96 protein-coding genes and 3 pseudogenes (1 of these 99 only partly in view) are annotated in these 92619 nt (G+C 60.5%); 41 read left to right on the plus strand and 58 right to left on the minus strand.

All coding sequences use genetic code 11. The features are described 5' to 3' along the window. The 3 genes from IE061_RS07310 to IE061_RS07320 all read left to right on the plus strand — a co-directional run. Window positions 1-1086, plus strand: the 3' portion of a protein-coding gene (locus tag IE061_RS07310) for an amino acid ABC transporter permease (RefSeq protein ID WP_193461314.1). 15 nt of this gene lie to the left of the window's left edge; only the last 1086 of its 1101 coding nucleotides appear in the window; its start codon lies off the left edge, out of view; it ends in the stop codon at window positions 1084-1086. Window positions 1087-1172: 86 nt separating this feature from the next. Beyond that, complete coding sequence (locus IE061_RS07315) at window positions 1173-1901, plus strand: amino acid ABC transporter ATP-binding protein (protein ID WP_039179251.1); 729 nt, start codon at window positions 1173-1175, stop codon at window positions 1899-1901. A gap of 97 nt (window positions 1902-1998) precedes the next feature. Next, window positions 1999-2391, plus strand: coding sequence for a RidA family protein (locus IE061_RS07320; protein WP_016915407.1), 393 nt, complete (start codon window positions 1999-2001; stop codon window positions 2389-2391). Here the strand turns inward: IE061_RS07320 and IE061_RS07325 are convergent. Further along, window positions 2388-2927 (minus strand): histidine phosphatase family protein, encoded by a 540-nt coding sequence (locus tag IE061_RS07325; RefSeq protein WP_193461315.1) that lies wholly within the window; start codon window positions 2925-2927, stop codon window positions 2388-2390. The genes IE061_RS07320 and IE061_RS07325 overlap by 4 nt on opposite strands. Before the next feature lie 134 nt (window positions 2928-3061). Here IE061_RS07325 and IE061_RS07330 point away from each other — a divergent pair, with 134 nt between their 5' ends. Continuing rightward, the gene (locus IE061_RS07330) at window positions 3062-3493 is read left to right on the plus strand and encodes a host attachment protein (RefSeq protein WP_083023018.1); all 432 of its coding nucleotides are present in this window, start codon (window positions 3062-3064) and stop codon (window positions 3491-3493) included. Between the two features lie 119 nt (window positions 3494-3612). Continuing rightward, the gene (locus IE061_RS07335; RefSeq protein WP_193461316.1) at window positions 3613-5463 is read left to right on the plus strand and encodes a methyl-accepting chemotaxis protein; all 1851 of its coding nucleotides are present in this window, start codon (window positions 3613-3615) and stop codon (window positions 5461-5463) included. A gap of 15 nt (window positions 5464-5478) precedes the next feature. Here IE061_RS07335 and IE061_RS07340 read toward each other — a convergent pair whose 3' ends face one another. Then, on the minus strand, window positions 5479-6405 hold the full coding sequence (locus IE061_RS07340) for a LysR family transcriptional regulator (RefSeq protein WP_058579768.1): 927 nt from the start codon (window positions 6403-6405) through the stop codon (window positions 5479-5481). Window positions 6406-6610: 205 nt separating this feature from the next. On the opposite strand from IE061_RS07340, the gene IE061_RS07345 reads away from it, so the two are divergent. After that, on the plus strand, window positions 6611-7387 hold the full coding sequence (locus tag IE061_RS07345; RefSeq protein WP_144981383.1) for a ferredoxin--NADP reductase: 777 nt from the start codon (window positions 6611-6613) through the stop codon (window positions 7385-7387). 128 nt (window positions 7388-7515) lie between these two features. On the opposite strand, the gene glnK is transcribed toward IE061_RS07345, so the two are convergent. From glnK to IE061_RS07360, 3 genes are all read right to left on the minus strand, one after another. Next, complete coding sequence (glnK, locus tag IE061_RS07350) at window positions 7516-7854, minus strand: P-II family nitrogen regulator (protein ID WP_009098335.1); 339 nt, start codon at window positions 7852-7854, stop codon at window positions 7516-7518. Window positions 7855-8067: 213 nt separating this feature from the next. Then, window positions 8068-9315: an ammonium transporter gene (locus IE061_RS07355; protein WP_144981386.1), complete on the minus strand. Its 1248-nt coding sequence runs from the start codon at window positions 9313-9315 to the stop codon at window positions 8068-8070. Window positions 9316-9373: 58 nt separating this feature from the next. Further along, entirely contained in the window at window positions 9374-9712 is a 339-nt protein-coding gene (locus IE061_RS07360; protein WP_007112359.1) for a P-II family nitrogen regulator, read from the minus strand. A gap of 350 nt (window positions 9713-10062) precedes the next feature. Here IE061_RS07360 and IE061_RS07365 point away from each other — a divergent pair, with 350 nt between their 5' ends. The 3 genes and pseudogenes from IE061_RS07365 to IE061_RS07375 all read left to right on the plus strand — a co-directional run. Beyond that, complete coding sequence (locus IE061_RS07365; RefSeq protein ID WP_193461317.1) at window positions 10063-10362, plus strand: accessory factor UbiK family protein; 300 nt, start codon at window positions 10063-10065, stop codon at window positions 10360-10362. 283 nt (window positions 10363-10645) lie between these two features. Beyond that, window positions 10646-11515: an ABC transporter substrate-binding protein gene (locus IE061_RS07370; protein ID WP_193461318.1), complete on the plus strand. Its 870-nt coding sequence runs from the start codon at window positions 10646-10648 to the stop codon at window positions 11513-11515. A 115-nt stretch (window positions 11516-11630) separates the two neighbouring features. Beyond that, window positions 11631-11813, plus strand: a pseudogene (locus tag IE061_RS07375) (magnesium chelatase domain-containing protein); the annotation flags it as partial. Window positions 11814-11952: 139 nt separating this feature from the next. On the opposite strand, the gene IE061_RS07380 reads toward IE061_RS07375, so the two are convergent. The 4 genes and pseudogenes from IE061_RS07380 to IE061_RS07395 all read right to left on the minus strand — a co-directional run bounded on the left by IE061_RS07380 (window position 11953) and on the right by IE061_RS07395 (window position 15067). After that, window positions 11953-12873: a hypothetical protein gene (locus IE061_RS07380; protein ID WP_193461319.1), complete on the minus strand. Its 921-nt coding sequence runs from the start codon at window positions 12871-12873 to the stop codon at window positions 11953-11955. 769 nt (window positions 12874-13642) lie between these two features. Then, a pseudogene (locus IE061_RS18310) lies at window positions 13643-14028 on the minus strand (integrase core domain-containing protein); the annotation flags it as partial. 209 nt (window positions 14029-14237) lie between these two features. Then, a complete protein-coding gene (locus IE061_RS07390; RefSeq protein WP_189463845.1) occupies window positions 14238-14735 on the minus strand; it encodes a type II toxin-antitoxin system YhaV family toxin in 498 nt (165 codons plus the stop codon). After that, entirely contained in the window at window positions 14732-15067 is a 336-nt protein-coding gene (locus tag IE061_RS07395; protein WP_189463844.1) for a type II toxin-antitoxin system PrlF family antitoxin, read from the minus strand. Before IE061_RS07395 ends, IE061_RS07390 begins: the two co-directional genes overlap by 4 nt. A 195-nt stretch (window positions 15068-15262) precedes the next feature. Between IE061_RS07395 and IE061_RS07400 the strand changes: the two genes are divergently transcribed. Beyond that, the gene (locus IE061_RS07400; RefSeq protein ID WP_039178737.1) at window positions 15263-16771 is read left to right on the plus strand and encodes a YifB family Mg chelatase-like AAA ATPase; all 1509 of its coding nucleotides are present in this window, start codon (window positions 15263-15265) and stop codon (window positions 16769-16771) included. An 11-nt stretch (window positions 16772-16782) separates the two neighbouring features. On the opposite strand, the gene IE061_RS07405 is transcribed toward IE061_RS07400, so the two are convergent. Both IE061_RS07405 and IE061_RS07410 read right to left on the minus strand, forming a co-directional pair. Next, window positions 16783-17364, minus strand: a complete 582-nt coding sequence (locus tag IE061_RS07405; RefSeq protein ID WP_193461320.1) for an NADPH-dependent FMN reductase — start codon at window positions 17362-17364, stop codon at window positions 16783-16785. Continuing rightward, window positions 17361-18353, minus strand: a complete 993-nt coding sequence (locus IE061_RS07410) for an alpha/beta hydrolase (protein WP_193461321.1) — start codon at window positions 18351-18353, stop codon at window positions 17361-17363. The genes IE061_RS07405 and IE061_RS07410 overlap by 4 nt, the downstream gene beginning before the upstream one ends. Before the next feature lie 219 nt (window positions 18354-18572). On the opposite strand from IE061_RS07410, the gene IE061_RS07415 reads away from it, so the two are divergent. The 3 genes from IE061_RS07415 to IE061_RS18045 all read left to right on the plus strand — a co-directional run bounded on the left by IE061_RS07415 (window position 18573) and on the right by IE061_RS18045 (window position 21605). Further along, the gene (locus IE061_RS07415) at window positions 18573-20747 is read left to right on the plus strand and encodes a malate synthase G (protein WP_193461322.1); all 2175 of its coding nucleotides are present in this window, start codon (window positions 18573-18575) and stop codon (window positions 20745-20747) included. 95 nt (window positions 20748-20842) lie between these two features. Further along, window positions 20843-21259, plus strand: coding sequence for a PaaI family thioesterase (locus IE061_RS07420; RefSeq protein WP_193461323.1), 417 nt, complete (start codon window positions 20843-20845; stop codon window positions 21257-21259). A gap of 166 nt (window positions 21260-21425) precedes the next feature. After that, window positions 21426-21605, plus strand: a complete 180-nt coding sequence (locus tag IE061_RS18045; protein ID WP_371317434.1) for an EAL domain-containing protein — start codon at window positions 21426-21428, stop codon at window positions 21603-21605. On the opposite strand, the gene IE061_RS07430 is transcribed toward IE061_RS18045, so the two are convergent. Further along, the gene (locus tag IE061_RS07430) at window positions 21592-22032 is read right to left on the minus strand and encodes a DUF411 domain-containing protein (protein ID WP_054640755.1); all 441 of its coding nucleotides are present in this window, start codon (window positions 22030-22032) and stop codon (window positions 21592-21594) included. The genes IE061_RS18045 and IE061_RS07430 overlap by 14 nt on opposite strands. 162 nt (window positions 22033-22194) lie before the next feature. On the opposite strand from IE061_RS07430, the gene IE061_RS07435 reads away from it, so the two are divergent. After that, window positions 22195-22950, plus strand: a complete 756-nt coding sequence (locus IE061_RS07435; protein WP_198517525.1) for a glutaredoxin — start codon at window positions 22195-22197, stop codon at window positions 22948-22950. Between the two features lie 6 nt (window positions 22951-22956). Here IE061_RS07435 and IE061_RS07440 read toward each other — a convergent pair whose 3' ends face one another. Continuing rightward, window positions 22957-23337 (minus strand): DUF423 domain-containing protein, encoded by a 381-nt coding sequence (locus IE061_RS07440; protein ID WP_193461324.1) that lies wholly within the window; start codon window positions 23335-23337, stop codon window positions 22957-22959. Window positions 23338-23479: 142 nt separating this feature from the next. Between IE061_RS07440 and thiS the strand changes: the two genes are divergently transcribed. The 3 genes from thiS to trmB are packed head-to-tail and all read left to right on the plus strand — an operon-like array spanning window position 23480 to window position 25285. Further along, window positions 23480-23701, plus strand: a complete 222-nt coding sequence (thiS, locus tag IE061_RS07445; protein WP_193461325.1) for a sulfur carrier protein ThiS — start codon at window positions 23480-23482, stop codon at window positions 23699-23701. Between the two features lie 27 nt (window positions 23702-23728). Further along, entirely contained in the window at window positions 23729-24523 is a 795-nt protein-coding gene (locus IE061_RS07450; RefSeq protein ID WP_193461326.1) for a thiazole synthase, read from the plus strand. A 12-nt stretch (window positions 24524-24535) separates the two neighbouring features. Continuing rightward, the gene (gene trmB, locus IE061_RS07455; protein WP_193461327.1) at window positions 24536-25285 is read left to right on the plus strand and encodes a tRNA (guanosine(46)-N7)-methyltransferase TrmB; all 750 of its coding nucleotides are present in this window, start codon (window positions 24536-24538) and stop codon (window positions 25283-25285) included. A gap of 225 nt (window positions 25286-25510) precedes the next feature. Here the strand turns inward: trmB and IE061_RS07460 are convergent, their stop codons facing one another. Further along, window positions 25511-26428 carry an AEC family transporter gene (locus tag IE061_RS07460; protein WP_016915437.1) on the minus strand — a complete coding sequence of 306 codons (918 nt, stop codon included), beginning with the start codon at window positions 26426-26428 and terminating at the stop codon, window positions 25511-25513. Between the two features lie 60 nt (window positions 26429-26488). On the opposite strand from IE061_RS07460, the gene IE061_RS07465 reads away from it, so the two are divergent. Together IE061_RS07465 and IE061_RS07470 are read left to right on the plus strand one after the other, a co-directional pair. Further along, complete coding sequence (locus tag IE061_RS07465) at window positions 26489-27040, plus strand: hypothetical protein (protein ID WP_230478402.1); 552 nt, start codon at window positions 26489-26491, stop codon at window positions 27038-27040. 4 nt (window positions 27041-27044) lie between these two features. Then, the gene (locus IE061_RS07470; protein WP_193461328.1) at window positions 27045-27650 is read left to right on the plus strand and encodes an SCO family protein; all 606 of its coding nucleotides are present in this window, start codon (window positions 27045-27047) and stop codon (window positions 27648-27650) included. Here IE061_RS07470 and IE061_RS07475 read toward each other — a convergent pair. The 7 genes from IE061_RS07475 to IE061_RS07505 all read right to left on the minus strand — a co-directional run bounded on the left by IE061_RS07475 (window position 27647) and on the right by IE061_RS07505 (window position 33988). Then, a complete protein-coding gene (locus IE061_RS07475; protein ID WP_193461329.1) occupies window positions 27647-28729 on the minus strand; it encodes a PHB depolymerase family esterase in 1083 nt (360 codons plus the stop codon). The two genes, IE061_RS07470 and IE061_RS07475, sit on opposite strands and share 4 nt — an antisense overlap. Before the next feature lie 3 nt (window positions 28730-28732). Further along, a complete protein-coding gene (locus IE061_RS07480) occupies window positions 28733-29413 on the minus strand; it encodes an FKBP-type peptidyl-prolyl cis-trans isomerase N-terminal domain-containing protein (protein ID WP_016915441.1) in 681 nt (226 codons plus the stop codon). Window positions 29414-29554: 141 nt separating this feature from the next. Next, a complete protein-coding gene (locus IE061_RS07485; RefSeq protein ID WP_016915442.1) occupies window positions 29555-29998 on the minus strand; it encodes a universal stress protein in 444 nt (147 codons plus the stop codon). A 14-nt stretch (window positions 29999-30012) separates the two neighbouring features. Further along, complete coding sequence (locus tag IE061_RS07490) at window positions 30013-31296, minus strand: TRAP transporter large permease (RefSeq protein WP_016915443.1); 1284 nt, start codon at window positions 31294-31296, stop codon at window positions 30013-30015. Window positions 31297-31313: 17 nt separating this feature from the next. Beyond that, complete coding sequence (locus IE061_RS07495; RefSeq protein ID WP_016915444.1) at window positions 31314-31901, minus strand: TRAP transporter small permease; 588 nt, start codon at window positions 31899-31901, stop codon at window positions 31314-31316. 228 nt (window positions 31902-32129) lie between these two features. Continuing rightward, window positions 32130-33176, minus strand: coding sequence for a TRAP transporter substrate-binding protein (locus IE061_RS07500; RefSeq protein WP_016915445.1), 1047 nt, complete (start codon window positions 33174-33176; stop codon window positions 32130-32132). A 218-nt stretch (window positions 33177-33394) separates the two neighbouring features. Further along, window positions 33395-33988: a TIGR02444 family protein gene (locus IE061_RS07505; RefSeq protein ID WP_230478403.1), complete on the minus strand. Its 594-nt coding sequence runs from the start codon at window positions 33986-33988 to the stop codon at window positions 33395-33397. A 17-nt stretch (window positions 33989-34005) separates the two neighbouring features. On the opposite strand from IE061_RS07505, the gene IE061_RS07510 reads away from it, so the two are divergent. Next, window positions 34006-35952, plus strand: a complete 1947-nt coding sequence (locus IE061_RS07510; protein ID WP_016915447.1) for an ABC-F family ATP-binding cassette domain-containing protein — start codon at window positions 34006-34008, stop codon at window positions 35950-35952. Window positions 35953-35962: 10 nt separating this feature from the next. On the opposite strand, the gene dtd is transcribed toward IE061_RS07510, so the two are convergent. From dtd to IE061_RS07555, 9 genes and pseudogenes are all read right to left on the minus strand, one after another. Further along, the gene (gene dtd / locus IE061_RS07515; protein WP_193461330.1) at window positions 35963-36400 is read right to left on the minus strand and encodes a D-aminoacyl-tRNA deacylase; all 438 of its coding nucleotides are present in this window, start codon (window positions 36398-36400) and stop codon (window positions 35963-35965) included. Window positions 36401-36447: 47 nt separating this feature from the next. Further along, a complete protein-coding gene (locus IE061_RS07520; protein WP_230478404.1) occupies window positions 36448-37026 on the minus strand; it encodes a chalcone isomerase family protein in 579 nt (192 codons plus the stop codon). Window positions 37027-37121: 95 nt separating this feature from the next. Further along, entirely contained in the window at window positions 37122-37967 is an 846-nt protein-coding gene (locus IE061_RS07525) for a universal stress protein (RefSeq protein ID WP_016915450.1), read from the minus strand. A 133-nt stretch (window positions 37968-38100) separates the two neighbouring features. Further along, window positions 38101-38917 (minus strand): annotated as a pseudogene (gene thiD / locus IE061_RS07530) (bifunctional hydroxymethylpyrimidine kinase/phosphomethylpyrimidine kinase). Window positions 38918-38932: 15 nt separating this feature from the next. Next, window positions 38933-40348: a TRAP transporter large permease gene (locus IE061_RS07535; protein WP_016915451.1), complete on the minus strand. Its 1416-nt coding sequence runs from the start codon at window positions 40346-40348 to the stop codon at window positions 38933-38935. Further along, entirely contained in the window at window positions 40348-40896 is a 549-nt protein-coding gene (locus IE061_RS07540) for a TRAP transporter small permease subunit (RefSeq protein WP_026001897.1), read from the minus strand. Before IE061_RS07540 ends, IE061_RS07535 begins: the two co-directional genes overlap by 1 nt. Before the next feature lie 115 nt (window positions 40897-41011). Then, window positions 41012-41875, minus strand: coding sequence for an endonuclease/exonuclease/phosphatase family protein (locus tag IE061_RS07545; RefSeq protein WP_193461331.1), 864 nt, complete (start codon window positions 41873-41875; stop codon window positions 41012-41014). Window positions 41876-41877: 2 nt separating this feature from the next. Beyond that, window positions 41878-42510 carry a thiol:disulfide interchange protein DsbA/DsbL gene (locus IE061_RS07550; protein WP_016915454.1) on the minus strand — a complete coding sequence of 211 codons (633 nt, stop codon included), beginning with the start codon at window positions 42508-42510 and terminating at the stop codon, window positions 41878-41880. Window positions 42511-42625: 115 nt separating this feature from the next. Next, window positions 42626-43255, minus strand: a complete 630-nt coding sequence (locus IE061_RS07555) for a c-type cytochrome (RefSeq protein WP_026001898.1) — start codon at window positions 43253-43255, stop codon at window positions 42626-42628. Between the two features lie 305 nt (window positions 43256-43560). On the opposite strand from IE061_RS07555, the gene yihA reads away from it, so the two are divergent. Next, window positions 43561-44208 (plus strand): ribosome biogenesis GTP-binding protein YihA/YsxC, encoded by a 648-nt coding sequence (gene yihA, locus IE061_RS07560; protein WP_016915456.1) that lies wholly within the window; start codon window positions 43561-43563, stop codon window positions 44206-44208. A 19-nt stretch (window positions 44209-44227) separates the two neighbouring features. On the opposite strand, the gene IE061_RS07565 is transcribed toward yihA, so the two are convergent. The 8 genes from IE061_RS07565 to IE061_RS07600 form a co-directional block, all read right to left on the minus strand. Beyond that, window positions 44228-44965, minus strand: coding sequence for an HAD family hydrolase (locus IE061_RS07565; protein ID WP_016915457.1), 738 nt, complete (start codon window positions 44963-44965; stop codon window positions 44228-44230). Between the two features lie 15 nt (window positions 44966-44980). Then, complete coding sequence (locus IE061_RS07570; RefSeq protein WP_016915458.1) at window positions 44981-45895, minus strand: tyrosine recombinase XerC; 915 nt, start codon at window positions 45893-45895, stop codon at window positions 44981-44983. Beyond that, window positions 45885-46613 (minus strand): DUF484 family protein, encoded by a 729-nt coding sequence (locus tag IE061_RS07575; protein WP_016915459.1) that lies wholly within the window; start codon window positions 46611-46613, stop codon window positions 45885-45887. The genes IE061_RS07570 and IE061_RS07575 overlap by 11 nt, the downstream gene beginning before the upstream one ends. A gap of 16 nt (window positions 46614-46629) precedes the next feature. Then, window positions 46630-47463 carry a diaminopimelate epimerase gene (gene dapF / locus IE061_RS07580; RefSeq protein ID WP_016915460.1) on the minus strand — a complete coding sequence of 278 codons (834 nt, stop codon included), beginning with the start codon at window positions 47461-47463 and terminating at the stop codon, window positions 46630-46632. Then, a complete protein-coding gene (lysA, locus tag IE061_RS07585; protein ID WP_016915461.1) occupies window positions 47463-48734 on the minus strand; it encodes a diaminopimelate decarboxylase in 1272 nt (423 codons plus the stop codon). The genes dapF and lysA overlap by 1 nt, the downstream gene beginning before the upstream one ends. Continuing rightward, entirely contained in the window at window positions 48734-48859 is a 126-nt protein-coding gene (gene lptM / locus IE061_RS07590; protein ID WP_016915462.1) for an LPS translocon maturation chaperone LptM, read from the minus strand. Before lptM ends, lysA begins: the two co-directional genes overlap by 1 nt. Next, complete coding sequence (gene argH / locus IE061_RS07595) at window positions 48859-50262, minus strand: argininosuccinate lyase (RefSeq protein WP_016915463.1); 1404 nt, start codon at window positions 50260-50262, stop codon at window positions 48859-48861. The genes lptM and argH overlap by 1 nt, the downstream gene beginning before the upstream one ends. A 119-nt stretch (window positions 50263-50381) precedes the next feature. Then, window positions 50382-52826, minus strand: a complete 2445-nt coding sequence (locus tag IE061_RS07600; protein WP_193461332.1) for a sensor domain-containing protein — start codon at window positions 52824-52826, stop codon at window positions 50382-50384. Between the two features lie 135 nt (window positions 52827-52961). Here IE061_RS07600 and hemC point away from each other — a divergent pair, with 135 nt between their 5' ends. From hemC to IE061_RS07620, 4 genes are read left to right on the plus strand one after another with little or no spacing between them, the layout of a single operon-like run. Beyond that, the gene (hemC, locus tag IE061_RS07605; RefSeq protein ID WP_016915465.1) at window positions 52962-53906 is read left to right on the plus strand and encodes a hydroxymethylbilane synthase; all 945 of its coding nucleotides are present in this window, start codon (window positions 52962-52964) and stop codon (window positions 53904-53906) included. Next, complete coding sequence (locus tag IE061_RS07610; RefSeq protein ID WP_016915466.1) at window positions 53903-54655, plus strand: uroporphyrinogen-III synthase; 753 nt, start codon at window positions 53903-53905, stop codon at window positions 54653-54655. The genes hemC and IE061_RS07610 overlap by 4 nt, the downstream gene beginning before the upstream one ends. A gap of 43 nt (window positions 54656-54698) precedes the next feature. Further along, entirely contained in the window at window positions 54699-56081 is a 1383-nt protein-coding gene (locus IE061_RS07615) for a uroporphyrinogen-III C-methyltransferase (protein WP_230478405.1), read from the plus strand. Beyond that, window positions 56078-57340, plus strand: a complete 1263-nt coding sequence (locus IE061_RS07620) for a heme biosynthesis HemY N-terminal domain-containing protein (protein ID WP_193461333.1) — start codon at window positions 56078-56080, stop codon at window positions 57338-57340. Before IE061_RS07615 ends, IE061_RS07620 begins: the two co-directional genes overlap by 4 nt. Window positions 57341-57397: 57 nt before the next feature. Here IE061_RS07620 and mscL read toward each other — a convergent pair whose 3' ends face one another. The 8 genes from mscL to napE all read right to left on the minus strand — a co-directional run bounded on the left by mscL (window position 57398) and on the right by napE (window position 63295). Continuing rightward, window positions 57398-57832: a large conductance mechanosensitive channel protein MscL gene (gene mscL, locus IE061_RS07625; RefSeq protein ID WP_308429518.1), complete on the minus strand. Its 435-nt coding sequence runs from the start codon at window positions 57830-57832 to the stop codon at window positions 57398-57400. 169 nt (window positions 57833-58001) lie between these two features. After that, window positions 58002-58448, minus strand: coding sequence for a type II 3-dehydroquinate dehydratase (aroQ, locus tag IE061_RS07630; protein WP_081194935.1), 447 nt, complete (start codon window positions 58446-58448; stop codon window positions 58002-58004). Window positions 58449-58568: 120 nt separating this feature from the next. Further along, window positions 58569-59231, minus strand: coding sequence for a NapC/NirT family cytochrome c (locus IE061_RS07635; protein ID WP_058577692.1), 663 nt, complete (start codon window positions 59229-59231; stop codon window positions 58569-58571). Continuing rightward, window positions 59228-59713: a nitrate reductase cytochrome c-type subunit gene (locus IE061_RS07640; RefSeq protein ID WP_062359248.1), complete on the minus strand. Its 486-nt coding sequence runs from the start codon at window positions 59711-59713 to the stop codon at window positions 59228-59230. The genes IE061_RS07635 and IE061_RS07640 overlap by 4 nt, the downstream gene beginning before the upstream one ends. A gap of 20 nt (window positions 59714-59733) precedes the next feature. Then, window positions 59734-62238 (minus strand): nitrate reductase catalytic subunit NapA, encoded by a 2505-nt coding sequence (napA, locus tag IE061_RS07645; protein ID WP_193461334.1) that lies wholly within the window; start codon window positions 62236-62238, stop codon window positions 59734-59736. Further along, a complete protein-coding gene (locus tag IE061_RS07650; protein ID WP_081194939.1) occupies window positions 62235-62522 on the minus strand; it encodes a chaperone NapD in 288 nt (95 codons plus the stop codon). Before IE061_RS07650 ends, napA begins: the two co-directional genes overlap by 4 nt. After that, a complete protein-coding gene (locus IE061_RS07655) occupies window positions 62515-63024 on the minus strand; it encodes a ferredoxin-type protein NapF (RefSeq protein ID WP_193461335.1) in 510 nt (169 codons plus the stop codon). Before IE061_RS07655 ends, IE061_RS07650 begins: the two co-directional genes overlap by 8 nt. 88 nt (window positions 63025-63112) lie before the next feature. Beyond that, window positions 63113-63295: a periplasmic nitrate reductase, NapE protein gene (napE, locus tag IE061_RS07660; RefSeq protein WP_058577687.1), complete on the minus strand. Its 183-nt coding sequence runs from the start codon at window positions 63293-63295 to the stop codon at window positions 63113-63115. 184 nt (window positions 63296-63479) lie between these two features. On the opposite strand from napE, the gene IE061_RS07665 reads away from it, so the two are divergent. Both IE061_RS07665 and IE061_RS07670 read left to right on the plus strand, forming a co-directional pair. Next, complete coding sequence (locus IE061_RS07665) at window positions 63480-64334, plus strand: DUF72 domain-containing protein (protein WP_193461336.1); 855 nt, start codon at window positions 63480-63482, stop codon at window positions 64332-64334. Window positions 64335-64474: 140 nt separating this feature from the next. Then, window positions 64475-65818 (plus strand): sodium-dependent transporter, encoded by a 1344-nt coding sequence (locus IE061_RS07670; protein WP_193461337.1) that lies wholly within the window; start codon window positions 64475-64477, stop codon window positions 65816-65818. Window positions 65819-65912: 94 nt separating this feature from the next. On the opposite strand, the gene IE061_RS07675 is transcribed toward IE061_RS07670, so the two are convergent. Then, window positions 65913-66131 (minus strand): PA3496 family putative envelope integrity protein, encoded by a 219-nt coding sequence (locus IE061_RS07675; RefSeq protein WP_016915471.1) that lies wholly within the window; start codon window positions 66129-66131, stop codon window positions 65913-65915. A gap of 253 nt (window positions 66132-66384) precedes the next feature. Here IE061_RS07675 and hexR point away from each other — a divergent pair, with 253 nt between their 5' ends. From hexR to IE061_RS07690, 3 genes are all read left to right on the plus strand, one after another. Continuing rightward, complete coding sequence (gene hexR / locus IE061_RS07680) at window positions 66385-67239, plus strand: transcriptional regulator HexR (RefSeq protein ID WP_016915472.1); 855 nt, start codon at window positions 66385-66387, stop codon at window positions 67237-67239. Between the two features lie 115 nt (window positions 67240-67354). Continuing rightward, window positions 67355-69553: a DNA helicase II gene (gene uvrD / locus IE061_RS07685; RefSeq protein ID WP_016915473.1), complete on the plus strand. Its 2199-nt coding sequence runs from the start codon at window positions 67355-67357 to the stop codon at window positions 69551-69553. 125 nt (window positions 69554-69678) lie between these two features. Further along, window positions 69679-70767, plus strand: a complete 1089-nt coding sequence (locus tag IE061_RS07690) for a TRAP transporter substrate-binding protein (protein WP_081195084.1) — start codon at window positions 69679-69681, stop codon at window positions 70765-70767. 78 nt (window positions 70768-70845) lie between these two features. On the opposite strand, the gene IE061_RS07695 is transcribed toward IE061_RS07690, so the two are convergent. Further along, window positions 70846-71259: an acyl-CoA thioesterase gene (locus IE061_RS07695; RefSeq protein WP_039178866.1), complete on the minus strand. Its 414-nt coding sequence runs from the start codon at window positions 71257-71259 to the stop codon at window positions 70846-70848. Window positions 71260-71360: 101 nt separating this feature from the next. Between IE061_RS07695 and IE061_RS07700 the strand changes: the two genes are divergently transcribed. The 6 genes from IE061_RS07700 to cysZ all read left to right on the plus strand — a co-directional run bounded on the left by IE061_RS07700 (window position 71361) and on the right by cysZ (window position 77309). Further along, window positions 71361-72308 carry a PstS family phosphate ABC transporter substrate-binding protein gene (locus tag IE061_RS07700; RefSeq protein ID WP_193461338.1) on the plus strand — a complete coding sequence of 316 codons (948 nt, stop codon included), beginning with the start codon at window positions 71361-71363 and terminating at the stop codon, window positions 72306-72308. 95 nt (window positions 72309-72403) lie between these two features. Beyond that, the gene (locus IE061_RS07705; protein ID WP_193461339.1) at window positions 72404-73522 is read left to right on the plus strand and encodes an ABC transporter permease subunit; all 1119 of its coding nucleotides are present in this window, start codon (window positions 72404-72406) and stop codon (window positions 73520-73522) included. Continuing rightward, complete coding sequence (pstA, locus tag IE061_RS07710; RefSeq protein ID WP_193461340.1) at window positions 73522-74931, plus strand: phosphate ABC transporter permease PstA; 1410 nt, start codon at window positions 73522-73524, stop codon at window positions 74929-74931. Before IE061_RS07705 ends, pstA begins: the two co-directional genes overlap by 1 nt. Then, a complete protein-coding gene (gene pstB, locus IE061_RS07715) occupies window positions 74925-75737 on the plus strand; it encodes a phosphate ABC transporter ATP-binding protein PstB (RefSeq protein ID WP_193461341.1) in 813 nt (270 codons plus the stop codon). Before pstA ends, pstB begins: the two co-directional genes overlap by 7 nt. 30 nt (window positions 75738-75767) lie before the next feature. Continuing rightward, the gene (phoU, locus tag IE061_RS07720; RefSeq protein WP_039178877.1) at window positions 75768-76493 is read left to right on the plus strand and encodes a phosphate signaling complex protein PhoU; all 726 of its coding nucleotides are present in this window, start codon (window positions 75768-75770) and stop codon (window positions 76491-76493) included. Window positions 76494-76562: 69 nt separating this feature from the next. Next, entirely contained in the window at window positions 76563-77309 is a 747-nt protein-coding gene (gene cysZ / locus IE061_RS07725; RefSeq protein WP_193461342.1) for a sulfate transporter CysZ, read from the plus strand. Between the two features lie 279 nt (window positions 77310-77588). On the opposite strand, the gene IE061_RS07730 is transcribed toward cysZ, so the two are convergent. From IE061_RS07730 to IE061_RS07750, 5 genes are all read right to left on the minus strand, one after another. Next, on the minus strand, window positions 77589-77900 hold the full coding sequence (locus IE061_RS07730; RefSeq protein ID WP_016915482.1) for a hypothetical protein: 312 nt from the start codon (window positions 77898-77900) through the stop codon (window positions 77589-77591). Window positions 77901-78217: 317 nt separating this feature from the next. Continuing rightward, complete coding sequence (phoR, locus tag IE061_RS07735) at window positions 78218-79513, minus strand: phosphate regulon sensor histidine kinase PhoR (RefSeq protein ID WP_016915483.1); 1296 nt, start codon at window positions 79511-79513, stop codon at window positions 78218-78220. Window positions 79514-79515: 2 nt separating this feature from the next. Further along, window positions 79516-80205: a phosphate regulon transcriptional regulator PhoB gene (gene phoB / locus IE061_RS07740; protein WP_016915484.1), complete on the minus strand. Its 690-nt coding sequence runs from the start codon at window positions 80203-80205 to the stop codon at window positions 79516-79518. A gap of 96 nt (window positions 80206-80301) precedes the next feature. Beyond that, complete coding sequence (gene ubiA, locus IE061_RS07745; RefSeq protein ID WP_193461354.1) at window positions 80302-81192, minus strand: 4-hydroxybenzoate octaprenyltransferase; 891 nt, start codon at window positions 81190-81192, stop codon at window positions 80302-80304. A 37-nt stretch (window positions 81193-81229) separates the two neighbouring features. Next, window positions 81230-81802 (minus strand): chorismate--pyruvate lyase family protein, encoded by a 573-nt coding sequence (locus tag IE061_RS07750; RefSeq protein WP_081138554.1) that lies wholly within the window; start codon window positions 81800-81802, stop codon window positions 81230-81232. Between the two features lie 87 nt (window positions 81803-81889). On the opposite strand from IE061_RS07750, the gene IE061_RS07755 reads away from it, so the two are divergent. The 4 genes from IE061_RS07755 to IE061_RS07770 all read left to right on the plus strand — a co-directional run bounded on the left by IE061_RS07755 (window position 81890) and on the right by IE061_RS07770 (window position 84780). Next, window positions 81890-83074, plus strand: coding sequence for an NAD(P)/FAD-dependent oxidoreductase (locus tag IE061_RS07755; protein ID WP_193461343.1), 1185 nt, complete (start codon window positions 81890-81892; stop codon window positions 83072-83074). A 92-nt stretch (window positions 83075-83166) separates the two neighbouring features. Further along, entirely contained in the window at window positions 83167-83439 is a 273-nt protein-coding gene (locus tag IE061_RS07760; RefSeq protein ID WP_016915488.1) for an HU family DNA-binding protein, read from the plus strand. Continuing rightward, the gene (locus tag IE061_RS07765) at window positions 83439-83795 is read left to right on the plus strand and encodes a hypothetical protein (RefSeq protein WP_058577674.1); all 357 of its coding nucleotides are present in this window, start codon (window positions 83439-83441) and stop codon (window positions 83793-83795) included. The genes IE061_RS07760 and IE061_RS07765 overlap by 1 nt, the downstream gene beginning before the upstream one ends. 46 nt (window positions 83796-83841) lie before the next feature. Beyond that, window positions 83842-84780, plus strand: coding sequence for a LysR family transcriptional regulator (locus tag IE061_RS07770; RefSeq protein ID WP_193461344.1), 939 nt, complete (start codon window positions 83842-83844; stop codon window positions 84778-84780). Here the strand turns inward: IE061_RS07770 and IE061_RS07775 are convergent. The 5 genes from IE061_RS07775 to IE061_RS07795 all read right to left on the minus strand — a co-directional run bounded on the left by IE061_RS07775 (window position 84759) and on the right by IE061_RS07795 (window position 89776). Further along, window positions 84759-86309, minus strand: coding sequence for an aldehyde dehydrogenase family protein (locus IE061_RS07775; protein WP_193461345.1), 1551 nt, complete (start codon window positions 86307-86309; stop codon window positions 84759-84761). The genes IE061_RS07770 and IE061_RS07775 overlap by 22 nt on opposite strands. Continuing rightward, window positions 86306-87211 (minus strand): NAD(P)-dependent oxidoreductase, encoded by a 906-nt coding sequence (locus tag IE061_RS07780; protein WP_193461346.1) that lies wholly within the window; start codon window positions 87209-87211, stop codon window positions 86306-86308. Before IE061_RS07780 ends, IE061_RS07775 begins: the two co-directional genes overlap by 4 nt. Window positions 87212-87308: 97 nt before the next feature. Next, entirely contained in the window at window positions 87309-88466 is a 1158-nt protein-coding gene (locus IE061_RS07785; protein WP_193461347.1) for a M20 aminoacylase family protein, read from the minus strand. A gap of 10 nt (window positions 88467-88476) precedes the next feature. Continuing rightward, window positions 88477-88971, minus strand: a complete 495-nt coding sequence (locus tag IE061_RS07790; RefSeq protein WP_084123778.1) for a hypothetical protein — start codon at window positions 88969-88971, stop codon at window positions 88477-88479. Next, window positions 88961-89776, minus strand: coding sequence for a DUF3100 domain-containing protein (locus IE061_RS07795; RefSeq protein ID WP_193461348.1), 816 nt, complete (start codon window positions 89774-89776; stop codon window positions 88961-88963). Before IE061_RS07795 ends, IE061_RS07790 begins: the two co-directional genes overlap by 11 nt. Before the next feature lie 238 nt (window positions 89777-90014). Here IE061_RS07795 and yccS point away from each other — a divergent pair, with 238 nt between their 5' ends. After that, window positions 90015-92207, plus strand: coding sequence for a YccS family putative transporter (gene yccS, locus IE061_RS07800; RefSeq protein ID WP_193461349.1), 2193 nt, complete (start codon window positions 90015-90017; stop codon window positions 92205-92207). Window positions 92208-92619: the final 412 nt, after the last annotated feature.

Consider the following 92619-nt stretch of genomic DNA (forward strand, 5'->3'; position numbering starts at 1 on the left):
ACGATGATCGAGCCAAGGCCGGCGCCCAGCAGTTCCGTGGGCCCTGTGGCATGGCTACGCAGCAACCTGTTCAACGGCCCGATCAACACGATCTTTACGCTGATCGGCCTGTATATTCTCTACCTGCTCGTGGTTCCCACGGTGCAATGGGCGTTCATCAACGCCGACTGGGTAGGCACCTCCCGCGAAGACTGCTCCCGGGAAGGCGCCTGTTGGGTGTTCATCAACGCACGCTTCACCCAGTTCATCTACGGCCTATACCCGCGCTCGGAAATCTGGCGTGCCAATATCGTCTTTGCCGGGTTCTTCGCCCTGATTGCCTGGCTGGCGATTCCACGCCTGCCCTTCAAGCGCTGGGTGGCCGTGTTTGCGCTGGTCGGCTTCCCCGTGATCGCCTACGTGCTGCTGCACGGCGGCTATTTCGACCTGCCGCGTGTGCCGACCCATCGCTGGGGCGGCCTGATGCTGACCCTGCTGCTGGCTACCGTGGGCATGGTAGGTGCGCTGCCGATCGGTATCGTGCTGGCCCTGGGGCGGCGTTCCAATATGCCCATCGTCAAGAGCTTCTGCGTCGTCTTTATCGAGTTCTGGCGTGGCGTGCCGCTGATCACGGTGCTGTTCATGGCCTCGGTGATGCTGCCGCTGTTCATGCCTACCGGGGTCAGCGTGGACCGTCTGGTACGCGCCCTGATCGGCTTGACGCTATTCCAGAGCGCCTACATGGCCGAAGTCATTCGCGGTGGTTTGCAGGCCATTCCCAAAGGCCAGGAAGAGGCCGCCGCCGCCCTCGGCATGACCTACTGGAAGCGCATGGGGCTGATCGTACTGCCCCAGGCTCTGAAAATGATGATTCCTGGTATCGTGAACACGTTCATTTCGTTGTTCAAAGACACGACCCTGGTCATGATCATCGGGCTATTCGATCTGCTGGGGATCGTGCAAGCGGCACTGGCCGACTCGCGCTGGCTGGGCTTCTCGCTGGAAGGCTATGTCTTTGCGGCCTTCATGTTCTGGATATTCTGTTTCAGCATGTCGCGCTACAGCCAGTATCTGGAACGCAGGCTACACACCGGCCACAGGCGTTAACGCCGCTTTTATCAACGATTTTTTAGCAGGATAGTGACATGACACAAGCAGCTTCCCATAACCCTGGCACCGGTACTTCGGATCTGATGGTCGAAATGCGCGGCGTCAACAAGTGGTACGGCGATTTTCACGTGCTGCGCGACATCTATCTGGAAGTGAAGCGCGGCGAACGGATCGTCATTTGCGGGCCGTCCGGCTCGGGCAAGTCCACCATGATTCGCTGCATCAACCATCTGGAAGAGCATCAAAAGGGCGAGATCGTGGTCGGCGGCGTGCCGCTGACCCAGGACGTGAAGCGTATCGAGCAGATTCGTCGCAGCGTTGGCATGGTGTTCCAGCACTTCAACCTGTTCCCTCACCTCACCGTGCTGGAGAACTGCTGTATCGCCCCTATGTGGGTACAGAAAAAGCCGCGCAAAGAAGCCGAAGAGCAGGCCATGCGCTACCTGCAGCGGGTACGCATCGCCGAACAGGCCAAGAAATATCCCGGCCAGCTTTCCGGTGGTCAGCAGCAGCGGGTCGCCATTGCCCGCTCGCTGTGCATGCACCCGGATGTCATGCTGTTCGATGAGCCGACCTCGGCCCTTGACCCGGAAATGATCAAGGAAGTACTGGACGTCATGATCGAACTGGCCGAAGAGGGCATGACCATGCTCTGCGTGACCCATGAAATGGGCTTCGCCAAGACCGTGGCCGACCGCGTGATCTTCATGGACCAGGGCCAGATCATCGAAGAAAACGCTCCAGAGCCGTTCTTCAACAACCCGCAGTCCGAGCGCACCCAGCTCTTCCTGAGCCAGATTCTGGGGCATTGATTCGACTGCCAGCGCGTCATAATGCGTAACGTGGGCCTCGGCTGAGGCCCATTTTCATGGCCCTTCTGAATACCCCACATCACACCGGAGAGTCATCATGGAAAAACTGTTCATCGACCGCGCCCCACAGCCCATAGCCCCGTTCTCTCACGCCTGCCGCGTGGGCGACCTGGTGTTCATCACCGGCCAGATGCCGACCGTGCCGGAAACCAACGAAATGCTGCTGGGCACCTTTACCGAACAAACCCATCGAGTCATGCAGAACCTGGCCATCGTGCTGGAAGAGGTGGGCAGCAGCTTCGAGTACGTGGTGCAGTCACGGGTTTTCATTACCAACATGGGCCACTTCGATGAAGTGAACCAGGTCTACGCCAGCTACTTCGAGAAACCGCTCCCCACTCGTACCTGCATCGGCGTCACTGGCCTGGCAGGCGGTGCCGACGTGGAAGTCGACATGATTGCTTGGATTCCCCCCAGGGAAGGCGCTTAACCGCCTACCAGCGTGATGCTGGCCGGGGCCAGCGCGAGCTGCTCACGGTGCTGGGTCAATGGCTTGCCTGCCAGCGCCGTGAGCAGGATCTGCAGCGGGTCGCCATGGCTCACCACCAACACCGTTTCCCCTTGCCAGCGCTGCTCCAGTGCTTCCAGCGTCGCGCACATGCGCGCTGCCACGCTGGTGAGCGGCTCTACCTGCCACTGCCGATGCGCGGCACTCTGGGCATCCTGCGCCCACACCTCGGGGTAATGGCTATCTGCCTGGCCTTCCAGCTCGCCAAAATGGCGTTCTCGCAAGCGCTCGTCGATGGCCATGCCCAGTCGAAAAGCGCTGGCTACCCGAGTAGCGGTTTGGGTCGTGCGTAAAAAGTCCGAATGCACCACCTGGGTGGGCGCCGGCCAACGCCACTGCGCCAGCACATCCACCAACTGCTGTTCACCCTGTTCAGAGAGCCCATAATTCGTAAGCCCCCGCTCGGGGGAGCTGATAATTTTCCGCTGCGCGTTAGCCTGGCTATGTCCATGGCGCATGAGTAAATAGCGATTTCGCCAATGATAATTTGTACGCAGTAAGTCCATTGTCATCTCTCAAAAACCGTGTTTGACCAAACACCGAACGATTGCCATGGTTAAAGGGTAATCAACGACATGGAGGACGTACGACGATGACCACCTATATCGTGGTAGCTGACGCCGCCCGCGCACGTATTTTTACCCGTGACGCGCTCAATCTCGCCGAGCAAGAGAGCTTGGTACACGCAGCCGGCAGGCTGCATGAAGGTGACTTGATCACTGACCGCCGCGGGGCTGATGTCCATGAATCAACGTCAACGTCGTCGCGCTCATCTGGCGAAGAGGGGGCTGCCTCTCAGCATGAGAACGAGCTGTTTGCTAAAGAGGTCGCCCAACGCCTGTATAGCGCCCGCGTGAGTAACAGCATGGAAAAACTGATTATGGTCGCGCCGCCCAAGTTTTTAGGGCTACTGCGAGAAAAGCTTGATCACCCTACCCAAAAGCTTGTGACGCACACGCTCTCAAAAGATCTTAGCAAGGCGTCGATGGCAGATATTCAAAGCGCCGTGAGCGATCTGCGCTAATCAAATCAACACTTTCTCACTCTTTTATTAAAGGCATGGTGGCTCTCGCCGATAGCTAACGTCGAACTTTAGTGTACGTGGCACCCGCGTACTGATTCCAAACGACGTTGAGAGCGACCATGTTTTCATCTTTGCGAGTCCGCATACTGCTAGCCGCACTCACTGCCATCACCCTTGCCTTGATCGTCAACGGCGTTGCCAGCTACTACACAGTCCAGCAGCACAATACCCAACAGGTAGCCCGCAACCTAGACGCTGTAGTACGTGGTAACAGTAGCGCCCTACATGAGTGGATGGCATCCCGTAGCACCATGCTGAACGGTATGGAGGAAGCTATCTCCAGCAATGACCCACGTATTGCCTTGCGTCAGTTGACCACCTCTGGCGATTTTATGGCAACCTACCTGAGCTTGGCTGATAGCGGAGAGACCATTTTTTTCAACGGCTGGGAGCCACCCGCCGATTTTGACCCACGAGAGCGACCTTGGTACCAAGCCGCCGCTGCCGCGCAGGATACTATTGTCACCGCGCCGTATGTCGATGCCCAAAGCGGCGACTTAGTCGTGACCTTTGCCCGCCCGTTTTACCAAAATAACCAACTTCAGGCAGTAGTAGGTGCTGACGTCAATATTCGCGATATGGTCGCGATCGTGCAAGACATCTCGCCTACTCCTTCAAGTTTTGGCTTTCTGACTACCGGCGATGGATCGCTAATCGCCCATCCCAACAGCGAGCTAGCGCTAGAACCCACCACTGTTTTAAGCGATGAATTAAATGCCGCCTATATCGAGCAACTTGCTAATACCAAGCAGCCACAGCAGATGCAGTTAGAAGGAAGCAGTAAATTACTGCTGAGCCGCCCAGTAGGCGGCAATAGCGACTGGCAGCTTGTGGTAGCACTGGATGAAGCGGAGGCCACCGCAGGACTACGCGCCATTGCCACCACATCTATTGTTACCCTATTGATCGTCGCCGCCATCACCGCCGTGGTGTTCGGCCTGCTGCTCTCGCTGCTGCTGCGTCGCCTGCTGGGTGTGCGTAACGCCATGGATAACATTGCCTCCGGCGAAGGCGACCTGACACAGCGCTTACCAGAAGAGGGTAACGACGAGGTCACTCAGATCGCCCGCGCCTTCAATCGCTTCGTGGGCAAAATGGAAGAAGTTCTGATCGAAGTGCGTACCAGCAGCGAAGCCGTGCACCACGCCGCCAACGAGATTGCCATGGGCGGGCAGGATCTGTCGCGCCGCACCGACAATGCCGCGTCCAGCCTGCAGCAGACGTCTGCGTCGGTGGAGCAGATCACCAGCACCGTCGCCCACACCGCCGCGTCGGCCCAGGAGGCCAACCAGCTCTCTCATGCCGCTTCTGAAGTAGCGAAAAACGGCGGTCAGGTAGTCTCGAACGTGGTGACGACCATGGAAGACATCTCCCAGGCCTCCAACAAGATTGGTGAGATCGTCACCTTGATGAACAGCATTGCCTTCCAGACCAACCTGCTGGCGCTCAACGCCTCGGTAGAAGCCGCTAGGGCTGGCGAGCATGGCCGTGGCTTTGCCGTGGTAGCCGACGAAGTGCGTAAACTGGCTGGCCGCAGCAGCGACGCTGCCAGCGACATCCAGAAGCTGGTCGAAGACTCCCAGTCCCGGGTCAATAACGGCACCTCGCTGGTGCGCGAGGCTGGCAGCACCATGCACGATATCGTCGAGCACATCACCCGTGTCACCGACGTACTCGAAGAGATCAACGCCGCCACCAGCGAACAGAGTGATGGCATCAAGCAGGTCAACATCGCCGTGGCCGAGCTGGACCGGATGACCCAGGAAAACGCTGCCATGGTGGAAGAGTCCACCACCGCCGCCGAGCACCTCAAGGAGCAGGCAAACCACCTGACCGGCACCATCAGCAGCTTCAAGCTATCCGGAGCCAGCGCGCTTGCCTTGGGGTCACCCACGCTGCGCGATTACTGACACCCATGAGAACATTCAAGGAATGGGCGGCAGCGGAATATCGTCACTGCGCTTGGCACCGGCGGTCATTTCGCGGCAGAGGCGCAAAAACTCGCGCACGCCGGTGGTCAGATACTTGTGGCGATGCCAGATGAAGGTGAACTGACGCTTCAGGTCCAGCTCCGGCGTGGGTAGCGGCACCAGGCTACCCCGTCGGAAAGCGTCTCGTAGCGCCAGCCGAGAGACGCAGCCGATCCCCAGGCCTGATTCCACCGCCCGCTTGATCCCTTCGGTGTGCTCCAGTTCCAGCAGCGTATTGAAGCGGCTGCGCCGATGGCGGGCGGCATGCTCCAGCGTCATGCGCGTGCCTGAGCCCTCCTCACGCATGATCCAATCCTCCCGCAGCAGCTGATCCAGCTCCAGATGCTCCCGCCCCGCCAGCGGGTGGCGCGGCGAGCAGAACACGCACAGCTCGTCTTCTACCCAGGGCTGGCTGATAATCATGTCGTCATCGCACTGCCCTTCGATCAGCCCGAGGTCCAGCGAATGCTGTCGCACTCCCTCGATGATATGACGCGTATTGCGCACCGCCAGCCGCACGCGGCTACCGGGGTAACGCTGCATGAAATCACTGATCAACAGGGTGGCCAGATAGTTGCCGATGGTCAGGGTGGCACCCACGTCCAGAGCGCCCACTCCCTGCTGGCCACGCAGCAGCTCCTCCACTTCTTCGGCTCGGTCCAGCAGCGCCACCGCCTTGGGGAGCAGCTGGAACCCCAGCGCGTTGAGTTTCAGCCGTTTGCCAATGCGATCCAATAGCTGGCAGTCGAACTGGCGTTCCAACTCGGCCAGCGCCGTACTGGTCGCCGACTGGGACATGGCCAGCGCCCTCGCCGCCTGGGAAACGCTTTCGTGCTGGGCAACGGCGACGAAGACTTCCAGCTGACGCAACGTGTAATGCATGACCAGGCTCCTCCAGAAAAAGTGCTGCTCAACGAAAGCTATATCGATTTTAAAGATATACGTTATCAAGATAATTTGCTTAACAGATATACCACCCTTTATCTAGAATGAGCGCATCCTATAAAGCTATTTTTTATTCTTTTTTAGAATATGGCGAGCAAGGCTTAGGCCACGCAGCCACACACGCAGCCACAAAGGAGTCAGCATGAGCAAGTTTGCCCTGGAAGAAGTGCTAAGCGTTCACCACTGGAACGACACGCTGTTCAGCTTCCGCACGACACGTGAGCGCAGCCTGCGCTTCAAGAACGGCCAATTCGTGATGATCGGCCTGGAAGTGGCGGGCAAACCTCTGATGCGCGCCTACTCCATCGCCAGCCCGAACTACGAAGATCATCTCGAGTTCTTCAGTATCAAGGTGCCCGATGGCCCGCTGACCTCACGTTTGCAGCACCTGAAGGTGGGCGACCAGATTATGGTCAGCCGCAAGCCGACCGGCACGCTGGTATGCGACGACCTGCTGCCCGGACGTAACCTGTACATGCTCTCCACCGGCACGGGCCTGGCGCCGTTCATGAGCCTGATCCAGGACCCGGAAGTCTACGAGCGTTTCGAGAAGGTCGTGCTCATTCACGGCGTGCGTGAAGTCTCCGAGCTGGCCTACGCCGACTTCATCACCAAGGAGCTGCCCGCCCACGAGTATCTGGGCGAAGACGTTGCCGAGAAGCTGGTGTACTACCCCACGGTCACCCGTGAAGAGTTCCACACCATGGGCCGCCTGACCGACCACATTCGCAGCGGCAAGCTGTTTGCCGACACCGGCCTACCGCCCATCGACCCGCGTCAGGACCGCGCCATGATCTGCGGTAGTCCTGCCATGCTGGACGACACCAGCGCGTTGCTGGATGAGCTGGGCCTGAACATCTCCCCGCGCATGGGCGAACCAGGCGACTACGTCATCGAACGCGCCTTCGTAGAGAAGTAAGTCTAACGGGGAAGGGTGAAGAATAGAGCGTAACCTTTGTCACCCCTCATCTTATGCGCAAAGCCCCTGTGGATGTTATCCACAGGGGCTTTGTGCGACTTACGCCTTACACTTCACCATTCACAAAATTAAACCGCGTCTTTGCCGGTTTCACCAGTACGGATACGAATCACCTGCTCCAAGGGCATCACGAAGATCTTGCCATCGCCGATCTTGCCCGTATTGGCCACTTGGGTGATCGCATCGATGACCTGTTCGGCCATATCATCGTCCACGGCCACTTCCAGCTTCACCTTGGGCAGAAAATCCACCACGTATTCCGCCCCACGATACAGCTCTGTGTGGCCTTTCTGGCGACCAAAGCCTTTCACTTCCGTCACCGTAATACCCTGCACGCCGATATCGGAAAGCGACTCGCGTACGTCATCAAGCTTGAACGGCTTGATAATGGCTGAGATTAATTTCATGACCACATCCTCTGGTTATGCAACGGTTGTCTTGACCGGATACAAGGCGGCGCGACGTTGACCCTCCTCACGCCCGTTGCACTTAGCATACACCCGCCAGCCCCGAGAATAAAAAGCCCTTGTGCCTGGCACGTATATGCGCCGCTACATACGGCAAAAGGCCTCCCATCGGGGAGGCCTTGAGTAGCAGTGTCACTTGCTATGGCACAGTGTTTATTTCTTGACGCCAAACTCGGGGTAGGCTTCCAGGCCACACTCTGTGATATCGACGCCTTCGTACTCTTCTTCTTCGCTGACACGGATACCCATGACCGCTTTCAGCACCAGCCACACCACCAGGCTCGCCAGGAATACCCAGCCGAAGATGCCCACGATACCGATCAGCTGTGCACCGAAGGACGCATCGCCATTGTTCAGCGGCACGGCCAGCACACCCCAGATACCCACGACACCGTGAACCGAGATAGCCCCCACAGGGTCATCCAGCTTCAGCTTGTCCAGCGTGACGATGGCAGCGACCACGATCAGGCCACCGATGGCACCAATCAAGGCGGCACCCAGCGCAGAAGGCGACAGCGGGTCGGCGGTAATGGCGACCAGGCCTGCCAGCGCACCGTTCAGCGCCATGGTCAGGTCCGCCTTGCGGAACCACAGTTTGGCCAGCACCAGGGCTGCAATCACGCCACCCGCCGCCGCCGCATTGGTATTCACGAACACTTGAGCAACGTTGTTGGCCGACACGGCATCCGACAGTTTCAGTTCGGAACCACCGTTGAAACCGAACCAGCCCATCCACAGGATGAAGGTACCCAGCGTGGCCAGCGGCATGTTGGCGCCCGGAATCGCGTGGATAGAACCGTCTTTGCCATACTTGCCCTTACGGGGGCCCAGGACCAGCACACCTGCCAACGCTGCAGCGGCACCGGCCATGTGGACGATACCCGAGCCCGCATAGTCAGAGTAGCCAACGCCATCCAGCCAGCCACCGCCCCAGGTCCAGTAGCCAGACACCGGGTAGATGAAGGCGGTCATGACCACCGCGAAGGCCAGGAAGGCCCACAGCTTCATACGCTCGGCCACGGCACCCGACACGATCGACATTGCCGTTGCGACGAATACGACCTGGAAGAAGAAGTCCGAACGCATGGCGTAGTAAGGGGCATCCTCACCACCGGCCAGCACCGCATCGACGCTGTTCTCGGCACCGATCAGGAAGCCAAGGCTGGGCAGGAAGCCGCCTTCGCCGCTGGAGTACATGATGTAGTAGCCCACCAGCAGGTACATGGTGCAGGCAATGGCAAACAGCGCAATGTTCTTGGTCAGAATTTCAGCGGTGTTCTTGGAACGCACCATACCGGCCTCGAGCATCGAGAAGCCAGCGGCCATCCACATGACCAGTACGCCGCAAATCAGGAAGTAAAACGTATCGAGCGCGTAGCTCAATTCTGTAAGCTCGTTCATCAGGTGTTCCCCGTGATCCAAGAGAAGTTATGGGTGGGTCGTCGATGTGTAGGCTGGCCTATACCGCGTCGGCGCCGCGCTCTCCGGTACGAATACGAATGACATCTTCCAGCGGCGTCACGAATACCTTGCCGTCACCGATCTTGCCGCTGTTGGCAGCGCTGCAGATGGCATCCAGCACGCTCTCCAGACGCGCATCGTCCACGGCCACTTCCACTTTCACCTTGGGCAGAAAGTCCACTACGTACTCGGCACCGCGATACAGCTCGGTGTGGCCTTTCTGGCGACCAAATCCCTTGACCTCAGTAACCGTAATCCCCTGCACGCCGTTGTCGGCGAGTGCTTCACGAACGTCGTCAAGCTTGAAAGGCTTGATGATAGCGGTGATGAGTTTCATCCCGGATCTCCCCTGCTGGTTCAGTCCCACTCGGTGGAGAGCGGCGTGGCCGCCCGAATTTAGTGCTTGCCCTGCTAATGCTCATACCGTGCCACTGGATTTTTTCTCATTGAAATTCATACCCTTAAGGTTTAAAAAGTGCGCTTTACAGCCACTGGCAAGGCGACTACGCATCCATTCACACCCGCCCATGCACTAAAAACGATCACCAACAAAAGCGGCGCGCTCTTTTTTGATGCATACGCACATTGCAGGAGAAAACGCACGCGGGGAATGCGGTTTGGCAAAGGGTTGCGTATCCTTACAGGTAAGCTATCCACATTTATGCGCCACCGTTTAAGGAGAGAGCCATGACGCCCCAGGATCGCATCAGCCGTTTAGCCCAGCAGATAGGCGACCGTTTACAGAATGCTTCCCAGGCCCCGGAAGACATTCAGAAAGGCGTGCAGCAAGTGGTACGAGGCGCCTTCGACCGCCTGGAGCTGGTATCACGAGAAGACTTTGATATCTTGATGGATGTGCTTCAGCGCACGCGCGCGCGTGTCGAAGCGCTGGAGCGTCAGGTGGCCAGCCTGAAAGCCACGGTGGAAGCGGCCAGCGCCGCGCAGTCCGCCCCCATGGAAGCCGAAGTACCGCCAGCCCCCCGTTGAGCCTGCCGAGCAAGGCAAGCCCACCCCCGGCAACCCAAGCTGAGGCAACGCTGGGTGGCCTTGGATAGGCACCCAGCGCGCTTATCCGCCTGACCCCTTACGGCTCACTTTGTGACGCATCAAACCCGCGAAGGCATGGCGAAAGCCACCTCATGCACCATGTTGGAGCAGTTACGCCCCTGGGGCGTCTCGCGCTGACGACTTGTGCGACCTCCGCTGTTTCCATTTGCAATTGATAAAAAGAATCGTTTAAATAAAGCGCTTATTGTCAGGTGCCCACTTCATGCGCTGCATCCCCCGACTCCCGACCCTGGCCCGCAGCTGCTTGCTCGCGGCAGCCTTGCTGTTCAGCACTGCCAGCCACGCCCAGTGGGCCACCATCGACTGGACCATCGCCGAAACGCTGCTGGCGATTGGCGCTCCGGTCAGCGGTATCGCGCAACAGCCGGGATATCACGATTGGGTAGGCGAGCCGCGTATCCCGGAGCACGTCAGCGACCTTGGCCTACGCACCCAGCCCAACTTCGAGCTGCTGGCCCAATCGCCCCCTGAGCAAACCCTGCTCTCGCCCATGTTTACCGGGCTGATTCCTCGGTTGGAGCGCATCGCGCCGGTGGGCACTTTCGCCCTTTACTCGCCAGGCACCGATACGTGGCAGGAAATGCAGACACTCACCCGCCAGTTGGGCGAGTTGACCGAACGCAACGCAGAAGCCGACGCGCTGATCGAGAACACCCAGCAGCTGATGCGCGAGCTGCGCTACCCGCCCGGCAACGCATCTCCATTGCTGATGGTGCAGTTCATGGATGCCAGGCATGTGCGGGTATTTGGCGAGAACAGCCTCTACAACGCCGTATTGGAACAGCTGGCGCTGCCCAACGCCTGGGATGAGCCCACCAACGCCTGGGGCTTCGCCTTGGTCGGTATCGAGGCGCTGGCACGCTACCCCGACGCCACCCTGGTCATCGTTGACCCGCTCCCCGCAGGGGTGGAAACGCAGTTGGAAAAGAGCGGCCTGTGGCAGCAATTGCCGAGCGTTCAACATGGCCATCTGCTGCGCCTGCCGCCAGTCTGGAGCTTTGGCGCCCTGCCCTCCGCCCAGCGCTTTGCCCGCGAACTGACCAGCGCATTGAACGCCCAGGGGGCACATTAACGCTTTACTCGCTGGCCGCTCAGTAGCGCTCAACGCTTGAAATAAAGTAGGCTTAGCCAACGAGCAGGCTCATTAAACTGAGTGAGCCGATTGAGAGACGTTGCGAGGGAGCGCCATGACATTAGCGATTGTGGCCACGCGGGCAGGCGTGGGGTTGGAAGCACCGCCGGTGCATGTCGAAGTACATCTGGCAAATGGCTTGCCGGGCCTGACACTGGTGGGCCTGCCGGAAACCGCCGTAAAGGAGAGCCGCGAGCGGGTGCGCAGCGCCTTGATCAACGCGGGCTTCGATTTCCCCATAAAAATTTTATTGCCACCAAATCCAAATATTTATTTGTCTCAGCTCTACAATTTATGGCATTGTCGAATTAAATATTTTTTCTTTCAATGTAAATCGCCAAGCATATCAAACCATGATAGAAAATTATTAAAAATTTCTACTCAGTGGTTTTTATAGAACTCTTCAGAAAGTCGAACAGACGCATTGTGAAGCTTTGCTCTTTCTTCCCAATCTCATTTTTATTAAAAAGCCCTTCTAACAACCTTGCATTGAGGTCATTTCTAGAAGTATTTATTTTTTCAAATACCACCTTGGCAAGGTCTTCGTCGGCTTGTAGTTCGGGAGTTGCAAACCTACGCAGCGAGACTTCATTAGCAGTATGTATAATATAGTTGTTTTCTTTCGGTGAATAGGATCCGAATTTGGCACCAAAATTTTCTTCCTCATTAGCTGTGGATGAAAATTTATTTATCATATGCTCGATAAAATCGAGATCGCTACTTAGATTGAAACCTTGACCAGGATCCAACCTCCACCTTATAAACCCTTGATCAATATTTGTTGTACTTAGCGTTTCTCCGGAAAGGATTCTTTCTGCAGTAGCAGTATCCACTTCAGTAAAACTCACGGTTTGCTTTCGACCTTGTGAATCGTATGAGTTTCCATTAAAACTATATCTCATTGAGCCGTCGTCATATTTACGATAAAGGCCTAAATCCTTAGCAAACTGATCTACATATCGAAGGTCTGTACCTTCTTCATTTGCTTGTTCATACATTTTTGAAACAAGTGATCGATCACTTTCTGTTAAAAAATACTGGGAAAGCATGCCATTATGTTCGCCATTCGTGCGAATGCTCGGCAGCACTGGCAGGTCTCCGTTGCCTGATGAGAATAATCGAGAAGCCAAAATAGCCTGACCGCTTAGAGTAACAGTGCTTTTTTCCTGTAAATTATTGCCGCCTTTCACATCAGCTGCTGTGCTTTGAGAGGTGCTGGCATTTTTGCCAGCTTCATTTTTTACAGAAGCCAGTGTGGCACTTGAGTTATAGCTATTACCCACACCATGAATGTCCATTTTCTCACCATTTAACATATGAAATTGAAAGTTACACTAACATTAACAGCATTAGCCATTTGCATAGACAGCACTCCATTAGCGCTGCCTTCCTCACAAAAACTAAACTTTACCTCCGACACCAAAGAGCTAACTACTAAAGGCAATCGTGATGCCTGAATAGTTTGGGTTGACAAGCACACATCCTATTGCACTAAGAGTATTGGGCCGAAAATAACACAGTTCAACTCTTAGGCCAATGGCATCAGGATACCATGTGGTTTGCCATTCGATATCTGTAAGAGTTTTGCCTGGCGCCGCAGCCCCCACGCATAAATCGGACCTATTAGCATGCAGAAATAATGGTTTAACACCTCCTCCGCCATTAAGAACCTGCATTCCGCTGATTGAGCCTAAGCGCCATTGCCCACGATCAGAAGCAAGCAATCAGTATCGATGGACATTTCCACCTTCTTCACTATTACAGCGCCCATTTGTTAAATTAAGTAATCATAATGTAACTCAATCAGTTTTATGCTAGCTCTGATTGATGCTGGCTGAGGATAGATGTTCCCCCTGTAAAAATCACAATATTTATTTTAGTTATCTAACTATCCTACATGTTAGTTTTGTTTAGCATATGGAAGCATTGACGTCAACCAATATTTAGCAGCACCCGAGTTTAGAGCATGCAGTGACCTTATGGTTTTTAATACCAATTGCTCGGCTAGGCGAAAGGCGATAATTCTCCCAGACCTTTCTTCGGTCCTTGCTCGTTGTTTTCCAGTCACCACGCCTCGATGATGGCTCTCGCGTGATGCAAGTTGGTGAACCAGTGCCCATTTAGACATTTGTCTCTAAACCGCCCATTGAACGATTCGATGTAGGCGTTTTGATTGGTTTTTCTATGTTTGATTAAAAACAGGGCAACACCATGCTGATGAGCCCACGCCAGCATGGCACGTCCGCAGAACTCCTTGCCATTATCTATACGAATGGCGCTGGGTAGGTCACGTTGTATAGATAGACGATCCAGAATCCGTGTTATCGAAAGCCCGTCAGTAGCACTGATCAGGCACGATAGCTCCGGCTGTATGGATGGTGTCATCGATAACGGCGGGGTTCTTGATCTCGCGACATTCCGCCGTACGATCATAAAAAATCCATCGACCAGACCTAGTTGGCGGCGACGCCCCCCCCCCCCCCGATAAGTAGCACCCAGAGGTTAAAGTAAAGTAGGCTTAGCCAACGAGCAGGCTCATTAAACTGAATGAACCGATTGAGAGACGTTGCGAGGGAGCTCCATGGCATTAGCGATTGTGGCCACGCGGGCGGGCGTGGGGCTGGAAGCCCCGGCTGATCTGCCCAAACAGATCTAGTGTGATTTAGTTATCGTTGTTATCTGCCGCTAAAAGTAAATGAATTCGTTCCACCTCGCTCATTGAGGCTTTCTGTAAGGCTGTCCAACTATCCGGTGGGTTGCCACTGCTGAGCATTTTCTGAAAGACAGAGTAAGCATCATGCTTACTGCCATAAGCGCGTTTTGTAGCGTCATCATTGACCCATGCATAAATAATGATTTTGCTCGCAGCATCGTAGCGAAAGAACAGCCGGTACTGCTGGTAAAACTTTGCTCGTTGCCAATGAGTGTGCTCTGTGCCAAGCGCGCTCCCTTGGCGGTATTGAGTGCCTGATGGATCCTGCGGAATATCATTCAAGGCTAGCTTCATGATCGCTGCTAGGCGCTTGGTGACCGCCTTGTTGCGATAACCGGCAGGATCTTTCGATTGAAGATGTCTCACCTTCAAGGTGAGTGCTTCGACTTGTTCAAAGAACAACGGATGGGCATAAATCGTCCATCCATTAACCTCCAGAGGCTTCATTCGTCGTCATCATCCTCTTCCAGCGCCTCTTCGAGGTCTACCTCAATACCTGCGGTAAGCCGTTCGGCCTCGGCAAAGCTACTGGCAGTCACCGGGCGAATATTTTCTGGATGCGCCAGAAGATCGCGCTCTAGAAAATTGAGGAAGTTGACCATCACAGGGTCGTGCTTGGCCTCATCACTCGCCTTGGAAAGCACCACTTCACCATCAGGACGAACGGTATAATGAATACGGTCTCGGCGCTTCAGCTTTAGTGCCCGGCGAATCGATGCCGGAACAGTCGTTTGATAGCGATCCGTCAGAGTTGAGTCGTCTTCGATAAGCGTGCTCACTGTCGCTCTCCGCTCGATAGCAATGCAAAGGTAATGCAAAGGTAATGCAAGCGCATTACTTCGTCAAGCTGTCTCTGCTACTTGAACCGGTTGCTTAATCGCTACCAAAGCCTTCTTAATTACGTTAGGTTAAATACTTAAGCTAATGTAGCTTTATCCTACATTGGAGTAAGTGATAACTACAGAGGAAAGGCGATGACGCTAGCCATTGTGGCCACGCGGGCGGGCGTGGGGTTGGAAGCACCTGCGGTGCATGTCGAAGTACATCTGGCAAATGGCTTGCCGGGCCTGACACTGGTGGGCCTGCCGGAAACCGCCGTGAAGGAGAGCCGCGAGCGGGTGCGCAGCGCCTTGATCAACGCGGGCTTCGATTTCCCCAACACCAAGCGCATTACCCTCAACCTCGCCCCGGCGGACCTGCCCAAAGAGGGTGGCCGTTTCGATTTGCCGATTGCGCTGGGCATTCTCGCGGCGTCGGGCCAAATCCCGGTGGATGCGCTGGAAGGCATGGAGTGCGCAGGCGAGCTGGCCCTGGATGGCAAGCTGCGGGCGGTGCCCGGGGTGCTGCCCTTTGCCCTGGCCACTCGCCGTACCAACAAGGCGTTGATCGTGCCCCGCGCCTGCGCCGATGAAGCTGCCCTGGCGGGCGATCTACCGGTGCTGCCCGCCGACTCTCTCTGGCAAGTCGTCGCCCACCTGCTAGGCCAGGAAAAGATCCCACCCCACCAGCTCTCGGCATCGGCCAAATCGACCACGCCCATGGCCGACCTGGCCGATGTGCGCGGCCAGCACCAGGCCCGCCGGGCGCTGGAAGTGGCCGCCGCCGGGGGCCACAACCTGCTGTTTGCAGGCCCGCCCGGCACCGGCAAGACCATGCTGGCCAGCCGCTTGCCCGGTATTCTGCCGCCGCTTTCCGAGGACGACGCCCTGGAGGTGGCGGCAGTGCGCTCGGTATGCGGCCTGGCGCTGGAAGCCGACTGGGGCCAGCGGCCCTTCCGCCAGCCCCACCACAGCGCCAGCGCCGCCGCGCTGGTTGGCGGCGGTTCGAAGCCCAAGCCGGGGGAAATCTCGCTGGCGCACCACGGCGTGCTGTTTCTGGATGAGCTGCCGGAGTTCTCACGCCACGTGCTGGAAGTGTTGCGTCAGCCGCTGGAGACCGGCGAAATTCACCTCTCCCGCGCCAGCCATGAGCGCCGCTACCCTGCTCAATTTCAGCTCGTTGCCGCCATGAATCCCTGCCCCTGCGGGCACCTGGGCGACCCGCGAAGCCGCTGCCAGTGCAGCGCCAGCCAGATTCAGCGCTACCAGGCGCGGCTTTCTGGCCCGCTGCTGGACCGTATCGACCTGCAGGTGGAAGTGCCCGCGCTGCCACCGGAGCAGCTCACCGCACAAACCCAGGGCGAGCCCTCCAGCGCGGTGCGCGAACGGGTGATGGCCGCCCGGGAGCGGCAGATGGCAAGAGGTGCGCTCAACAGCCAGCTCAGCGGTAAAGCGCTGGAAGCCGCCTGCGCCCTCAACGATGAAGAGCGCGCCTGGCTGGCAGGCGTACTGGAAAAGCTCAAGCTCTCCGCCCGCGCCTACCACCGGGTACTACGCGTGGCGCTGACGCTGGCCGACCTGCAGGGCGAACCCAAACCCTCTCAGCCCCACTTCATCGAAGCCATCGGCTACCGGCAGCTGGATCGTCTGCTGAAGGGGGCATAAGCCCCCTGTGATCAGTGCGTTGCCGCGAGGGAATCCACCAGGCGCTGGCACAGCGCATCCAGCTTCTGGCCCGTGGCATCATCGCTGAGCGCGCCGCTGTCGTCGAACGCGCTGCCCGCCTTGGGGAGCGAGAGCGGCTGAGGCAGCACGGTGAGGCTTAAGTTTGCCAATAGCTGCTGGCCCAGCGGCAACGCGCGAATGCCGCCTAAACTACCGGGGGAGGCAGCCACCATGGCGGCCCATTTACCGGCAAACAGTCCCAAGCCGGGGGTATCGCCGTAGGGGCGGGACAGCCAGTCCAGGGTGTTTTTCAAAAGCGGGGTGATAAAGCCGTTGTACTCTGGCGAGGCGATCAATAGCGCCTGGTGCTCTGCCAGAATCTCGCGCAGCTTCAGCACGTTCTCCGGCATGCCCTGGGCCTCGATGTCTTCATCAAACAGTGGGCAGGGGTACTCTTTCAAGTCGATGAACGTGGCCTCACCACCAAGCGCTTCGATGCGCTGGGCGGCCAGTTTGGCCAGCTGTTTATTCAACGAGCCTTCACGGGCGCTGCCCGCAAAAACCAGTACTTTGGGTGATTGAGTGGCGGTCATGGCTGCTCCTTGGTGGGGGCTTCAGGTAGGTTCTCGATAAAGTGATCGAGCGCTTCAAACAGCACTTGGCGAATGGGCTCGGCTTCGTTCACCAAATGATGGCGCGCCTCCGGGTGGCGGTGTATCTCGGCATTGGGAAACTTCTCCGCCAGAATGGCCAGATTCCACTCCCAGTCGACGGTAAGGTCCTGCTCGCCTTGAAGAATCAAGGTGGGTAGCGGGCTGGGCTCCAGCGCCAATAGCCGGGGCATCCAGCGGCGCATGGCGGTAATCCACGCCACGCTCAACCGTTCAGGCTGCAGCGGGTCCTGGTCGCGCAGGAATTCGGTGAACTGCTCATCGGTAGAGTTGGGCCGATACTTGCGCGGCAGCTCCTTGACGAACGGACTGGCAATCAAGTGAAGCCAGCTGGATTGGCTCCAGCGCCAGGGCCGCACCAAAGGTGCCAACAGCACGATGCCTGCCCAGCCTGCCTCGTCCTGGCGCGTCAACGCATCCGTGGCCAGAATGGCTGCGCCGGTACTCTGCCCGATGCCTAGCCACGGCGTAGGTGCCATGTCATACACCTGCAGCGCTTCTTGCAGGTAAGTCAGGCAGTGCTGGTAGTCGTCGAAGTCTTCGATCTCGGCGCGGGGGCCGCTGGAGAGCCCATGGCCCGGCAAGTCCCACAGCACCACGCGCCAGCCCTTGGCCAGCAAGCGGCCCAGCAAATGGCGATACAGCCCCAGGTGGTCGAAATAGCCGTGAATCACAAACGCCGTGCCTACCGGTGCAGGCGGGCTCCATACCTGGCACCAGAGCGTAAACCGGCCGGTATCGATGAAGCCAGCGTGCACCTCATGGGTGTCGCTCAGTAAGGCCGCCAAACCGTAATGGCAGAAGTAGTCGTGCATGGCGTCCATGAGTGCCTCGCCCGGCCTCAAGAGAGAGAACGGCGAATCGCCGGATGCCTGGCGAAACAGGCCTTCCAAATGCTGGACATTATGCATCAATGTCTCTCCGTGAACACGACACATCCATGGGCTGCCGAAACAGCGCTTGATCGCAGTGGCAGCGGGGCCACTCTCATCATTTGGTCGAGCATTTTACCGCTTTCGGGTCTACCCTGTTTACATGCCACCGCAGTTGTGGAAGTATTTTCCATAAATTACCTTTCACCCGAACCGTGGCACTAGAACAATCCACGGGCACCTTCACAGGAGATCCCCATGAGCGAGCGTATCACGCGCCACCGTTTACAGGTGGCAGCCGACCTGGACCGTTTCATCAACGAGCAGGCTCTGCCGGGCACCGGCGTCGACGAAAGCGCCTTCTGGGCCGGTGTCGATGCCCTGTTCCACGAGTTGACCCCCAAAAACCGTCAGCTGCTCGAAGAGCGCGACACCCTGCAAGAGAAGCTGGACGCCTGGCATCGGGAAAACCCAGGCCCGGTCAGCGACATGCCCGCCTACCGTCGCTTCCTGAAAGAAGTGGGCTACCTGGTAGAGCCACCGAACAGCGTGAAGGCCACCACCGCCAACGTCGACCGTGAAGTGGCCATTCAAGCGGGCCCACAGCTGGTCGTCCCGGTGAGCAACGCTCGTTACGCCCTGAACGCGGCCAATGCGCGCTGGGGCAGTCTGTACGATGCGCTGTACGGCACCGATGCCATCTCAGAAGAAGATGGCGCGGAAAAAGGCACCAGCTTCAACCCGAAGCGCGGCGAAAAAGTCATCGCTTACGCCCGTGGCGTGCTGGACCGTGCCGCCCCGCTGGCCACCGGTTCCCACCGGGATGCGGTGAAGTACGTCATTCGTGATGGTCACCTGGTGGTCAGCCTGGAGGGCGGTCGTGAAACCGGCCTGCAAGATGCCAGCAAGCTGATCGGCTTCAACGGCGACGCTTCGGCCCCCGAGTCGATTCTGTTGGCCAACAACGGCCTTCACCTGGAAATCCAGATCGATGCCAGCCACCCCATCGGCAAGACCGACCCGGCACACGTCAAGGACGTGGTCGTCGAAGCCGCGCTGACCGCCATCATGGACTGCGAAGATTCCGTGGCAGCGGTAGACTCCGAAGACAAGGTCGGCGTGTACAGCAACTGGCTCGGCCTGATGAAGGGCGACCTGGAAGAGAACATCGAGAAAGGCGGCAAAACCTTCACCCGCAAGCTGCACGCCGACCGCACCTGGCAAACCACCGACGGCAACAGCATCACGCTGCCGGGCCGTTCGCTGATGTTCGTGCGCAACGTGGGCCATCTGATGACCACCCCGGCGATTCTGGACGAAAACGGCAACGAGCTGCCGGAAGGCATTCTGGACGCGGTGGTGACTTCGCTGCTGGCCCTGCACGACCTGAAAAAAGATGCCGACCAGCCGCGCAACTCCCGTGCAGGCTCGGTGTATATCGTCAAGCCGAAGATGCACGGCCCTAAAGAAGTCGCCTTCGCTAACGAGCTATTTGGCCGCGTGGAAGACATTCTCGGCATGAGCCGTGACACCCTGAAAATGGGCATCATGGACGAGGAGCGCCGCACCACGGTCAACCTCAAGGCATGTATCGCCGAAGCCACCTCGCGCGTGGTATTCATCAACACCGGCTTCCTGGACCGCACCGGCGATGAGATGCACACCGCCATGGAAGCCGGCCCGATGGTTCGCAAGGGCGACATGAAGAGCGCTGCGTGGATCACCGCCTACGAGAAGAACAACGTGCAGGTCGGTTTGGCCTGTGGCCTGCGTGGCCGCGCCCAGATCGGTAAAGGCATGTGGGCCATGCCCGACCTGATGCACAGCATGCTGGAGCAGAAGATCGGCCATCCGAAAGCCGGTGCCAACACGGCGTGGGTACCGTCACCCACGGCGGCTACCCTGCATGCCCTGCACTATCATCAGGTCAATGTCGCCGATATCCAGCGCGACCTGGAAGCTCAGGGCGAGCCGGATCTGCTTGATGACCTGCTCACCGTGCCGGTAGCAGAAAACGCCAACTGGTCGGATGACGAGATTCAGCAGGAGCTGGATAACAACTGCCAAGGCATTCTGGGTTACGTGGTGCGCTGGGTAGAGCACGGCGTCGGCTGCTCGAAGGTGCCGGACATTCACAACGTCGGCCTGATGGAAGACCGCGCCACGCTGCGTATTTCCAGCCAGCACATTGCCAACTGGCTGCACCACGGCATCGTTGATGCACCCCGCGTTGAGGAAACCCTCAAGCGTATGGCGAAAGTAGTTGACGAGCAGAACGCTGGCGACCCCACTTACACGGCCATGAGCGCCGACTTTGAAAGCTCTACCGCGTTCAAAGCCGCCTCTGACCTGGTATTCAAGGGTCGCGTACAGCCGTCTGGCTACACCGAGCCGCTCCTGCACGCATGGCGTCAGGTACATAAGGCTAAGTAAGCCCAATCGCTTAATAGCCACCCAGCCCTAAGGCTCGCGCCTTGGGGCTTTTTTATTTATGCTGGCTTACGTTAACGTCAAGGAGAACAACAACGATGACCGTCATGACCGTCGAGCAGATCGAGCACTTTCTGGATGAGGTCTTTCCCCAGCGAATGGGCAAGATAGTGAGCGTTGGAGAGATGTGCGCCACCATGCGCCTACACATTGGCCATGAGCACCTGCGCCCTGGCCCCCGCGTGTCAGGCCCTACCATGATGGGCTTTGCGGATGTGGCGCTGTACGTGGCGATACTCGCCCAAATAGGCCCCGAAGCGATGGCCGTGACCAGCGATTTAAACTGCCACTTTCTACGCGCAGCCTCCGGCGATCACGATATTATCGCCCACGCCAAGCTGATTAAGCTGGGCCGCCGCCTGGCGGTGGGCGAAGTACAGATTTTCTCCGCCAGCGATGACACGCGCCCCGTGGTGCATGTCACCGCCAGCTATGCGCTGCCGGATAAACTCTAGGCAGCCGAACAGCGCGGTCGTTCACGCTTTAACGCGCTCAACTCACTTTGGGGAGCTGGTCGATCAGCCGATCCAGCGTCATCGGGTAGTCCCGTACGCGAATACCGGTGGCGTTAAGGAAACGCTGCACAAACCCCGCCACAGCCACCTGGCAGCCGCCACCATTATCGCCCTAGCAGAGAGCCTAGGGCTTGATGTGATTGCCGAGGGTGTGGAAACCGCCGATCAAAGTACAGTACTGGCTCGCTTGGGGTGCCATGTCTATCAGGGCTACTTCTTTAGCAAGCCAGCACCCGCAGCAGAGTTTGCGCGACGCAACGGCGCTTCTTCGCCTACAGCGTCATAAACGGCTGGGCGTCTTGATCGCTGAATAGGTAAACGTTGTAAGGCTCGCTTTGGGGCCCTGGCATGCCCGGTGTGCCAATTGGCATACCGGCTAAGCCGATGCCATCGACATCCGGTTGCTGTTCAAACAGTGCCTCAACCGCTTCCATCGGCACGTGCCCTTCGATCCAGTAGTTGCCTATCTCGATGGTGTGGCACGAGCCCATGCCGTAAGGCACGCCCGCCTGCTGCTTAATATCACCCAGCTCGACGTCATCGATGATGGTGACGTCTACGCCAAGTTCTTCAAGATGACGCGCATACTCATCGCAGCAGCCACATTGAGGGTTCTTATACAGCGTCGCCTCATCCGGCAGCGCGGCGTGGGCGGTCGCAGCGCCGAACATCAAAGCACCGGATACCAGCAGCGCAGTGGCATGTCGTTTCATATCGCTCTCCTATGACACCGTTTTTTGCAAAGCTTACCACCTTGGGGCTACCCACAGGTCAAGGACCAGACAACGGTCTTTCCCTCTCATTTGACCTATGGGTGGCACCGGGTTCTACGCTAAAAGGTGGACGTTGATCGTAAGACGACAAGGAGGCTGATGATGGCAGCAACGACCCACCACACCGCACAGGTGTATCGGATGAAAACCGCCGAGCACATGTGCCCGTTCGGCTTGAAGACCGTCGACCTGCTCAGGCGCAAAGGCTACGCGGTGGATGACCACACCCTCACCTCTCGTGAGGAGATCGACGCGTTCAAGGAGCAGGAGAACGTCGATACCACGCCACAGGTGTACATAGATAACCAACGTATCGGCGGCTACGAAGAGCTGCGTGAGCATCTAGGGATGAGCGTTCCCAATGCCAAAGAGACTACCTACCGCCCGGTGCTGGCCATTTTTGCCATCGCGCTATTGATAGGCCTGGCGATGAGCTGGACGACCCAGGGCACGCTGCTCACGGCGCGCATGCCAGAGTTTGCCGTAGCGACCGCGATGGTGCTGCTGGGCCTGCAGAAGCTGCAGGATATCGAAAGCTTCAGCACCATGTTTCTCAACTACGACCTGCTCGCCCAGCGCTACGTGCCCTATAGCTACGTTTACCCCTACGCCGAAACCGCCGCCGGGCTGTTGATGCTGGCTGGTACACTGATTTGGGTAGCCGCGCCGCTGGCGCTATTCGTCGGCACCGTGGGCGCAGTGTCGGTGTTTAAAGCGGTTTACATCGATAAGCGCGAACTCAAGTGCGCCTGCGTGGGTGGCAACAGCAACGTACCGCTCGGCTTTGTGTCGCTCACCGAAAACCTGGTGATGATCGGCATGGGCCTGTGGATGCCGCTGCGTATGCTACTGGGCTAGCGTCGATTAAGAGCGGCTTAGCAGCGCCGTGACGCCCAGGGCCAGCCAACCGGCCATCAGCAGCAGTCCGCCGATCGGCGTCACGATACCTACGCTCAACCCGGCCAGCGCCATCAGGTAGAGCGAACCAGCAAAGGCCAGTACACCTAACGCCCATAAGGCGAGTACGACCTGCTGACCGGGGAGCGGACGTTGGCTGCGCCAAGCAAGCACCGCCAGCATGGCCAGCGTGTGCCACGCTTGGTAGCGCACGCCGGTTTCTACGATATCCACCATGGCAGCGCTGGTGCGTGCCGCCAACCCGTGGGCGGCGTAAGCCCCCAGCATCACCATGGTTGCCCCTAAAAGCGCCACCACACACCACCACAGCTTGTCGATTCGCTGCACGCCCTACTCCTTTTCACCTATGTTGGCGGCGCATCGCCACCCCGTTAATCATTGAGATATTCACCCCGCTGCATACCTTGCACGGGTCGAAACCGCTACAATAGAGGCCGTTTTGCCTCATCCACCAGGGTGCTTACTGTTTATGTCTACCCCCAATGAGTCGATACAGCTTACGCTCAATGGCGAAGCCTACGCCATTGCCCCAGGCCTGAGCGCCGCTGACCTGGTCGCCCAACTGGGCTTGAGCGGGCGGCGGATCGCTGTCGAAATCAACGAACAGATTGTGCCCAAGAGCCAACTGGCCGCGACCCCGCTGGCCGCAGGCGACCAGATCGAAGTGGTCCACGCCATTGGCGGCGGCTAGCTGCCGGTGCTTTTTCAAGGAATCGCTATGACGCAACTGACCGACACACCGTTCACCATTGCCGGACGTGATTTTAGCTCCCGCCTGTTAGTGGGTACCGGCAAGTACAAAGACTTTACCGAAACCGGTGCTGCGATTGCCCAGAGCGGTGCCGAAATCGTCACCTTTGCCGTGCGCCGTACCAACCTTGGCCAAGATGCCGATGCGCCGAACCTGCTCGACGTCATCTCGCCCAAGCAGTACACCCTGCTGCCCAATACCGCGGGCTGCTACAACGCCAAGGATGCGATTCGCACCTGCCGCCTGGCCCGTGAGCTGCTGGATGGCCACAACCTCGTCAAGCTGGAAGTGCTGGGCGATGATCACACCCTCTACCCTAACGTGGTCGAGACGCTAAAAGCCGCAGAAACTCTGCTGGCCGATGGCTTCGACGTCATGGTGTACACCAGTGATGACCCCATCGTGGCACGTGAGCTGGAAGCCATGGGCTGCTGCGCCATCATGCCGCTGGGCTCGCTGATTGGTTCGGGCCACGGCATTCAGAACCCGCACAACGTGCGCCTGATCGTCGAGCAGAGCAAAGTTCCCGTACTGGTGGATGCCGGTATCGGGACGGCCTCGGATGCCGCCATGGCCATGGAGCTAGGGTGCGACGGGGTACTGCTGAATACCGCGATTGCCCACGCACGCGACCCGCTGCGCATGGCCAACGCCATGAAGCTGGCCGTGGAAGCTGGCCGCGACGCCTTTTTGGCAGGGCGCATGCCGCGCCGCCAGAGCGCCGACCCCTCTTCGCCATTTGCAGGCCGAATCAACGGCTGATACAGAGACATCATGACCGACACCAACGACACTGTGCCGAACGGCAACACCACTGGCCCGGAGAGCGCAGATGCGCCGCTGCACCGTCGCGGCATCAAAAGCTACGTGATCCGTGCCGGGCGCATGACCCAAGCCCAGCAGCGCGGCCTGGAAGAAGTATGGCCACGCCTGGGCTTGACTATTGCCGATGGCCGCCAGGATCTGGATGCCCTGTTTGGCCGTCAAGCCCCCCGCGTGGTTGAAATTGGCTTTGGCATGGGTAATTCGCTGATCGAACAGGCAGAAACCCACCCGGATACCGACTTCATCGGCATCGAAGTACACGCCCCTGGCGTGGGCAAGCTGCTGGACGAGGTCGACAAGCGCGGTTTGACCAACCTGCGGGTGTACCGTGAAGATGCGCTGGCCGTCCTCGAGCAGTGCTTGCCGGAAGCCTCGCTGACGACCCTGCAACTGTTCTTCCCCGACCCATGGCCGAAGAAAAAGCACCACAAGCGGCGCATCGTCCAGCCGGCCTTCGTGGAGCTCATTCGCACGCGCCTCATGCCCGGCGGCACCTTCCATATGGCCACCGACTGGGAAGCCTATGCCGAATGGATGGCCGACGTGATGGAGGACGCCCCTGGCTACGCCAACACCGCCACGCCCGAGACCGCACCTTACGTGCCCCGCCCGGCCTTCCGCCCGCTCACCAAGTTCGAAGCGCGCGGCGAGAAGCTCGGTCACGGCGTATGGGACCTGATCTACCGCCGGGAAGCCTGACGCCCGGTCTATGCCGCGACTGACCCACCAAAAAAGAAAGCCGCTCCAAGGGAGCGGCAAAAGACCGTGACTAGCAATGAGAGGGAGAAACCATGACAGGAAACTGGCGCTGATCCTGGCCGAATCGCTGTCGTGGTTGCCAGCGGCTCATCAAACGCTGACCATCACAATATAACCATTCTCATTTGCCCCGTCAACACAAATGCGAATGCTTTTTATTTATTTTTATCCCCCCACCCATTGCAGCCACATCGGCAGCGTCAGCATCGCCAATAGCGTCTGTCCAGTGATGATCGCCGCCATGAGCTCGGCATCGCCGCCCAGCTGTCGCGCCAGGATATAGGCCGATGTGGCCGTGGGCAGCGCTGCAAAGAGCAGCGCCACGTCTCGGCTGACGGGGTCCAGTCTCAACGCCCAGGCCAACACCAGCACCAATACAGGCATCAGCACCAGCTTGATGGTATTGGTAGCCAGCACACCGCGGTCGAAGCGCAGCAACGCACGCGGGCGCAGCGCCACCCCGACCGCCACCAGTCCCAGCGGCAAGGCAGCCCCCCCCAGCAGCGAGACGGTGTCTTCGCTCCAGCCGGGCAGGCCGATACCGCACAGATTCAAGGCAATCCCCACCAGGCAGCCCAGAATCAGCGGATTCTTGATCAGCGCCAGGGCGCTTTTGCCCACGCTGGCACTGCCCAGGGTGCCCGCTGCCACAAAGCTGGCGACACACATCACGTTGACGATAGGCACCATTAGCGCCACGGCCACGGCAGCCGTCGTGGCCCCCAGGCTGCCATGCAGCGCGGCGGCACCCGCGACACCCACGTAGGTATTGAAACGGACGGCCCCCTGAAAGACAGACGTGAACGCCGCCGGCTCCAGTGCCAACCAGCCCCGAAAATGCCAGAGCGCCATGCCAAACAGCGCCATCGCCCCCAGCAGCACCAGCGCCAGCCGCCCCACAGGCACCTGACTGACATCCGCGGTGGCCAGCGTGCCCACCAGCATGGCGGGGAACAGCACGAAATAAATCACGCGCTCCATCTGTACCCAGAACTCACTGCTGGGCCAGCGGCGGTTGCCCAGTAACGCTCCCAGCAGAATCAGTAGAAACAAGGGACCAAGCGCGCCCGTAATACTCTCCATTTGTTTTCCTTATCAAGTGCGACATCCCAGCACAGCGACATCCGCTGGATAGCTGTTACCATGAATCCAACTTCCCCGCCTCACGGCTTGCGTAGCGACTATTCTGCCATGAAGAAATTGCCTGAACCCGTCGAGCCGACGGGTTTTCCAGCGCTAAAAGTGTTGATATTGGTCACGGGCCTCGCGCTGGCGGCCTGCACCTGGTATGTCTTTGCCAACTGGCTGAAGGGCGACAGCGATGTGGTCTGGTTCTCGCCCAGCGGTGAGTGCAACTTGCATACTAGCCAATGTTCGGCAACGCTGGGAGACAAGGGGCACCTGTCCCTCTCCATCGATGCCCATGGGCGTATCCAGGCGCTGGAAGTGCTGCCTCTGGACGTCGAAGTGGACGGCGTTAGCGCCAGTCAGGTGACCGTCGACTTCGTGGGCCGAGACATGGACATGGGCTTGCACCGTTTCACGCTGAACGAAACGGCGCCCGGCCATTTCCACGGCCAGGGGCAGGTAGGCATTTGCACCCAGGACGTCATGCCCTGGCGAGCACGGGTCATTCTCGATACGCCCGAGGGCAAGCTGGGTAGCTGGTTCGATTTCGATGTCACAAGGAGCTGAAGGCATGGCGGCAGCAAATAAACGTAAACCGCTGGTGTGGGGATTGGCAGTGCTGGGGGTCCTGTTGACGGTCAGCGCCGTCGGGATGTACCAGCTGGCCACCCCGTCGAACGACGGCGAGCCGCAAGGCGGCCCCATTGCCATGCCCTCCACCCACGGCGACTTTACGCTGACCCAACTGAGTGACGACGAGATCGCCGTGGTCTCTTTCGGTTACACCTACTGCCCGGACGTCTGCCCCATGAACCAGGCCGTGAAGCGCCAAGTGCTGTCACAGCTGGACGAACAGCAGCGTGAGCGTGTAGTACCGGTGATGATCACCGTGGACCCGGAACGCGATACGCTGGAGCGCATGAATGAATACATGCAGTTTTTCGGCGAGGAGTTCGTGGGGCTGGTGGGCAGTCAGGAGCAGTTGAGCGATGTTGCCGAGCGCTATGGCGTCATCTGGCGCCGTGTCGAAGCGCCGGATTCCGCCATGGCCTATACCATCGACCATAGTGCATCACTGTTTCTGGTGAACCGTGAGGGAACCATTCTGCAACGGGTGCTCTATTCGCCCACCCCCCATGGGTTGAAATCTGCCCTGGAGAGCGAGCTGGGCGGCTAGTCCGCCTCCCGCGTGCTTTCCTCTGCGGGAGCGTCGGGCGCCTCTTGAAGTCGCTCGACCATGGCCATCAGGGCTTTGGCCTGCGTGCCTTCCCGAGTGTCATGCAAAGGGTTGATTTGCCATGTGCTTTCGGCAAACCCCCACCAGTCCCAACAGGCTTGCGGGTTGGCCATGCTGCTTTCGGTCTGGGGGTACAGGATGATTTGCCCGTGCTCCTCGGCCCAGCGGTTCAGGCCGCTGTAGCGAGCAAAGGTGTCGCCAATCGCTTGGTCATTCATCTGGCAGCCATGCAACGCCACGGTAACGGGGCAGCCTCCCGCGTCACACGCCTCGGGCACGAAGACATAGCCCGTATCAGCCAAGCCCTTGACGGCAAACTCGGACTGATCGAAGCGCCGTAACTCGCCTTCACTCTCCTGCACGGGCCGCTCGGGATAGAGCCAGGCCAGCATATCGGCGGCCACATTGTCACCACAGGCCAGTACGTGACTACCGCCGCCCAGATGGCAGTCGCCCAAGGATTGGGGGTCGATGGGTGCATCCTTGGGCATCGCCACCGGCCAGCCGTGTCCGGTGTTCTCACGCTGCACATAGCGCAGCTGCTCGTCGGGCTCTGCCAACCAGCGCTGCCACTGCTTGGCCAACAGATCACCCAGCGCGGGAGATACCGTTGCGTCGGATTCGCCGTGCCACACGTAGGCTCTGAGCTGGCGCAACGCGTCACGACTGCCTACTTGCTCCAGCGCCGCATAACGCTCATGGCGCTGTTCCAGCGTATCCAGCGCGGGCAAGCCTCGGCGAGTCATCATGCACTGGTTGAGCGCCAGGCTCAGCGCCCCCTGGGCGCAGCCCCAAGGGCCTGCGCCCAGCACCCCCAAGCCACTGAAATGCTCTGGCCAGGCAACGGCCAACTGCGTGGCCATGTAGCCACCCGACGAAACACCCACCACCGACGCAGCTTCGGGCATCGCACCCAACGCAGGCAGGTCAGCTGGGGGCGTGTCCGCCTGCACATGGGCAGCACTGCCACCCATGAGCATCAATACGCCGAGCAGGCGATAAGCAGTGGCGGCAGGCATGGGTTACTCGACGCCCAGCAGTTCAACGCGGAAGGTAAGCATCTCATTCGGACCGATCGGCCCTTGGCCACCCTCACCGTAAGCCAGCTCGGCAGGGATGTAGAGCATCCAGCTGTCGCCCACGCTCATCAGTTGCAGCGCTTCCTGCCAGCCTTCGATGACCTGATTCACCTGGAAGCTGACCGACTGGCCACGCTCGAAAGAGCTATCGAACACGGTGCCATCCAGCAGCATGCCTTCGTAGTTCACTTCTACGGTGTCTTCTGCGCCAGGCGTGGCCCCATCGCCAGACTCCAGCACTTCATATTGAAGGCCCGACTCGGTGACTTCGACACCCTCACGCTCGGCGTTCTCTGCCAGGAAGGCCTGGCCTTCTTCCAGGTTCAGCTGGGCAATTTCAGCGGCCTGCTGTTCGCGGGCCTCCATGGAGCTCTCCTGGAAGGTCATCAGCGCTTCCATCATCTCTTCTTCGCTCATCGCCAGCTCATTGCCGTCGAACACGTCGCGCATACCATCGGTGAAGGCATCGAGATCCAGGTCTTCGATATCGGCCTGCATGCTCTCGCCCAACGTTACCCCCAGGCTGTAAGCCAGGCGTTGCTCGTCGGTCTCGGGGGCCGCGGCGGCGAACGGTGCTACCAGCAATAAACCCGTCAGGGCAGTAGAAGTCACAAGTGCTTTCATGGAAAAACCTTATCCAGCGGCGCAGCGCGCCAACGTGTTGTCGAATCCCTAAAGACTAACACCCGCCGCGTCAGGCTGCATTACCTGACGCGGCGGGTGTTGTTCAGGCGTCCCCTTCAGACAACAGGATGCCGCAGAGGTTTACACCACTAGTGTAGGGCAGTGTGCCGCCCCAGCCACGCGCTGGGACACGCTGCCCAGCAGCAGGTTCTTTTCGCCATTGGTGCCCTGTGCCCCAATCACGATCAAATCGCACTCCCGCTTGCGCGCGAAGCGCACGATGGTACGCGAAGGGCGCCCGCCCTTGACGAAAGCGCGCACGCGCAGGCTATCGGCTCCCAGCTCGATGGCATGCGACTTGGCGTGCACCGCAATTTCGGTGGCGTACTCTTTCAAGGCATCGTCCGGCAGGTCCAGCTTGTTGGGCCGAACCATGGAGAGCGAGGCCTCCAGCAGGCTGTGGTGCTTGAACACGCACAGCAGGTAGAGCTCTGCGCCGGTGAGCATGTGCAGGCCAACGGCCTTCTCCAGTGCCTTGATGGCCCCCTTGGAGCCATCGACAGGAATCAAAATGCGATTGAACATAAGCGCTCCTGTGGCTAGCGGAAAGCAAGGTCGCGCAGGAACAGCGCAATTTGCGGGAACATGATGACCAGAGCCGCGGCCAGGATCAGCATGAAAATGAACGGCGGCGTGCCGCGGATCACTTCCAGGTAAGGCCGCTTGAAAATCGCAATGGCGGTAAAGATGTCACACCCAAAGGGCGGCGTCGCCGAGCCAATGGCCACCTGCAGGGTGATCAGTACCCCCACCAGTACCGGGTCCAGCCCCGAAGCCGCAATCGCTGGCGCGAAAATAGGGGTCAGCACCAGAATCACCACGATGGGATCGACGAACATGCAGGCCACGAAGAAGGCGATCGAAATAGCCACCAGTACGCCCACGGGCCCCGCTTCGTTGATCCCGAAGGTACCCAGGATCGTCTGCGGGATCTGGGCAAACGAGATGATCCACGAGAAGCCGTTGCCTGCCGCCACCAGGATAAACACCACGGCGGTGATCAACCCCGTGGACTTGGCAATGGTGAACATGTCCGGCAGCTTCAGCGAGCGGAAAATCACGAATTCCAGCAGGAAGGCGTACAGTACGCAGGCCGCCGCCGCCTCGGTCGGGCTAAACACCCCGCCGTAAATACCACCGACGATCAGCACTGGAAAACCTAGTGGCCAAAGCGCCTTTTGCACGGCCACGGCTCGCTCTTTCCAGCTGGCCTTGGGCTCGGTGGGCACCTTGTTGACGATGGCGTAAATAATGCAATACGTGGAGAACATGGCCAAAATCAGCAGGCCCGGACCGATACCAGCAATGAAAAGCTCGGCAATCGACGTTTGTGATACCACCCCGTAAATGATCATGCCGATACTGGGCGGTATCAAAAAGGCGATGTCGCTGGAGTTGATGATCAGCGCCAGGGTGAAGGGATCTTTATAGCCAGCCTTCAGCATGCGTGGACGCAACGGGGAGCCGACGGCCACCACGGTAGCCTGGGTAGACCCGGACACGGCACCAAACAGCGTGCAGGAGACCGCCGTACTGACGGCCAGGCCGCCTTTGATATGGCCCACGAAGGTCATCACCATGTCGATCAATCGGTTGGCCGACTGCCCGCGGGTCATGATGTCGGCTGCCAGAATGAACATGGGCACCGCAATCAGCGCGGTGGGGCTGATACCGCGCATCATCTGCTGGATGAGCGTTTCCATCTGCCCCAGGCCGCCGAAGCTCATGAAAAAGCCCACGAAGGCCGCGGTCATCAAGGGAATCATCATCGGGAAGCCGAGCAGCAGCAGCACGATCATGATGGTAATTATCGTTGCAGTCATGCGTGTTTCCTCGCTGCCTAGACTTCGGTTTCGGTGTCCTTGTAGCCGTCCACCACATGCGTGGACAGGTACACATCCTTCGAAAGCAGGTTAGTGATCGCCGTCATGACGTATTGAATGCCGGTGACGGCAAAGCCCACGGGCACCCAGACGTACATCCACCAGGCCGGAATACCTGTAGAGGGCAGGCTGCGGCCGCGGCCCATGATGGTGTCGATGTAACCAATCGAGAAGTAGCACAGCACGAACATCACTAGCGCCGTGAACAGGCTGATGACAATCATCAGCGCGCGGCGCCCTCCTGTGGGCAGCGCATCGTAGATCGCCGACATGCGGATATGCCGACCATGCCGAGCGGCATAGCCAATCCCGGCAAAGGTCACCAGCACGATCAGCATACGGTTGACCTCTTCGGAAAAGTGCAGACTCTCACCGAACACGAAGCGACCAATGACGTTGGCCACGGTATTGATCGCCATCAGAATGACGCCCGTCGCCAAAATCACGGCCTCCATTTTACTGATCCACGTATCAACGGTACCCAGCAGCCCAGGCAGCATAGAGCGATACTGTTTTTCAGCAACATCATCTTCGCTCATATCCATTGGAGTTGTTCCTCTCTGTTCCCGTTAAACTTGTCGGTCTACCTTGCTACTGTAGCGGCTTAAAACAGCACACCATTCAACGCTGATTAGCCGCACCCGCGTCACGGTAGATGGGTGTTGCTCTTCACCAAGGGGTGAACAAAAAAGGGGCAGCACTTGGCCACCCCTTTTGCTTTCACGCATTTGCGGGCATTGCAGGCATCACTCCTGCCAGGCCCTCGCCATGAATCAGTTGCTGGTCACGGCTTCGAGGTCTTCCTTGAACTGCTCGAGCAGTGCCGCACCGCGCTCGCCAGTCATCTCCACGAAGCGCTCTTCTACCTGGGGCGCACGCTCGCGGAAGGCTTGAATCTGCTCTTCATTGAGACGCGTCACGGTCACGTCATCCGAGGCGGCCTGGATTTTCTCCAGCGACTCGTCGGCCAAACCAGAGATATGCTCCATGGTGTGCTCGTAAGCCGCTTCCGTGGCATCACGCACCAGCTGCTGATCATCTTCCGAGAGGCCTTCGAAGAAGTCCTGGTTGGCCATCATGGCCGTGGTGAACCAGCCATGACCGGTGAACACCAGGTTGGGGGAAACTTCATACAGGCCGCCCGACTCGATCCAGAAGATGGGGTTTTCCTGGCCCTGCAGAATGTTGGTTTGCAGGCCACCATATACCTCACCCCAGGGCAGCGGCGTGGGGCTGGCGCCGAAGGCGCGATAGGTTTCCGCCAGCAGCGGGTTGGTCATGGTGCGGATGTTCTTGCCACGCAGCTCGTCTGGCGAGGTAAACGGCTCGTCGAGGGTGACGACCATCTCACCTTCTGGGTACATCTTGAGCAGCTCCAGCCCCTGCTCCGCGTAGAGCTCCGGGAAGGTTTCATGGATCGCGGTGCTGGAGTTGAAGAACTCGATGACCGTTTCTTCATCGGTGGGCAGCAGGTAAGGGACGAAGAAGATTTGCGCTTCGGGGATCAGTGCGCCCGTGAAACCAGGCGACTGGTTGACGAACTGCAGAATACCCGCCTGGGTCTGCTCCATGATGTCGTCAGACTCGCCCAGCTCGCCAAAACGATATACCTGGACGGTGTGGTCGGAATTCTCTTCCACGTACTCCTTGAACGCCATGGCGAAGACGTCCTGAACGTCGCCTTCATACTCTTCGTGGGCATAACGCCAGTTATCTGCCTGCGCAGCAGCGCTCAGGCCCAGCAGCAGAGCACCTACGCTCGCGGACGTGATGAGTTTCGTGGTGAGTGAACGGGTCGAAACAAACTTGTTTGGCTTCATACAGAGTTCCCTGACAGTGGTAGCGCGCTCTAAGAGTGCGCATGAAGTTAGTGTTGTCTGTCCAGTGCTGTCCTGATCAACCGCTAACACGCAGAAACGCTTTCACCTATCGATTAATGGCTGCTGGTGATTTATGGCTGCTGGATTCATTGCTGTGGGTTAGCGGGCGATTGCCACACAAGTGGTCACAGGTTATTCAAAAACAGCTTAATTTCAGGCTAGCGTGGTGATTTACAGTGGTCAAGCTGACTTGCCAGACATTCAAGCGCAGGGGAGATGCCATCGCATACGCGTGAACCACTCAACGAAGCGCTGTCAAATTTGGCAAAAAAGAGCCTATTCTGCAGCCAAATGCTACGATCTTGCATGCTATCATCAACTTCCTCCAAACGCTGTGAGACATGCTCGGAAGCCTGCGCCCACTGCTGCCAACGTTGAAGATTTACACGCTCGGCCTGCAGCTCGGCAGTTTTGATGCTCTTGCGCAACGTATCGATGGCCTCATCCTCAGCCGCTTGAGGCTTCAATTCACGGCGCAGGTGACGTAACGGCTCGGTAAACTGGCGCTGCCAGTGCGCTCGCTCACGGCTAATATCGGCAAGCACCTCACGTTTGGCCTGGAGGCCGTGGCAATACAGCCATCCGTGAAACAGCAATTCGCAGACATCCACGTCGGCGGCGTCCTGTAGCGTCAAGCACGCCTGCTCCACACCGGGCTGGGCGTAAAAGGCCAGCGCAAAATCCCATAGCGAACGATGCTGCAAAGCCTGCTGCAAGTCCTGCAATCGGTTAGAATCCATGAATTTACCCACTGGTTTCGGGAGAAAGCATGATCGCACTGCGCCAAGTCGCCCTGCAACGAGGTACGCAAACGCTCCTGGAAAGCGCCGACCTGACCCTGCACAACGGAGTCAAGGCAGGCATCATCGGGGCCAACGGGGCGGGCAAGTCGAGCCTGTTCAAGCTGCTGCTGGGCGAGCTGGGCCCGGACCAGGGCGATGTAGAGATGAGCGGTGGCCAGCGTATCGCACACATGGCTCAGGAAGTGGAAGCGCTGGACCGCCCCATCGTCGAGTACGTGCTGGATGGCGATCATGCTCTGCGCCAGGCCGAAGCCGACCTGCTGGCCGCCCAGCAGGCGGGGGATGCCCACCGTGAAGCCGAGTTGCACGGCCTGATCGAGACGCTGGATGGCTACAGCGCCGCCTCCCGCGCCGCCCAGCTGCTGGTGGGGCTGGGCTTCATACAGGCCGACCTGCAGCGCCCGCTTTCCGATTTTTCCGGTGGCTGGCGTATGCGAGTCAACCTGGCCCGCACCCTGTTCATGCCTTCCGACCTGCTGCTGCTCGACGAGCCGACCAACCACCTGGACCTGGATGCACTGCTGTGGCTGGAGCAGTGGCTGGTACGTTACCCGGGCACGCTGCTGCTGATCTCCCACGACCGCGACTTCCTGGATGCCGTGTGTGACCACATCGTCCACATGCATCAGCAGACCCTGGAGCTTTACCGGGGCAACTACTCACGCTTCGAGCGTACCCGCGCCGAGAAGCTCGCGCTCCAGCAGGCCGAAGCCGCCAAGCAGCAGGCACGCCGTGAGGAAATAGAGCGCTTCATCGCCCGCTTCAAGGCCAAAGCGACCAAGGCTCGCCAAGCCCAGAGCCGCATGAAGATGCTCGAGCGCATGGAAGATATCGCCATGGCGCACGTGGACTCGCCCTTCCACTTCACGCTGCCCGCCGCCGACAAAACCTCTCACCCCCTGCTGGTGCTGGACCAGGCAACCCTGGGATATCGCAGCGAAGCGGCCGATGTCGCGCAGCTGGAAAAGGTCAATATCACTCTGCTACCCGGTAGCCGCATTGGCTTGCTGGGGCCCAACGGCGCGGGCAAATCCACGCTGATCAAATCGCTGACCGGCGAGCTGGCCCTGCTAGAGGGCAAGCGGGTGCCCGGCGAACATCTGGCGATTGGTTACTTTGCCCAGCATCAGCTGGAAGGGCTGGACGTGACCACCACCCCGTTTGTCCACGTCCAGCGGCTCTCTCCTACCGCCAGCGATCAGGAAATCCGCAACTTCCTGGGCGGCTTCGGTTTCAAGGGCGATGACGCCTTCGGCGAGGTGGCAACCTTCTCGGGGGGCGAGAAGGCGCGCCTGGCGCTGGCGCTGGTGGCCTGGCAAAAACCCAACCTGCTGCTGCTGGACGAACCGACCAACCACCTGGACCTGGAAATGCGCGAAGCGCTCACTGAAGCGCTGGCCGCGTTCGAGGGCACCGTCATCCTGGTTTCCCACGACCGTCACCTGCTGCGCGCCACGGTCGATGAGTTCTGGCGTGTGGCCGACCATCGGGTCGAGCCGTTCGATGGCGACCTGGAGGATTACCGCGCCTGGCTGAAAGCACGCCTGGAAGAGAGCCGACGCGACGCACGCAGTGAAAAGAGCGAGCGCCAAGGGCAGCAACCCACTACCGACCGCAAGGCCGCTCGCAAGGCCGCCGCCGAGCTGCGTGAAAAGCTGCGACCCTTGAAAAAGGTCCGTGATCAGGCCGAAAAACAGATGGAGAAAGCCCAGGCAGCGCTGGAGGAAGTCGAAACCGTGCTGGCCGATGCCACCCTGTATACCGACAGCGCCCGCAAGGCGGAACTGACCCAAGCGCTGGCGCGGCAAGCCGATGCCAAGGTCGAGCTGGAGCGCACCGAGCAAGCCTGGCTGGCCGCCGAAGAGGCGCTGGAAGCCATGGAGGCCGAACTGCTGGCCAGCGAAAACGCCTGAGGTTTTTCCGCTACCCTTCCAGCATGAAAGTCACCGGGCCGTCGTTGACCAGCGCCACCTGCATGTCAGCGCCAAACTGCCCGGTGGCCATCGGCGGGCCCGCTTGCCGCGCGCGCGCCACCAGGTAATCGAATAGCCGCTCGCCTTCCTCCGGCGGTGCGGCGCTGGAGAAGCCCGGCCGCAACCCCTTGCGGGTATCGGCGGCCAGCGTGAACTGGGAGACCAGCAGCAAGCCCCCCTGGGCCTGCTGCAGGTTATGGTTCATCTTGCCCGCCTCGTCACTGAACACGCGGTAATTCAGCAGCTTGTGCAACAGCTTGTCGGCATTAGCCTCGCTGTCGCCTTTTTCGACGCCGATCAGCGCCACGAGCCCGTGATCGATAGAGCCAATGACCTGCCCCTCCACCGTCACGCTGGCGGTGGTTACCCGTTGAATCAATGCCTTCACGTTACGGCTACCCCTGGAATGGCTGAAAGGCAAGAGTCTAGCGTAGATCAGTTCCGCCCTAACAGCGCATCCCGAAAACCTTCGCCCAGCGGGCGCTCACCCAGCCAGATACCAAACATGGCCCGGGCAAACTCAGCGCTATCATCTTCATAGAGCGTCTCGCCATTGAGGGCCAAGCGCAGCTGCTCGCCGTCCCAACTCAACAGATAGCGGTCGCCAGGCGAGACATCCTGATAGCGCTGGTTAAGCTGCGCCATGCTGTCCTGAATCTGGTTGAATTCGTAAAGTGTGAGGGAGCCACGTAAGGTTTTTTCGGTGGCATCGGCAAAGTCGCTGGCGGAAATGGCGTGAAAATAAGCCAGCTCCAGGCGACGCGGCACGTCGCCCAGCGGTTGCGGCTCGTTTTCGCCTTCCAGCTGGTAGTAGGCCCCCGCGTAGGCCGTCCAGATCATGTAGCGGAACACGCCACTGCCTAGCAGGGAATAGCGCTGCCCTTGGTCTTCGACCACTCGGTCGAACTGCTCGCCACGCTCGGTGACGCTGCTGGCCATGGCTGCCGATGCCCACAGCGCGGCTGCCAGCAGTAGTGCGATGGTGAACGGAGTGGATTGCTTGAGTCGCCACACGGTGTTTTCCTCCCAAGGCAGACGGAACAGAAATCTCTACGCTATACATACCCACGTCATGCGTAAAGGTTCCGTACAACCAAGGGCTGGCAGCGCTACCAGGGGCGGCAGATCATCACATCGCAGTGCGGCTCGCTCAGCAGCATCTCGGTGAGCGGGTTGGGCTGCTGGGGTCGGCTGCGGCTTCCCAGCATCACCAGGTCAGGCGAATGGCGCTTGATATAGTCACCGAGCACATCGCATGGGCTGCCCGGCTCCAGAATCAGCTGGGTATCAGGCACACCCTGCAGCTCGCCCATCAGGCTATCGACTTCGTTATCCAGCGCCGTGCGCAGCCGACTGACCTCATGGTCCCGCCATTGGGCGTAGAAGGCTTGATTGCCCAATTCACGCTCGCCCGGCAGGCTCCAGGCATGCAGCAGGGTGATCTGCGCCTCCGGGAAGCGTACCAGGGCTTCCTTGAGCGTCTGGCGTGCGGTCAGGGAAAAATCGACGGGCACCACGATATGCTGCCATGCCTGCGTAGGCGGGGTGAACGCGATGACCACCGGGCACGGCGCGCTGCGCAGCACGCGCATCATGGTGGTGCCCTGCAGCAGCTCCTTCTGGCCGCGCTTGCGATGCATACCCAACACGATCAGCGATGCGTGACGCTCGTGGGCCTCTCGGACGATTTCTGCATGGGGCTCGCCCACCACGGTCTGGATCATCAGCGGAGGCAGCGCCAGAGCGTAGTCTTCACTTAAATCCGTCAGCGTGGCGCTGATATCATCACTGATGGCCTGTTCCAGGTCATGCAGGGTGCGATGCGGCAGATAAGGGTCGAGCACGTGCAGCGTGTTCAGGGAAGCACCTTGCTCCTGGGCAAGGCGCAGCGCGCGTGCGAACGCGGCGCGATTTTCCCGGGAAAGATCGGAGGCAAACAGCAGCGAGCGAGACATGGGCATGCTCCTTGGCCGAATAGCGCAGCCGGTTGGATGAAACGGGCACCCTTCAGCATGGTGCCCGTTTGCGCATCTCGCAAGCCGACTTTATCCGCGCATGCCCCAGATCAAGCTGCCACCCCCAGCGCTGTTACCACCAGGCGTGGAAGTGGTGAACCGGCCCTCGCCCTTGGCCCACGTTGAGCCGCTCGCTGGCAGCCAGGGCGTCGTGCAACCACTGTTTGGCGGTGGTGATCGCCTCGATGGGAGCTTCGCTGCTTGCCTGAGCGGGCAGCCTCGCCAGGCACGCCGTGATCGCCGATGACAGCGCACAGCCGGTGCCGTGCAGGTTGTCGGTAGCAATCCGCTCGGCGGCCAGCCAGCGCTGGCCCTGAGGTGACGCCAGCAAATCCGGACAGGTTTCGCCCCGTAGATGCCCCCCCCTTGAGCACCACGTAAGGCGCGCCCAAGGCCACCAGCGCGGGCAGCAGCGACTCCATGTCCTCCAGCGACGCGGGGCGCGCGCGGTCCAGCAGCACGGCGGCTTCGGGGAGGTTGGGAGTGATCACATCCGCCAGCGGCACCAGAATATCGCGCACGGCGCGGATGCCAGCATCGTCCACCAGGACGTCACCGCTCTTCGCGACCATCACCGGGTCCAGCACGATCCAGCGCGGGCGACGCTGCTGCAGCACGTCGGCAATGGTCTGTGCCACGTCGCGGCTGGCCACCATGCCAATTTTTACGGCATCGATGTGCACATCGGCCAACAGGTGCTCCAACTGCTGGCGAATGGCCGCCACCGGGACGCCATGCACCCCGGCGACACCGCAGGTATTTTGTGCCGTCAGTGCCGTGATCACGCTGGTGCCATAGGTGCCCAGCGCCGAGAAGGTCTTCAGGTCCGCTTGAATGCCCGCCCCGCCCGAGGGGTCGGAGCCAGCGATGGTCAGTACGTTTGCAATCATGTCGCCAATCGCTCGCTACAGGACAGAGGGCAGCCAGGTGGCGATGCCCGGAAACAGCGCCAGCGCCAACAACATGCCCAACTGCAGAATGATGAACGGGATCACGCCCTTGTAAATGGCCGACGTCGGTACGCTGGCCGGGGTCACGCCGCGCAGGTAGAACAGCGCAAAGCCGAACGGCGGGGTCAAAAACGACGTTTGCAGGTTGACCGCGATCATGATGCCCAGCCAGATGGGGTCTACGCCCATGGCCAGCAGAACGGGCCCGACGATGGGCACCACCACGAAGGTGATCTCGATAAAATCGAGAATGAAGCCCAGCAAGAAGATCACCAGCATGACCACCAGCGTGGCTCCAACGACCCCGCCCGGCATGGCTTCGAACAGCTCGGTGACCAGCTCTTCACCACCGTAAGCGCGAAACACCAACGAAAACAGCGCAGCGCCAATCAGGATCAGGAACACCATGCTGGTGACCTGCGCCGTGGAGTGGAGTGTCTCCTTGAGCATCTTGATGCTCAGCTGGCGATTGGTCGCCGCCAGCACTAGCGCGCCAAACGCCCCTACCGCCGACGCTTCGGTAGGCGTTGCAAAGCCCCCCAGAATCGAGCCAAGCACCGCCACGATCAGCAGTACCGGAGGCAGCAAGCCTTTCAGCAGCAGCGGCCAGATGCTGCCGGTGTGCCCCAGCTCGGCCTTTAGAGCCTCACGGTCCGCCGCCGGTGCCGCGTCCGCTTTCCACCACGCCACCACCAGCAGGTAAATGATGTACACCCCCACCAGCAGCAGGCCAGGCACCAGTGCACCAATGAACAGGTCACCAATGGAGAGGGTTTTCGGGCTCCACACGCCCATGGAGAGCTGCGCCTGCTGGTAGGCGTTGGAGAGCACATCGCCCAGCAGCACCAGCGCTATCGAAGGAGGAATGATCTGCCCCAGCGTACCCGTGGCACAGATCGTGCCCGTGGCCAGCGCGGGCGAGTAGCCGCGCTTCAACATCGTGGGCAGCGACAGAAGCCCCATGGTGACCACGGTGGCACCGACGATCCCCGTAGAAGCCGCCAGCAGCATGCCGACGATGACCACCGCGATACCCAGGCCGCCGCGCAGCGCGCCGAAGGCCATGGCCATGGCGTCCAGCAGCGTTTCCGCTACCCGCGACTTCTCCAGCAGCACGCCCATGAGCACGAACAGCGGCACCGCCAGCAGCGTGGCATTGGTCATGATGCCGTAAAGTCGGTTGGGCATGGCATTCATCATGCGCGCTTCGAAGGGCACGTCCATGCCCATGGACTGCAGCAGCATACCGAACCCGGCAAACGCCAATGCGGTGCCCGCCAGCGAGAGCGCCACCGGATACCCCAGCATCAACACGAGACAGACCGCCGCAAAGAGTACCAGCGGCATCATGTCTAATAAGGTCGCCAGCACTAGATGATCTCCTCATGAGTAGGGGGCGTGGTGGTCAGTTTGCCGCGCAATATCAAGGTCTGGCGAATCAGTTGCGCCACCGCCTGCAGTAGCAGCAGCGCCACCATCACCAGCATGAGCGTTTTCAATAGATAAACACCGGGAATGCCGCCATCCGGCGAGCGCTCGAGGATGGCCCAACTGCTACGCACGTAACGGTAGCTACTGAACGCAATGAAGATCGACACCGGAATCAGCAGCAGCAGCGTGCCCATCAGGTCGATCCAGGCCCGCCCACGCGCCGATAGGCGGCGATAGAAAATATCGACCCGCACATGGCCATCGCGCTTGAGGGTCCAGGCGGCGCCCAGCATGAACACTGCGGCATGCATGTACATCACCGACTCCTGCATGACGATGCTGTTGATGCCCAGCCAGTAGCGCATGATGACAATGGCAAACTGGACCAGCATCATGATGATCACCAGCCAAGCAATGGCTCGGCCAATCCCCTCGGTTACGCAGTCCAGCCAACGCAATAAACGTGGCTCTTGAGCACTCGTCGGCATAGCAGATGTCCCAGCATGAATAAAAACGGCCCAGAATCATCGCTGATTCTGGGCCTGACGTCATCCCTATTCACGGGATTAAACGCTTATCCATACGTCTGGGCGGCACGTCTGGCTATGGGCGCCCATGGGTTTGCGCGTGCTCGGCCTCTGCCAGTGCACTGAGGCAGGCTGCGGGCAAGGGCAGGTCAACCGCGATGGGCAAGTGATCGGAAAACAGATGATCCAGCACGCGCACTTCTGCGGCTTCCAGCGTTTGGGACAGCAGAATATGATCCAGCGCCCTACGCGGCTGCCAGGAGGGGTAGCTGAGCAGCGGCTTCACCGGATGCAGCGGCAACGACGTGCTGAAACGCTCGTGGGCATGCAGCTGATCCGGCGTACAGTTGAGGTCGCCCATCACGACCACGTGGCGCAGCGGCTGAATGATGTCGCTGAGGTAATCCAGCTGGCGTACCCGGCCACGGTGGCTCAAGGCCAGGTGGGCCACGAAGATGTGCAGGGCATCGGGGCCATCGCCATAGCGGGCATGAATCGCGCCCCGCCCTGGCAGCATCCCGGGAAGCCGGTGCTCTTCGATACGGCTCGGCACCAGCCGCGACAGCAGCCCGTTGCTGTGCTGAGCGAACTGCCCCAGGTTGCGGTTCAGCTGCTGAAAATAGTGCGGGAATTTTGCCTGGGCGGCGAGAAACTCCACCTGGTTGACACGGCTGGAGCGAAAGCTGCCGCCATCCACCTCCTGGAGGCCCACCACATCGAACTGCTCGAGCACGCTGCCCATCATCGCCAGGCGCTTCAAGCGCTGGGGATGCGGCAAGAAGTGTTGCCAGCTGCGGGTGAGGTAATGGTGATAGGCAGAGGTCTGGATGCCCACCTGCAGATTGAACGTCAACAGGCGCAGGTGCCCCCGCTCCAGCAAGGGAGCGGCGGGCGCCTGTGGCGAGCCCGCAGGCTCACCGGTAGTGCCGTGTTCGAGCACGGTTATTGAGCGCGCTCGTTACGCACTTTTTCCACTAGGGCATCGGCAATGCGAGGCATGTTCTCGAGACTGCCTGCGGTTTGTGGCGATACCACATAGCGACCATCCACCACGATGGCCGGAACCCCCATCAGGCGCATTTCACGCATGCGGCTGTTGGCCTTGTTGACATCGCTGCGTACGCTGAAAGCGGTCAACGCCTGCTTGGCTTCTTCTTCACTGACGCCGTAGTTGGCGAAGAACTCGGCAATGTCGTCCGGGTCGGTCAGAGAGCGGCCATCCTGATGGATGGCATCGAAGAAGTCAGCATGCAGCTCTTCTTCGATACCCAGCGACTGAGCGGCGTAGAAGGCCGTGGCGTGGGTATTCCAGTCACCGCCCATGGTGGCCGGCATGTGGATCACACTGACGTCGTCTTCCAGCGTGTCGTACCAGTCGCTGACATGCTCTTGCAACCGGTAGCAGTGCGGGCAGCCAAACCAGAACGCTTCGGTCACTTCAATTTGGCCTTCTTCCACCTGCGTGGCGACCGGAGACGCCAGCAGCGTGTAGTGCTGGCCTTCCACCAACTCCTGGGCACTGACCGTAGCGGAAAGACCTAGACCAGCCAGGGCGACCATCAACGTTTTCAACATAGCGAGAACTCTCCAGAATAAGCGAGCCAACAAGGGCGAGGCTAAGACCACCGCTTGCACAGGCAGGTTCCCCACCCTGCCGGTTCAGCGCAGGATGGGGCACGGCATCGAGCGCTTAGTTCAGGCCCAATACGTAGTTCGCAACCGCTTCCATGTCACGATCGCTCATCTTGGAAGCGATATCGCCCATCAGGTTGTTGGGGCTGTTGGTACGCTCGCCTGATGCGAAGTCCTGCAGAGTGGAGATGGTGTACTCCACGTGCTGACCCGACAGCGCCGGATAGACGGCACTGCCGATGCCGACACCGGTGGGCGTATGGCATGCGCTGCAGGCAGGAATGCCCTTGCTCATGTCGCCTGCGCGATACAGCTCTTCACCGCGGGCGAGCAGCTCGGTATCTTCATCGCTGGTTTGACCCAGGTTGGCGTCCTGACCGGCGAAGAAGGCCGCCACGTCCCAGGCGTCCTGGTCGGAGAAGTCGTCTACTTGACCTGCCATGGTGGGCACCAGGCGGTCGCCGTCACGAATGTCCATGATCTGCTTGGCCAGATAGGACATCTGCTGCCCAGCCAGGTTGGGGAAAGCGCCCGAAGGGCTGATACCCGCTTGGCCATGACAGGCGGCGCAGGTTTGTGCCATTTCGCGGCCTGCGGCCGCATCTGCATCGGCTTCATAGTCCGTTTGGGCGTGAGCGGTGCCAACGGCACCCATGGTAATTGCCAGGCTTGCCAGTAACTTTCTCATTGCTATTCCACTATGCCGTTTGATTATTGACTGGTACGCACCCTGGGCGCTGCCCAGGCTCTGCACACTACCAGGGTCAGCTCCGCCGAAACGAACAACAGGTTGTTGGTCGCTGCTGGCTAGAACGCGATGGTACACTAGCGCCCCAGGTCGCAGTTATAAACCTCATGCATTATAACGAATCACCCAAGCGGCGGGAATGCAAGTCCATGTCTGCTTTTGGGGTAATTCGTCGCGGTACCTTGGCGATCCCTGCAGGATGGCTCGATGAGCCCTCTTTCATGTCTGTTTTCAGGAACACCATCATGTCTACCCTTCATGATAGCCCAGTCCCACGACTGAACTACCCTACTGCGCGATTCTTGATCAGCGCCCCCACGCTGGCCCTGTGCCCGGACGACACCGGCGCCGAAGTGGCATTTGCCGGGCGCTCCAATGCGGGCAAGTCTAGTGCCATCAACGCGCTGACCCAGCAGAACGCGCTGGCACGCACCTCGCGCACCCCCGGGCGCACCCAGCTGATCAACTTTTTCAGCGTGATGAACGATGAAAGTCGCCGCCTGGTCGACCTGCCCGGCTATGGCTATGCCAAAGTGCCGGAAGCGGTCAAGATCGAGTGGCAGCAGCACCTCTCCGAGTACCTGCGCGGCCGCTTCAGCCTGCGTGGCCTGGTCCTGCTCATGGACGTGCGTCACCCGCTCACCGAATTCGACCAGATGATGCTGGAGTTCGCCGACCAGCGGGGCATGCCGGTACATATTCTGCTGACCAAGGCCGACAAGCTGAAGAAAGGGCCTGCCAGCGCGGCGCTGCAGAAGGTTCGTTCACGCCTGAAAGAGTGGGAAGACCTGGTCTCGGTACAGCTCTTCTCCTCCCTCAAGCGTCAGGGCGTGGACACGCTTTCCCAGACCCTGGACCGCTGGCTGCACACGCCCGAAGAAACCGAACACTGAGCGTGCGTCAGGTGCGTCTTCAGCGGCGCTGCTCCAGCCATGCAATCAGCGTTGGCAACTCCTTCACGTGGGCAATGCGATGCACTCGGGTGGGCAGCGCCTGATCGCCACGTTCGGCCACCCAGGCCGCGTGCATGCCTAACTGCTGCGCGGGCAGCACATCCTCTTGCCACGAATCGCCCACATGCATGGCCCGGGCAGGCACGGTCGCGAGCCGTTCGAGCGCGGTCAAAAACGGCTTGGGGTCCGGCTTGGGGGCGAGCAACTCACCGGCCGCAATCGCTATGGGAAAGTGGGCGGCCAGCGGCTGGCGCTTGAGATGAATGTTGCCGTTGGTGATGGCAGCCAGCCGATAGCGCTGGGCCAGCGCGGCCAGCAAGCCATCCGCCTCCGGGTGAGGCGTGACCTGCACCCGTAGACGGTGAAACTCGTTCATCGCGGCGGCGGCCCACAGCAGCGCCGCGCTGCGCGGTAGCCCGCTGGCCTCCAGCTGCGCTTCCAGCGCCCGTAGCCGCAGCCAGGTAAAGTCGCCGCGACGCTCGGGCACTTGGCTGGCCCACTGCTGACGGCGCTGCAGGTAGTCTGCCACGCCTGTATCGTAGTCCAGTGCCAGCGGCGGTTCCTGGCGGGCCGCTCGCCAGGCCGCCAGCGCCGTCAATAACCAGCGGTAGTGGCCCTCTTCGGTGGTGAGCATGACGCCGTGGTTGTCCCACAGGGTGTCGTCCAGATCAAAGGTGATGGCATCTAACGTGACCATGTTTCGATTCTCGCCTCAACTTTCACTCTCGCGGGAACGCCGTTTGGCGCGTGGGTGGGCAGCATCGTAGCTCTCGGCCAGGTGCTGCCAGTCCAGCCGCGTGTAGACTTGGGTAGTCGATAGATTGGCATGCCCCAGCAGCTCCTGTACGGCCCGCAGGTCCTGACTGGACTCCAGCAGATGGCTGGCAAACGAGTGGCGCAGACGGTGGGGGTGAAGATGCTCTGGCAGGCCACGCAGTACCGACAGCTGGGCCAGTCGCTTTTGGATGCCGCGATGCCCTAGACGTCGCCCGCGCAGGCCGACGAACAGTGCCTGCTCTTCACTGGCAGCCAACCCGTCACGGCAGCCCAACCAGGCTTCCAGCGCCTGCCGAGCCCGGGCTCCCACCGGCACCTGGCGGGGCTTGCTGCCCTTACCCATGACCCGCACGTGGTGGCCCGCCAAGTGAGCGACATCCAGCGCAGCCAGCTCGGCCAGACGCAGCCCGCTGGAGTAAAACAGCTCCAGCATGGCCTGATCCCGCAGCGCCAGCGGCGTGCCATCATGGGGCGTATCCAGAAAGCGAGCCAACGCATCGACATCCAGCGGCCGGGGCAAGTGGCTGGGCTGCTTGGGAGTGCGCAGCAGCGCCACGGGGTTGTCCGCCCGTACCTGGCGCTCCACCAGCGCATCGGCAAACCGGGAGAGCGCCGCCCGGCGGCGCGCCAGGCTGCGGGGCGCCAGGCCACGGCTGCGCTCGGCCCCCAGGAAGGCCCGCGCCAGCGCCGTGTCCCAGCCATGGGGCTGAGTGACGCCGCGCTGCAGGGCAAACTGGCAGAACGCGTTCAGATCCTGCCGATACGCAGCCACCGTCGCCGGGCTGGCATGGCTGGCCAGATGGGCCAGATAGCCCTCTATCGCCTGCGCCAGCGGAGAGTCACTCTCCATGGGGTACCGAACCCAGCGGCCCCAAGCGCAGCAACAGCCGAGCAACGATATCCCCCAGATACTCGGTAAACAGCGTATCCATGCTGGCGCGGTAGCACTCGGGGTCGGGGCTGGCGAGCAGCAGATAGCCCAGGGATTCGCCTGCGGAAAGCCGCGTAATCGCACAAGAGCCCGCCTTGCGCGGGGGCTTGGCATGGGGCAGCAGACACTTCCAGTCGCTGACGCTGAGCTTGGCGCAGCGGCTGGTGCGACCATCCAGCAACGCCGCCAGGCGGGCACCGGCGTGCTGGTCCAGCACATGCCGGGGCGCTTGCGGCGGCGCGGGCTCTGCGTCACTCAAGGAGGCCGGGCACCACAGCGCCATGGCGGGCGTCTGGAAACGCTCGCTCAATTGGGTCGCCAGCGCTTGCGCCAAGGCATCGCGGTCTTCTGCTTCTACCAGGCTGAGCAGCGTTTCGCGCAGGCGGCGGTACTGGGCCTCGTTATGGCGGGCGGTTTCCAGCAGGTGCTCCAGGCGGCCCTCCGCCGTTTCGGCCCGCTGGCGCAGGTCGATGACCAGCCGTTCGAGCAGCGACACCGCTCCCTCGATATGCGGATGCGGGACTTTCAGCTGTTGCAGCAGCCCTTCACGACCGATGAAAAAATCGGGATGGCGGGCCAGCCAGAACGCGACCTGGTCCGGGTCCAGCGTTTTACGCGGCTCAGGGGCTTGAGACATCGCCGTTCTCCTCGAATCAGTTGAGTGATACCCGACCGTCGAACACTCGGGTAGCGGGCCCCACCATGACCAGCGAGGCTTCTGGGCCAGGCCACTCGATACTCAGCTGGCCACCCGGCAGGGAGACCTTGACCGGGCTCTTCAGCAGCCCCTGACGAATGCCACTGGCCACCGCCGCACAGGCCCCGGTCCCGCAGGCCAGCGTTTCCCCGCTGCCTCGCTCGAAGACCCGCAGGCGAATCTCGTTGGGCGACACGACCTGCATGAAGCCCACGTTGACGCGCTTGGGAAAGCGAGGATGCGACTCCAGCAGCGGACCCAGCCGTTCGACGGGCGCACGCTCGACATCCTCGACCTGGAGCACGGCATGGGGGTTCCCCATGGAAACCACTCCAAGGGAGAGCGTTTCACCGTCTACCTCCACCTCGTGGAGAGGCTGGTCGCCGGTGGCTTCGAAGGGCAGCGTGGCCGGATTGAAGCGCGGCGCGCCCATGTCCACCCGCACCATGCCATCGTGCTGGACGTTGAGTACCAGCGGGCCGCCAGCGGTCTCCACGTGAATTTCGTGCTTGTGGGTCAGGCGCTGGTCACGCACGAAGCGGGCAAAGCAGCGCGCTCCGTTACCGCAGTTTTCCACCTCGCTACCGTCGGCGTTGTAGATACGATAACGAAAGTCCATGTCCGGGTCGCGCGGGGGTTCGACGATCAGCAGTTGATCAAAACCGATACCAAAGCGCCGATCCGCCAACTGGCGGATCTGCTCGTCGCGCAGGCGGGCACGCTGGGTGACCAGATCGATCACCATGAAGTCGTTGCCCAGCCCGTGCATCTTGGTGAAGTGCAGCAGCATCAGCGCGCCCCTTCCGGCAGCAGCGCTTCGCCCGCCCACAGGCTTTCCAGACTTTCCCGCGCACGCACCACGTGGTAGCGGTCACCGTCCACCATCACTTCCGGCGGGCGTGGGCGGCTGTTGTAGTTCGAGGCCATCACGAAACCGTAAGCGCCCGCAGAGCGCACCGCCAGCAGGTCGCCTTCGGCAATCGCCAGTTCCCGCTCCTTGCCCAGGAAGTCGCCGGTTTCACACACCGGGCCGACCACGTCGTAGGTAGCCGGCTCACGGGGCGTGCGGGTATCCACCGGCACGATGGCCTGCCACGCCTGATACAGCGCCGGGCGAATCAGGTCGTTCATGGCCGCATCGACGATGGCAAAGTTCTTGGTTTCACCAGGCTTCAGGAACTCCACCCGAGTGAGCATCAGGCCCGCGTTGGCCGCAATGGAACGGCCCGGCTCGAACAGTAGCGTCAGGGTCTCGCCGCCTTCCCAGCGGGAGAGGCGCGCCAGCAGCTGGCTGGCGTAGTCGAAGGGCTGGGGCGGCTTCTCGTCGCGGTAAGGCACGCCCAGGCCACCTCCCAGGTCCAGGTGGTCGATCTCGATACCCTGCTCGCGCAGGCGCTCCATCAGCAGCAGCAGGCGCTCCAGGGCATCCAGGAACGGGGCGGTTTCGGTCAGCTGTGAGCCGATATGGCAATCCAGCCCCGTCACGCGCAAATGGGGCAGGCTGGCAGCCAGTTGATACACGTCCAGCGCATCATCGACGGGAATGCCGAACTTGTTGTCCTTCAAGCCGGTCGAGATGTACGGGTGGGTACCCGCATCGACATCCGGATTGACGCGCAGCGAGACCGGGGCGATTTTCCCCAGCTCACCCGCCACGGCGTTCAGGCGCTCCAGCTCCGGGCGCGACTCGACGTTGAAGCACTTGATCCCGACTTCAAGGGCCCGAGCCATTTCATGGGGCTGCTTGGCCACGCCGGAGAACACCACCTTGGCGGGGTCGCCTCCCGCCTTGAGCACCCGCTCCAGCTCACCCACCGAGACGATATCGAACCCGGCACCCAGACGTGCCAGCAGGCCCAGTACCGCCAGGTTGGAATTGGCTTTCACCGCATAGCAGATCAGGTGCGGATGGCCGCCCAGCGCTTCGGTGTAGGCCCGGAAGTGGCGTTCCAGGGTGGCTTTGGAGTAGACGTAACAGGGCGTGCCCAGTTCGGCGGCCAGCGTCGTCAGCGGCACGTCTTCGGCATAGAGCACGCCATCGCGATAGTTAAAGTGATCCATTACCCCTCCTGCTCGGCGGCCGAATCGGATGTATCGTCAGGCAAGTAGAGCGGCCCTTTCTGGCCGCAGCCCACCAGCAGCAGCGCCACCAGCAGCAGCGCGCCCAAGGCACTGGCAACGCGCATCATGAGGCACCCTGGAGCGCTTTCAGCGCGTCACGGGCACGGCTGGCGGCGGCACGCACCTGGTCCGGTGCCGTGCCACCAATGTGATTACGCGCCGCCACCGAGCCCTCCAGTGTCAGCACCTCGAAAACGTCCTGCTCGATGATCGCGGAGAACTGCTGCAGCTCTTCCAGCGTCATTTCCGAGAGGTCTTTCTTGCTCTTCAGGCCGTAGGCCACGGAGAGGCCGACAATTTCGTGAGCATCACGGAAAGCCACGCCCTTGCGTACCAGATAGTCGGCCAGGTCGGTGGCAGTCGAGAATCCACGCCGCGCAGCCTCGTACATGCTGTCTTTCTTCGGCTCGATGGCGGGCACCATGTCGGCAAAGGCTTTCAGGCAGTCGCGCACGGTATCGACGGCATCGAACAGCGGCTCCTTGTCTTCCTGGTTATCCTTGTTGTAGGCCAGCGGCTGGGACTTCATCAGCGTCAACAGCGCCATCAGGTGGCCATACACGCGGCCTGTCTTGCCACGCACCAGCTCGGGCACGTCGGGGTTTTTCTTCTGCGGCATGATTGAGGAGCCGGTGCAGAAGCGGTCAGGCAGATCGATGAAATTGAACTGCGCGCTGGTCCACAGCACCAGCTCTTCGCTCATGCGCGAGAGGTGCATCAGCAGGATACTGGCGAAGCTGGTGAATTCGATGGCAAAGTCGCGATCCGACACGGCATCCAGCGAGTTTTCCGACGGGCGCTCGAAGCCCAGCAGCTCGGCGGTCACGTGGCGGTCGATGGGGTAGGTGGTGCCCGCCAACGCTGCCGAACCCAGCGGCATCACGTTGACCCGCTTGCGGCAATCCAGCAGACGCTCGTGATCGCGGGCCAGCATTTCCTGCCAGGCCAGCAGGTGATGGCCGAAAGTGACCGGCTGTGCCGTCTGCAGGTGGGTGAAGCCGGGCATGATGGTATCGGCTTCCCGTTCGGCCAGCGTAATCATGCCATCGCGCAGCCGTGTCAGTTCGGCCTCGATCACATCGATTTCATCACGCATAAACAGGCGAATATCAGTGGCCACCTGGTCGTTGCGCGAACGGCCGGTGTGCAGTTTCTTGCCGGTGATGCCGATCTTGTCGGTCAGCCGCGCTTCGATGTTCATGTGCACGTCTTCCAACGGCACCGACCACTGGAACTCGCCGCGCTCGATCTCGCCCTGAATCTCGGTCAGGCCATTGATGATGGCGTCACGCTCGTCCTCGGTGAGTACCCCCACCCGCGCCAGCATGGTGGCGTGGGCAATCGAGCCCTGAATATCCTGGCGCGCCAAGCGCTGGTCGAAATTCACAGACGCGGTGAAGCGTGCGACAAAGGCATCGGTAGGCTCGCTGAAGCGGCCGCCCCAGGACTGATTCGTAGCTTGGCTCATCGGTGATATATCCTGCTGACAAAACTAAAGGAGTCGTTACCGGAAAGTGTACCAGAGTCACCCCGCCGAGCGGCATGCCGTTTTAGCACTCTGCTCAGTGTGCTCGGCAGCCCTCACCTTCACGGCCGTTCAGCAGGGGCATCCAGGAAGGCAAGCGGCGTGCGCAGGAAGTCTTTCAGCGCCGCCAGGCTCATCGGGCGTGCGAAGTAGTAGCCCTGAAAATGGTCACACTGGAGCTGGCGGAGGTAGGCAAACTGTTCGGCCGTTTCCACCCCCTCGACCAGCACTTCCAGGCCGAGCTTGTCGGCCATGGTCACCACCCCCTCGACGATAGCGGCGTCGCGGGTATCGTTGGCCACATCACGTATGAAGGAGCGATCCACCTTCAGCTTGTTGATCGGCAAGCGCTTGAGGTAGCTGAGGCTGGAGAACCCGGTGCCAAAGTCATCCAGCGCAATGTGTACGCCCAGCCGCCGAATGGCACTCAATGCCTGGATGGTGGTTTCGGCGCTATCCATCAACACCCCTTCGGTCAGTTCCACCTCCAGCAACCCCGGCGGCAAGCCACTGTCAGCCAGCACCTGCTCTAGCGAATTGAGAAACCCCGGGCGCTGAAACTGCATCGGCGAGACGTTGATGGCCACGGTAATGGGAGTGTCGCTCAGTGCGTTTAGCTCAAGCGCATCACGGCACGCAGTGGCCAGCACCCACTCGCTGATCGGGATGATCTGCCCGGTATCCTCGGCCAGGCTGATGAACTGGGTAGGCGGGATATTGCCCCGCACCGGGTGATGCCAGCGAATCAACGCCTCGACCCCAGCCACTCGCCCACGGTGATCGATTTGCGGCTGGTAGTGGAGCTCGAACTGGCGCTGTTCGATGGCTTGCTGCAGTGCATGACGCAGATTGACGCGTTCGGTCACCTTGCGGTTCAGTTCGTCGGTGTACCACTGGAAGGTGTTGCGCCCCCGCCGCTTCGCCTTGTACATGGCGAGGTCGGCTTGCTGAATGAGCTGGCGCGGCTCCTTGATGGTGCCGTCGTCGGTGGCAATGCCAATGCTGGCGGTCATACGCAGCTCGCTGCCGCGATACCAATAAGGTGCCGACACCCGGGCCAGCAGCCGCTCGACCACCTGCAACACATCGTGCTCATGGGCGAGGTCCGGCAACAGCACGATAAACTCGTCACCACCAAAGCGCGCCACGGTATCCCAGGGCCGCAGCTCTCCCTCCAGCCGCTTAGCCACTTCCAACAGCATGAAGTCGCCCACTTCGTGACCCAGAGTGTCGTTGATGGGCTTGAAATCATCGAGGTCGATGAACAGTACGGCCAAATAACGGTGATAACGCTTGGCCAGCAGGCACCCCTGGGCCAGCCGTTGATCCAGCAGCAGTCGATTGGGCAGCCCTGTCAACGCATCATGGTTGGCGTTATGGCTCAGCTGGGCCTGATACTCGCGCTGGGCGGTAATATCGTTTTGAGCGCCGATGAAGTGGGTGACCACACCCCTCTCATCGCGCACGGGGGAAATGTACAGATCGTTCCAGAACGGCACGCCGTTGCGGCGATAGTTGCGGATCACCACGTGCACGTCCCGCTGCTCCTGGATGCCCTTGCGTAACAGTGCCAGCGTTGCCGAATCCGTCTCTTCGCCCTGCAGGAAGCGACAGTTACGCCCCAGCGCCGCGTCACGAGAGTACCCGGTGATACGTTCGAAAGCGCTATTCACGTAGACCATCGGCAGGTCCGGCTGCTGCGCATCGACGATCACCACACCGTTGGTGCTGGACTCCACGCTGCGCTCCAGCAGGGTCAACTGGCGTTCGGTAGCCTTGCGCTGGGTAATGTCCTGGCTAGAGCCCTGAACCTGAATGATCTGCCCCTGCTCATCGCGCACGGCTCGGCCAATGGCACGCACCCAGCGCCGCTGCCCTTGGCGGGTGATGACTTCATACTCGCCGTCGAAGCTGACACCCTCCGCCGCACAGGCCTGAAAATCGCGCTTGAGCCGCTCACGGGATGTCGGCGCGTAGAATGCAAACGCCTCGTCCGTGGAAGGTTGAAACCCGGCGGGCATGCCGTGGATATGGCACAGCTCATCGGACCACACCGGCACATTATTGACCGTATCGACATACCAGCCACCGATATGAGCGGTTTCACCGGCAATCCTGAACAACCGTTGATTACGTCTTAGCTGCTTCTCTACCGCCTTGCGCTGGGTAATATCCCGAGCAATGACGTAGATCACCTGATCGCCGGTAGAGGCGGTGACTTCGATCCACACCCTGCGCCCATCGGCGGTCAGTGCACACACCGAAAAGGCGTCGAGCTTGTCGCCACGACACAGCCGCGCCAGGGCCTCCTCGATGGCCGGATGGTCGCGGGGTTCCACCACGACGCTGCAGGGCTTGCCCAGTAGCGCCGATGCCTCATAACCCAGCAAGGTCTCGAAGCGTGGGTTGACGCTGAGCAGCTTACCCGCAAAGTCGATGCAGCAGAACAAGTCCTGGGAAAGCAGGAAGAACTGGTCTAACTTGCCTTGCGGTTCATCAACGGACATGGGCATTCCAGGCAGGGTTGGGCGCATCGCGCGCGGGTCTTAAATGGACCGGTTATTTTTACTGTGTGGCCGGGTGCTTTATGATGAGAATTATCACAGTTCGACGCGCCGTGTCAGCGGCAAAGGGAGTATAACGTGTTACCCATCACGAAATTGCGCATCGCCACGCGAAAAAGCCAGTTGGCCATGTGGCAAGCCGAATATGTTCGCGACCGCCTGATGGCGGCCCACGATGGTCTGGAGGTCGAGCTTGTTCCGCTGTCCACCAAAGGCGACAAGATCCTCGACACGCCGCTTTCCAAAATCGGCGGTAAAGGATTATTCGTCAAGGAGCTCGAAGACGCCATGCTGGATGGCCGCGCCGATATCGCCGTGCACTCCATGAAGGATGTGCCGATGCACTTCCCTGAAGGGCTGGGGCTGTCGGTCATTCTGGAAGGCGCCGACCCAACCGATGCGTTTGTCTCGAACCATTACGCCAGCGTCGAGGAGCTGCCGGAAGGTGCCCGCATCGGCACCGCCAGCCTGCGCCGGGGCCTGCAACTCCGTGAAGCGCGCCCAGACCTGCAGATTCTCAACCTGCGCGGCAACGTACAAACTCGTCTGGCCAAGCTGGACGACGGCGAGTTCGAAGCCATCATCCTGGCGACCTCAGGCCTGCAGCGCTTGGGGCTGGACGCCCGGATCGCCCAGGCGCTTCCACCGGAAGTATGTTTGCCTGCCTGCGGCCAAGGGGCGCTGGGCATCGAATGCCGCCTGCACGATCCCGACCTGATTGCACTGCTGGCCCCGCTGGATGACCCGGACACCGCCACCCGTGTGCGCGCCGAGCGCGCCATGAATACCCGCCTGGAAGGCGGCTGCCAGGTGCCCATCGCAGGCCACGCCGTACTGGACAAAGCCAATGACACGCTCTGGCTGCGCGGCCTGGTGGGCAACCCGGAAGGCACCGAGGTACTGCGTGCCGAAGGCCGAGGCTCCATTCACGAACCGGAAGCACTGGGCATTCGCATCGCCGAAGAGCTGCTGGATCAGGGGGCTGGTGACATCCTGGCCGAGGTCTACGGCAGCAACGTATGACGCTACCGGTGCTGATTTGTCGCCCCGGTGAACGCGGCGACGCACTAGCCTACGCGCTAGGCGAGCAGGGGTGGGAGGTTGCACCTCTGGACGTCATGCGCCTGGAAGCATTGGCGGAAGATGCGACGCAGCGCCAAATCTGGCTGGATATCGATCAGTACCATAAGATAGTAGTCGTCAGTCCCTTTGCCGCTTACTGTTTGAGTGAAGCGCTGGATCGCTACTGGCCGCAGTTGCCAATCGGCATCGATTATTACAGCGTGGGCCGCAGCACTGCCAGTGCACTGCATGACCAGCTTGGCGTACGAGTGCGTGTTCCCCCGCCCCAGCGGGGAGAAGACACCAGCGAAGCACTCCTGTCGCTGGCCTCGCTGGCCCGCCTGGACCATCAGCGGGTGCTGCTGGTCGCTGGAGAAGGGGGACGCACCCTGCTCGCGGATACGCTGACCGAGCGGGGCGCCTGCGTCACTCGGCTGGCCGTTTATCGGCGCGTATACCAGCCGCCCTCGGCGGCCATGCAGCAGTGTCTGGCAAACGGCCATTACCGAGCGTTAATCGTCACCAGCGGCGAACTACTTGAATATCTGGCAAAATGGTGTGGTCCAGCTGCGTTGAACCAACCGCTAATCGTTTCCAGTCGCCGTTTAGCTACACTGGCCGGTAGACTGGGTTTTTGTGACCTCAAGGTGGCGTCGGGAGCAACGCCGGCTGCGCTGGTGGCCGCGTTGGATCGGTCCTGCAACCCCTAGGGTGCCGATGTCGATCAAGGAACTTAATAAGGGCTAGCGACAGATGAGCAAACAACCAACTGATCAGGAAGGCGTCAACCAGGCGTCTACCGATGCATCCAAGGGCGGCACCCCTGCTGGTGACGCCACCGCCACCCGAGACTCGGGCACCCACGGCTCTTCGTCTTATGCCGCCAAGAACAGCCGTTCACGGCGGCGGCATAAAAACACCAGCAATACGGCAGCGACCCCTGCGGCAACCGCAGCGGCCGACACCCCGAAAGAGAGCGTCGCAGATACCAAACCCACCGCCAAACCGGCAGATGAAAAGCCTGCCAGGCACAGCGGGCCTGCTCCAGCAGGCGGCGGCGCGAAGCCCACGCCGCCGCCCTCCAACAACGGTGGCGGAAACGGCAAGGGTGGCGGCATTGCCATTGCGCTGGTGGTTATCCTGGCACTCGCCCTGGGTATCGTTGCCTGGCAAGGCTGGCAGCGCCTGGATAGCCAGCAGCAGCGCATCGACGAGCTGGCCCAACAGACCCAGGACAGCGCCACACAAGCCTCAGTCAGCGACCTGGAAGCACGTTTAGAGTCCGGTGAAGCCGAGCGCAGTCAGGCGCTGGACAGCACCATGAGCGAACTGCGCAGCGAGCTGGACAGCTACCGCAGCGACGTCAACAGCACCCTGGATGAGGTGCTGGCCCAACTGTCACAAGAGCAGGAAACCGACGAGCGCGACTGGCTACACGCCGAAGCCGCCTACCTGCTGCGTCTGGCGAACCAACGCCTGCAGCTCGAAGGCGATGTGGATGGTGCCGCTGCCCTGCTGCGTACTGCCGATGCTCGCCTGGTCGATGCCGACAACCCGGCACTCACCTCGGTGCGCCGAGAAATCGCCAGCGAGCTGGCCGCACTGGATGCCGTGCCCCGTGTCGACCGTACCGGCATCTATCTGGCGCTCAACGCGCAGCAGGAGCGCATTTCAGGCCTGCGGCTCTCCCAGGAGATCGAGGAGCGTGCCGTGAACTCAGGGATCGAACAGCCGCCGACCGGCACTTTCCAGCGCCAGCTGGCCCGCTTCGGTGAAGAGCTGAAAGACCTCGTGGTCATTCGTCATCACGATGAAGCCCTCGAAACGCTGATCACACCGGAACAAGAGTCCTATCTGCGCCAAAGCCTGCGTCTGGTACTGGAGCAGTCGCAGCTGGCCCTGCTGCAAGAAGAGCAGGAACTGTATGAAGCCAGCCTCGACAAGGCGCTGGAACTGCTGAATGGCTACTACGCCACCGAGCGCGAAGAAACCCAGAGCGTCATCGCGCGTCTGCAGGAGCTCAAGCAGGTTCAGGTCAAGCCCGAGCTGCCGGACATTAGTGCTTCCCAGCAGGCACTGGCCAGCTTCATCGAAAACCGCTTCGAGTCGCGCCGCCAGGACGGAGGTGATGCATGAGAAAACTTATCCTGCTGATCGTTGCAGGCCTGGCGGTTGGCGCACTGTTTGGGCACCTGATGATGTCAGTGCCCGGCTACTGGCTGATTCGAGTGGGCGACACCTCGGTCCAGACGTCGTTCTGGTTCGGTCTGGTACTGCTGCTGGCGGCCTTCATCGTGCTGCACTTCGTGCTGCGCCTGCTGACCGGCATCATTCGTCCCGTGGGGCGCTTTCGCACCTGGAACAGCCGCGCCCGCAACCGCCGCGCCATGAAGCGCACCGTACATGGGCTGGTGGCGCTCACCGAAGGCCGCTGGAAAAAAGCCGAGAAGACCTTGGTACGCGCTGCCGATGACTCCAGCACCCCGCTGGTGAACTACCTGGCAGCCGCCCTGGCGGCCCACTATCAGGGCTACCACGAGAAATCTCAGGAGCACTTGAATCAGGCGCAGCTCACCACCGACGGCGCCGACACCGCCATTGGCCTGATGCAGGCCCAGCTGATGATCGACCGCCAACAGCCCGAAGAAGCGCTGGCGATCCTCAACCGACTGGACAAGCAGCTCTCCAACCATCCTCAAGTGCTGAAACTGCTCAAGCAGGTGCATTTGAGCGTCAACGACTGGGAAGGGCTGCGTCGCCTCATTCCACGCCTGGCCGCGCAGAAGCTGATTAGCCAGCAAGAGCGCGAGCAGCTGGAGTTCAAGGCCTACCGGGAGCTGATTCTGTTCGAAGCCAAGAACCCGTCCAATATCGAACGGGTTCGCGGGCTGTGGGCGGATATGCCCGACTACCTGCGCGGCAATACCGAGCTGATCGTGCTCTACACCGAAGCCCTGCTGCAATCCAACGAAGAACCGATTGCCGAGCGGCTGCTCAATCACTCCCTGGACCATCACTGGGATGCACGCCTGGTCAAGCGCTATGGCCTGCTGAACGTCGACGCCGCGCGCCAGCTGGCCAAGGCGCAGAAATGGCTGCAAGAGCGCCCCAACGACCCGGAACTGCTGCTGGCCTGTGGCCGCCTGTCACTACGGGTTGGCCAGTGGGAAAAGGCCCTTGAGTATTTCGAGGCCAGCCAGCGCCAGCGCCCGAACGGTGAGGTCTGTGCCGAGCTTGCACGCCTGTACGCCAGCCTGGGCGAGCACAACAAGAGCCAGCTCTACTATCGTCACAGCGTGGACATGCTAGCCAAGTCGCTGCCTTCACTGCCACAGCCCAGCGATGCCAGTGACAACACGCAAAGCGATAAGAAAGCGGCGAAAAAGACGGCATAACCGCCTTCTGTAACGCAAAAAGGGTGCCCACGAGCACCCTTTTTTAATAACGCTTCGCTACACGCTCTCGGCAGGCTTCTCTGGGGCCGCCGCCTGTAGCTCAGACGTACAGTGACCACAGCGAATGGCCTTGATTGGCACCACCATAAAACAGTAAGGGCAGGGCTTTTCGGTCGGGTCTGCCGGTGCCACCGCCTCTTCGCGCTTTAAGCGGTTGATGGTACGCACCAGCAAAAACACCACGAACGCGACGATGGAGAAGCTCACCACCGCGTTGATAAACAGCCCCACGTTCAGCGTCACCGCCCCTGCCGCTTGAGCTTCTGCCAAGGTGGCATAGGGCGCTCCCGCCACGCCTTCCCGCAATACGACGAACAGATTCGAAAAATCGATCCCACCCACCAACAGGCCAATCAGCGGATTCATCACGTCTTTGACAAGGCTTTGCACAATCAGCGTAAATGCCCCGCCAATAATGATACCCACCGCCATATCAATCACGTTGCCCTTAAACAGCAAACTCGCGGAATTCCCGAAAAAATTTAACCATACCCCACCTATCCTTACCAAGCCAATGAAACGCCAAGGGCTAAGTTGCCCTGAGAGAAGAATGGGCCAAGGTTAAAAGGGCGGCAAGAGCTAACGGTACAAGGGAGTTATATTATTGATGGGAGGCAGCCATCACTGCCTCTAATGCCGCTTTATATCCCTGCACGCCTAAGCCCGCAATCACGCCGTCTGCCCGTAGCGAGACATAGGAGTGGTGGCGAAACGACTCGCGCTTATGCACGTTAGAGAGATGAACTTCGATGACCTTGCCGTCAAAGGCGTTCAACGCATCGAGAATCGCTACCGAGGTATGAGTATAGGCCGCCGGATTGATAATGATGGCCTGCGTGCCATCTACCCTCGCTGCGTGAATGGCGTCGATGAGCGCACCTTCATGGTTACTTTGCAGGCAGCTGATCTCCCAGCCTGCCATTACCGCTTTTTCGCGCAGCAGGTTATTCACGTCGTCTAACGTTTCGTACCCGTATATTTCGGGCTGGCGAGTGCCCAGCAAATTTAGGTTGGGGCCATGAAGCACCACTACTTTTCCCTGACTCATTCTCTTTTCCACCCAGCACGTTGGCGTATGAATTAACGATACTGCCTGTTCTATCACTTAACCCGCGCACTGCGCCAGCGCCCGTTCAAGCAAGGCGTGCTGGCGCTGGGTAAAAAGCCGCTACTGCTCGGCGTAGACACCGCTTTCTAGCTCTAAATGCGCAGCCCAGGAAACGATATCAGACATGCCTAACGTGGCGGCACCTATATGGGGGCTCATATCCGGCAGCTCGTGGGCGATGCCTTTGTGGCAATCGATACAGGTCGACTCACCCGAAGCAAGGTTGGTGGAGTGAGCGCGAGCAGCACGCGTGCTCTGCAGAGTGAAATCCATCGAGTCGAATTCGTGGCAGTTGCGGCACTCAAGCGAATCATTGGCCTGGAGCCGCGCCCATTCACGCTCGGCAAGCTCGCGGCGCTTTGCCTCGAACTGCTCTTCGGTGCGTATCGTGCCAAATACCCAGCCCCACACCTCTTTAGAAGCCTCCATTTTACGCGCTACTTTGTGCGTCCAGCCATGAGGAACGTGGCAATCCGAGCACGTCGCCCGCACCCCAGAGCGATTGGTGTAGTGAATGGTGGTTTTGAGCTCCTGCATCGGGTTGCGCTCCATTTCATGGCAGGAGGTGCAAAACTGCTCGGTGTTGGTTACTTCCATGGCCGTGTTAAAACCGCCCCAGAAGATAATGCCGGCGATAAAACCGCCTAGGGTTAAAAACCCTAGGCTGTAGTGAACACTCGGGCGGCTTAAAATACGCCAGTAGCGGGTGAAAAAGCGTTTCATTGCCCACCCTCCTGGCGCTCACGTAGCGCCTCGGTCATTACCTCTTCCACGGACTGAAAGCGATTGGGAACCAGCGGTTCGGCATCGGTTTTAGGCACGTGGCACTGGGTGCAGAAGTAACGGTCCGGCGATACGGCGGCCAACACCTGCTTATGGCGATCCATAAAGTGGGTAATGCTCACCATCGGCGCGCCCGCACTGACGGCCTGTTCACGGCTATGGCAGTTTAAGCATTGGTTAACGCGCATATCGACTTGATAATCGCGGATTGAGTGCGGAATCACCGGCGGTTGCTCTGGGTAATTGCGCACTTCACGGCCGCTATCCCGCGGCTCGCCGGCGATAGGCGCTGCGGGCTGGGTCTGGCTAATGGTGCCACCAGGGCGCAAGCCATCCGGAGCCGAGGCATCGCGTGTTTCATCTGCACTGACCGTGCTTCCCAGCAAAGCCATGAATAAACAGAGAGGAAAAAGCCATTTCATGATTGTTCTCCTTAGTCTGTTTACGCCAGATTGACGAGATCAAGGCGCACCGCGCACTTCTTGAAATCGGTCTGTTTGGAAATGGGATCAGTTGCATCCAGCGTGACCTTATTGATCAAGTAGGAGGCATCAAAAAAGGGCACGTACACCAAGCCGCGGGGCGGTTTAACCCGCCCACGGGTTTCTACCCGCAGGTTCACATCGCCACGCCGGCTGGCCACTTTAACCTCGCTTCCCCGCCGGAACCCTTCGGCTCGGGCATCTTCTGGGTGCATATACAACAGCGCGGCAGGCACTGCCCGGTGCAGTTCCGGCACGCGGCGGGTCATGGAGCCGGTGTGCCAATGCTCCAACACGCGCCCGGTGCAGAGCCAATAAGGGAAGTCGGCGTCAGGGGCCTCGGGGGGTGGCTCGTCCGGTACGGCGAAAATTAACGCGCGATTATCCGGCTTCGCGTAGAACTGCCAGCCGCTACCGGGCTCTACATAAGGATCAAGCCCTTCTCGATAGCGCCATAGGGTTTCCTTGCCATCCACCACCGGCCAGCGCTTGCCCCGGCTGGCGTGGTAAGCGTCGAAGTGGTCCAAGTCTTTGCCTTTGCCACGGCCAAAGCGGGCGTACTCTTCAAACAGCCCTTTTTGGATATAGAAGCCAAAATCGTCTGCCTCGGCGTTGGCGTAGCCCTCTTCCATATCGGAGGTGGGGAACTGGTCGACCTGCCCATTGGCGAACAGTAAATCAAACAGGGTTTTATCACGCATCTCTGGGGCGGCTTCCAGCAGTTCCTCTGGCCAGACGTCTGCCACGCGGATGCGCTGGGAGAGCGCCACGGTCTGCCATAAATCCGAGCGCGCCTCGCCGGGGGCATTGACCAACTGATGGAAAAACTGAGTGCGCCGCTCGGAGTTACCAAAGGCGCCCTCCTTTTCTACCCAGGACGCCGCAGGCAAAATCAGATCCGCCGACTGTGCTGAAACGGTGGGGTAGATATCCGAGACCACCACAAAGGCTTCGGGGTTGCGCCAACCAGGCAAAATCTCCTGCATAACGTTGGGCCCGGCCTGCATATTGTTGGTCACCTGGGTCCAGTAGACCTTAATGTCACCGTCCTTGAGGCGGCGACTTTGGGCTACCGCATCAAAGCCCACCCACGAAGGGATAGTGCCCTCAGGGAGTTTCCAGATCTCCTCCGCATCACGGCGATGCTCGGGGTTGGTGACCACGCGGTCGGCAGGCAGGCGGTGAGCAAAGGTGCCCACCTCTCGCGCCGTGCCACAGGCAGACGGCTGGCCAGTGAGGGAGAAAGGACTGTTGCCCGGCTCTGAAATTTTGCCGGTGAGCAGGTGGAGGTTGTAAATCAGATTGTTGATCCACACCCCGCGGGTATGCTGATTGACCCCCATGGTCCAGAAGGTCATCACCTTCTTATCAGGGTTAGCATAAAGCTCCGCCAGGGCTTCAAGGCGACTTTCAGAGACGCCGGACTCTCGCGCGGCTCGCTCTAAAGTATAGGGCGCAACATAGTCGGCGAACTCCTCGAAGCTCATATCCGTCCAGCTATTGGCGTTATCGGCGTTCTTCGCCGCCTGTTGCAGTGGGTGCTCGTCGCGCAGGCCATAGCCGATATCATCGGTGCCGAGCGCAAAGTTGACATGCTTATCAACGAATGATCGGTTTACCCGGTCGGTCTGAATAATATGGTTGGCGATGTAGTTAAGGATCACGATATCCGCATTGGGCGACATAATCATGGGGATATCGGCCAACTCAAAGCTGCGGTGCTCAAAAGTCGACAGCACGGCAACCTGGGTGTCCGGGAAAGAGAGCCTACGGTCGGTCACGCGGGTCCAGAGCACCGGGTGCATCTCAGCCATGTTAGAGCCCCACAGCACAAAGGCATCTGCATGTTCAATATCGTCGTACACGCCCATGGGCTCATCCGAGCCGAAGGTGCGCATAAAGCCGAATACCGCCGAGGCCATACAGTGGCGGGCGTTGGGGTCGATATTGTTTGAGCGCAGCCCCGCTTTAAATAGCTTACTGGCCGCGTAGCCTTCCCAGATGGTCCACTGACCGGAACCAAACAGCGCAATGCTCTCCGGGCCATGTTCACGAATGGCGCTGGTAAATTTTTCTGCCATGAGGTCGAGCGCCTCATCCCATGAGACCGGCTCAAAGTCACCATCTTTAGCATATTGACCGTTGCGCTTACGCAGTAGCGGCTGGGTTAAGCGATCCTCCCCATAGAGAATTTTGGAAAGAAAATAGCCTTTAACACAGTTAAGCCCCCGGTTCACTTCGGACTGGTTATCACCGTGAGTCGCCACGATTTGGCCGTTATAGGTGCCAACCATGACGCTACAGCCGACACCGCAAAAACGGCAAGGTGCTTTATCCCACTGCAAGCGGTTCAGATCAGCATGGGTAATTAGATTGCTGGCGCCGGCGGGAATCGACATCCCCGCCGTAGCAGCGGCCACCGCTGCGGCGTTCGCCTTTACAAACTCTCGGCGTGTTAGTTTCATTGCTCCCCCTCCTGTACGTGCGGCTCATCCGCTGACAGAGCATCAACGACTTCGTGATAAACAAAGGCGGCGTCAATGACCCCAGGCTGCTCGCGTACGTGATCCATTAAAGCCAATAGTTGTTGTTCGTCAGTATGTTCGGCGACGACCACGAGCTTTCCAGCCGCGTCTTCGCCCATCACTTCGCCAACGCTATGTTGGGTAATCCACTCCGCTGTCTGCTTCAGCGCCTCGGGCCGCGCATGAACGATAAAGCTAATGATGTGCAGCAGTTGATCAGCCATAGACGGTATCTTTTGTTATCAGTGAGATTGCCTGGTTAGGGCAGGCGGAGTAGCAAGCACCACAGCCGGTGCAGCTTTCTAAGTGGATCTCAGGTTGCGGTGGCCGACCACCGGGGCGCAGCGGAAAGCGAATTACGTTCCACTCGCAGGCGTCCTGGCAGCTTTGGCAATGGATACTCGCCAGTGCCAAGCAGTGCGGCTGAACTTCAGCTTGCCAAGCAAAGGCTTCGCTAACGCTACCGCCGCGCTCTATCGCCTGTGGCGCGCATACCGTTGCGCAGTCACCGCACAGTGAGCAGCCCGCTTGGGCAAAGCTAAGCTCGGGATAGCCACCGCCACCGCGGCTCAAAATGCCTTCCGGGCACGCATCAATACAGGCGTTGCAGCCGGTGCACAGGTCGAGAAAGGAAGCTCTGCTCCAGGGCGGCCGACGCACATCATCACGCCCTGACAAGCGGCGAAAAAGATTGCGCCGATTATTATTGTTATCCGTGCGCGTCATGAGCATTCCTGCGTTAAAAGAATGTTAACCACTTTATTTAGCAGCGGTTAACACCTTTAAAGTGATCAGATAGAAGCTTGTGACACTGCTATAGCGGCGGGCCAGGGGGGCCTGCAAACATTTGATACATCCACACCAAAAAGCCATAGCCCCCCACCACCGCTACGGCCAAAATGGGAAAGAGCAACACGACAATAAACAGAAAAAGCCCTCGTTCTTGACGCTTGAGGGGCGCTTCCTCTTCTATTATTGGATGAGATTTTTTTGACATAGATAACTCCACAGGGGAAGAACACACCGCTGTAGATGTGTATTAAAATAGTTATATTTAGAGCGTAGCAACTAAGCCCTGATTTGTCACTTGATCTAGATCAATTTTTCCAAGTTCGTCACTATATCGTTTGGTACTAGGACTTAATACCGACGAAGGCCTTCCTTATGCAGATTCACCCCTCATGACGCTTCCGCTTTATGTTGGCCTGCCCATGTGGGCCAATCAGGATTGGCAAGGCAGCCTCTATCCTCGCCAGGCCAAAACCGAGCTGCTCAGCGACTATGCGGCGGTGTTTTCCAGCGTCGAGGGCAACACGACGTTTTACAGTGGCACGCCCAAACCCGATGTCATCGCCGCCTGGGCGCGCCAGGCGCCGCCGCATTTTCGCTTCTGTTTCAAGCTGCCAGGCCACATTACCCACGACCAGCGCCTGACCCAACCTGGGGATGCTTGGGCGTTTCTGGACGTGCTGACGCCCCTGCACGACCGGCTAGGCCCTACCATGGTGCAGCTACCCAGAGACTTTGGCCCTGCCGAACTCCCCAAACTGGAAGCCCTGCTCGCCCAGTGGCCAGCGCACTTGCCCTGTGCGGTAGAGGTTCGCCACCCTGTTTTTTTCCACAAAGGTGACGCAGAGAGGGTCTTGAACCGCCTGTTGATAACTTATTCAGTCAACCGAGTCATGCTGGATGTGCGCCCGGTATTCTCTACGCCGCATGAAGGGCACGCTGGGCTGGCCCACGCCCAGCAGGAGAAGCCGAAACTCCCGCTACACGTGCTTTCCACTGGTCAACAACCCATCATTCGCTTCATTGGACATATTGACAAAGCGATCAACACACGCTACTTCACGCCCTGGATAGAGCAGCTCATCCTGTGGATAAAACAGGGGAAAACCCCTTTCTTATTTGTGCATACTGCAGACAACCGTGAGTCTCCCCAGATGGCTCGTCACCTCTATCGCCTGGTGCAGGCCAAGGCGGCTTTGGCGGACCTGACGCCCTTCGCCGAGGAAAAGCAGAGCCAGCTGTTTTAGGCTGGCTCACTGGCAAGCCTACCCTTGATCGGATAAATTGCGCGTTCTTTCGGAAAAGCACGCTGGCAATCTCTTTTTTCCGAACATCGGTGCAATCTGCCGATATCGACCCATTACAATCGAACTGAAACAGGTGATTTATGGCAAAACTTGCGCATGCACAGTGGTCATCTCGCATGGGCTTTGTGCTGGCCGCGGCGGGCTCCGCCGTTGGCCTGGGCAATATCTGGCGTTTCTCGTACATGGTGGGTGACAGCGGTGGCGCCGCCTTCGTACTGGTCTATCTGGCCTGTGTGGCACTGGTCGGCCTGCCCATTCTGGTCGCCGAGTGGATGATTGGCCGTCGCGGTCAGAAGAACCCCATCAACACCATGGCCGAACTGGCCGCCAACCACGGCCGCTCGAAAGCGTGGGCGCTGGTGGGTGTCAGCGGCGTCCTGGCTGCCTTTCTGATTCTCTCGTTCTACAGCGTCATCGGCGGCTGGTCGCTGAACTATACGCTGGGCTCGGTGCTCGGTAGCTTCAACGGTCTGGATGCCGACAGTATTGGCAACATCTTCAGCGGCATGCTAGGCAGCCCCTCGGCCCTGCTGCTGTGGCATACGGCGTTCATGGTATTGGTCGTCGGTATCGTGGCACGCGGAGTCACCAAAGGCCTGGAAAGCGCAGCGCGCATCATGATGCCTACTCTGGTGGTGTTGATGCTGGTGCTGGTAGGTTACGGCATGACCAGCGGCTACTTTGGTGAGACCCTGAGCTTCATGTTCAGCCCTGACTGGGATGCTCTCGATGGCGGTGTCGTACTGGCGGCCATGGGCCAGGCGTTCTTCACGCTGTCGCTGGGCATGGGGATCATGATGGCCTACGGCTCGTACCTGGGCGAAGACGTCAACCTGATCAGCACCGCGCGAACGGTCATCCTGCTGGATACCGCCATCGCCCTGCTAGCGGGCCTGGCCATCTTCCCCATCGTCTTTGCCAACGGCCTGAGTGCCGGCGAAGGCCCCGGCCTGATCTTTGTCACCCTGCCCCTGGCGTTTGGCAACATGACCGGCGGCACCATTCTGGGCCTGATGTTCTTCCTGCTGCTGACCTTTGCCGCCCTGACGTCGGCCATTTCACTGCTGGAACCAGTGGTGGAAACCCTGGAAGAGCGCACGTCGATGTCACGTATCGTGGCCACATTGGTCAGCGGCGTGGCGGTATGGGCGCTGGGGGTTGCGGCACTGCTGTCGTTCAACGTGTGGGCGGACGTGCTGTTCTTTGGGCTGAACATCTTCGACCTGCTGGATACCTTCACCAGCAAGATCCTGCTGCCATTGACCGGCCTGGGTGCGATCGTGTTCTTCGCCTTCTGCCTGGACAAAGAAGAAGCGCGCAAGGAGCTGAGGCTGGATGTCTACGACTACAGCCTGTGGAACCTGCTGGCCAAGTACGTTGCCCCTATCGGGGTCACGGTGGTTTTCCTGGCAGGCCTGTTCTGACTCGCCGCTAGGTCGGTAAGCTTACCCAATAGAGAAGGCGTTACCTTGGCGTAACGCTTTCTCGCCTTCCTTCGCCAGCCTCTTCTTCGGCTGGCTAGTGCAGTTCGCTCTCTTGCGGGTCGTCATCGTCTGGCAAGGGAGCGATATCCCGTGACAGCTTCTGGAATTCACGGTGCAGCTCGATGCCCCGACGCGCTCTCAGGCTGCGTTGGGCGGCGCTGCGCCGACGTTGGGCATGCTCATCGACCTCCATACTCATGAATATGTCGAGCAATTCGCTTTTTACCGAGGTCATTCGTTCGACGTTTCTCATAATCGACGCTCCTCCAGGTGAGTTGCCTACGTCCACCTGCATCCGTGACGACTGATTTTTAAATGATGCAGTGCGGCACGTCACTTCTTACTATAACCTACTTGACAAAATGATGACGATTCTTGAAGAAATGGGTTAACGCCTTTTAAACGGCAGTACTCTCGTGAAGGACGCTGCCCCCGATGCAACACTCAGGCATACTGTGGCCTCTTTATGGCCGCACAAGCACGATCAAGAATTTAAGGAGCTGAACGTGAGCCGCGCCCTATTCGATGAAATGAGACGCCGCATGGAGCATTTCCGTCGCTCCGAACAAAAGGTCGCGCGGTTCGTGCTGCGCAACCCCGATGAAGTCATTCACATGCGCATCGTGGACCTGGCCACCGAAGCAAAGGTGAGCGAGCCCACGGTGGTGCGCTTCTGCCGTGCGCTGGGCTGCAACGGCTTTCAGGATTTCAAGCTGCAGCTGGCCCAGATGCTGGCCAGCGGAAGCCAGTTCGCGCAGTTCTCGATGAACGACAGCGACTCGGTGGCCGAATTCTCCCACAGCATTTTCGACTCCACCGTGGGCACGCTGCTGTCGGTGCGCGACCGACTCGATAACGACGCGCTGGGCAAGGCCGTCAATGCACTGGCCATGGCCAATCGCGTCGAGTTCTACGGCTTTGGCGCCTCCGGCGCGGTGGCCTTCGATGCCCAGCACAAGTTTTTCCGCCTGCAGATCTCGACCTCTGCCTATGCCGACCCGCACATGCAGAACATGTCGGCGGTGACCCTGCAAGAGGGCGACGTGGTGGTCGCCATCTCGCAGACAGGCCGTACCCGCGCGCTGGTGGCCAGCGTTCGCCTGGCCCGCGAAGCAGGCGCCACCGTGATCGGCCTGTGTCCCAGCGAATCGCCGCTGGCCCAGGAGGTCAGCCTGCCGCTGTTCATCGACGTGCATGAAGACACCGAGATCTACACCCCGCTCAGCTCGCGTATTGCCCACCTGGTGCTGATCGACGTACTGGCGGTGGGCGTGGCCAAGACCCGAGGCCCCAAGCTGGCCGAACAGTTGAAAGCGGTGAAGAAGAGCCTGACCACGCTGCGCTACCCGGAAGAGTCCTGAGCAACGGTTCTGATAAAGAGTCCTGAGCCAGCGTCCTGAAGACATGCTGTATGCACAGCCAGTGTGCTGGCTGTGCTAGACTGGTCGCCCCTTTTTTGAACCGGCAGCGGCTTATATGGACGACGTCACAGCGATACTCGATCATCTCAACCCGGCCCAGCGGGAAGCCGTCAGTGCGCCCCAGGGCAATCTTCTGGTACTGGCCGGCGCCGGTTCCGGCAAAACGCGTGTGCTGGTACACCGCATTGCCTGGCTGATGCAGGCCGAAGGGCTTTCCCCTTATGCGCTGCTGGCCGTCACGTTTACCAACAAGGCCGCCCGCGAAATGCGCACGCGTCTGGAAGCCCTGCTGGGCATCTCCATGCGCCATGTCTGGGTGGGTACCTTTCACTCGATCTCGCACCGGCTACTGCGCACCCATTGGCAGGATGCCCGTCTGCCCCAGCACTTTCAGATCATCGACTCCGACGATCAACTGCGACTAATCAAGCGGCTGCTGAAAGATTACTCGATTGACGATGAGCGCTTCCCGCCACGCCAGGTGCAGGGGTTCATTTCTGGTTGCAAGGAAGAGGGCCTGCGACCCCATCAGGTGAACGTCAATGGCGATGCGTACCTCGCCCAGATGGTCGAGCTCTACGAGCGCTACCAGTTCACCTGCGAGCGAGGCGGGCTGGTGGATTTCGGTGAGCTGCTGCTGCGCAGCCTGGAGCTGTTGCGCGACAACCCGCCGCTGCTGAACCACTATCGCGAGCGCTTTGGCCATGTGCTGGTGGACGAGTTTCAGGATACCAACACCCTGCAGTACGCCTGGCTCAAACTGCTCACCGGCCAGCAGACCCCGATGACCGCCGTGGGCGATGACGACCAGTCCATTTACGGTTGGCGGGGCGCCAAGGTCGAGAACATTCGCCGCTTCGAAGAAGAGTTTCCCAACACCCATACCGTGCGCCTGGAGCAGAACTACCGCTCCACCAGCGCGATTCTGGAAGCGGCCAATACGCTGATCAGCCACAACAGCGAGCGTCTCGGCAAAAACCTATGGACCGATGGCGCCGAAGGCGAGCCTATCTCGGTGTATGCGGGGTTCAACGACCTCGAGGAAGCCCGCTATATCGTCGATACCATCAAGGAGAAGGTCAACGAAGGCTTCAACCGCCGGGACGTGGCCATCCTCTACCGCTCCAACGCCCAGTCGCGCCTGCTGGAAGAGACACTGATTCGCCAAGGCATGCCCTATCGTATCTACGGCGGCCACCGCTTTTATGAGCGGCTGGAAATCAAGAACGCCCTGGCCTACCTGCGCTTGCTGCTCAACCGTGATGACGATGCCTCCTTGGAGCGCGTCATCAACGTGCCTACCCGTGGCATCGGCACGCGCACCGTGGAAATCGTCCGCCATCACGCCCGGGAGCAGAGCGTATCGCTGTGGCAAGCGCTGCACGATGCGATCCAGGACGGCACCTTGAAAGGCCGCGCAGGCAACGCCGTGCAGGCCTTTACCAACCTGATCGAACAGCTGGACAACGACACGTCCGGGCTGCCGCTCCACGAGATCATCGACCACGTCACGGCACGCACCGGGCTGATCGAACACCATCAAAGCGAGCGCGGTGAAAAAGGCCAGGCTCGGGTCGAGAACCTGGAAGAGCTGGTCAACGCGGCCCGGGCCTTTACCCATGGCGATGCCTTCGAGACCCCGGAAGCCGGAGAAGGCATGGCCGCGCTGGAAGCCTTCCTTTCGGAAGCCGCCCTCAACGCAGGCGACCATGAAGCCGAGGAGTTCGAAGACAGCGTGCAGCTGATGACCCTGCACTCGGCCAAGGGGCTGGAGTTTCCGGTGGTGTTCATTGCCGGGGTGGAAGAGGGGCTGTTTCCCCACAAGATGTCCGTGGAGGAGCCAGGCCGCCTGGAGGAGGAGCGCCGCCTGTGCTACGTGGGCGTGACGCGCGCCATGCAGAAGCTCTACCTGACCCATGCCGAGACTCGCCGACTGCACGGCAAAGAGGTGTTTCCCCGCCCCTCCCGGTTTCTTCGTGAGCTGCCGCCTCACCTGCTGGAAGAAGTGCGTCTGCGCGGCCATGTCTCGCGCCCCGTGACCGCTTCACGGCCCAGCTTTGCCCAATCCAGCATCGAAAGCGACGGCGACCTGCCCGCCCTGCATGTCGGCCAGCGGGTGGGCCACCCGGTGTTCGGCGAAGGCATCATCCTGAACGCCGAAGGCGAAGGCGCTCGGGCACGGGTACAGGTGAGCTTTGACGGCGAAGGCGTGAAGTGGCTGGTACTCGGGTTTGCCAAGCTCTCCCCCCTATAACCCGTTGACCCGCCAGCAAGCGTGGGCACTTGCCCAATAAAACCTGCTTGGCGCATACTGGCAAGCGGACACTGCGCTCACTGCGCTTATAAAAAACATCCAATAATTTCGGAGTCATGCCCGCCATGCAACGCCGTCAATTCCTGAAAACCGCCGGCCTGGGTGCCGCCGGTGTCGCTGCTGCACCGTTCGTATCGACTGCCAGCGCCAGTGAAACCTATACCTGGGACATGGTGACTTCATGGCCCAAGAATTTCCCGGCTCTGGGCACCGGCGCCAATGACTTTGCTCGCCGTGTGGAAGAACTTTCCAACGGCCGTATGCGTATTCGGGTCCATGGCGCAGGCGAGCTGGTGCCTGCGCTGGAAGTCTTCGATGCCGTCGCCGCCGGCACCGCCGAGATGGGCCATTCCGCCTCTTACTACTGGCGTGGCAAAGTGGCCGCCTCCCAGTTCTTCACGGCGGTGCCGTTTGGCATGAACACCACCGAAATGAATGCCTGGTTGTACCATGGCGGTGGCCAGGAGCTGTGGGACGAGATCTACGCCAACCACAACCTCAAGCCCTTTGCCGTCGGCAACACCGGCACTCAGATGGCAGGCTGGTTCAAGAAAGAGATCAATTCGCTGGCCGACATGCAGGGCATTCGCCTGCGCCTGCCAGGCCTGGCCGGTGAAGCCATGAACGGTATCGGTGTCACCACCGTGAACATGCCGGGCTCCGAAATCTTCACTTCGCTGCAAACCGGTGTTCTGGATGCCGCCGACTGGGTAGGCCCCTACAACGACATGGCCTTCGGCCTGCATCAGGTGGCCGACTACTACTACACGTCGGTATGGAACGAGCCCACAGCGGCGCTGGAAGGCACCATCAACCTGGACGCCTGGAATGCCCTGCCGGAAGACCTGCAGGACGTGATTCGCGAAGCGGCACGTGCATCCAACCTGGCCATGATCAGCGAGTTCGCCTACCGCAACGCCCAGGCGCTCAAGACACTGGTCGACGAGCACGGCGTGCAGCTGCGCACCTTCCCGGATGACGTCATGGCCGCGCTGTACGAGTCCTCCAAAGAAGCCATTCAGCGCCAGGTCGATGGCGACGAAGAGTCGCGTCGCGTGTGGGAATCCTACTCGGCCTTCCAGAGCGTGCTGCGCCCCTTCAGTGACGTAGGCGAGTATGCCTACCTGAAGAGCCGCGACAGCGTGGGTGCCTGATCACCTTCGACTCAAAAGGGCGCCTCGGCGCCCTTTTTGTTATGACGCCTTTGTTATGACGACGGTGTCATGGCCACATCAGCTGTGAACCGCTCTGATCCGACCATTATCATCCAGCGCCACCATGACGAAACGCGCTTCAGTGACTTTCTGGCGCTCTTCGATGTGTCGGCCATGGGGAGGACGCACCCAGACCTCCACGTCGATACGGATCGAGCTATGGCCAATATCCTGCACCTGGGTGTATACACTGACCATGGAGCCCACGCGCACCGGGCTTAGAAAATCCATGGCTTCGATGGCGACCGTGGCAGTACGCCCGCCTGCCTCTCGGCCAGCGGCCAGTTCGGCGGCCTGGTCCATATGATTCACCAGCCAGCCGCCGGGAATGTCCCCGTAGAGGTTGGTATCCTGACGAGAAGCCAGTAATTTTAACGTGAGCTGCCCTTTAGGGGCGGGAGCATCGTCCACATCGGAATCCAGTGGTGTCATGAGGTCGTCGCTTTGCAAGGTTATTGTTGTGGTCGGGCCTGGCGCCTGTTGCTGCACTGCAACAACAGACTGGCACCAGTTAATCACAAGAGGAACAGCGTTTGAAGAGCGACAGTGTACAGCGATGGAGACCTTACCGCCTACTGCTGGCAAGCTGGCTATGCTGCTGCAGCGCCTTTGCCTGGGCGCAGCCAGCGCCCATCAGCGGCACGCTGGGCACCGTGGGCTCGGACACCATGGCCGGGCTGATGCTGCGCTGGGGTGAAGCCTTGAATGCGCGCTACCCCGATATCACTCTGCAATTTCAGGCGGGGGGGTCGGCCAGCGCCCCCACGGCTCTGGTGGCAGGCACCACCCGCATCGGGCCCATGTCACGGGCCATGACCGAACGCGAGCGCCAGCAGTTCATCCAGCGTTATGGCTACCCGCCGCTGCAACTCAGCGTCGCCCGCGATGCCCTGGTGCTGGTGGTACATCGTCATAACCCGCTGGAAGCCCTGTCACTGGTGCAGCTAGATGCCATCTTCTCTACCACCCTCGCCTGTGGTGCCGATGCGCCCCTGCAGCGGTGGGAAGCGCTGCTGCCCTCCACGGATTGGCCTTACGGGCACATTGCCCTGCACGGCAGAACCCTGGCCTCCGGCACCCAGGGGCTGTTCCAGCAGCGCGCCTTGTGCGGCGGGCAGTTTCGCCGCGATATCAGCGAACATCCCGGTGCGGCAGCGGTGATTGCCGCCGTGGGGGAGTCGCCCAACGCCATGGGCTATGCCGGATACAACCACCTGACGCCCATGGTGCGCGCCGTGGCGCTGGCCGATGAGCAAGGCAACCCGGTAGAGCCCAGCGTGGCGAATATTCAAAAGGCCACCTATCCACTCTCCAGAACGCTGTATCTCTACGTCAACTTGCCCCCCGGCGAAGCGCTCCCGGCGGCCGAGCAAGCCTTTCTGGAGTTGGTCTTTTCAGCCGAAGGGCAGCAGATCGTGCAGGCGGCAGGCTTCGTGGCGCTTCCCGACCACCTGCGCAGCAGCCAAGCGTTGGATGAATAAACTGTCATCCAATTGTCACAAACAGGGCGTAGGGTAAGCTATTCTGGCCACAAACCCTTATTTTCATCACGGCACCTGCTTCGTATGATGTCGACATGACTCCTCCTCGGCTACCTGCTTCGCGTCAGCCGCTACGTTTGCTTCACGACCGTATTGCCACCGGACTGATTACGGCTGGCGGCATTGCTGTTTTGCTGGCGATCCTCGCCATTGGCGTCTTTCTGGTATGGGAAGCGCTGCCGCTGCTTGGTTTTGGCGAAGCGCTCTCCCTGGCCACGCTGTCGCCGCTCGCTTGGGGCACCCTCAAAGCTGCCCTGGCGGCCATGCTGTTTGCCACGCCCATTGCGCTAGGGGCCGCCATGTATTCGGCGCTGTTCATGTCGTCACGCCTGCGCAGCCGCATCAAGCCCGTGATGGAGTTGATGGAAGCAATACCCGGCGTGGTGATTGGCTTCATTGCCGGACTGCTGCTGGCCCCGTGGGTAGAGCGTCATTTGGCCAGCGCCCTGCTCGTACTGGCCTGGCTGCCGCTGAGCGCAGCGCTGGCAGGTGCCCTTTGGCATATGGCCAGCAGCCGTTGGCGCCAGCGGCTGCCGCTGTCGTCGGCGGCACTGTGGCTGATACCGTGGCTCGCCTGCATGACCGCCCTAGCCCTGTGGGCGGCATCGCTCGCCGAAACCCACTGGCTGGGGGGCGACTTGCGTCTGTGGCTGGAGCAGCGCCACGGCATCGACTACGCCACTCGCAACGCCCTGATCGTCGGCATCGCCATGGGCTTTGCGATTATTCCCAGCATCTACTCGCTGGCCGATGACGCCCTGGCCGACGTGCCATCCACCTTGATGGAGGGCGCCCAGGCGTTGGGCGCCAGCCGCTGGCAAGCGCTGTGGAAAGTCGCCCTGCCCACCGCAGGCCCTGGCGTGTTTTCGGCGGTGATGATTGGCGCAGGCCGCGCCGTGGGCGAAACCATGATCGTGCTGATGGCCAGCGGCAACACCGCACTGTTCAGCGCCAGCCCCTTTGAGGGGCTACGTTCACTGTCGGCGTCGATTGCCATCGAGCTGCCGGAGGCCTCCCCCGGCGGCATGACCTATCACCTGCTGATTCTGGCGGCGCTGGCGCTGTTCATCTTCACCTTCTCGGTCAATACGCTGGCCGAAGTCGTGCGCCAGCGCCTGCGTCGGCGTTACCAGCGGCTGGGAGGTGCACGCTGATGGGCTGGCGAGCGCTGAGCTTTCGCCTGAACACGGCGGGCAACCGGCTGTGGCCCTGGCTGTGTGCGGGTAGCGTGGCCCTTTCGCTGCTCATGCTCGGCGCTTTGCTGGTACTGCTGACCACCAAAGGGTTAGGTCACTTCTGGCCCGCCGAGCTGGAGGAGGTCACCCTGCACAGCGGCGAAACGGTGATCGGCCAGCCGGTGCGCGAGGTGCCGCTACCCCATGCCCAGGGCATGGAGCGGCTCTATTTTACCGGCAACCGCGACCTCACGGGTGCCAGCTGGCGCTGGCTGGCCGTCGATCAAATTGCCCAGATCACTAAACCCGCTGAGCTGATACGCCTGGAGCGCACCCCCTGGGGCGACTTTCTTGGCCGCCTGGATGCCGTCGAAAGCGAAGGCCAGCGGCTTGAAGGGCAGGCGGCCATGGAGTTCGTGCGCCAAGCCCTGATGCTGCCGCCAAACCAGCGCCCCGACGCCCAGCTGTTGCTGGAAGCCAATGGCAGGGTACAGCCTCAGCCGCTGGCGGGGATCACCCGCCTGCAAACCCCCAACGCCATGGCCTGGCACCAAAAGGTGGCGGCCTGGGGCGGGCGCGTGTGGCAGTTCCTCAGTGAGGGGCCGCGCGCGGCCAATACCGGGGGCGGCGTATGGCCGGCCATTTTCGGTACGCTGCTGATGGTGATTCTCATGTCCGTGATCGTCACCCCCTTTGGCGTGTTGGCGGCCATCTACCTCAACGAAATTGCCCACCAGAACCGCCTGACCCATCTGGTGCGTATCGGGGTCCGTAACCTCGCTGGCGTGCCCTCCATCGTATATGGCGTATTTGGGCTGGGAGTTTTCGTGTACGGCATCGGCGGCTCCATCGACAGCTGGTTCTTCGAAGACGAACTGCCATCACCGACCTTTGGTACCGGCGGGCTGCTGTGGGCATCGCTGACCCTGGCACTGCTGACCCTGCCGGTGGTGATCGTGGCTACGGAAGAGGGCCTGGCACGCATTCCCGATGCCCAACGTGAAGGGGCCGTGGCGCTGGGGGCAACCCGCCTGGAGATGCTCACGCGCATCGTGCTGCCCATGGCCATGCCCGCCATGCTGACCGGGGTGATTCTGGCCGTGGCGCGGGCCGCTGGCGAAGTGGCCCCGTTGATGCTGGTGGGCGTCGCCAAGCTGGCTCCGCAAATGCCCCTGGACGGCGAGTTTCCCTACCTGCACCTCGAACGCAAGTTCATGCACCTCGGCTATCATCTATTTGATACAGCGTTTCACGGTGAAGACGTACAGGCCGCGATCCCCCTGGTGTTTGCCACCGCGCTCCTGCTGGTACTGATTGTGCTGGTGCTTAATCTAACTGCCATATTTCTGCGTCATTATCTGAGGCGTCAACGAGGAAACGAATGCTAGCGCTATCGTCCGCCAACACTGCTCAACCGCCGGTGACGCGCTTCTCAGCCGACGCCCGGTGCCTGAGCATCCACCAGTTCAACCTCGCTTATGCGGGGAAACCGGCGTTGCGTGACCTGACGCTCGACGTACCTCGTCACCGAGTGACCGCGTTCATCGGCCCCTCGGGCTGCGGAAAGTCCACGCTGCTACGGGCAATCAATCGGCTTCACGATTTGAACGAGTCCGTGACCCACGATGGCCATATCTACCTGGAAGAGCAGGACATTCATGCGCCACGCATGAACGTGACCGAACTCAGACGGCGGGTAGGGATGGTGTTTCAGACGCCCAACCCGTTCCCGATGTCGATCTACGAAAACGTGGCCTTTGGCCTGCGCCTGCAAGGGCGCCTGCCCAAACGCAAACGCGACGATATCATCGAGTGGGCGCTGACATCGGCCGCTCTGTGGGATGAGGTCAAGGACCGCCTGCACCGTTCGGCCTGGCAGCTCTCCGGCGGGCAACAGCAGCGCCTGGTAATTGCCCGGACGTTGGCCGTTCAGCCGGATGTCCTGCTGCTGGACGAGCCCGCCTCGGCCCTCGACCCGATTTCGACCCTCAAGATCGAGGAGTTGATACGCAACCTGAAGTCCCAGCTCACCCTGGTGCTGGTGACTCACAATATGCAGCAGGCCGCGCGGGTTTCCGACTACACGGCCTTTTTGCACAACGGTGAACTGATCGAGTATGGGCCCACGGATCAAGTGTTCACCAACCCGCGTCTACAACGCACCGAAAATTACATTACCGGCCGCATGACCTAGGCCCCATCGACGATACGTCAGGAGTGCTCAATGGATATCACGAGCGAGACACACAGCCAACACATCTCTCGCCAGTTCAACCAGGAGCTGGAAGAGCTGAAGACCCACCTGATGGCCATGGGCGGTCTGGTGGAAAAGCAGGTGCAGGATGCGGTGCATGCTCTGCTGGAGGGCGACAGCCGCCTGGCGGAAAAAGTGCGCGACAATGACCGTCAGGTCAACGACCTGCAGCTGCAAATCGACGACGAATGCACCCGGGTGCTGGCTCGCCGTCAGCCGGCGGCATCGGACCTGCGGCTAGTGCTCGCGGTCATCCGTGCTACATCGGACCTGGAGCGAATCGGCGACGAAGCCAGCAAGATTGCCCGCAATGCGCTGTTGTTAAGTGAAAACAGCGGTGGCATTCGCGGTCTGGTAGAAGTTCGCCATATCAGCGAGCACGTGCGCAAGATGCTGCGTGACGCCTTGACCGCCTTCGCCCGCTTCGATACCGAGCTGGCCATGCAGGTCGTTCGCGAAGACGAATCGGTAGACGACGAATACGGCAGCGCCATGCGCTCACTGATGACCTTCATGATGGAAGACTCGCGCTCCATCAGTTCGGTGCTGAGCATCATGTGGGTACTGCGCGCCCTGGAACGGGTGGGCGACCACGCCAACAACCTGGCGGAATACGTGGTGTACCTGGTGAAAGGCCTGGATATTCGCCACAGCGATCCCAGTACCCTGGAACAGAAGGTCATGAAAAAATCTTGACCTGCCCGCCAAACCCTCCTGCAATACGCCCAGATAATCATCTGGGCGTTTTTTAGGGAGTCATGTCGCGTGAATGCACTCAACGCGTTGGGCCAAGGCACCCGCCTGGTGTATCAGCCCGGGCTAAGGCGCTATGTCTTTCTACCCATTCTGGTCAATCTGCTCGTATATACGGGTATGGTTTACGTGCTCTTCACACGCTTTTCGGGCTGGCTGGAGAGCAGCATGGCCATGGTGCCTGGCTGGCTGGAGTGGTTGTCGTGGCTGATCTGGCCGCTATTCTTCATCAGCTTGCTGGTGGTGATCTTTTTTAGCTTCACCCTGGTGACTCACCTGATCGCAGCGCCTTTCTATGGGTTTCTGGCGGCTCAGGTAGAGCGCCAGGCCACCGGGCGCGAACCGCTGGATGACCGAGGGCTGGCCAAAACGGCGCTGGACGCCGTGGGTCGAGAGCTGGTCAAGCTGAGCTATATCCTGCCGCGCATGGCCGTATTGTTCCTGTTCAGCTGGATTCCCGGCTTGAACGTCTTGGCGCCTCCCTTATGGGCGCTCTTTTCTGCCTGGGTCATGGCCATTACCTATCTGGATTACCCGATGGATAACAACAAAGTGTCGTTCAAGGAGATGCGCAGCAGGCTTTCACGGCGCTGGTGGCCGAGCATGACATATGGCGGGCTGGTCATGCTCATCACCTGGATCCCCTTGGCCAACCTGTTCCTGATTCCAGGCGCCGTCGCAGGCGCAGTCCTCATGTGGGACCGCCACTATCGTGGCACACCGGACACGCGGGATAGGGCGGCAGGCTCGGCGCTCTGAATCAGAGCCATTCATCACAGGGCCGCCCATATAGCAGGCACAAAAAATTAGACCCCGCTAGGCGGGGTCTCGACCACTCTTACTTATGAACGATACTGACTGCTGGCTTCCTCTCCGTTTGCGGGACTCCAACCCTGGAATTTACCCTGACCAGTGTCTTGACCGTTTTCTGACTCATCCTTGAATCGGTGAGCATCCTTGCTATGGGACATCCTTGCCCTCAGTTTGCTCACTCCTAAGCGTAAGAGTTTTTTTCAGCTTTGCAAAGAATTGTTACGTTTAGCTGCCGCTATTTTCTTCTACCACATCTTCCGGAGTGTACTCGGCACCGCCGCTCATGTTGGTAGACTCTGGCTCATCTACTACATCAGGACCTTGTGTGCCGTGATCGGTGGTCAGGTCTTCTGTGTCGTAACTACCGGGCTCAGCCGTACCAGACTGTGTGTTCATGGGCTCATCTTCGACGGTTACATCCTGATTCTGGTCGATGGATGAGTGATCCGTGGTGTCTGCAAATGCCAGTGGGCTTGCCATCAGGCCAAAAGAAACACCTAAAATACCAGCTTTCTTGAGTAGTTCCTTGGACATCATATTCCGCCTCCTCGATCGCTGTTGATACCGCATAGTTAAGGAAGAGTGACTTCATGTCTTACCAGTTCCTGCGGTAATCTTCCTTGCCTTGAATATTGCATACGTTGTGCCACGGATGCCAAAAAATAAAAAAATTATTTATTATCAATAATTTAAAAAAAAAGAATGGTATAAAGCATGGGCTCAGGGGGTCATGACCACGCCTTTGAGTGGTTAAAAATGACACATGAGTGAGGTGTGACCAGAGTTCTATGCCAATATGGCACACTTATACAGGTGTTATGCAAAAGAGAGGGGGATTCAGTGAAGTCGAGCCTTCAAGCAGGCCCGGTAACGCGTCTGGCAGGAAACACACAGCGAAAGGCAGCTCCCTCGCCCGGGTGTGACTCTACGTTGAGCTGTGCCTCGTGGCGCAGCAGCACGTGCTTCACGATGGCCAGGCCCAGACCCGTCCCTCCTGTTGCCGTACTGCGCCCTTTATCCACTCGATAGAAGCGCTCGGTCAGGCGGGGGATATGCACCGGATCAATGCCATCGCCATCGTCCTCGACCTCGATACACCCGTTGCCGTTGGCGGCCACCGACCAGCGCAGCGTGATCTGGCTGCCTTCCGGGGTATAGCGCACGGCATTGAAGGCTAGATTGGAAATGGCGCTGCGCAGCTCCTGCTCGCTGCCGATCAAGCCAGCGTCGCTCTCTAGAATGACCTGCACACTGTGCTGCTGCCTCGAGAGCGCCAGAGCGTCTCGGCGAATGCTGTCGAGCATGGGGCCTACGGCCAGCGTCTGGTGATCGTCGCCGCCCTGGTCGATTTCCAGCCGTGACAGCAGCAGCAGGTCATTGACCAGGTTCTGCATCCGCCGCGTCTGCTCCTCCATCTGTACAATTCCTTTACCCAAGCGGGGAGGCAGCAGCTCCTTGAGGTCGCCGTAGGTTTCCAGGTAGCCCGACAGCACGGTCAGCGGAGTGCGCAGTTCATGGGAGACGTTGGCGACGAAGTCACGCCGCATCTGCTCCAGGCGGTGCAGACGCGTAATATCACGGGCCATGACCAGCCGCTCGTCATCACCGTACAGAGTGATCTGATACTGGAGGATGCGCCGCTCGTCGATCGGCGAGGTCAGCGTCAGCGGCTCGCTGTAATCGCGGGCATTGAAGTAACTGATGAAGCGAGGATCGCGCAGCAGGTTGGTGATGTGCTGGCCACGATCGTGGGCGGTTTGCAGCCCCAGCATGTCGGTGGCCGCGCTGTTCCACCACTCCAGGTCGCCGTGGCGGTCCAGCATCACCACGCTATCGCGCATGGCTTCGGAGGACTCCTGGATTCTCGCCAGCGTCGCCCGTAAACGACTTTGGGTAATGCGCTGGCTTTTCTGGTAGCGATAGAGGCGGTCGAACAGCTCCCCCCACATGCCCTTGGCCGCCGGGGGCTCATCGTGGGGGTGAAGCGTCAGCCAAAGGAAGAGCGCTCGAAACTGGCGCAGATGATAGACCAGACAAAACAGCAGCCCCGCCGCCAGCCCGGCGCCAGGGTAATCCACCAGCCATCCCAGGCAGAGGCCCAACAGGGCCAGCCAGATGATGCGCCAGATCTCACGGCTCCACAGGCGCACGCTTACACTCGCGCAGAGAACCGGTACCCAGTACCGCGCACCGTTTGAATCAGATTTTGATGAGGCTCGCCCAGCGCTTTACGAAGACGACGAATATGCACGTCCACCGTGCGCTCTTCCACGTAGACGTTGCCACCCCATACCTGGTCAAGCAATTGGCTGCGCGTGTAGGCGCGCTCCTGATGGGTCATGAAAAACTGCAGCAGACGATACTCGGTAGGCCCCATTTCCAGCGCCTTGCCATGGGCGCTGACCCGGTGGCTCACCGGGTCCAACAGCAGACCATTGATTTCGATGGGGTCTTCCACGCCACGCGGCGTGGCACGGCGCAGCACGGCCTTCAGGCGGGCCACCAGCTCACGGGGGGAAAAGGGCTTGGTGATATAGTCGTCGGCACCCGCTTCCAGGCCCTGGATCTTGTTGTCCTCTTCGCCCTTGGCCGTCAGCATGATGATCGGCAGCTCGGCGGTGGCTTCTTCGCGCTTCAGCCGACGGGCCAACTCGATGCCGCTGGTGCCCGGCATCATCCAGTCCAGCAGCAGCAAGTCAGGCTGGTGGTCGACGACCATGGCGTGGGCATCCTGGGCGTTGTCCGCTTCAAGCACGCGATAGTCAGCCATTTCCAGCGCCACGGCGATCATTTCGCGGATCGGCGCCTCATCATCGACGATCAGTACGGTCTTGGCGGTCATTCCAGGGCCTCACGGTGCTCTATTCAGGAAAGTTCAATGACATGCGTGTGACGATAACACCATGACTTGATGACAGTTCCATGACACCCAGTCAATTTAGCCCGCTACCGGCCACCAGCTCAAGGCAATACCTGCAAAGACCAGCAGACCCGACCAGTGGTTGTTCAGGAAGGCCTGAAAACAGCGGTCTCGATCGCGCCCGACGATCAGCCACTGCTGGTACGCGAACGTCGCCGCCATGCCCAGCAACCCCAGCCAGAAAAAGCCCCCTAGCCCAACGCGCAGCGCGACCCAGCTCAGCAGGGCCAGCACGCTTGCCTGCAGCACTCCGATGATCAGCCGGTCAGCACGGCCAAACAGCACGGCGGTCGACTTGATACCGATTTTCAGATCATCGTCACGGTCGACCATGGCGTACTGGGTATCGTAGGCAACGGTCCACAGCAGGTTGGCACTGAACAGCAGCCAGGCTTCCAAAGGCACGTGGCCCAATACCGCGCCAAACGCCATGGGAATGGCCCAGGAAAAGGCCGCGCCCAGCACCACCTGCGGGAAGTGGGTGTAGCGCTTCATGAACGGATACACGAAAGCCAGCAGCACGCCGCCCACCGACAGCAGCACGGTGAACCAGTTAGTCAGCAGCACCAAAATGAAGGCAGCGGCGACCAGCGCCACGAACAGCAGCTGGGCTTCGGTTTCGCTGATGCGTCCCGTGGCCATGGGGCGCTGGCGAGTACGCTTGACGTGGCCATCCACATGGCGGTCGGCATAGTCGTTCACCACGCAGCCCGCAGCACGCATCACGTAGACACCGGCAATGAAGATGATCAGCACGGAGCGACCCGGCACCCCTTCTGCAGCCACCCACAGCGCCCAGAGCGTCGGCCACATGAGCAGCCAGGTACCAATGGGCCGATCCAGGCGCATCAGCTGAAGAAAGTCTGCCAGCCGGGCCCAACCCGTTGGCCGCAATAGAGAACGGTCCATGCTCATGCTTACCTCGTGAAAGAAACTCCAGAATAGCCTAGCGCGAGGGCAGGCTCAGCGCATCGGCCATGGTCGATAAAAAATACTCTTGAACCAGCAGCGACAACCCCGCGTGCTGAAAGACCGAGCGACGCCCCCACTGGCTACGCCCCTTGGCGGGGGCACCCCACGCCGTGAAGCGCGGGAGCGACACCGTGGCCTGCAACGGCCCGCGCACCAGGTCCGGCTGCTGAAACAACCAGCTGCCCAGCGAACGCTCGCCCAAGGCCCCCAGGCCTTTGCCCTGCAGCTGCTCCAGCGGTGCCACCGATCGCGCCACCACCCAGGGGGTGCCGTCGATGCACAGCGCCACCTCGCGTAGCCAGGCATGGCGACGTGGAGCGATTCCCAGCGCCATGGCTTCGTCCTGAAACGGCAGGCCAATGGTCTGACGCAGCAGGCGTACGCGGAACTGGCTCGGCGCTCCGGCCGCCATCAGGCGCGCCGTCAGGGAGTCGGTCGAGGCCACCCATTGCCACCAGGCCGCACTCATGGCAGGCCGCGCAGCGGCAACCGGCCGCCAGTGGGGGGGTAGCGAAAACGCAGGGCGTGGCAACTCAACGAGCGTCACCTGAGCCTCCAGAGCAGTCAATTGGAAAGAAGGCTAGTGTAACATGATGGCTTGGCAGGCTTTTGTTCCTTACCCCCGGATAACGATATGCCCGATTCACACTTCAGCGAATCCCCACATGCCGAGCTGATCATTGTCGGCACTGGCATGGCCGGTATTGGCCTGGCGCGAGCGCTGCGCCACCAGGGAGATTCTCGCACCATCGCGCTGGTTAGCGCCGACCGTGGCGAAGAGTACAGCAAACCGCTGCTGTCCACGGGCTTCGCCAAGCGGTTGAGCCCCGAAAAGCTGGCGCAGCGCAGCGCAGAAGCGCTCGCCGACGAACTGAATGCCCAGCTCATGGCCCACACGCAAGTCGTCGAACTGGCGTTGGAACACCAGATGCTGCGCCTGGACAACGGCACCCTGCTCCGCTACGAGCACCTGGTGCTCGCCACCGGCGCGGCCCCGCGCACGCCATTCCAGATACCCAGTGCGCTGAAAGGGCGCTGTTTCACGGTCAACGACCTGGATGACTACCGCCGCCTGTATGCAGCGCTCGCCCAGCCAAGCCGAGTGGCGATCATTGGCGCGGGCCTGGTGGGCTGCGAATTCGCCAACGACCTCCATGCGGGCGGCCACCACGTCACCCTGGTGGCGCCAGAGAGCACCCCGCTGCCGCGCCTGCTGCCCGAGCCGCTGGGCCATGCCTTGGCCGAAACCTTTCGAACGGCAGGCATGCAACTGGCACTGGGGCGCACGCTGGACAGCCTATCCATGAATGCCGACCGCGACCTGGTACTGCAGCTCGACGGCGGCGAGCGCCATACGGTGGACATCGTCCTGTTGGCCACGGGACTGGCGCCCCGCACGGCGCTGGCCGAGGCCGCCGGACTCGCGGTCAGCGCCCGCGGTATCGAGGTGGACCGGCTGCTTCGTACTCACCAGCCCAACGTATACGCATTGGGCGACGTGGCCTGCATCGACGGCGTGAACGCCATGTACGTTCAGCCGCTGCAAGCCAGCGCCAAAGCGCTGGCGGCCACGCTGGGCGGCTCGCCTACCCCGGTAAGCTTCGGCGCCTGGCCGATCATCGTCAAAACGCCTCTGCTCCCGGTGGTGGCCTACCCGCCAGTGGGCACACCGCAGCACTGGCGAGTGGAGGGTCATGGGCAGGATTTGACGGCGCTGGCGGAAGATAAAGACGGTCGTTTGATTGGTTTTGCGTTGACAGGGGGCTGCGTGAGAAGGAAAGTGGAGCTTTCCAGAGCTGTCCCTGCCCTGCTAGGCTGATTTTCGCCGCCTTCACGACTAGGCTGAATAAGCCCTGCTGGGGTGGGTTACCAACAACATTGACGTTTGTTTTTCACAAGGGAGATTCCTTCATGCGCAAACCTGAACTCGCCGCTGCCATCGCCGAGAGTGCTGACCTGTCCAAGGACAAGGCAGGCCAGGTCCTGAATGTCATTCTGGACGAAATCACCAACAGCGTGGCCAAAGGCGAAGACGTCACACTGATTGGCTTTGGCACCTTCACCGTACGTGAACGCGCCGCCCGTACCGGCAAAAACCCGCAGACCGGCGCACCGCTACAGATTCCGGCCAGCAAGAACGTGGCGTTCAAGCCAGGCAAAGCGCTCAAGGACGCCGTTTCCTAATGAAGCTTTCGCTGACGCTGTGGCTGTTGAGTTTCATGCTCAAGCGCGCCCTGCGCCGCAAGCCGCGCTTTCGTGAGCAGTTGGAACGCATGCGCGGCCTGGACTGGGGCATTGCCACAGAAGATTTGAGCACGGCACGCCACTACCGGATGACCCCCAAACGCATCACGTCCGGTAAAGGCCTGCCCGTCGACCTGGACCTGGAGCTGCGCTTTCGCGACCAGGAAGCCGCCCTGCGCATCCTCAGAAAGCCGACGCAACAGGCATTTCTGGATGGCATGGTGGCGGGTGACGTGCGCCTCGTCGGCGACTCTGCCGACATGAACAAGCTGCAAAAGCTGCTCAGATACTTGTAGCCCTTCAAGCTGGGCGCATTTTCGTCACGCGAGGTAGTACCAGGCGATGGATATCCCTCATCAGCGATTGGCCTACTTTCGCGTGACGCTTGAATCAGGCTCGGTGCGCCGGGCTGCGTCGCGGCTCAACATTGCCCCTTCCGCCGTCAGCCGACAGATTGCCCTGCTGGAAGAAGCCCTGGGGGCAACGCTGATGGAACGCCAGCGCGGCGGCATACGCCCCACGCCCGTCGGCGAGATGCTGCTGGAGTACTGCGAGCGGCGCAGCGCCCTCGACGAGAGCTTTATCACGTCCCTCGAAGCCTACCAGCGGCTGGAAACCGGAACGATTTCCCTCACCGTGGGCGAAGGCTTCGTCAGCGACCTGGTGGCTTCTCCCCTGCATGAATTCACCCAGCGCTATGCGGGCATCCAGCTGGATATCCATATCGCGGGCACCTCCGGCATCATCGATGCGATTGTCGAGGATCAAAGCCATATCGGGCTGATGTTTCACGAGCGTACCCATCCGCAGCTGCGCTTCTGGGCCTCCAGCCCGCAGCCGTTGATGGCCATTCTGGCGCCGCATCACCCCTTGGCCGACCAGCCCCACCCGCTCACCCTGGCACAGCTCAGCACCCAGCCCATGGCCATGTGGGACACCACCCATGGCGTGCGCCAGATGGTTGACCAGGCGTTTCAACAGGCACGCCTCGCCCCGCGTATGACCATGAACACCAACTCGATGGTGATCCTGGCGCAATACGTGCGCAGCGGCATGGGGGTGACGCTGCTACCGGCGTTTGCGGTCGCCCACGACCTGGACACCGGCAGCCTTGTCGCACGCCCGGTAGACGACCCGCTGTTTCAGCGCTCCCAGGCCCACATGGTCACCCGGGTGGGCCGCCAGCAGCCCAAGGCCAGCATCCTGCTGCTGCGCCACCTGCAGCGCTGGATGCAGGCCTTCAGGGACCCGGCATCGAATCAGCCGACACCGCTGCCGTAGCCAAACGCCACGCTGGCCTCCGGTGCGGTTTCCACCCAGACGCTTTGCGGCACCGTGTATTCGCGCAGGCCGTCCAGACCGCTGGAGCGGCCAAAGCCGCTGTCGCCAAAGCCCCCGAACGGCGACATCACGCTGATCGCCTTGTAGCTATTGATCCATACCGTGCCCACCCGCAGCTGCCCCGCCACGCGATGCGCTCGGGCCACGTCCTGGCTCCACACGGCACCGGCCAACCCAAACCGGGTGTCGTTGGCAAGCCGAACGGCCTGGGCCTCGTCATCGAATGCCATGGCGATCAATACCGGGCCAAACACCTCCTGCTGGGCAATCTCCATGTCGGGGGTGACATCCACCAGCACCGTGGGCGCGATAAAGTAGCCCTGGGCGTCGTCAGGCAAGCCTTCCGGGCGTTTGCCCCCCGTCAGCACGCTTGCCCCTTCCGCTTCAGCGGCCTCGATCATGCGCGTCACCTGCTCGAATTGACGGCGATTCTGCAGCGGCCCCATGCGGGTGGCTTCATCGCTGGGCAGGCCCACGTGAATCTGCTCCGCCGCGCGGGCCAGGCGGGTAGTGACCTCCTGGAAGACCGAGCGCTCGATCAGCAGCCGCGAACCCGCCACACAGCTTTGGCCCGCCGCCGCAAAGATGGCCGCCTGGGCGCCAGCTACCGCTTCATCGAGCTTGGCATCGGCGAACACGATATTGGCGGATTTGCCGCCCAGCTCCAGCACGCTGGGCACCAGGCGCCGTGCCCCCGCCTCGGCGATCAGGCGACCACTCTGGGGCGAGCCGACAAACACCAGCTTGCTGATGGCGGGATGGTCGGTCAGCGCCGCACCGGTGGTTCTGCCCAGCCCGTTGACGATGTTGATCAGCCCTTTGGGCAGGCCGCCGCTTTCCAGCCGCTGGGCAATCACCACCGAGGTGAAAGGGGTCAGCTCGGAAGGTTTCAGCACCACCCCATTGCCCGCCGCCATGGCCGGTGCCAGCTGCCAGGCACAGGTGAACATCGGCGCGTTCCAGGGCGTGATCTGCCCCACCACCCCATAAGGCACGTGGCGCACGTAGTTAAGATGCGTGGTGGGCACTGGAATCACTTCGCCGTGCTGCTTGTCGCACCAGCCAGCGTAGTATTCGAACATCTCGCGTACTTTGCCCACTTCAGCCCGGCAGTCGCGAATCGGCTTCCCCGCCACCACGCTTTCCAGCTGTGCCAGCGCCTCTTCGTGGCCCTCCAGGCCCCGTATTGCCGCGTTCATTCGCCGCCCGCGCTCGCTGGCCGTCAACGCCATCCACTCGCGCTGGCCCCGCTGCGCGGCTTGCGTGGCGCGCTCGATGAGCGCTGCACCCGCATCGCGGTAGCTGACCAGCGCCTCCCCCGTCGCCGGGTTGATCAGCGTGATCTCTTCGCCTTCTCCGGCCACCAGATCACCATCGATCCAGTTGCTCAACGGCGTTTTTGCCGCTAACCCAAAGCCGTTCAGGAGTGCGGCAAGCTGGTCGCTGGCATGTTGGCTGAGTGGGCTCATGAGTGGCTCTCCGTTTGGCGGGCACAGGCAAGAATCGGCGTGGTGATATGGTTGAAGTCGTCGCTATCGGCGGGCTGCTCCGGGCTTGCGTGCCAGGCATTCACCACCGTCTGCAGCAGCGCCAGGGGAATACCCAACTGCTCAGCGGCGTCCCGCGCCAAGCGCAGGTCCTTGCGCATCAAGCCGGTGGTAAAGCCCGAATCGAAGCGTTCGCTCAGCACCCACTCGGGGAAGTTCACCTCGCTGATGGCGCTGCGCCCCGAGCCACTGTTGATACCCGCCAGGCAGGCGGCAGGCTCGACGCCTGCCTTGGCGGCCATGGCGACGGCTTCGGCGGTCGTGAGCAGGTGCGCCGCGCACAGGTAGTTGTTGGCGAGCTTCACCACGTGGCCGCTGCCCGGGCCGCCCACATGGGTACGTTTGGCCGACATGGCTTCCAGCATCGGCATCACTCGCTCCAGGGTGGCATCATCGCCGCCCAGCAGCATGCCCAGCGTGCCGTTGGCGGCGCCCTTGGGGCCGCCGCTGACCGGAGCATCCAGCCAGCGCAGGCCCGCCGCGGTGACTTTTGCGGCCAGCTCGCGGCTGACGGCGGGGTCACTGGTGGAGGTATCGACGATCACACTGCCCTTGGGGGCCAGGGCGAGCAGGCCAGGGGAGATTTCGATCACCTCGCGCACATGGGCAGAAGTAGGCAGCGAGAGCAGGTAGACATCGCTGGCAGGCAGGGCATCCGGCGCCACCACGGCCAGGCCCAAGCCTGCGAGCCTTTCCCGCGCGGCCTCAAACAGGTCACTGCCCGTGACCTCAAAGCCGGCGGCCTGCAAGGTCAGCGCCATATTGCCGCCCATCTGGCCCAGGCCTATCACGGTAATCGATAAAGCGTGTTCGGTTTGCGACATCATCAAACTCCTTGGCATGCCATGAAACACTGAATGCGGGGTAAACGCTCCCCTACCCAGTGGGCATCAGAGAGCGCATGGATGTATTACGTCATCGTCAGACGAGCAGTGCGTTGACCAGCGCTACCCAGTAGCGCGTTCCGAGCGGTAACAGCGCATCGTTGAAGTCGTAGTGGGGGTTGTGCAGCGACGGCGAATCTTCGCCGTTGCCCATCCAGATATACGCACCTGGGCACTCGGCCAGCAGGAACGAGAAATCCTCGGAGGCCATGCTGGGCGGCAGGTTGCGCAGCACCTTGCCTTGGCCAAGCAGCCCCTCCAGCACCGTGGCGCAGTGCTGGGCATGCGCTGGGGTATTGATCGTGGCGGGGTAGCAGCGCTGGTAATCCAGTTCCACCGTCAAGCCATGGAACTCGGCCAGGCTGGCAATGGCCTGCTTGAACCGTGCTTCCAGGCGCTCTTTCAGCGCCATGTCGAAGCAGCGCAGCGTGCCGCGCAGCGCCACCTGCTCGGGAATCACGTTGAACGTGTCTCCGGCATTGATGCTGGTGATGCTCAGCACCGCCGACTTGTCCGGCGGCGTTTCACGGCTCACCAGCCCCTGCAGCTGGCTGATCAGCTGGCAGCTCGCCAGCACCGTATCGGTGCCCAGGTGGGGCATCGCCGCATGGCAGCCTTTACCGGTCAGCGTCAGGCTGAAGATGTCGAACGCGGCCATGACGTCGGTATCGTGCACCGCAGCGACCCCCACCGGCAGCCCGGGCCAGTTGTGCAGCCCGTACACGGCGTCCATGGGGAAGCGTTCGAACAGGCCGTCCTCCACCATGGCACGGCCACCGCCTTCGTTCTCTTCGGCGGGTTGGAAGATGAATACCACCCGCCCCTTGAAATCGGGCTGCTGCTTCAGCGCCCAGGCCGCTCCCAGCAACATCGTGGTATGGCCATCGTGTCCGCAGGCGTGCATCTTGCCCGGCGTCTGCGAGGCGTAGGCCAGCCCGGTCTCTTCACGGATGTCCAGGGCGTCGATATCGGCCCGCAGGCCGATGGTCTTGCCTTCCCCCTGCTGGCCATCCAGGGTGGCCACCACGCCCGTGCCCGCCAAGCCCGTGGTGACATCGAAGCCCCACTGGGTGAGCAGCGACGCGATACGCGCACTGGTACGGTGCTCCTCGAAGGCGGTTTCAGGGTACTGGTGGAAATCCTGCCGCCAGGCGGCGAGTTCAGCGCTGTCGGGTATGGTCACTGACGCAGCCATGGTTCACTCCTTAAAGCATGATGTGCGCGACGACGGCGGAGCCGATGAACGTGCCGGTGAACACCAGCAGCGCCACGATGACCAGCTTCCAGCCGGTCTGGCGGAACATGGCGAACTCACGGCCGGTCAGCGCCAGCCCGGCGTAGGCCAATACCGGCGTCACGACCGCCAGGAAATTCACCGCCGCCAATTGCGATACGATCCAGGCGCTCCCCGGAAACGAGGGCAGTGTGACCAGAATGCTCACCAGGGACACCCAGGCCACGCTGGGCAGGTAGAAGGGGCACAGACGCCCCATGACCAGGCCAATGATCACCAGCCCATAAAGAATCAGCATGCCCGGCAGCGCTTCCAGCAGCGGCGCACCGTTGACGGTATTGCTGAACCAGGCCGCCACGCAGACCGCTGCCAGCACCAGTGCGGTCTTGCCCAGCTGGTTTTCCGGGCGCAGCTCTTCCAGCGCACTCTTGTCCAGGGGTTCTGTGGTCATCTCGTTAGCCTTCATGTTGCGTCTCCTGGCGGTTACCGGTCAGGCGCTTGTACATCCACTCGGTGACGGGCAGCGCGATAAAGAGGGAGATATACAGCCCGGTGGCATAGGTCAGCAGGTTACTGGCCCCGGCAAAGGCCAGCAGCTCGTCCCGCGAGGCTGGCACTGCTTCGGCGAGGGCGGCCGAACACGCCGCGACCATGCTGCCGCTGCCCACCCCACAGGCCATGGCCAGGGCGCGGATATCGAGAATGTCCAGCGAAGCGATATAGCCCGCCATCAGCGCGAAGTAGAGCGTGCCAAACATGGTGCCCACCACGTAGACGCCCATGATGCCGATCCCTTCCGGGCTGCGCAGGCCATAACGATCCGAAATGATGGCAATATTGGGCTCACGGGCAATCGAATAGGTGGCACCGACCGCTTCACGGCCCATCTTCAGCACCAGCACCGCAAACGGCAGCGCCAGCAGCATGGTACCCAGGTTGCCCAGCTCCTGAAGGATCAGCGCAGGCCCGGCGGCGATGATCTGCTCGATGGCAGGACCAATGGTAGAGCCAAATTTGGCGATGAACGGCAGAATAGCGATCAGGATGATGGGCCCGGCCGCATGGCTGACCGGCTTGGGAATGACCTTGCCCATCGCCGAAAACAGATGCGGATTGAGCAGCACTCCGATCACGAAGGCGTAAAGCAGAGGGAGTAATAAGAGCGTTCCTGGCCCCAGCGGCATGCGTACGATGCCTATCCATTCCGACAACATCGACATCACGATCACCGTGAGGTGCAGACGCCAGTCCAGCAGCAGTTTGAGATCCATGGGAGTGATCCTGTTTTTTTTAGAGTCACTCCGAGTATCGAAAGGTTACTGTTCCAATCATAGCGATTTTGTGCGCTACTTTTTAGAACACCCCAGCGAATAAACGCTTGGCCAACGCCCAGCGTTCGTTGGCCTGCGCCAGATAGCGACAGCGGCGCCGAGTTGGCTCTATACTCGAACACGACTAAAGTCTAACAAACTAACAACACCACACTTTCGAGGTCCGCTTAGACACATCATGCCCATCTCATTGCCCTTACGCCGCCTCTGGACACTGGATAAGTTCGCCTACAGCCTGAGGGTCTTCATCGCCTTCAGCGGCGCCTTGTTGCTGAGCGGGCTGATGGGCGACGTGGCCCTGGTGATCCCGCTGTTTCTCGGCATCATCGCCTGCGCGCTCTCGGAAACCGACGACAGCTGGCAAGGGCGGGCACAAGCCCTGGCGGTCACCCTGCTGTGCTTTGCCTCGGCCTCGTTCGTGGTGCAGTGGCTATTCCCCTGGCCGTGGCTCTTTGCCGTGGGGCTGGCAGTCTCCACCTTTACGCTGATCATGCTGGGCGCCATTGGCCAGCGCTACGCCACCATTGCCTCGGGCACGCTGATTCTGTCGATCTACTCCATGATCAACATCGAGCAGCACGGCGGAGTGGATGAGGACGTGGCGGCACGCCAGCTGCTGCTGCTGGGCGGCGCGGCCTGGTACGGGGCGATTTCCGTGGTCTGGTGCGCGCTGTTCTCCCGTCAGCCGGTCAAGCAGAGCATGGCACGGGTGTACAAGGCACTGGGGGAGTTCTTGATCCTGAAATCGGCGCTTTTCGAGCCTGTGCGCGGGGTCGATGTGGAAGCCCGACGCGTGGCACTGGCCCGCCAGAACGGCCAGGTGGTGGATGCCCTGAACCAGGCCAAGGAGATGATCTTTCGCCGCCTCGAAGGCCAGCGCGGCAGCCGCAAGCTCAACCGCTACCTGCAGATCTACTTCATTGCCCAGGATATCCACGAGCGGGCCAGCTCCACCCACTATCCTTACAGCGCGCTCACCGATGCGTTTTTCCACCACGACGTGCTGTTTCGCTGCCAGCGCCTGCTGGACCAGCAGGGCCGTGCCTGCCGTCAGCTGGCCAAATCGCTGCTGCTCAATCGCCCGTTCAGTCACGAGCAGAGCGAGCAGGCGCTAGCCGACCTGCGCGCCTCCATCGAGAACCTCCGCGAACGCGGCAAGCCCGAGTGGCGGCCGCTGATTCGCCCGCTGACCGCCCTGGCCGATAACCTCACTACCCTGGAAGCCCAGATTGCCAGCGCCCATAACCCTGCCGCCGATGATGAGCGCCGCGACAGCGCCCTCTACGACCGCTCGCCTTCCAGCCTGCTGGAAGCCTGGAAGCGCGTGCGGCTCAATTTCACGCTGGGCTCGCCCACCTTTCGCCATGCGGTACGCCTGACCACGGCCCTGGTGGTCGGTTATGGGCTGCTGCAGTGGCTGGACCCCAAGCAGGGTTTCTGGATACTGCTGACCACGCTGTTCGTGTGCCGCCCGAACTTTGCCACCACGCGGCGCTTTTTATCTCAGCGTATCCTCGGCACGGTGCTGGGCCTGACCGCGGGCTGGATGTCGATCAGCCTGTTTCCCCAGCCGCTGGTCCAGAGCATGATCGCCGTGGCGGCGGGGGTGTCCTTCTTCGCCAATCGGGAAAAACACTACGTGATTGCCACTGCCTCCATCACCCTGCTGGTGCTGTGCAGCTTCAATCAGGTGGGGGATGGCTTCGATCTGATCTGGCCCAGGCTGTTCGATACCCTGATTGGCTCGCTGATTGCCGGGCTGGCGGTGTTCTTTATCCTGCCGGATTGGCAAGGGCGGCGGCTCTACCGTGAGGCGGGCAAGGTGCTGACCAACCATCGTCACTACCTGGACGAGATCGTGCACCAGTACGAAGAGGGCAAACAGGACGACCTGGCCTACCGCCTGGCCCGGCGGAATGCCCACAACGCCGATGCGGCGCTCTCGACCCTGCTGACCAACATGCTTCACGAGCCAGGCCACTACCGCAAACAGGACGCCGACAACGGCCTGCGCTTCCTGGTGCTCTCCAACACGCTACTCAGCCACCTTTCGGCGTTAGGCGCGCACCGTCATCGGCTGGCAGAAGATGAAGACGATGCCGCCTTCGTCCCCCTCGCCAAACGGATTAGCGCTCTATTAGAGCAACTGGCCGAGCAGTTAGATAAACGTCTGCCGGTGGAGTTACTGACCGAGCCTGCCAACGAGCTGCTGAGCCAGTTAGAGGAACAAAGCGGCGCGCTGGATGAGAAGGCCGTCACGCTCTATCGCCCCATCCAGAGCCAGCTACGCCTGATTGCTGGGCAGTTGGGGCCGCTCAGCGAGGCGGCTGGGCGACTGGTTGAAAATGCAGCCAAATCGCCCCTACCGTGAAGCATCCATGTGCATTGAAGATGTCATGTACCTAGATCGGCGGAATCTGGGCAGGCAGTGCTCACATAGCGGCGAATATTTATTTAGCCTGCTATTGAGACAACGCCTATTTTCCGGCCCTGTTTGTAAGATATTTCTTAAATTCTTGTAAGACATTGCCCCTTCATGCTGGTTAGGGGTTGTCCTTGCTGCCCCCCTCGTTATGCTCATTGGTTCTCATTAGCGGCTGATGATTCAAGGAGGAAGGGCATGGCGCTCAGCACCGGACTGCATTTCACCCTGACGCTCCCCGGCGTTGACGACGTGACCGTGATCGACTTCACCCACCGTGAAGCCCTCTCCCAGCCCTTCGAACTGGCCCTCAACCTGGCCAGCCGCGACGGCAGCCTCGATGCCGCCGAGTTACTCGACC

Origin of the sequence: Vreelandella hamiltonii (assembly GCF_014651795.1) — a bacterium.
Taxonomy (GTDB): domain Bacteria; phylum Pseudomonadota; class Gammaproteobacteria; order Pseudomonadales; family Halomonadaceae; genus Vreelandella; species Vreelandella hamiltonii.

What these genes read in the sequence shown, in the direction of transcription:
- IE061_RS07570 (WP_016915458.1), bottom strand. Translation starts at nt 45,895, where the DNA reads ATGGAGAGTGACTCTCCGCTGGCGCAGGCGATAGAGGGCTATCTGGCC.
- IE061_RS07755 (WP_193461343.1), top strand. Translation starts at nt 81,890, where the DNA reads ATGCCCGATTCACACTTCAGCGAATCCCCACATGCCGAGCTGATCATT.
- IE061_RS07465 (WP_230478402.1), top strand. Translation starts at nt 26,489, where the DNA reads ATGAATCCAACTTCCCCGCCTCACGGCTTGCGTAGCGACTATTCTGCC.
- IE061_RS07390 (WP_189463845.1), bottom strand. Translation starts at nt 14,735, where the DNA reads ATGAAGCCTCTGGAGGTTAATGGATGGACGATTTATGCCCATCCGTTG.
- IE061_RS07480 (WP_016915441.1), bottom strand. Translation starts at nt 29,413, where the DNA reads ATGAAAGCACTTGTGACTTCTACTGCCCTGACGGGTTTATTGCTGGTA.
- glnK (WP_009098335.1), bottom strand. Translation starts at nt 7,854, where the DNA reads ATGAAATTAATCTCAGCCATTATCAAGCCGTTCAAGCTTGATGACGTA.
- IE061_RS07620 (WP_193461333.1), top strand. Translation starts at nt 56,078, where the DNA reads ATGAGAAAACTTATCCTGCTGATCGTTGCAGGCCTGGCGGTTGGCGCA.
- IE061_RS07380 (WP_193461319.1), bottom strand. Translation starts at nt 12,873, where the DNA reads ATGGACATTCATGGTGTGGGTAATAGCTATAACTCAAGTGCCACACTG.
- IE061_RS07450 (WP_193461326.1), top strand. Translation starts at nt 23,729, where the DNA reads ATGACGCAACTGACCGACACACCGTTCACCATTGCCGGACGTGATTTT.
- mscL (WP_308429518.1), bottom strand. Translation starts at nt 57,832, where the DNA reads ATGGCGGTGGGTATCATTATTGGCGGGGCATTTACGCTGATTGTGCAA.
- phoB (WP_016915484.1), bottom strand. Translation starts at nt 80,205, where the DNA reads ATGACCGCCAAGACCGTACTGATCGTCGATGATGAGGCGCCGATCCGC.
- IE061_RS07765 (WP_058577674.1), top strand. Translation starts at nt 83,439, where the DNA reads ATGAAGCTTTCGCTGACGCTGTGGCTGTTGAGTTTCATGCTCAAGCGC.
- IE061_RS07470 (WP_193461328.1), top strand. Translation starts at nt 27,045, where the DNA reads ATGGCGGCAGCAAATAAACGTAAACCGCTGGTGTGGGGATTGGCAGTG.
- IE061_RS07670 (WP_193461337.1), top strand. Translation starts at nt 64,475, where the DNA reads ATGGCAAAACTTGCGCATGCACAGTGGTCATCTCGCATGGGCTTTGTG.
- IE061_RS07510 (WP_016915447.1), top strand. Translation starts at nt 34,006, where the DNA reads ATGATCGCACTGCGCCAAGTCGCCCTGCAACGAGGTACGCAAACGCTC.
- IE061_RS07695 (WP_039178866.1), bottom strand. Translation starts at nt 71,259, where the DNA reads ATGACACCACTGGATTCCGATGTGGACGATGCTCCCGCCCCTAAAGGG.
- thiS (WP_193461325.1), top strand. Translation starts at nt 23,480, where the DNA reads ATGTCTACCCCCAATGAGTCGATACAGCTTACGCTCAATGGCGAAGCC.
- IE061_RS07785 (WP_193461347.1), bottom strand. Translation starts at nt 88,466, where the DNA reads ATGGCTGCGTCAGTGACCATACCCGACAGCGCTGAACTCGCCGCCTGG.
- IE061_RS07330 (WP_083023018.1), top strand. Translation starts at nt 3,062, where the DNA reads ATGACCACCTATATCGTGGTAGCTGACGCCGCCCGCGCACGTATTTTT.
- aroQ (WP_081194935.1), bottom strand. Translation starts at nt 58,448, where the DNA reads ATGAGTCAGGGAAAAGTAGTGGTGCTTCATGGCCCCAACCTAAATTTG.
- IE061_RS07795 (WP_193461348.1), bottom strand. Translation starts at nt 89,776, where the DNA reads ATGGATCTCAAACTGCTGCTGGACTGGCGTCTGCACCTCACGGTGATC.
- IE061_RS07475 (WP_193461329.1), bottom strand. Translation starts at nt 28,729, where the DNA reads ATGCCTGCCGCCACTGCTTATCGCCTGCTCGGCGTATTGATGCTCATG.
- IE061_RS07430 (WP_054640755.1), bottom strand. Translation starts at nt 22,032, where the DNA reads ATGAAACGACATGCCACTGCGCTGCTGGTATCCGGTGCTTTGATGTTC.
- IE061_RS07355 (WP_144981386.1), bottom strand. Translation starts at nt 9,315, where the DNA reads ATGAACGAGCTTACAGAATTGAGCTACGCGCTCGATACGTTTTACTTC.
- IE061_RS07780 (WP_193461346.1), bottom strand. Translation starts at nt 87,211, where the DNA reads ATGTCGCAAACCGAACACGCTTTATCGATTACCGTGATAGGCCTGGGC.
- IE061_RS07360 (WP_007112359.1), bottom strand. Translation starts at nt 9,712, where the DNA reads ATGAAACTCATCACCGCTATCATCAAGCCTTTCAAGCTTGACGACGTT.
- trmB (WP_193461327.1), top strand. Translation starts at nt 24,536, where the DNA reads ATGACCGACACCAACGACACTGTGCCGAACGGCAACACCACTGGCCCG.
- argH (WP_016915463.1), bottom strand. Translation starts at nt 50,262, where the DNA reads ATGAGCCAAGCTACGAATCAGTCCTGGGGCGGCCGCTTCAGCGAGCCT.
- phoU (WP_039178877.1), top strand. Translation starts at nt 75,768, where the DNA reads ATGGATATCACGAGCGAGACACACAGCCAACACATCTCTCGCCAGTTC.
- IE061_RS07340 (WP_058579768.1), bottom strand. Translation starts at nt 6,405, where the DNA reads ATGCATTACACGTTGCGTCAGCTGGAAGTCTTCGTCGCCGTTGCCCAG.
- IE061_RS07495 (WP_016915444.1), bottom strand. Translation starts at nt 31,901, where the DNA reads ATGGATATGAGCGAAGATGATGTTGCTGAAAAACAGTATCGCTCTATG.
- IE061_RS07490 (WP_016915443.1), bottom strand. Translation starts at nt 31,296, where the DNA reads ATGACTGCAACGATAATTACCATCATGATCGTGCTGCTGCTGCTCGGC.
- IE061_RS07500 (WP_016915445.1), bottom strand. Translation starts at nt 33,176, where the DNA reads ATGAAGCCAAACAAGTTTGTTTCGACCCGTTCACTCACCACGAAACTC.
- ubiA (WP_193461354.1), bottom strand. Translation starts at nt 81,192, where the DNA reads ATGGACCGTTCTCTATTGCGGCCAACGGGTTGGGCCCGGCTGGCAGAC.
- IE061_RS07770 (WP_193461344.1), top strand. Translation starts at nt 83,842, where the DNA reads ATGGATATCCCTCATCAGCGATTGGCCTACTTTCGCGTGACGCTTGAA.
- pstA (WP_193461340.1), top strand. Translation starts at nt 73,522, where the DNA reads ATGGGCTGGCGAGCGCTGAGCTTTCGCCTGAACACGGCGGGCAACCGG.
- IE061_RS07525 (WP_016915450.1), bottom strand. Translation starts at nt 37,967, where the DNA reads ATGTCTCGCTCGCTGCTGTTTGCCTCCGATCTTTCCCGGGAAAATCGC.
- IE061_RS07320 (WP_016915407.1), top strand. Translation starts at nt 1,999, where the DNA reads ATGGAAAAACTGTTCATCGACCGCGCCCCACAGCCCATAGCCCCGTTC.
- IE061_RS07655 (WP_193461335.1), bottom strand. Translation starts at nt 63,024, where the DNA reads ATGACGCGCACGGATAACAATAATAATCGGCGCAATCTTTTTCGCCGC.
- IE061_RS07665 (WP_193461336.1), top strand. Translation starts at nt 63,480, where the DNA reads ATGACGCTTCCGCTTTATGTTGGCCTGCCCATGTGGGCCAATCAGGAT.
- IE061_RS07550 (WP_016915454.1), bottom strand. Translation starts at nt 42,510, where the DNA reads ATGTTGAAAACGTTGATGGTCGCCCTGGCTGGTCTAGGTCTTTCCGCT.
- IE061_RS07640 (WP_062359248.1), bottom strand. Translation starts at nt 59,713, where the DNA reads ATGAAATGGCTTTTTCCTCTCTGTTTATTCATGGCTTTGCTGGGAAGC.
- IE061_RS07365 (WP_193461317.1), top strand. Translation starts at nt 10,063, where the DNA reads ATGACGCCCCAGGATCGCATCAGCCGTTTAGCCCAGCAGATAGGCGAC.
- IE061_RS07370 (WP_193461318.1), top strand. Translation starts at nt 10,646, where the DNA reads ATGCGCTGCATCCCCCGACTCCCGACCCTGGCCCGCAGCTGCTTGCTC.
- napA (WP_193461334.1), bottom strand. Translation starts at nt 62,238, where the DNA reads ATGAAACTAACACGCCGAGAGTTTGTAAAGGCGAACGCCGCAGCGGTG.
- IE061_RS07460 (WP_016915437.1), bottom strand. Translation starts at nt 26,428, where the DNA reads ATGGAGAGTATTACGGGCGCGCTTGGTCCCTTGTTTCTACTGATTCTG.
- yihA (WP_016915456.1), top strand. Translation starts at nt 43,561, where the DNA reads ATGTCTACCCTTCATGATAGCCCAGTCCCACGACTGAACTACCCTACT.
- IE061_RS07565 (WP_016915457.1), bottom strand. Translation starts at nt 44,965, where the DNA reads ATGGTCACGTTAGATGCCATCACCTTTGATCTGGACGACACCCTGTGG.
- IE061_RS07400 (WP_039178737.1), top strand. Translation starts at nt 15,263, where the DNA reads ATGACGCTAGCCATTGTGGCCACGCGGGCGGGCGTGGGGTTGGAAGCA.
- IE061_RS07410 (WP_193461321.1), bottom strand. Translation starts at nt 18,353, where the DNA reads ATGCATAATGTCCAGCATTTGGAAGGCCTGTTTCGCCAGGCATCCGGC.
- uvrD (WP_016915473.1), top strand. Translation starts at nt 67,355, where the DNA reads ATGGACGACGTCACAGCGATACTCGATCATCTCAACCCGGCCCAGCGG.
- IE061_RS07540 (WP_026001897.1), bottom strand. Translation starts at nt 40,896, where the DNA reads ATGCCGACGAGTGCTCAAGAGCCACGTTTATTGCGTTGGCTGGACTGC.
- IE061_RS07575 (WP_016915459.1), bottom strand. Translation starts at nt 46,613, where the DNA reads ATGTCTCAAGCCCCTGAGCCGCGTAAAACGCTGGACCCGGACCAGGTC.
- IE061_RS07610 (WP_016915466.1), top strand. Translation starts at nt 53,903, where the DNA reads ATGACGCTACCGGTGCTGATTTGTCGCCCCGGTGAACGCGGCGACGCA.
- pstB (WP_193461341.1), top strand. Translation starts at nt 74,925, where the DNA reads ATGCTAGCGCTATCGTCCGCCAACACTGCTCAACCGCCGGTGACGCGC.
- IE061_RS07335 (WP_193461316.1), top strand. Translation starts at nt 3,613, where the DNA reads ATGTTTTCATCTTTGCGAGTCCGCATACTGCTAGCCGCACTCACTGCC.
- IE061_RS07325 (WP_193461315.1), bottom strand. Translation starts at nt 2,927, where the DNA reads ATGCGCCATGGACATAGCCAGGCTAACGCGCAGCGGAAAATTATCAGC.
- IE061_RS07345 (WP_144981383.1), top strand. Translation starts at nt 6,611, where the DNA reads ATGAGCAAGTTTGCCCTGGAAGAAGTGCTAAGCGTTCACCACTGGAAC.
- IE061_RS07555 (WP_026001898.1), bottom strand. Translation starts at nt 43,255, where the DNA reads ATGAGAAAGTTACTGGCAAGCCTGGCAATTACCATGGGTGCCGTTGGC.
- IE061_RS07790 (WP_084123778.1), bottom strand. Translation starts at nt 88,971, where the DNA reads ATGAAGGCTAACGAGATGACCACAGAACCCCTGGACAAGAGTGCGCTG.
- dapF (WP_016915460.1), bottom strand. Translation starts at nt 47,463, where the DNA reads ATGCTGCTGCACTTCACCAAGATGCACGGGCTGGGCAACGACTTCATG.
- IE061_RS07730 (WP_016915482.1), bottom strand. Translation starts at nt 77,900, where the DNA reads ATGATGTCCAAGGAACTACTCAAGAAAGCTGGTATTTTAGGTGTTTCT.
- IE061_RS07760 (WP_016915488.1), top strand. Translation starts at nt 83,167, where the DNA reads ATGCGCAAACCTGAACTCGCCGCTGCCATCGCCGAGAGTGCTGACCTG.
- lptM (WP_016915462.1), bottom strand. Translation starts at nt 48,859, where the DNA reads ATGCGCGTTGCCAGTGCCTTGGGCGCGCTGCTGCTGGTGGCGCTGCTG.
- IE061_RS07650 (WP_081194939.1), bottom strand. Translation starts at nt 62,522, where the DNA reads ATGGCTGATCAACTGCTGCACATCATTAGCTTTATCGTTCATGCGCGG.
- IE061_RS07435 (WP_198517525.1), top strand. Translation starts at nt 22,195, where the DNA reads ATGGCAGCAACGACCCACCACACCGCACAGGTGTATCGGATGAAAACC.
- IE061_RS07705 (WP_193461339.1), top strand. Translation starts at nt 72,404, where the DNA reads ATGACTCCTCCTCGGCTACCTGCTTCGCGTCAGCCGCTACGTTTGCTT.
- IE061_RS07675 (WP_016915471.1), bottom strand. Translation starts at nt 66,131, where the DNA reads ATGAGAAACGTCGAACGAATGACCTCGGTAAAAAGCGAATTGCTCGAC.
- IE061_RS07315 (WP_039179251.1), top strand. Translation starts at nt 1,173, where the DNA reads ATGGTCGAAATGCGCGGCGTCAACAAGTGGTACGGCGATTTTCACGTG.
- IE061_RS07775 (WP_193461345.1), bottom strand. Translation starts at nt 86,309, where the DNA reads ATGAGCCCACTCAGCCAACATGCCAGCGACCAGCTTGCCGCACTCCTG.
- IE061_RS07415 (WP_193461322.1), top strand. Translation starts at nt 18,573, where the DNA reads ATGAGCGAGCGTATCACGCGCCACCGTTTACAGGTGGCAGCCGACCTG.
- IE061_RS07690 (WP_081195084.1), top strand. Translation starts at nt 69,679, where the DNA reads ATGCAACGCCGTCAATTCCTGAAAACCGCCGGCCTGGGTGCCGCCGGT.
- IE061_RS07420 (WP_193461323.1), top strand. Translation starts at nt 20,843, where the DNA reads ATGACCGTCATGACCGTCGAGCAGATCGAGCACTTTCTGGATGAGGTC.
- IE061_RS07405 (WP_193461320.1), bottom strand. Translation starts at nt 17,364, where the DNA reads ATGACCGCCACTCAATCACCCAAAGTACTGGTTTTTGCGGGCAGCGCC.
- napE (WP_058577687.1), bottom strand. Translation starts at nt 63,295, where the DNA reads ATGTCAAAAAAATCTCATCCAATAATAGAAGAGGAAGCGCCCCTCAAG.
- IE061_RS07600 (WP_193461332.1), bottom strand. Translation starts at nt 52,826, where the DNA reads ATGTCCGTTGATGAACCGCAAGGCAAGTTAGACCAGTTCTTCCTGCTT.
- yccS (WP_193461349.1), top strand. Translation starts at nt 90,015, where the DNA reads ATGCCCATCTCATTGCCCTTACGCCGCCTCTGGACACTGGATAAGTTC.
- IE061_RS07615 (WP_230478405.1), top strand. Translation starts at nt 54,699, where the DNA reads ATGAGCAAACAACCAACTGATCAGGAAGGCGTCAACCAGGCGTCTACC.
- IE061_RS07635 (WP_058577692.1), bottom strand. Translation starts at nt 59,231, where the DNA reads ATGAAACGCTTTTTCACCCGCTACTGGCGTATTTTAAGCCGCCCGAGT.
- lysA (WP_016915461.1), bottom strand. Translation starts at nt 48,734, where the DNA reads ATGGATCACTTTAACTATCGCGATGGCGTGCTCTATGCCGAAGACGTG.
- IE061_RS07485 (WP_016915442.1), bottom strand. Translation starts at nt 29,998, where the DNA reads ATGTTCAATCGCATTTTGATTCCTGTCGATGGCTCCAAGGGGGCCATC.